98 protein-coding genes and 1 tRNA gene (2 of these 99 cut by a window edge) are annotated in these 113801 nt (G+C 64.1%); 48 read left to right on the top strand and 51 right to left on the bottom strand.

Annotation, left to right across the window (positions count from 1 at the left end):
• Nucleotides 1-629, top strand: the 3' end of a protein-coding gene (locus tag ACSQ3S_RS29510) for an IS4 family transposase (protein ID WP_176656081.1). It extends 700 nt beyond the left edge of the window; the window shows 629 of its 1329 coding nt (coding positions 701-1329); its start codon lies beyond the left edge, outside the window; it ends in the stop codon at nt 627-629.
• Nucleotides 630-724: 95 nt separating this feature from the next.
• Here ACSQ3S_RS29510 and ACSQ3S_RS29505 read toward each other — a convergent pair whose 3' ends face one another.
• Nucleotides 725-2158, bottom strand: coding sequence for a cryptochrome/photolyase family protein (locus ACSQ3S_RS29505; protein ID WP_436144608.1), 1434 nt, complete (start codon nt 2156-2158; stop codon nt 725-727).
• Between the two features lie 133 nt (nt 2159-2291).
• Between ACSQ3S_RS29505 and ACSQ3S_RS29500 the strand changes: the two genes are divergently transcribed.
• The 6 genes from ACSQ3S_RS29500 to ACSQ3S_RS29475 are packed head-to-tail and all read left to right on the top strand — an operon-like array spanning nt 2292 to nt 6895.
• Nucleotides 2292-2942 carry a YqgE/AlgH family protein gene (locus ACSQ3S_RS29500; protein WP_176652498.1) on the top strand — a complete coding sequence of 217 codons (651 nt, stop codon included), beginning with the start codon at nt 2292-2294 and terminating at the stop codon, nt 2940-2942.
• The gene (gene ruvX / locus ACSQ3S_RS29495) at nt 2943-3329 is read left to right on the top strand and encodes a Holliday junction resolvase RuvX (protein WP_176652499.1); all 387 of its coding nucleotides are present in this window, start codon (nt 2943-2945) and stop codon (nt 3327-3329) included. It begins immediately after the preceding gene.
• Between the two features lie 6 nt (nt 3330-3335).
• Nucleotides 3336-3851 (top strand): bifunctional pyr operon transcriptional regulator/uracil phosphoribosyltransferase PyrR, encoded by a 516-nt coding sequence (gene pyrR, locus ACSQ3S_RS29490; RefSeq protein WP_436144607.1) that lies wholly within the window; start codon nt 3336-3338, stop codon nt 3849-3851.
• A gap of 9 nt (nt 3852-3860) precedes the next feature.
• A complete protein-coding gene (locus tag ACSQ3S_RS29485; protein ID WP_353400891.1) occupies nt 3861-4826 on the top strand; it encodes an aspartate carbamoyltransferase catalytic subunit in 966 nt (321 codons plus the stop codon).
• A gap of 8 nt (nt 4827-4834) precedes the next feature.
• On the top strand, nt 4835-6136 hold the full coding sequence (locus ACSQ3S_RS29480; protein ID WP_436144606.1) for a dihydroorotase: 1302 nt from the start codon (nt 4835-4837) through the stop codon (nt 6134-6136).
• A 9-nt stretch (nt 6137-6145) separates the two neighbouring features.
• Entirely contained in the window at nt 6146-6895 is a 750-nt protein-coding gene (locus tag ACSQ3S_RS29475) for a lysophospholipid acyltransferase family protein (protein ID WP_436144605.1), read from the top strand.
• On the opposite strand, the gene ACSQ3S_RS29470 is transcribed toward ACSQ3S_RS29475, so the two are convergent.
• Nucleotides 6896-7762 carry a symmetrical bis(5'-nucleosyl)-tetraphosphatase gene (locus ACSQ3S_RS29470; RefSeq protein ID WP_353400885.1) on the bottom strand — a complete coding sequence of 289 codons (867 nt, stop codon included), beginning with the start codon at nt 7760-7762 and terminating at the stop codon, nt 6896-6898.
• A gap of 143 nt (nt 7763-7905) precedes the next feature.
• Between ACSQ3S_RS29470 and rfbB the strand changes: the two genes are divergently transcribed.
• The 14 genes from rfbB (at nt 7906) to ACSQ3S_RS29400 (ending at nt 36233) form a co-directional block, all read left to right on the top strand.
• Nucleotides 7906-8979: a dTDP-glucose 4,6-dehydratase gene (rfbB, locus tag ACSQ3S_RS29465; RefSeq protein ID WP_436144604.1), complete on the top strand. Its 1074-nt coding sequence runs from the start codon at nt 7906-7908 to the stop codon at nt 8977-8979.
• Nucleotides 8976-9872, top strand: coding sequence for a glucose-1-phosphate thymidylyltransferase RfbA (gene rfbA / locus ACSQ3S_RS29460; protein WP_436144603.1), 897 nt, complete (start codon nt 8976-8978; stop codon nt 9870-9872). Before rfbB ends, rfbA begins: the two co-directional genes overlap by 4 nt.
• Nucleotides 9869-10417, top strand: coding sequence for a dTDP-4-dehydrorhamnose 3,5-epimerase (rfbC, locus tag ACSQ3S_RS29455; RefSeq protein ID WP_176652507.1), 549 nt, complete (start codon nt 9869-9871; stop codon nt 10415-10417). The genes rfbA and rfbC overlap by 4 nt, the downstream gene beginning before the upstream one ends.
• Nucleotides 10414-11271, top strand: coding sequence for a dTDP-4-dehydrorhamnose reductase (rfbD, locus tag ACSQ3S_RS29450; RefSeq protein WP_436144602.1), 858 nt, complete (start codon nt 10414-10416; stop codon nt 11269-11271). Before rfbC ends, rfbD begins: the two co-directional genes overlap by 4 nt.
• Before the next feature lie 269 nt (nt 11272-11540).
• Entirely contained in the window at nt 11541-12635 is a 1095-nt protein-coding gene (locus ACSQ3S_RS29445) for an MraY family glycosyltransferase (protein ID WP_353400877.1), read from the top strand.
• Nucleotides 12636-12700: 65 nt separating this feature from the next.
• Entirely contained in the window at nt 12701-13012 is a 312-nt protein-coding gene (locus tag ACSQ3S_RS29440) for an H-NS histone family protein (RefSeq protein ID WP_353400876.1), read from the top strand.
• A gap of 80 nt (nt 13013-13092) precedes the next feature.
• Nucleotides 13093-14475, top strand: coding sequence for a phosphomannomutase/phosphoglucomutase (locus ACSQ3S_RS29435; protein ID WP_436144601.1), 1383 nt, complete (start codon nt 13093-13095; stop codon nt 14473-14475).
• 4 nt (nt 14476-14479) lie between these two features.
• A complete protein-coding gene (gene waaC, locus ACSQ3S_RS29430; RefSeq protein WP_436144600.1) occupies nt 14480-15490 on the top strand; it encodes a lipopolysaccharide heptosyltransferase I in 1011 nt (336 codons plus the stop codon).
• A gap of 10 nt (nt 15491-15500) precedes the next feature.
• Nucleotides 15501-16781 carry a lipid IV(A) 3-deoxy-D-manno-octulosonic acid transferase gene (waaA, locus tag ACSQ3S_RS29425; protein WP_436144599.1) on the top strand — a complete coding sequence of 427 codons (1281 nt, stop codon included), beginning with the start codon at nt 15501-15503 and terminating at the stop codon, nt 16779-16781.
• Between the two features lie 153 nt (nt 16782-16934).
• Entirely contained in the window at nt 16935-25334 is an 8400-nt protein-coding gene (locus ACSQ3S_RS29420; protein ID WP_436144598.1) for a hypothetical protein, read from the top strand.
• Complete coding sequence (locus tag ACSQ3S_RS29415; protein WP_436144597.1) at nt 25334-34180, top strand: DUF4214 domain-containing protein; 8847 nt, start codon at nt 25334-25336, stop codon at nt 34178-34180. Before ACSQ3S_RS29420 ends, ACSQ3S_RS29415 begins: the two co-directional genes overlap by 1 nt.
• A 21-nt stretch (nt 34181-34201) precedes the next feature.
• Complete coding sequence (locus ACSQ3S_RS29410; protein WP_436144596.1) at nt 34202-34594, top strand: hypothetical protein; 393 nt, start codon at nt 34202-34204, stop codon at nt 34592-34594.
• Between the two features lie 116 nt (nt 34595-34710).
• Complete coding sequence (locus ACSQ3S_RS29405; protein ID WP_436144595.1) at nt 34711-35745, top strand: hypothetical protein; 1035 nt, start codon at nt 34711-34713, stop codon at nt 35743-35745.
• 2 nt (nt 35746-35747) lie between these two features.
• Entirely contained in the window at nt 35748-36233 is a 486-nt protein-coding gene (locus tag ACSQ3S_RS29400) for an ankyrin repeat domain-containing protein (RefSeq protein ID WP_436144594.1), read from the top strand.
• Nucleotides 36234-36238: 5 nt separating this feature from the next.
• On the opposite strand, the gene ACSQ3S_RS29395 is transcribed toward ACSQ3S_RS29400, so the two are convergent.
• The 4 genes from ACSQ3S_RS29395 to ACSQ3S_RS29380 form a co-directional block, all read right to left on the bottom strand.
• Nucleotides 36239-36436: a hypothetical protein gene (locus tag ACSQ3S_RS29395; RefSeq protein ID WP_436144593.1), complete on the bottom strand. Its 198-nt coding sequence runs from the start codon at nt 36434-36436 to the stop codon at nt 36239-36241.
• A 202-nt stretch (nt 36437-36638) separates the two neighbouring features.
• A complete protein-coding gene (locus ACSQ3S_RS29390; RefSeq protein ID WP_436144592.1) occupies nt 36639-37718 on the bottom strand; it encodes a patatin-like phospholipase family protein in 1080 nt (359 codons plus the stop codon).
• A 150-nt stretch (nt 37719-37868) separates the two neighbouring features.
• The gene (locus tag ACSQ3S_RS29385) at nt 37869-39242 is read right to left on the bottom strand and encodes a M28 family peptidase (protein WP_436144591.1); all 1374 of its coding nucleotides are present in this window, start codon (nt 39240-39242) and stop codon (nt 37869-37871) included.
• Nucleotides 39243-39271: 29 nt separating this feature from the next.
• Nucleotides 39272-42085 carry a TonB-dependent receptor gene (locus tag ACSQ3S_RS29380; RefSeq protein ID WP_436144590.1) on the bottom strand — a complete coding sequence of 938 codons (2814 nt, stop codon included), beginning with the start codon at nt 42083-42085 and terminating at the stop codon, nt 39272-39274.
• A 153-nt stretch (nt 42086-42238) separates the two neighbouring features.
• Here ACSQ3S_RS29380 and ACSQ3S_RS29375 point away from each other — a divergent pair, with 153 nt between their 5' ends.
• Nucleotides 42239-42706, top strand: a complete 468-nt coding sequence (locus tag ACSQ3S_RS29375; protein ID WP_436144589.1) for an Lrp/AsnC family transcriptional regulator — start codon at nt 42239-42241, stop codon at nt 42704-42706.
• On the opposite strand, the gene ACSQ3S_RS29370 is transcribed toward ACSQ3S_RS29375, so the two are convergent.
• From ACSQ3S_RS29370 to ACSQ3S_RS29330, 9 genes are all read right to left on the bottom strand, one after another.
• Nucleotides 42703-43647 (bottom strand): M48 family metallopeptidase, encoded by a 945-nt coding sequence (locus ACSQ3S_RS29370; protein WP_436144588.1) that lies wholly within the window; start codon nt 43645-43647, stop codon nt 42703-42705. The two genes, ACSQ3S_RS29375 and ACSQ3S_RS29370, sit on opposite strands and share 4 nt — an antisense overlap.
• 17 nt (nt 43648-43664) lie before the next feature.
• Nucleotides 43665-44357 (bottom strand): lysophospholipid acyltransferase family protein, encoded by a 693-nt coding sequence (locus ACSQ3S_RS29365; RefSeq protein WP_436145093.1) that lies wholly within the window; start codon nt 44355-44357, stop codon nt 43665-43667.
• A gap of 67 nt (nt 44358-44424) precedes the next feature.
• Nucleotides 44425-44991: a D-glycero-beta-D-manno-heptose 1,7-bisphosphate 7-phosphatase gene (gene gmhB / locus ACSQ3S_RS29360; RefSeq protein ID WP_176652522.1), complete on the bottom strand. Its 567-nt coding sequence runs from the start codon at nt 44989-44991 to the stop codon at nt 44425-44427.
• A gap of 15 nt (nt 44992-45006) precedes the next feature.
• The gene (glyS, locus tag ACSQ3S_RS29355) at nt 45007-47115 is read right to left on the bottom strand and encodes a glycine--tRNA ligase subunit beta (protein WP_176652523.1); all 2109 of its coding nucleotides are present in this window, start codon (nt 47113-47115) and stop codon (nt 45007-45009) included.
• Between the two features lie 14 nt (nt 47116-47129).
• On the bottom strand, nt 47130-48047 hold the full coding sequence (glyQ, locus tag ACSQ3S_RS29350; protein WP_176652524.1) for a glycine--tRNA ligase subunit alpha: 918 nt from the start codon (nt 48045-48047) through the stop codon (nt 47130-47132).
• Between the two features lie 90 nt (nt 48048-48137).
• A complete protein-coding gene (gene lnt / locus ACSQ3S_RS29345; RefSeq protein WP_436145092.1) occupies nt 48138-49709 on the bottom strand; it encodes an apolipoprotein N-acyltransferase in 1572 nt (523 codons plus the stop codon).
• Nucleotides 49709-50593, bottom strand: coding sequence for an HlyC/CorC family transporter (locus tag ACSQ3S_RS29340; protein WP_176652525.1), 885 nt, complete (start codon nt 50591-50593; stop codon nt 49709-49711). Before ACSQ3S_RS29340 ends, lnt begins: the two co-directional genes overlap by 1 nt.
• Nucleotides 50594-50683: 90 nt before the next feature.
• Nucleotides 50684-51148 carry an rRNA maturation RNase YbeY gene (gene ybeY, locus ACSQ3S_RS29335; protein ID WP_436144587.1) on the bottom strand — a complete coding sequence of 155 codons (465 nt, stop codon included), beginning with the start codon at nt 51146-51148 and terminating at the stop codon, nt 50684-50686.
• Nucleotides 51132-52211 carry a PhoH family protein gene (locus ACSQ3S_RS29330; protein WP_176652527.1) on the bottom strand — a complete coding sequence of 360 codons (1080 nt, stop codon included), beginning with the start codon at nt 52209-52211 and terminating at the stop codon, nt 51132-51134. Before ACSQ3S_RS29330 ends, ybeY begins: the two co-directional genes overlap by 17 nt.
• A gap of 168 nt (nt 52212-52379) precedes the next feature.
• Between ACSQ3S_RS29330 and ACSQ3S_RS29325 the strand changes: the two genes are divergently transcribed.
• Together ACSQ3S_RS29325 and ACSQ3S_RS29320 are read left to right on the top strand one after the other, a co-directional pair.
• Nucleotides 52380-52721 (top strand): hypothetical protein, encoded by a 342-nt coding sequence (locus tag ACSQ3S_RS29325; RefSeq protein ID WP_413447777.1) that lies wholly within the window; start codon nt 52380-52382, stop codon nt 52719-52721.
• 364 nt (nt 52722-53085) lie between these two features.
• Nucleotides 53086-53418, top strand: a complete 333-nt coding sequence (locus tag ACSQ3S_RS29320) for a hypothetical protein (protein ID WP_176652529.1) — start codon at nt 53086-53088, stop codon at nt 53416-53418.
• 82 nt (nt 53419-53500) lie between these two features.
• Here ACSQ3S_RS29320 and ACSQ3S_RS29315 read toward each other — a convergent pair whose 3' ends face one another.
• Together ACSQ3S_RS29315 and ACSQ3S_RS29310 are read right to left on the bottom strand one after the other, a co-directional pair.
• The gene (locus ACSQ3S_RS29315; protein WP_176652530.1) at nt 53501-54346 is read right to left on the bottom strand and encodes an HDOD domain-containing protein; all 846 of its coding nucleotides are present in this window, start codon (nt 54344-54346) and stop codon (nt 53501-53503) included.
• On the bottom strand, nt 54339-54686 hold the full coding sequence (locus ACSQ3S_RS29310; protein WP_176652531.1) for a hypothetical protein: 348 nt from the start codon (nt 54684-54686) through the stop codon (nt 54339-54341). Before ACSQ3S_RS29310 ends, ACSQ3S_RS29315 begins: the two co-directional genes overlap by 8 nt.
• Before the next feature lie 172 nt (nt 54687-54858).
• Between ACSQ3S_RS29310 and ACSQ3S_RS29305 the strand changes: the two genes are divergently transcribed.
• From ACSQ3S_RS29305 to ACSQ3S_RS29295, 3 genes are read left to right on the top strand one after another with little or no spacing between them, the layout of a single operon-like run.
• Nucleotides 54859-56442: a sensor histidine kinase gene (locus ACSQ3S_RS29305; protein WP_176652532.1), complete on the top strand. Its 1584-nt coding sequence runs from the start codon at nt 54859-54861 to the stop codon at nt 56440-56442.
• A gap of 11 nt (nt 56443-56453) precedes the next feature.
• Nucleotides 56454-56855: a DUF3224 domain-containing protein gene (locus tag ACSQ3S_RS29300; RefSeq protein WP_436144586.1), complete on the top strand. Its 402-nt coding sequence runs from the start codon at nt 56454-56456 to the stop codon at nt 56853-56855.
• 27 nt (nt 56856-56882) lie between these two features.
• Nucleotides 56883-57053 (top strand): hypothetical protein, encoded by a 171-nt coding sequence (locus ACSQ3S_RS29295; protein ID WP_353400846.1) that lies wholly within the window; start codon nt 56883-56885, stop codon nt 57051-57053.
• A gap of 15 nt (nt 57054-57068) precedes the next feature.
• On the opposite strand, the gene ACSQ3S_RS29290 is transcribed toward ACSQ3S_RS29295, so the two are convergent.
• Nucleotides 57069-57422: a PEP-CTERM sorting domain-containing protein gene (locus ACSQ3S_RS29290; RefSeq protein ID WP_436144585.1), complete on the bottom strand. Its 354-nt coding sequence runs from the start codon at nt 57420-57422 to the stop codon at nt 57069-57071.
• Between the two features lie 167 nt (nt 57423-57589).
• On the opposite strand from ACSQ3S_RS29290, the gene ACSQ3S_RS29285 reads away from it, so the two are divergent.
• The 6 genes from ACSQ3S_RS29285 to ACSQ3S_RS29260 all read left to right on the top strand — a co-directional run bounded on the left by ACSQ3S_RS29285 (nt 57590) and on the right by ACSQ3S_RS29260 (nt 63974).
• Nucleotides 57590-58444 carry a ChaN family lipoprotein gene (locus tag ACSQ3S_RS29285; protein ID WP_436144584.1) on the top strand — a complete coding sequence of 285 codons (855 nt, stop codon included), beginning with the start codon at nt 57590-57592 and terminating at the stop codon, nt 58442-58444.
• Nucleotides 58445-58468: 24 nt separating this feature from the next.
• A complete protein-coding gene (locus ACSQ3S_RS29280; RefSeq protein WP_176652537.1) occupies nt 58469-58795 on the top strand; it encodes a thioredoxin family protein in 327 nt (108 codons plus the stop codon).
• A 72-nt stretch (nt 58796-58867) separates the two neighbouring features.
• Nucleotides 58868-60160 (top strand): MFS transporter, encoded by a 1293-nt coding sequence (locus tag ACSQ3S_RS29275; protein ID WP_413447782.1) that lies wholly within the window; start codon nt 58868-58870, stop codon nt 60158-60160.
• Between the two features lie 194 nt (nt 60161-60354).
• Nucleotides 60355-61758 (top strand): MFS transporter, encoded by a 1404-nt coding sequence (locus ACSQ3S_RS29270; protein WP_436144583.1) that lies wholly within the window; start codon nt 60355-60357, stop codon nt 61756-61758.
• A 5-nt stretch (nt 61759-61763) separates the two neighbouring features.
• A complete protein-coding gene (locus tag ACSQ3S_RS29265) occupies nt 61764-62915 on the top strand; it encodes an aldose epimerase family protein (protein ID WP_436145091.1) in 1152 nt (383 codons plus the stop codon).
• Between the two features lie 69 nt (nt 62916-62984).
• On the top strand, nt 62985-63974 hold the full coding sequence (locus tag ACSQ3S_RS29260) for a LacI family DNA-binding transcriptional regulator (protein ID WP_176652541.1): 990 nt from the start codon (nt 62985-62987) through the stop codon (nt 63972-63974).
• A 6-nt stretch (nt 63975-63980) separates the two neighbouring features.
• On the opposite strand, the gene ACSQ3S_RS29255 is transcribed toward ACSQ3S_RS29260, so the two are convergent.
• The 5 genes from ACSQ3S_RS29255 to ACSQ3S_RS29235 are packed head-to-tail and all read right to left on the bottom strand — an operon-like array spanning nt 63981 to nt 68482.
• Nucleotides 63981-64892 (bottom strand): dihydrodipicolinate synthase family protein, encoded by a 912-nt coding sequence (locus ACSQ3S_RS29255; RefSeq protein WP_176652542.1) that lies wholly within the window; start codon nt 64890-64892, stop codon nt 63981-63983.
• 24 nt (nt 64893-64916) lie between these two features.
• Entirely contained in the window at nt 64917-66179 is a 1263-nt protein-coding gene (locus ACSQ3S_RS29250) for an FAD-dependent oxidoreductase (RefSeq protein WP_436144582.1), read from the bottom strand.
• Nucleotides 66176-66454: a 2Fe-2S iron-sulfur cluster-binding protein gene (locus ACSQ3S_RS29245; RefSeq protein ID WP_413447784.1), complete on the bottom strand. Its 279-nt coding sequence runs from the start codon at nt 66452-66454 to the stop codon at nt 66176-66178. The genes ACSQ3S_RS29250 and ACSQ3S_RS29245 overlap by 4 nt, the downstream gene beginning before the upstream one ends.
• A complete protein-coding gene (locus tag ACSQ3S_RS29240) occupies nt 66447-67553 on the bottom strand; it encodes an NAD(P)/FAD-dependent oxidoreductase (protein WP_436144581.1) in 1107 nt (368 codons plus the stop codon). Before ACSQ3S_RS29240 ends, ACSQ3S_RS29245 begins: the two co-directional genes overlap by 8 nt.
• Complete coding sequence (locus ACSQ3S_RS29235) at nt 67550-68482, bottom strand: 4-hydroxyproline epimerase (RefSeq protein WP_436144580.1); 933 nt, start codon at nt 68480-68482, stop codon at nt 67550-67552. Before ACSQ3S_RS29235 ends, ACSQ3S_RS29240 begins: the two co-directional genes overlap by 4 nt.
• A 123-nt stretch (nt 68483-68605) precedes the next feature.
• Between ACSQ3S_RS29235 and ACSQ3S_RS29230 the strand changes: the two genes are divergently transcribed.
• The gene (locus ACSQ3S_RS29230) at nt 68606-69373 is read left to right on the top strand and encodes an AraC family transcriptional regulator (protein ID WP_353400830.1); all 768 of its coding nucleotides are present in this window, start codon (nt 68606-68608) and stop codon (nt 69371-69373) included.
• Here ACSQ3S_RS29230 and ACSQ3S_RS29225 read toward each other — a convergent pair.
• The 6 genes from ACSQ3S_RS29225 to ACSQ3S_RS29200 all read right to left on the bottom strand — a co-directional run bounded on the left by ACSQ3S_RS29225 (nt 69370) and on the right by ACSQ3S_RS29200 (nt 77325).
• Nucleotides 69370-70851 carry a sensor domain-containing diguanylate cyclase gene (locus ACSQ3S_RS29225; RefSeq protein ID WP_436144579.1) on the bottom strand — a complete coding sequence of 494 codons (1482 nt, stop codon included), beginning with the start codon at nt 70849-70851 and terminating at the stop codon, nt 69370-69372. The two genes, ACSQ3S_RS29230 and ACSQ3S_RS29225, sit on opposite strands and share 4 nt — an antisense overlap.
• Before the next feature lie 73 nt (nt 70852-70924).
• Nucleotides 70925-71680: a serine hydrolase domain-containing protein gene (locus tag ACSQ3S_RS29220; protein ID WP_436145090.1), complete on the bottom strand. Its 756-nt coding sequence runs from the start codon at nt 71678-71680 to the stop codon at nt 70925-70927.
• On the bottom strand, nt 71610-72023 hold the full coding sequence (locus ACSQ3S_RS29215) for a serine hydrolase domain-containing protein (protein ID WP_436144578.1): 414 nt from the start codon (nt 72021-72023) through the stop codon (nt 71610-71612). The genes ACSQ3S_RS29220 and ACSQ3S_RS29215 overlap by 71 nt, the downstream gene beginning before the upstream one ends.
• A gap of 330 nt (nt 72024-72353) precedes the next feature.
• Nucleotides 72354-73517 carry an MFS transporter gene (locus tag ACSQ3S_RS29210; RefSeq protein WP_436144577.1) on the bottom strand — a complete coding sequence of 388 codons (1164 nt, stop codon included), beginning with the start codon at nt 73515-73517 and terminating at the stop codon, nt 72354-72356.
• On the bottom strand, nt 73514-74911 hold the full coding sequence (locus ACSQ3S_RS29205) for a sulfotransferase (protein WP_436144576.1): 1398 nt from the start codon (nt 74909-74911) through the stop codon (nt 73514-73516). The genes ACSQ3S_RS29210 and ACSQ3S_RS29205 overlap by 4 nt, the downstream gene beginning before the upstream one ends.
• 50 nt (nt 74912-74961) lie before the next feature.
• Nucleotides 74962-77325 (bottom strand): TonB-dependent receptor, encoded by a 2364-nt coding sequence (locus ACSQ3S_RS29200; RefSeq protein WP_436144575.1) that lies wholly within the window; start codon nt 77323-77325, stop codon nt 74962-74964.
• A gap of 207 nt (nt 77326-77532) precedes the next feature.
• On the opposite strand from ACSQ3S_RS29200, the gene ACSQ3S_RS29195 reads away from it, so the two are divergent.
• Nucleotides 77533-79260: a hypothetical protein gene (locus tag ACSQ3S_RS29195; protein ID WP_436144574.1), complete on the top strand. Its 1728-nt coding sequence runs from the start codon at nt 77533-77535 to the stop codon at nt 79258-79260.
• A gap of 41 nt (nt 79261-79301) precedes the next feature.
• Nucleotides 79302-80156, top strand: a complete 855-nt coding sequence (locus ACSQ3S_RS29190; protein WP_436144573.1) for a carbon-nitrogen hydrolase family protein — start codon at nt 79302-79304, stop codon at nt 80154-80156.
• A 56-nt stretch (nt 80157-80212) separates the two neighbouring features.
• Here the strand turns inward: ACSQ3S_RS29190 and ACSQ3S_RS29185 are convergent, their stop codons facing one another.
• From ACSQ3S_RS29185 to ACSQ3S_RS29175, 3 genes are read right to left on the bottom strand one after another with little or no spacing between them, the layout of a single operon-like run.
• On the bottom strand, nt 80213-81031 hold the full coding sequence (locus tag ACSQ3S_RS29185) for a helix-turn-helix transcriptional regulator (protein WP_436144572.1): 819 nt from the start codon (nt 81029-81031) through the stop codon (nt 80213-80215).
• A gap of 56 nt (nt 81032-81087) precedes the next feature.
• Nucleotides 81088-81594, bottom strand: a complete 507-nt coding sequence (gene cysC / locus ACSQ3S_RS29180; protein ID WP_436144571.1) for an adenylyl-sulfate kinase — start codon at nt 81592-81594, stop codon at nt 81088-81090.
• A gap of 1 nt (nt 81595) precedes the next feature.
• Nucleotides 81596-83080 carry a PLP-dependent aminotransferase family protein gene (locus ACSQ3S_RS29175; protein ID WP_436144570.1) on the bottom strand — a complete coding sequence of 495 codons (1485 nt, stop codon included), beginning with the start codon at nt 83078-83080 and terminating at the stop codon, nt 81596-81598.
• A gap of 115 nt (nt 83081-83195) precedes the next feature.
• Between ACSQ3S_RS29175 and gabT the strand changes: the two genes are divergently transcribed.
• Both gabT and ACSQ3S_RS29165 read left to right on the top strand, forming a co-directional pair.
• Nucleotides 83196-84464, top strand: a complete 1269-nt coding sequence (gabT, locus tag ACSQ3S_RS29170; protein ID WP_436144569.1) for a 4-aminobutyrate--2-oxoglutarate transaminase — start codon at nt 83196-83198, stop codon at nt 84462-84464.
• Nucleotides 84465-84476: 12 nt separating this feature from the next.
• Nucleotides 84477-85937, top strand: coding sequence for an NAD-dependent succinate-semialdehyde dehydrogenase (locus ACSQ3S_RS29165; RefSeq protein ID WP_436144568.1), 1461 nt, complete (start codon nt 84477-84479; stop codon nt 85935-85937).
• A 524-nt stretch (nt 85938-86461) separates the two neighbouring features.
• Here ACSQ3S_RS29165 and ACSQ3S_RS29160 read toward each other — a convergent pair.
• Both ACSQ3S_RS29160 and ACSQ3S_RS29155 read right to left on the bottom strand, forming a co-directional pair.
• Nucleotides 86462-86995 (bottom strand): hypothetical protein, encoded by a 534-nt coding sequence (locus tag ACSQ3S_RS29160; protein ID WP_436144567.1) that lies wholly within the window; start codon nt 86993-86995, stop codon nt 86462-86464.
• A 223-nt stretch (nt 86996-87218) separates the two neighbouring features.
• Complete coding sequence (locus ACSQ3S_RS29155) at nt 87219-87878, bottom strand: recombinase family protein (protein WP_436144566.1); 660 nt, start codon at nt 87876-87878, stop codon at nt 87219-87221.
• A 175-nt stretch (nt 87879-88053) separates the two neighbouring features.
• Between ACSQ3S_RS29155 and ACSQ3S_RS29150 the strand changes: the two genes are divergently transcribed.
• Complete coding sequence (locus tag ACSQ3S_RS29150; RefSeq protein ID WP_436144565.1) at nt 88054-88359, top strand: hypothetical protein; 306 nt, start codon at nt 88054-88056, stop codon at nt 88357-88359.
• Between the two features lie 369 nt (nt 88360-88728).
• Nucleotides 88729-89313, top strand: a complete 585-nt coding sequence (locus ACSQ3S_RS29145) for a hypothetical protein (RefSeq protein WP_436144564.1) — start codon at nt 88729-88731, stop codon at nt 89311-89313.
• 179 nt (nt 89314-89492) lie between these two features.
• Here ACSQ3S_RS29145 and ACSQ3S_RS29140 read toward each other — a convergent pair whose 3' ends face one another.
• From ACSQ3S_RS29140 to ACSQ3S_RS29110, 7 genes are all read right to left on the bottom strand, one after another.
• Entirely contained in the window at nt 89493-90575 is a 1083-nt protein-coding gene (locus tag ACSQ3S_RS29140; protein ID WP_436144563.1) for a hypothetical protein, read from the bottom strand.
• 4 nt (nt 90576-90579) lie between these two features.
• Nucleotides 90580-91725, bottom strand: coding sequence for a hypothetical protein (locus tag ACSQ3S_RS29135; RefSeq protein ID WP_436144562.1), 1146 nt, complete (start codon nt 91723-91725; stop codon nt 90580-90582).
• A 95-nt stretch (nt 91726-91820) separates the two neighbouring features.
• Nucleotides 91821-93230 carry a DUF6538 domain-containing protein gene (locus ACSQ3S_RS29130; protein ID WP_436144561.1) on the bottom strand — a complete coding sequence of 470 codons (1410 nt, stop codon included), beginning with the start codon at nt 93228-93230 and terminating at the stop codon, nt 91821-91823.
• Between the two features lie 86 nt (nt 93231-93316).
• Nucleotides 93317-93393 (bottom strand) — tRNA-Met (locus tag ACSQ3S_RS29125).
• A 104-nt stretch (nt 93394-93497) separates the two neighbouring features.
• Nucleotides 93498-94454: a tRNA (adenosine(37)-N6)-dimethylallyltransferase MiaA gene (gene miaA / locus ACSQ3S_RS29120; RefSeq protein ID WP_436144560.1), complete on the bottom strand. Its 957-nt coding sequence runs from the start codon at nt 94452-94454 to the stop codon at nt 93498-93500.
• Between the two features lies 1 nt (nt 94455).
• Nucleotides 94456-96402: a DNA mismatch repair endonuclease MutL gene (mutL, locus tag ACSQ3S_RS29115; RefSeq protein ID WP_436144559.1), complete on the bottom strand. Its 1947-nt coding sequence runs from the start codon at nt 96400-96402 to the stop codon at nt 94456-94458.
• Between the two features lie 45 nt (nt 96403-96447).
• Nucleotides 96448-97371 (bottom strand): peptidylprolyl isomerase, encoded by a 924-nt coding sequence (locus ACSQ3S_RS29110; RefSeq protein WP_436144558.1) that lies wholly within the window; start codon nt 97369-97371, stop codon nt 96448-96450.
• A gap of 149 nt (nt 97372-97520) precedes the next feature.
• Here ACSQ3S_RS29110 and ACSQ3S_RS29105 point away from each other — a divergent pair, with 149 nt between their 5' ends.
• Together ACSQ3S_RS29105 and ACSQ3S_RS29100 are read left to right on the top strand one after the other, a co-directional pair.
• Nucleotides 97521-98165, top strand: coding sequence for a VTT domain-containing protein (locus ACSQ3S_RS29105; protein ID WP_116991549.1), 645 nt, complete (start codon nt 97521-97523; stop codon nt 98163-98165).
• Nucleotides 98166-98315: 150 nt separating this feature from the next.
• Nucleotides 98316-99353, top strand: coding sequence for a carbonic anhydrase (locus ACSQ3S_RS29100; RefSeq protein ID WP_436144557.1), 1038 nt, complete (start codon nt 98316-98318; stop codon nt 99351-99353).
• Nucleotides 99354-99358: 5 nt separating this feature from the next.
• On the opposite strand, the gene ACSQ3S_RS29095 is transcribed toward ACSQ3S_RS29100, so the two are convergent.
• From ACSQ3S_RS29095 to tsaE, 3 genes are read right to left on the bottom strand one after another with little or no spacing between them, the layout of a single operon-like run.
• Nucleotides 99359-100201 (bottom strand): D-hexose-6-phosphate mutarotase, encoded by an 843-nt coding sequence (locus tag ACSQ3S_RS29095; protein ID WP_436144556.1) that lies wholly within the window; start codon nt 100199-100201, stop codon nt 99359-99361.
• 23 nt (nt 100202-100224) lie between these two features.
• Nucleotides 100225-101655 (bottom strand): N-acetylmuramoyl-L-alanine amidase, encoded by a 1431-nt coding sequence (locus ACSQ3S_RS29090; RefSeq protein ID WP_176652553.1) that lies wholly within the window; start codon nt 101653-101655, stop codon nt 100225-100227.
• Nucleotides 101619-102104, bottom strand: a complete 486-nt coding sequence (tsaE, locus tag ACSQ3S_RS29085; protein WP_353400815.1) for a tRNA (adenosine(37)-N6)-threonylcarbamoyltransferase complex ATPase subunit type 1 TsaE — start codon at nt 102102-102104, stop codon at nt 101619-101621. The genes ACSQ3S_RS29090 and tsaE overlap by 37 nt, the downstream gene beginning before the upstream one ends.
• Before the next feature lie 67 nt (nt 102105-102171).
• Between tsaE and queG the strand changes: the two genes are divergently transcribed.
• The 4 genes from queG to ACSQ3S_RS29065 all read left to right on the top strand — a co-directional run bounded on the left by queG (nt 102172) and on the right by ACSQ3S_RS29065 (nt 106216).
• Nucleotides 102172-103272, top strand: coding sequence for a tRNA epoxyqueuosine(34) reductase QueG (gene queG, locus ACSQ3S_RS29080; RefSeq protein ID WP_436144555.1), 1101 nt, complete (start codon nt 102172-102174; stop codon nt 103270-103272).
• 110 nt (nt 103273-103382) lie between these two features.
• Complete coding sequence (locus tag ACSQ3S_RS29075; protein WP_413447796.1) at nt 103383-105077, top strand: DUF885 domain-containing protein; 1695 nt, start codon at nt 103383-103385, stop codon at nt 105075-105077.
• 6 nt (nt 105078-105083) lie between these two features.
• Nucleotides 105084-105614, top strand: a complete 531-nt coding sequence (locus tag ACSQ3S_RS29070) for an NUDIX hydrolase (protein ID WP_436144554.1) — start codon at nt 105084-105086, stop codon at nt 105612-105614.
• A gap of 149 nt (nt 105615-105763) precedes the next feature.
• Nucleotides 105764-106216, top strand: a complete 453-nt coding sequence (locus ACSQ3S_RS29065) for a TIGR02594 family protein (protein WP_436144553.1) — start codon at nt 105764-105766, stop codon at nt 106214-106216.
• 39 nt (nt 106217-106255) lie between these two features.
• Here ACSQ3S_RS29065 and ACSQ3S_RS29060 read toward each other — a convergent pair whose 3' ends face one another.
• From ACSQ3S_RS29060 to ACSQ3S_RS29045, 4 genes are all read right to left on the bottom strand, one after another.
• On the bottom strand, nt 106256-106633 hold the full coding sequence (locus ACSQ3S_RS29060; RefSeq protein ID WP_436144552.1) for a hypothetical protein: 378 nt from the start codon (nt 106631-106633) through the stop codon (nt 106256-106258).
• On the bottom strand, nt 106596-106868 hold the full coding sequence (locus ACSQ3S_RS29055) for a BrnT family toxin (protein WP_176652560.1): 273 nt from the start codon (nt 106866-106868) through the stop codon (nt 106596-106598). Before ACSQ3S_RS29055 ends, ACSQ3S_RS29060 begins: the two co-directional genes overlap by 38 nt.
• 65 nt (nt 106869-106933) lie before the next feature.
• Nucleotides 106934-107521 (bottom strand): response regulator transcription factor, encoded by a 588-nt coding sequence (locus tag ACSQ3S_RS29050; protein WP_176652561.1) that lies wholly within the window; start codon nt 107519-107521, stop codon nt 106934-106936.
• Between the two features lie 4 nt (nt 107522-107525).
• Nucleotides 107526-109553, bottom strand: coding sequence for a two-component system sensor histidine kinase NtrB (locus ACSQ3S_RS29045; RefSeq protein WP_176652562.1), 2028 nt, complete (start codon nt 109551-109553; stop codon nt 107526-107528).
• 132 nt (nt 109554-109685) lie between these two features.
• Between ACSQ3S_RS29045 and ACSQ3S_RS29040 the strand changes: the two genes are divergently transcribed.
• Complete coding sequence (locus tag ACSQ3S_RS29040; RefSeq protein WP_176652563.1) at nt 109686-110672, top strand: TRAP transporter substrate-binding protein; 987 nt, start codon at nt 109686-109688, stop codon at nt 110670-110672.
• 34 nt (nt 110673-110706) lie between these two features.
• Here the strand turns inward: ACSQ3S_RS29040 and ACSQ3S_RS29035 are convergent, their stop codons facing one another.
• On the bottom strand, nt 110707-111519 hold the full coding sequence (locus ACSQ3S_RS29035; protein ID WP_176652564.1) for an oxidoreductase: 813 nt from the start codon (nt 111517-111519) through the stop codon (nt 110707-110709).
• A 107-nt stretch (nt 111520-111626) separates the two neighbouring features.
• On the opposite strand from ACSQ3S_RS29035, the gene ACSQ3S_RS29030 reads away from it, so the two are divergent.
• The gene (locus tag ACSQ3S_RS29030) at nt 111627-112058 is read left to right on the top strand and encodes a winged helix-turn-helix transcriptional regulator (protein ID WP_353400801.1); all 432 of its coding nucleotides are present in this window, start codon (nt 111627-111629) and stop codon (nt 112056-112058) included.
• Between the two features lie 56 nt (nt 112059-112114).
• Here ACSQ3S_RS29030 and ACSQ3S_RS29025 read toward each other — a convergent pair whose 3' ends face one another.
• Together ACSQ3S_RS29025 and ACSQ3S_RS29020 are read right to left on the bottom strand one after the other, a co-directional pair.
• Nucleotides 112115-113503 (bottom strand): TRAP transporter large permease, encoded by a 1389-nt coding sequence (locus ACSQ3S_RS29025; protein WP_436144551.1) that lies wholly within the window; start codon nt 113501-113503, stop codon nt 112115-112117.
• Nucleotides 113500-113801 carry the end of a TRAP transporter small permease gene (locus tag ACSQ3S_RS29020; protein WP_176652567.1) on the bottom strand. It continues 352 nt past the right edge of the window, so the window shows 302 of its 654 coding nt (coding positions 353-654); its start codon lies off the right edge, out of view; it ends in the stop codon at nt 113500-113502. The genes ACSQ3S_RS29025 and ACSQ3S_RS29020 overlap by 4 nt, the downstream gene beginning before the upstream one ends.

The raw sequence follows: 113801 nt of genomic DNA, 5'->3' as shown, positions 1-113801 counted from the left end.
CGGCCAAGGCTAATACGCAATGGCGTCTTGTGAGCGGCGACAGTGAGGATGGCATCGTCGAAATGCGCGTTTCCCCACAAGTACGCAAGCGCGTCCCCTCCATGCCCGAGCAGTGGCAAGCGCGTGCCATTGCAACGAAAGATCCGACGGGCAAACTGTGCTATTTGCTGACCTCATTGACGGATCGCCGGCGCTTCTCCGCCAAAACCGTCCGCGACTGTTATAGCGAGCGCTGGCAGATCGAAACGAGCTACCGCGAGATCAAGCAAACCATGATGGGGATGGCCCTATGCCTGCGCAGCCAAAGTGTCGCAGCAACCAGGCAGGAAATCTGGGGCATTCTTATCGCCTATAACCTCGTGCGACTAGAAATGGCGCGCACGGCCGACCAGGCAAAATGCGCTCCCAATGACGTTAGCTTTGTCTTCGCCCTCGGCATATTTCAGCTCGAGATGCTACATGCGGCCTCCGAACGGGCCTTGGGCAATCTACCAGGAACGATCAAACGGATGCGCGAGAGGATGATCCTCGAACTCAATGTCTATCGACCCGACCGGAAATTCGATCGGGTCACCAAAGCAAAACCGCAACGCTATCCTGAACGGAGGCTCAGGAAATCCTTAACTTAACGGCATTAGGGTCAGATCCGACATTTGGACACGAGCTCTGCCGTAGCGGCTGCTACGGCAGAGCTCGTGTCCAAATGTCGGATCTGACCCCGGGTTTAAATTTTCTTCACCACCGCGTAGCGTTCCAGCGTGCGCTTGCGCGCTTCGTCGTGCATGACGATGGGCTCGGGATAGTCCAGCGGCAGCATGCGCGGCACCAGCCATGGCGCGTGGATTTCCTTGTCGCCCAGGTCTTTCAGCGCCGGCAGATAGCGGCGGATGAATTTGCCTTCGCTGTCGAACTTCTCCGACTGCGTGACCGGATTGAAGATGCGGAAGTAGGGCTGCGCGTCGCAGCCCGAGGACGACGCCCATTGCCAGCCGCCGTTGTTGGAGGCTAGGTCGAAATCGTTCAGGTGCAGCGCGAAGTAGGCTTCGCCACGCCGCCAGTCTATGCCCAGGTCCTTGATCAGGAAGCAGGCCGTGACCATGCGCAGGCGGTTGTGCATGTAGCCGGTGCGGTTCAGCTGCGCCATCGCGGCGTCGACCAGCGGATAGCCGGTGCGCCCTTCGCACCAGGCGGCGAACAGCTCGTCGGCCTCGGGGCCGGTTTCCCACTGGATGGCGTCGTAGGCCGGCTTGTAGGCGCCGCCCACCACGTGCGGATTGTGGAACAGTATCATCGCGTAGAACTCGCGCCAGATCAGTTCGGCCAGCCAGACCGCCGCGCCTTCGCCACCGGCGCCGCGCGCCGTCAGGTCCAGCACCGTGCGCACCAGGTGGCGCACCGACAGCGTGCCGAAGCGTAAATGCATCGACAGGTACGACGGTCCCTTGACTGCCGGGAAGTCGCGCGCCTGCTTGTAGCCGGCGAGGCGCGGCAGGAAGTCCTTGAACAGCGCGGCTGCGCCGGACATGCCGGTCGGGATCTTCAGCTCGGCCAGGTTGCTCGGCTCGAAACCGAGCTCGGCCAGCGTCGGCAAGGCGGGGGCGTGCGCGGGCGGCGGCGCCAGATGCGCGGCGTACGGTTCGACCTGCCAGGGCGCCAGCACCGAGGGATCGGCTTCCAGCTTTTTCAGCCAGGCGTTCTTGTAGGGCGTGTAGACGGAGAACACGCCGCCGGTCTGCGACAGCACTTCGCTTTTTTCAAAGACGACCTGGTCCTTACAGCTGAAGAAGCGGCGGCCGTCGGCCTGCAGCGCGCGCCCGACGGCGTCGTCGCGGGCGATCGCCTGCGGTTCGTAGTCGTGGTTGCAGTACACCGCGTCCACGCCCAGTTCGGCCGCCAGCGCCGGGATCTCGGTGGCCGGATCGGCATGGCGCACGATCAGGTGGCCGCCCAGCTGCCGCAGCTCCTGCGCCACTTCGGCAATGCTGGCGTGGATGAAATCGACCCGCCGGTCGCGCCGCGGCAGGCCGGCCAGGATGGTGCTGTCGTAGATGAATACGCAATGGACGAGGGCGCTGTTTTGCAGCGCCTGGCTCAAGGCCGCGTGGTCGAAAACCCGCAAATCGCGGCGCAGCCAAACCAGGGAGGAATTCAGTTTCATTCGGTCTGTGTCAATCTTGTGGCGGAACGCAAACATGGCCGCCCCCGCATTTCAGTGTAAACTATCGCTTAGACAGAGTTGCCAGCCGCGCGAATACTACAGTAATTGTTAGCAGCACAGAAAGATCACGTATATGAAGAAAAGCAAAATCGGCAAAACTCTCCCCGTACCCGGCCTGATGCAGGAAGCCAGCGATCCCCTCGAGGATGCCGGCTCCGGCGCGGCCGGTACCTTGAATCTGGCAAATCATTTCCTGATTGCAATGCCATCGATGCAAGACCCGGTCTTCGGCGGTACGGTGGTGTATGTCTGCGAACACAATGAAAACGGCGTGTTGGGCGTGGTCATCAACAAACCCACCGACATGACGATGCAGGTGCTGTTCGAGCGCATCGACCTGAAGCTGGAATCGGACGTGGATGTGGACGAGCCCATCATGTTCGGCGGCCCGGTGCAGGACGACCGCGGCTTCGTGCTGCACACGCCGGGCAGCCGCTATTCGTCGTCGCTGACGGTGACCAAGGACGTGGCGTTCACCACCTCGATCGACGTGCTGGAGGCCGTGGCCGCCGGCGACGGTCCGCAGCGCATGCTGGTGTCGATCGGCTACTCGGGCTGGAGCCCGGGCCAGCTGGAAGACGAGATCAGCCGCAACGGCTGGCTGACCGTCAGCGCCGATCCGGACATCCTGTTCAACCTGCCGATAGAAGAACGCTACACCGCCGCCATGCGCCTGCTGGGGATCGATCCGCTGATGCTGACCTCCGAGGCGGGTCATGCCTAAATGAGCATTGAGACCGTCTTCGCCTTCGATTTCGGCGTCAAACGCATCGGCGTGGCGATGGGCAATACCATGATACGCCAGGCCGAACCGGTCAAAGTCATTACCGCCATCGACAACGCCACCCGCTTTGCCGACATCCAGGCGCTGCTGGACGAATGGAAGCCGGCCCGGCTGGTGGTCGGGCTGCCCATGCATCCCGACGGCGCCGAGCACGAGATGACCGCGCGCGCGCGCAAGTTCGCCAATCAATTGCACGGCCGCTTCAACCTGCCGGTGGAGCTGGTCGACGAGCGCTACTCCTCGGCGGTGATTTCGGCCAGGCGCGGCGAGCTCATCGACGACCGCGCCGCCGCCATCATCCTGCAACAATATTTCGACGCTAACTAAAAAATCATGTCCACACTGAACCCCAACCAACTCGATGCCGAAGCGCTGTACGCGACGCTGCTGGCCGACGTCAAGGCCGGCCTGGTCGGCGTCAGCGATGTCGCCATCGTCGGCATCCACTCCGGCGGCGCCTGGATCGCCGAACGCCTGGCCGCCGACCTCGGCCTGAGCGCGCGCTGCGGCGTGCTGGACGTGTCCTTCTACCGCGACGACTACGCCAAGAAGGGCTTGCCGGCCGACGTCAAGCCGACCAACATCACCTTCGACGTGGCCGCCGCCAACATCCTGCTGGTGGACGACGTGCTGTACACCGGCCGCACCACGCGCGCCGCCATCAACGAACTGTTCGACTACGGCCGCCCGGCGCGCATCATGCTGGCCGCGCTGGTCGACCGCGGCGAGCGCCAGTTGCCGGTCGCCGCGGACTTCGTCGCCGGCCACGTGCAGGTGCCGCCGGGGCAGGCGCTGGTGCTGAAACGCGCCGGCGACGGAAAATTCACGCTCACCATAGACAACGCCTAAATCACCACTATGCTTAATCCGCAACTGAATAAACACGGCGAGCTCCAGCACCTGCTGTCGATCGAGGGACTGCCGAAGTCCATCCTCAATCACATCCTGGACACCGCCTCGTCGTTCGTCGGCATCTCCGACCGCGATGTGAAGAAAGTGCCGCTGATGCGCGGCAAATCGGTGTTCAACCTGTTCTTCGAAAACTCCACCCGCACCCGCACCACCTTCGAGATCGCCGCCAAGCGGCTGTCGGCGGACGTGATCAACCTGAACATCCAGGCCTCGTCGGCCAGCAAGGGCGAGTCGCTGCTCGACACCATCGACAACCTGGCGGCCATGCATGCCGACATGTTCGTCGTGCGCCACGCGCAATCCGGCGCGCCCTACCTGATCGCCAAGCATTTGATGGAGACCAGGCAGCCGCACGTGCACGTGGTCAATGCCGGCGACGGCCGCCACGCGCACCCGACGCAAGGCCTGCTGGACATGTACACCATCCGCCACTACAAGAAGGACTTCACCAACCTGCGCGTGGCCATCGTCGGCGACATCCTGCACAGCCGCGTGGCCCGTTCCGACATCCATGCGCTGACCACCCTGGGGGTGCCGGAAGTGCGCGCCATCGGCCCGCACACCTTGCTGCCGGGCGGCCTCGAGCAGATGGGCGTGCGCACCTTCACCAACATCGACGAAGGCTTGAAGGACGTCGACGTCATCATCATGCTGCGCCTGCAGAACGAGCGCATGAGCGGCGCGCTGCTGCCGTCGGCGCAGGAATACTTCAAGAGCTACGGCCTGACGCCGGAGCGGCTGGCGCTGGCCAAGCCGGACGCGATCGTCATGCACCCCGGTCCGATGAACCGCGGCGTGGAAATCGACTCGGCGGTGGCGGACGGCTCGCAGGCGGTGATCTTGCCGCAGGTGACTTTCGGGATTGCGGTACGCATGGCGGTAATGAGCATAGTGGCAGGGACTCAGGGATGAACGCAGGGATGAAACTTTATATTAAAAACGGCCACCTGATCGATCCGGCCAACGGCATCGATGCCAAGAACGACCTGTATATCGCCGACGGCAAGGTGCTGGCTGTGGGCTCGGCGCCTGCGGGCTTCGTTGCGGACCGGACCATCGACGCCGCCGGCCTGATCGTCTCGCCCGGCTTTGTCGACCTGTCCGCGCGCCTGCGCGAGCCTGGCTACGAATACAAGGCCACCTTGGAATCGGAAATGCAGGCCGCCATGCAAGGCGGCGTGACCAGCCTGATCTGCCCGCCGGACACCGATCCGGTGCTGGACGAACCGGGCCTGGTGGAAATGCTCAAGCACCGCGCCAAGACGCTGAACCAGGCCAATGTGCACCCGCTGGGCGCGCTGACCGTCGGTCTGAAAGGCAAGTCGCTGACCGAGATGGCCGAGCTGACCGAAGCCGGCTGCATTGGCTTCGCCCAGGCCGAGGAGCCGATCGAAGACACCAACGTGCTGCTGCGCGCGATGCAGTACGCCAAGACGTTTGAATACACCGTCTGGCTGCGTCCGCAGGATGCGCACATCGGCCGCGGCGGCATCGCCGCCAGCGGTCCGCTGGCCTCGCGCCTGGGCCTGTCCGGCGTGCCGGTGATGTCGGAAACGATCGCGCTGCACACCATCTTCGAGCTGATGCGCGCCACCGGCGCCCGCGTGCACCTGTGCCGCATGTCGTCGGCCGCCGGCCTCGAGCTGGTGCGCAGCGCCAAGAAGGAAGGCCTGCCGGTCACCTGCGACGTCGGCGCCCACCACATCCACCTGACCGACGCCGACATCGGCTTCTTCGATTCCAACGCCCGCGTGACGCCGCCGTTCCGCAGCCAGCGCGACCGCGACGCGATCCGCTTCGGCCTGCTCGACGGCACCGTCGACGCACTATGCTCGGACCACACGCCGGTCGACGACGACGAGAAGCTGCTGCCGTTCGGCGAAGCCTCGCCCGGCGCCACCGGCCTGGAACTGCTGCTATCGCTGACCTTGAAATGGGCCGACGACTACGCCGCCAGCCAGGACACCGGCGCGGTGCGTCCGCTGGCGCGCGCGCTGGCCCGCATCACGTCGGACGCGGCGCGCGTGGCCGGCCTCGACGCCGGCACCTTGTCGGTCGGCGCCACGGCCGACGTCTGCCTGTTCGATCCGGAAGCGCGCTGGACGGTGGACGCGTCGGCGCTGGCCAGCCAGGGCAAGCACACGCCTTTCCTCGGCTACAACCTGGCGGGACAAGTGCACACCACCATCGTCGCCGGTCACGTGGCCTGGCAACGCAGCTGATCGCACCGCATGAACATCTTGACGATCTTCCGCCTGGTGCGGGTGTTTCTGCACGTGCTGCTTGGGATGGCGATCTGCGCCACGGTGTTCCCGTGGCTCGGACAGGAAAAACGTAACGGCCACATCCGCCGCTGGTCCACCCGGCTGCTGCGCATGTGTAATGTGACAGTGGAGCAGCGCGCCGGCGGCGCGGCGGTGCTGGAGCGGGCGGCGGTGGTGGCCAACCATGTGTCGTGGCTGGACATCTTCGTCATCCACAGCCTGCATCCCTGCCATTTCGTCGCCAAGGCCGAGATCCGCGCGTGGCCGCTGGCCGGCTGGCTGGCGGAGAAGGCCGGCACCGTATTCATCGCGCGCGGCAACCGGCGCGACCTGCGGCATATCTTCAAGGGACTGGTGCACAGCCTGCAGCGCGGCGAGCGCGTGGCCTTCTTCCCCGAGGGCACCACGGCGGCGCAGGGCAGCCTGCTGCCGTTCCACGCCAACCTGTTCGAAGCGGCGATCGACGCCAAGGTGCCGGTGCAGCCGTTTGCGCTGTCGTACGAGGATCCGGCCGGGGCGTCGCATCCGTCGGTGGATTTCATCGGCGAGACCTCGTTCGCCGAGAGCATCATGCTGATACTGAACGGTCCGCCGGTGAGGGCCAGGCTGGCGATCCTGCCGGCCATCGCCACCATCGATGCGCACCGGCGCGAGGTGGCCGAAGCGGCGCACCAGGCTGTCGCCGCCGCGCTGGGCGTGACGGCTGCCGCGCACTAGTTACTTCTTGCCGCCGTGCTGCTGGAACTCCGGGCACTGCACCTGCAGCAGTTGCCGGTCCTCCAGGCAGACGGCGCTCAGCTGGCCGCCCCAGACGCAGCCGCTGTCGAGTCCGATCAAATTGGGCTTCAGCGTCAGGCCCAGCGCCGACCAGTGGCCAAACGCCACCGTGGTCCTGGCCGAGCGCCGGCCCGGCACGTCGAACCACGGCATCAGGCCCGAGCCTTCGTCGGCCTTGCCGCTTTCCTTCATCTTGAAATCCATCACGCCGTCCGCGCTGCAGAAGCGCAGCCGCGTCATCGCGTTGATGATGCAGCGCAGCCGGTCCGCTCCCTGCAGCGCGTCGTTCCATTGATCGGGCTGGTTGCCGTACATCTCGGCCAGGAAATCGGCCAGCGTCGACTCGGGGCCGCGCAGCATGTCCTGCACCTCGCCGGCCAGCGCCATCGCCTGCGCCGGCGTCCATTGCGGCAGCAGGCCCGCGTGCACCAGCACGTGTCCCTGGACCTGGATCGCCAGCGGACGCCGCCGCAGCCAGTCGATCAGCTCGGCGCGGTCGGGCGCGTGCAGGATCTCGGCCAGCGTATCCGATTTGTGCTCGGGCCGGATGCCGTAGGCGACGGCCAGCAAGTGCAGGTCGTGATTGCCGAGCACGCTGTCGATGCGGCCGCCGCTGGCCATGCACAGCGCGCGCACATGGCGCAAGGTGGCCAGCGAATCAGGGCCGCGATTGATCAGGTCACCCGCAAAAAATATAGTGTGTTCGGCATCGCTGTCGCGACGCGCGGCGTCGGCATTAACCAGTTTGAGCAGCGCCAGTGTTTGCTCATGGCAACCTTGTAGGTCGCCGATCAGGTAGGTTGTCATCGATATGCCGTAGATTTTTTTTGGGATGTGAAAAATTCGCAGAAAGGTCTTACACACAAGCGATTTTTCTCACTCGTGTTCGAAAGATCACATAAAATTGCAGTTATTGCCAAATTTTACTTACTTACTCGACGGGATACTAAATGATTTTTGTTACGGGTGGTGCCGGTTTCATCGGTTCAAACTTTGTGCTGGACTGGCTGGCCCAGTCCGACGAGCCGGTAGTCAATTTTGATAAACTGACCTACGCAGGCAATCTCAACAATCTGGCCTCGTTGAAGCAGGACTCCCGCCATATCTTTGTCCGTGGCGATATTTGCGACCAGGCCCAGGTGCTGGCCCTGTTCCAGCAGCACAAGCCGCGCGCCATCGTGCACTTCGCCGCGGAGAGCCATGTCGACCGTTCCATCCTCGGGCCGGGCGAATTCATCAACACCAACATCAACGGCACCTTCAGCCTGCTGGAAGCCACGCGCGCCTACTGGTCGGCGCTGCCGGATGACGACAAGGCCGCCTTCCGCTTCCTGCACGTGTCCACCGACGAAGTGTACGGCACGCTGGGTCCGGACGATGCGCCGTTCAGCGAAACCACCGCGTTCGCCCCGAACAGCCCGTACTCGGCATCGAAGGCCGCGTCGGACCACCTGGTGCGTTCCTACCACCACACCTACGGCCTGCCGACGCTGACCACCAACTGCTCCAACAACTACGGTCCGTATCACTTCCCGGAGAAGCTGATCCCGCTGATCATCGCCAACGCGCAGGCGGGCAAGCCGCTGCCGATCTACGGCGACGGCCAGCAGGTGCGCGACTGGCTGTACGTCAGCGACCACGCCGCCGCGATCCGCCGCGTACTGGAAGCGGGCCGCCTGGGCGAGACCTACAACGTCGGCGGCTGGAACGAGATGGCCAACCTCGACGTCGTGCACACGCTGTGCGACATGCTCGACAACCTGAAACCGAAGGCGGACGGCAGCAGCTACCGCGCGCAGATCACCTACGTCAAGGACCGTCCCGGCCACGACCGCCGCTACGCCATCGACGCCCGCAAGCTGGAACGCGAACTGGGCTGGAAACCGGCCGAGACCTTCCAGACCGGCATCGCCAAGACCGTGCAGTGGTACCTCGACAACCAGGCCTGGGTGGCCGACGTGCAGTCGGGCAGCTACGCCAAGTGGGTGGAAACCAATTACTTTAACCGCGAAGGCCAGCAATGAGCATCCCTAACCGTAAAGGCATTATCCTGGCCGGCGGCTCCGGCACCCGTCTGTACCCGGTGACGATGAGCGTCTCCAAGCAGCTGCTGCCGATCTACGACAAGCCGATGATTTACCATCCGCTGACCACGCTGATGCTGGCCGGCATGCGCGACATCCTGATCATCTCGACGCCGCAGGACACGCCGCGCTTCCAGGACCTGCTGGGCGACGGCGGCCAGTGGGGCATCAACATCAGCTACGCGGTGCAGCCTTCGCCGGACGGCCTGGCGCAAGCCTTCATCATCGGCAAGGAATTCGTCGGCGATTCGCCGTCCGCGCTGATCCTGGGCGATAACATCTACTACGGCAACGACCTCGACGCGCTGCTGCGCCACGCCACCGAGCAGGTCGACGGCGCCACCGTGTTCGCCTACCACGTGCAGGATCCGGAACGCTACGGCGTGGTTGAATTCGACGGCAAGCGCACCGCGGTGTCGATCGAGGAAAAACCGCTCAAGCCGAAATCGAACTACGCCGTCACCGGCCTGTATTTCTACGACAAGCAGGTGTGCGACATCGCGGCCAGCATCAAGCCGTCCGCGCGGGGCGAACTGGAGATCACCGACGTCAACCGCGTGTACCTGGAAAAGCAGCAGCTGAACGTGGAAGTCATGGGCCGCGGCATGGCCTGGCTCGACACCGGCACCCACGACTCGCTGCTGGACGCGTCGCAGTTCATCGCCACCATCGAAAAGCGCCAGGGCCTGAAAGTGGCTTGCCCGGAAGAGATCGCATACCGCAAGGGCTACATCGATGCCGCGCAGTTGCGCAAGCTGGCCGAGCCGCTGAAGAAAAACAACTACGGCCAATACCTGCTGCAGATTCTTGAAGATAAGGTGATTCCACGATGAATGTGATCAAGACTCCGCTGGAGGGCCTGCTGGTGCTGGAACCGCGCATCTTCGGCGACGACCGCGGTTTTTTCTATGAAAGCTTCAACGCCCGCACCTTCGCCGAACTGACCGGCGTCGATCTGGCCTTCGTGCAGGACAACCATTCGCGCTCGGCCAGGGGCGTGCTGCGCGGCCTGCACTACCAGATCCAGCAGGCGCAGGGCAAGCTGGTGCGCGTGACCACCGGCTCGGTGTTCGATGTGGCCGTCGACCTGCGCAAGAGTTCGCCAACTTTCGGCCAGTGGTACGGCCTCGAACTGTCGGCCGAGAACAAGCGCCAGTTGTGGATACCGCCCGGCTTCGCCCACGGTTTCGGCGTCACCAGCGAGCACGCAGAGTTCCTGTACAAGACCACCGACTACTGGGCGCCGCAGTTCGAGCGCTCGGTGTTGTGGAACGACCCGGCGATCGGCATCGAATGGCCGGCCGAGCTGGCGGCTCCGCTGCTGTCCGGCAAGGACGCGGCCGCCGTGCTGCTGGCCGACGCCGAGGTGTTCGCATGAAAATCCTGCTGACCGGCAGTACCGGCCAGGTGGGTTACGAACTGGCGCGCAGCCTGCAGGGCATAGGCGAGGTGGTGGCGGTGGACCGCGGCGTCATGGATTTGTCCGACCTGGACCAGGTGCGCGACGTCATCCGCCGCGAAAAGCCGCAGCTGATCGTCAATCCGGCCGCCTACACGGCGGTCGACAAGGCCGAGAGCGAGCCGGAGCTGGCGCACCGCGTCAACGCCGAGGCGCCGGGCTTGATGGCGCAGGAAGCCAAGGCGCTGGGCGCCGCCATGGTGCATTATTCGACCGACTACGTGTTCGACGGCAGCCAGCCGTCGGCGCGGCGCGAGGACGACGCCACCGGCCCGCTGAACGTCTACGGCGCCAGCAAGCTGGCCGGCGAGCAGGCCATCGCGGCGGCCGGCATTCCGCACCTGATCTTCCGCACCAGCTGGGTGTACGGCACGCGCGGCAAGAACTTCCTGCTGACTATGCTGCGCCTGGCCAAGGAGCGCGACGAGCTCAAGGTGGTGGCCGATCAGCACGGCGCGCCGACCTGGAGCCGCACCATCGCCGACACCACCGCGCTGGTGCTGTCGCAGGCCCATGCGGGCGGACGCGAGTGGTGGGTGCAGAACAGCGGCGTCTACCACCTGAGCGCGCAGGGTCAGACCACCTGGTTCGATTTCACCCGGGCCATCGTCGAGGAAGCCGGACTGTCGTGCCGCGTGCTGCCGATCACCAGCGCCGAATATCCGGTGCCGGCCAGGCGGCCGCAGTACTCGGTGATGTCGTCCGAGCGGCTGATGGCGCGCTTCTGCCGCTTGCCCGACTGGAAAGAGGCGCTGCATCTGTGCATGCGCTGATTTGTATCGATTGGTAAGCAATCCCGCCTCACCAATTATCTGCTGCTATGATGCCGGCGCACCGCGAAAGCGGCGCCGGCATATTCATTTGTATGGCCTTCAACGTTGCAAATGCGTCCCAAGCGGGCTGAGAAATGGCAATAAGCGGCTATCAATTCAAGACCGGCCTTGCCAATCCGGTACAATCGCGGGTTAGCGTGCTGACAATCCGGCGCAAGGCGCCAAGTCACATATCGGTTAGCGCATCCGATACTTTGTATAGATAAGATATGTTTTCATTTTTGCTGAGCTTTATCGCTTCCGCGCTACTAACCCTGCTGGTCATTAAAGAAGCGAGATTGCACGGTCCGGCGCTCGATTCCGATTTCCTGGGCGTGCAAAAAGTGCACGCGCATCAGGTCGCCCGTATCGGCGGCCTGTCGATCTTTTTATCGGTCGCGCTCAGTTCCTTTATTTCCATCTGGCGCGTGCCGGCCATGACGCATTGGCTGATGTCGCTGCTGGCGTGTTCGGCTGTGGCATTTGTCGGCGGCATCGTCGAGGATTACACCGGCAAGGTCAGCGCCACCCGCCGGCTGCTGCTGACGATGGCGGCCGCCGCGCTTGGCTATTTCCTGCTGGATGCCCGCATCGACCGCATCGACTGGGCATTTTCCGCCTGGCCGCTGCAATACATGTGGCTGACCTTGCCGCTGACGGTGCTGGCGGTGGCCGGCATCGCCAACGCGGTCAACATCATCGACGGGTTTAACGGCCTGGCCAGCGTGGTCTGCATCTGCATGCTGCTGTCGCTCGGCTACGTAGCGCTGCAGGTCAACGACATGTTCGTGCTGATCGCCGCGCTGATGGTGGCCGGCGCCACCGCCGGCTTCCTGATCTGGAATTATCCGGTCGGCATGATTTTCCTCGGCGACGGCGGCGCGTATTTTATCGGTTTCATGCTGGGCGAACTGGCATTATTGCTGGTGATGCGCAATCCGCAGGTTTCCACCTGGTATGCCGCGTTGTTATTAATCTATCCGACATTTGAAACTTTATTTTCCGTCTATCGACGAATGTTTGTCCGTGGAAAATCTCCGGCCATGCCGGACGGCATCCATTTGCATAGCCTGATCTTCCGCCGCATCGTGCAATGGGCGGTCGGCCGCAAGGAGGCGCGCGCGCTGATACGCCGCAATTCGCTGACGTCGCCTTATCTGTGGCTGTTTTCGCTGATGGCGGTCATTCCGGCAACCGTATTCTGGCGCTATACCTGGGCATTAATGTGTTTCTGTATTTTGTTTATCAGCAGTTACATCTGGATTTATGTACGCATCGTCCGATTTAAAGCGCCGCGCTGGATGATACGTCATAAGAAAGACTGATTTTTTTATGTTGATGTAATATATTCCGGCCAAGCTTTATATCACCTCACATAAAGGGAAATGCAATGGATCTGTCGAATATGTCGTCTGCGGAATTGCGCGATCTGCAGGAAAAAGTTAAACGCGAATTAAAACAGCGCGAAAGCCAGGATTTGGCCAAGGCGCGCGAACAGATCATGGCGATCGCCCAGAGCGTGGGCGTGCCGCTGAAGGATCTGGTGGCCGGCCCGGGCACGCGCGCCAAGACCGGCAGCGTGGCGCCGCGCTACCGCAATCCCGCCGACGCGTCCCAGCAATGGACCGGCCGGGGGCGCCAACCGAAGTGGGTCAAGGAATGGCTCGAGGCCGGTAAAGACATTGCCGGCTTAAAGGTTTAAACTGCTGAAATTCTGACAACAAGGCGGCAGGATGGGCCTGTCGCCGGCGCCGCACTCATCATCTCTCTCTTCCCTACATTATGGTCTCCTTATCCAAAACGATCTTCAAAGCCTACGACATTCGTGGCATCATCGATAAAACCCTGGACGCGGGCGTGGCGCGCCAACTCGGCCAAGCTTTCGGCAGGGCCGCGCTGGCCAAGGGCGAAAAAAAGGTCGTGATCGGCCGCGACGGCCGCCTGTCCGGCCCGTCGCTGGCGGCGGCGCTGGCCGAGGGATTGCAGGCGGCCGGGGTCGACGTCATCGACCTGGGCGTGGTGGCCACGCCCATGGTGTATTTCGGCACCAATGTGCTGGGCGCGGCGTCGGGCATCATGGTGACCGGCAGCCACAACCCGCCGGACTACAACGGCTTCAAGATGGTGCTGGCTGGCGAGGCCATCCACGGCGAGGCGATCACCGGTTTATACGACAGCATCGTTGCCCATGACGGCAGCGCAGCCGCCACGCCGGGCGCCTACAGCACCCACGACATCCGCGCGCAGTACCTGCAGCGCATCATCGGCGACGTCAAGATTTCGCGGCCGATCAAGATCGCGGTCGATTGCGGCAACGGCGTGGCCGGCGCGTTCGCGGGCGACCTGTACCGTGGCATGGGCTGCGAGGTGATCGAGCTGTTCTGCGAGGTGGACGGCACCTTCCCCAACCACCACCCGGATCCGGCGCACCCGGAAAACCTGCAGGACCTGATCCGCTGCCTGCGGGAGACCGACGCCGAGATCGGCCTGGCCTTCGACGGCGACGGCGACCGCCTGGGCCTCGTCACCAAGGACGGCCAGATCATTTATCCGGACCGCCAGATGATGCTGTTCGCGGCCGACGTGCTGAGCCGCAATCCGGGCGAGCAGATCCTGTACGACGTCAAGTGCACGCGCCACCTGGCGCCGTACATCGAGAAGTCGGGCGGCGTGCCGCTGATGTACAAGACCGGCCACTCGCTGGTCAAGGCCAAGCTGAAGGAAACCGGCGCCCCGCTGGGCGGCGAAATGAGCGGCCACATCTTCTTCAAGGACCGCTGGTACGGTTTCGACGACGGCCTGTATGCCGGCGCGCGCATGCTGGAAATCCTGACCCGGGAAAAAGATCCGTCGGCGCTGCTGAACGCGCTGCCGCAATCGGACAGCACGCCCGAGCTGCACCTGCACCTGAAGGAAGGCGAGAACTTCTCGGTGATGGACAAACTGCGCGCCGACGCCAGGTTCCCCGGCCACAAGCAGATCATCACCATCGACGGCCTGCGCGTGGAATACGAAGACGGCTTCGGCCTGGCGCGTTCGTCCAACACCACGCCGGTGATTGTCATGCGCTTCGAAGCGGAAACCCCGGCCGCGCTGGAGCGCATCCAGGGCCAGTTCAAGAGCGTGATCCTGGCTGCCAAGCCTGACGCGGAACTGCCGTTCTAAACGCATGGCGCCGCAAACGGGTGGCCACGGCAGGCCCTTGAACATACTGCTGGTGCGCGTGTCCTCGCTGGGCGACGTGCTGCACAACCTGCCGATGGTGGCCGATATCGCCCGCCATTTTCCGGACGCGAATATCGACTGGGTGGTGGAGGAAGGCTACGTCAGCCTGGTGCGGCTCAACGCGCGCGTGCGCACCATCATCCCGTTTGCGCTGCGGCGCTGGCGCAAGAGTCTGGGCAAGCCGGAAACTCGGGCCGAGATCAAGGCGTTCTTCCGCACCCTGCGCCAGCAGCAATACGACTACGTGTTCGACACCCAAGGCCTGCTGAAGACCGGCATCATCATGGGCGCTGCCCGGGTGGTGAAGGGCGGCCGCAAGGTCGGCCTGGCCAACGGCAGCGAGGGTTCCGGCTACGAGGGCGTCTCGCGCATCTTCCACAATCTCAGCATTCCGACCGACCCGCGCACGCACGCGGTGGCGCGCGGACGCATCGTCGCCGCCGCGGCGCTCGGCTATGCGGCCGACACGCCGGCCGATTTCGGCCTGCCGCAAGTCTCGGCCGGTGAGCCGCGTCCGGACTGGATGCCGGCCGAGCCTTACGCCGTCTACTTCCACGGCACCGCGCGCGATCCGAAGAAATGGGCGCCGGACAACTGGATCGCGCTGGGACGCGAACTGGCGCCGATGCCCATCCTGCTGCCATGGGGTTCGCCGAAGGAAAAGGCGGAGGCCGAGTTCATCGCCGCCGGCCTGCCGAACGCGCGCGTGCTGCCCAAGCTGTCGATGGCCGACGCCATGCTGCTGGCGCGGCACGCCGGGCTGGTGATCGGCGTCGACACGGGCCTGACCCACATCGCCGCCGCCTTCGTGCGGCCGACCGTGGAGATCTACGCCGACTCGCCGCGCTGGAAGACCGAGGGCAACTGGTCGCCACGCATCATCAACCTGGGTGACAAGGGCGCGCCGCCGCCGGTGTCCGAAGTGCTGGCGGCAGCCAGGCAACTGCTGGCCTGAACTGATAACTATGCGACTTTTTTATTCCGTGATGTGGTGGCTGGCCTTGCCGCTGGTGCTGGCGCGCCTGTGGCTGCGCGGACGCAAGGAGCCGGGCTATCGCCGGCATTGGGGCGAGCGGCTGGGTTTCTACAGCGGCGCGCCATCCACCGCGCAAACCTTGTGGGTACACGCCGTCTCCGTCGGCGAGACGCGCGCCGCCGAGCCGCTGATCGATGCGCTGCTGGCCGCGTATCCGTCGTCCCGCATCGTCCTTACCCACATGACGCCGACCGGCCGCGCCACCGGCAAGGCGCTGTTCGCCAAACATGGCGAGCGGCTGCTGCAATCCTACCTGCCGTATGACACGGGCTTCATGGTCGGCAGTTTCATCGGCCATTTCAAGCCTTCCGTCTGCATCCTGATGGAGACCGAGGTATGGCCGAACCTGATCGCCGGGTGCAACGCGCGCAATGTGCCGGTGGTGCTGGCCAACGCGCGCCTGTCCGAGCGTTCGCTGCGCAAGGCCACGCGACTTGGTTCGCTGATGCTGGACGCGGCGCGCGGCATTGCCCTGGTCGCCGCCCAGACCGAGGCTGATGCGCAGCGCGTGCGCTCGCTCGGCGTGCAGCGAGTGGAAATCACCGGCAGCATCAAGTTCGACGTGGTGGTGCCAGATGTGGCGCTGGCGGTCGGCGCTGCGCTGCGCGGGGCCATCGGCGCCCGTCCGGTGCTGCTGTGCGCCAGCACGCGCGAGGGTGAGGAAGAACTGATACTGGAGGCGTTCCAGCAGGCGCGGGCGGCGTTGCCGGCCGACGTGCTGCTGCTGATCGTGCCGCGCCATCCGCAGCGCTTCGACGAAGTGGAAAAGATGACCGCCGCGCGCGGCCTGAACCTCCAGCGCCGCAGCAGGCTGGCGCTGGACGGGGCTGTACTGTCGGGGGAGGTGACGGTGCTGCTGGGCGATTCGATGGGCGAGATGTTCGCCTACTACGCCGCCTGCGATGTCGCCTTCGTCGGCGGCAGCCTGCTGCCGCTGGGCGGCCAGAACCTGATCGAGCCGGCCGCCCTGGGCAAGCCGGTGCTGATCGGCCAGCACACCTTCAACTTCGCGCTGGTGACGGAAGACGCGCTGGCCGCCGGCGGCGCACAGCGCATCGCCGATGCCGCAGCGCTGATGTCGCAAGCGGCGCTCCTGCTGTGCGACACCGCCGCGCGCGATGCGATGGGCCGCAACGCGCTGGCCTTCGCCAACCAGCACCGCGGCGCCACAGGCCGAACTCTCGAGTTACTACGAGGAACGATTTCTTGATTTAAGAATTGCCACATTGCAATAAAGAAAATAAAATTTCATTTTCGCTAAACATTTTCAAAAATCCGTGGATACATTGTCGAGAAGGCCGCAATTCATTGTGGTCAGATAGGCAACTTGTGCGGCGCGCCGCATCACGTGAAGAAGAGAAAAATGGTAGCGATTATCAGCGGTAACGGTTTTGGTCTGGCCACGGGTTCCTCCGCGACCTTGGGACAATCGGGCATTTTCGGCAATCCGAATTTGGGCAACAGCGGCGAAGCGGCGTTCATCAACGTCGCCAACGGCAACCTGGTGCTGCGCGACCAGGACGAATTCGTCGCCGCGCTGGGCGCCGACCTGTCGCTGACGCGCACCTACAACGCGCAAGGCAGCTACAGCGACGGCAGCGGCGCCAACTGGCGCATGGGCGAGGTCAAGCAGATCGGCGGCCTGACCGGCACGCTGAACACGGCCGGCAGCACCGTCACCCGCACCGGCGGCGACGGCAGTCAGGCGCTATACGTGTACGACGTGGCGCAGGCCCGCTACGTCAGCACCGACGGCGCCGGGGGCTACAACAAGCTGAGCCTGAACGCCAGCCAGGAATGGGTCTGGACCAGCGACCGCCGCGACCTGGGCGGCGTCTCCGAGGTCTACAGCGGCATCGGCAGCGGCGGGCGCATCAAGTCCACCAACGACCAGACCGGCGTGCGCCTGGCCTACCAGTACAACGCCGCCGGCCAACTCAGCCAGGTCACCGACGCCTCCGGCGACGTGACCAGCTTCGACTACGTCGGCAGTAACCTGGGCCAGGTGCGCGTCACCACCGCAGCTGGTGCCACCACCACCCGCACCCGCTACGCCTATGACGGCCAGAACCGCCTGACCGGCGTCGTCACCGACCTGACGCCGGACGACAACAGCGTCGCCGACGGCAACACTTACAGCACCGCCTATACCTACGTCGGCAACACCAGCCAGGTCGCCAGCATCGTCCAGGGCGACGGCACGGCGCTGAGCTTCACTTACACGCTGGTCGACGGCGTGTCGAAGATCGACACCGTCACCGACGGCCTGGGCCAGAAGACCACCTTCAGCTATGCCGCCGGCCAGACCACGGTCACCGATCCGCTGCACTACGCGACGGTGTACGCCTACGACGCTGCCGGGCAGTTGTTGTCGGTCACGGCGCCGGCGGTCAACGGCGTCAGCCAGGTCACCGCATTCAACTACGACGCCAAGGGCAACGTGCTGACCGTGACCGATCCGCGCGGCAAGGTCACCACCTATGTCTACGACGCCAACGGCAACCGGATCAAGGAAACCAATGCGGCCGGCGATGTCGTCACCCGTGTTTACGACCTGGCCAGCAACAATCTGCTCAGCGAAACCCAGTCGCCCGACGGCACCTCGGCGCTGACGACCAATTACGTCTACGACGCCGGTAACCGGCCGCGCTTTGTCGTCAGCCCCGAGGGGGGGGTGCAAGAGTACGTCTACAACGCCGATGGCTTGCGCGCGAGCACGATCGAATACACCGGAGCCATCTATACGTCGGCGGGCACGCCAACCGAGGCCGGCCTGGCCAGCTGGACCGCGTCGGTGGCGATCAGGGCCACGACGATCAACCGTACCGACTATAGCTACGACGTGCGCGGCCAGGTGATCAAGTCGAGCAGTCATAGCGACAGTTTGGCGCAGATCCCGCTGACCTATGTTCAGAATCCCCTGCCGGCCGGGGTCACCCGCAATGGCAGCGCGTATTCCCTGACGTCGAGCTACCAGACAAGCTACAGTAATCCCGGGATCGATTCCACCAGCTTCGCGCTGGGCGCCTCGCTGCAGTTCGAAGTCACCACCCCGGCCACGCTGACCCGCAACATGTTGTCCGCAGGGTTCACCAGCGACTCGGCCGCCATGCGCGTCAATTTCGACGGGACCGGCATCAATACCGTCATGCGCACCGGATCGACCACGACCTACCCCGGTTGGAACGCCGCCAAACCGAACACGACCTACGTGATCGAGATGAGCACCTCGACCAACGGCGCGGCATCGATGCTGGTCTATGAAAAGGGACGGGACCGCAGCACCGGCTGGACCCAGACACAGCAGTTCCAGCCGGGCGAGGCCCTGCGCTTCGCCGCGCTCGCCAACAGCGGGCCGACGTCTGCCGCGCAAACGCCGGGCAGCTCCACCACCATCGTGCTCGACAAGCTCGTCGCCTACACGGCGCCGGGCGCCCCCGACTTCGTCGTCATTCCGCTGACGCCGACGCCGGCGCCGACGATGACAGGAGTCACGCGCAACGGCAGCGCGCTGACGCTGACGTCCACCAATCAGGCCACCAGCGTCTGGCCGGGAACGGCGGGCCCCAGTATCGCCCTGGGCGCCACCGTGCAGTTCGAAGTCACGACGCCCGCCGTGCTCACGCCCGGCATGGTCAATGTCGGCCTGGACAGCGGCACCTGGATGACCGAGGGCGGAGGTCGCGTGCGCGTCGGCTTCGGCGCCGGCAATATCAGTATCGGTTTCCAGAACGGCCTCAACTCCACGTCAAGAAACTTCGGCACGGACAAGCCGAATACGACCTACGTGGTGGAAATGGCCACCGGCACCGACGGTGCCACCACCGTCTACGTGTACGAAAAAGGACAAAGCCGCGCGACCGCGTTCACGGCTACCTATCAATTCCAGCCCGGCGTCGCCGTGCGCTTCGCCGCCGAGACGTATTGCGGCCCGACCGCCGTCACCGGCACCGCCGGATCAAGCAACAGCATCGTGGTCGACAAGATCACCATGCGCTCCACCGCGCTCGACAACGGCACCGCTCCAGCCACGTCCGGCACCGTCCTCACCAGGAGCTATGTCTACGACCAGCACGGCCGGCTGATGCAGTCGATCGACGGCAACAACAAGACCAGCGCCAGCTTTACCTACGACGGCCTGGGCCGCCAGCTGACCGCCACCGACGCCCTCGGCAACGTCAGCCTGACGACCTACAATAATATGTTCTCGTTTGTGCAACTGAACCAGGCCAATGGGCTGATCATCAGGAATTTCTACGGCCCCGACAGTAAATTGACGATCAGCCAACAGGTGAGCGCCACCGGCTTATATTCGCGCACGCAGAACAGCTACGACGCCGATGGCCGCCTGCGCATGACGGAGACGATGGATGGCCACGCCACGTACTATCTTTACGACGCGGCGGGACGCCAGAGCGCGACCATCGATGCCAACCACAACCTGACCGCGTATTACTACAACGCCGACAACCAGGTCACCCGCACCGTCCAGTATGCCGGCACCGTCGACGTGGCGCAGTTGAAAGTCGCCAACGGCAACTGGCGCGAACTGAGCGTGGCGGATCTGAATGCGGACGCCACCGGCAGCCGCAGCACCTGGAACGAGTACGACGATGCCGGGCGCCTGGCCGCCACCGTCGACGCCAGCGGCTCGGTCATCCGCTATCAATACGACCACGCCGGCCGCCTGACGGCGGTCATCCGCCGCGCCAAGGCGATCGATCCCGCCACGCTGGCCACGGTGTACGCGGCGGCCAGCATCGCCGACACCGCCTCCCCCGACGACCTGATCAACCGCAACTACTACGACAAGGATGGCAAGCTGCGTGCGGAGGTCGATGCGCAGGGCATTCTCACCGAGCACCGCTACGACGCGCAGGGCCTGCGCATCGAAACCATCGTCCACCAGACCGCGCTGACGCCGGCCTATCTCGGCACGAATCCGGCGCTCGACCAGCTGATCGCCACCAGCGGCGGCGTGGCCTCCCACGAACGCTACTTCTACGGCGTCAACGGGCAACTGGCCGGCACGCTGGACAACGGCAACTACCTGACCGAACTGAAGTACGACCTCAACGGCAACGTGAGCAGCCGCCGCCATTACGCGGTCGCCGTCAGCGCGCCGGGCGCCGCCAGGATGGCCGATCTCGGCTATGCCACCGGCGATGCGGACCTGCTGACCAGCTACACCTATACCGTGCGCAACCAGCTGGCAACGGAAACCGCGCCGGGCGGCATCGTCACCCGCTACAGCTACGACAACATGGGGCAGCTGATTGAGACGCGCGTCGGCCTGGGCAGTGGCACCGAGAGCGCGCAAGCCAGACAGTACGACCTGAAAGGCAACGTCACCGCCGAGCTGAGCGCCGAAGGCGCGGCCCTGTTGACCGGCAGCCAGCAAGCAGCCGCCGAAGTGGCGAGCATCTGGCAGCGCTATGGCACCAGCTACACCTATAACAGCAACAACCTGCGCCTGAGCGCCACCGACCCGAACGGCAACAAGACCCGCTATTACTACGATGCGCTGGGCAACCTCATCCGCACAGTCAACGCGCTGGGCGAGGTGGCCGCCCTGGCCTACAACGCCTTCGGACAGGTTCTCAGCCAAACCACCTACGGCACCCGCATCGATGCCGCCACGCTCGCGACGTTGAGCGGCGCTCAGAATAACGCCGACGCGCTGCAGGTGATCGACAGCTTCAAGTCGTCCGCGCTCGACAGCACGCAATCGTTCGAATACGACGGCGACGGCCATCTGACCGCCACGGTCGATGCGCTGAAGAACCGCAGCACCATCCATTACGATGTCTTCGGCCGCGCCGACGCCACCGAACAGCAGAACGTCCCGGGCACCAACACCCCAGCGCCCGCCACCGATCCGGGCGCACGCAGCTTCTACGACGCCGACGGCCGGCTGGCCGCCTCGCTGACCTCCGGCGGCAGCCTGACCGCCTACAGCTACAACGCGCTGGGCCAGCTGACCGACCGCATCACCTACAGCAAGCCGGTCGCCTTCGACATCACGGCGGCAGGCATGAAAACGCTGCTGGCCGATCCAAGCGCGCAGCGCGACACGGCGCACGACCTGCACCAGCGCTACTTCTACGATGCGCGCGGCCTAGTCACTGCGACCATGACGGCCGAGGAAGTCTCCGGCGGCCAGGTGCTGTGGTCGGTCGTCAGGAACACCTACGACGGCAACGGCAACCTGCTGACCCGCACCGCCTACGCCAACAAGGTGCCGACCGCCGACTCGCTGCCGGCGGCGGCAAGCTACCCGGCCGACAACGCCGCCGACAGCGTCGTCGCCTACGCCTACGACAGCGCCAACCGCCTGCTGGCGACGGCCACTGCGCAGAACGCCGTCAATCCGTCCGTGCCGGGCGTGCGCAACTGGTCGGTGGTGCGCAACACCTACGACCTGATCGGCCGCCTGGCCATGGTGACCGCCTACGCCACGGCCAGGACCGGCGCGACGCCGACCGCGGCCGAGCTGAGCAACTACAAGACCGCGTCGGCCACCGACGCCGTCACCAGCTACACCTACGACACGGCCAACCGCATCAAGACCGTGGCGACGGCGCAGGGCGCCGCCGTGGCCAACGGCGTCACCACCGTCCAGTGGACCGTGACCGAGCGCACCTACGATGCCATGGGTCAGTTGCGCGCGACCACGCAGTACGCCACGGCGGCCACCACGGCCTCGCTGGCGATCGCCCCCGCCGGCATTCCGGCCAAGGATGCCTCCCGCGACCGTGTGACCGCGTTTGCCTACGATGCCGCCGGCAGGCTCACCGACACCGTCGATGCGGAAGGTGCTAAGACCCTCCTGTTCTACGACGCCAAGGGTAATATCATCCAACGCATGGCGCTGGGCGCATCCCCGGTCGACGACCGCATCACCCGCTATTACTACGACCTGGACAACCGCCTGCAGTTCAGCGTCGACGCCGCCGGCGACGTCACCGAGCAGCGTTACGACGCACAAGGCAATGTAGCGGCGACGGTACGCTACGCCAAGCCGGTGGCTACGTGGCAATTGACCGACCTGACATCGAGCCTGACCACCCAGCTCGCGACGAGTGCCGACGACCGCACCGAGCATTACATTTACGACCGCAACCACCGTCTCGTGTATGCGATTGACGCGCTCGGCTACCTGACGGAGACCACCTACGACGCCTTCGGCCGCGTGGCCGCCACCAGCACCTACCCGACCCCGGCGCATCCAACCGACTACACCCTAACCGCCGTGAACACGGCCAAAGCGGCGGCCGGCACGCCGCGCGTGACCAGCTTCGACTACGACGCCGAAGGCAACCTGGTCAAATCGACCGATGCCATGGGCGTCAGCGAAAGCTACGGCTACGATGCGCTGGGCCGCAAGACCTCGTTCACCAACAAGCTCCAACAAATCTGGACCTACGCCTACGACAGCGTGGGCCACATGGTGCTGGAAACCGCGCCGGCAGTCGACGTCTACCCGAACGGCGCGATGAACTGGGCATCGCAGCCGCCGAAATCGGTCGCGCTGAAAACCGCGATGGCATACGACACGCTGGGCAACCTGGTCACGCGTACCGAAGGATACGGTTCGGACCAGCCTCGCGTGACCAGCTATGGCTACGACCTGGTGGGCCGGCAAGTCTGGACCAAACTGCCGGCCTCGGCTATCTACGACGTCAACGCGGCGGTCTCCAGCGTCGGCGCGGCGCCGCGCACGGAAGTGTCGCCTGGCCAGCCGACCATCACCGTCACCTACGACGTGCTGGGCAACGCCATCAGCAACCAGGATGTCGGCGGCGCCGTCAGCTACAAGCTCTACGACCGCCTCGGCCAGGTGCGCTACGACGTCGACGCCAACGGCTATGTCACCGGCTACGAGCACGACAGCTTCGGCGCGGTCACCAGGCTCACGCGCTACGCCACCGCGCTGCCGGACTACGCCAGCTTCGCCGCCGATGCCGCCAACCGCACGGCGGCCGTCGTCGGCACCCGCCTGGCCGCGCGCGCCAGCGTCGACAGCGCCAACGACCGCACCATCACCACCCGCTACGACCAGCTGGGCCATGCCGTCAAGGTCACCGAGCCGCTGGCTGCGGTGTACGACGAGCACGCGCTGAACGGCGTCAGGAATTTCCAGTCCGCGCGCACCACGGAAACCCATTACGACGCCTTCGGCGAAGCGCGCCAGGTGCTGGTCTATGGCGCCAGCAGCGCCGACGGTACCGGCTCGCAGCTCACGGCAGCCGCCAGCACGCGCTACTACTACGATGCGAACGGCAACAAGACCGCGCAAATCGCCACCTTGCAGGACGACGCGGCCGGCCGCAGCGGCTACCTGACCACCTTCGACTACGACGCCGCCGGCAGCCTGCTCACGCAGACCGAATACGCCACGCTCTACGGCGACTGGCAGGCCGACTGGAAGGACACGCGCTACGGCATCCCGGCCAGGGACAGCGCCACCGACCGCGTGAGCGCGTATGCCTACGACGCCAACGGCCGCAAGACCAGCGAGGCGCACAACGGCGCCGCCACCAGCTACGGTTACGACGTGCTGGGCAACCTCACCCGCACCACCGACGCCTTGGGCGGTGCGAGCTACAGCTACTACGACGCGCTGGGCCGCGTCAGTGCCGTGGCCGCAACCGGCGCGAATGCGGCCGGTTCGCTGACCGAATTCCGCCGCGACCTGTACGGCAACGTGGTGGTGCGCATCGACTACGCCAACGGCGCGCCGGCGGGCACCACGGCGGCCGCCAAGCCGGTGGCCGTGGCCGACCCGGCGAAAGACCGCGTCACCCTCACCAGCTACGACAACGCCGGCCACGCCACCCAGGTGATCGACGCAGAGGGCAAGTACAGCTTCACCTCGTACGACATATATGGCCGCGTCGCCAAGCAGTGGCGCACGGTGACCAATGCCGCCGATCCCGTCAACTCGGTGGAAACGAGCTACGTCATCACCGCGTACGACAAGCTGGGCAGGCAACTGAGCGTGACCCGTCCGGGCGCGATCGACCTGGTGCGCAACATCCTCGCGCCGGCACCCACCGTGCAAAGCTACGGCTACAACGCGTTCGGCGAGGCCACGCAGGTATCGACGACGGCCACGGCAACGGACGGCGTCGCCAAGACCGTCCAGACGCAATACACGCGCTACGACAACGCCGGTCACGCATGGATCAGCAACGCCGGCGACGGCATCGACAAGGTCTCGCTGTTCGACGCACAGGGCAATGTCACCGTGCAGATCCGCAGCGGCAGCACCGATCCGGCCAAGGTGCATGAGCTGGCCAACCTGAGCGACGCCACCGGTGCGTGGGCCATCGCCCAACAGCTGCGCACGAATAACCGGTACGACCTGATGGGCCGGTTGACCGACTCCAGCCTCGCTTCCGACGCTGGCAACGTGCTGCAATGGCAGAACGGCGCCTGGGTCCGGACGATGGTGGCCGACAACGCCTCGGTGGCCGACAGCCTGATCATCCTCGGCGGACGCGAAGACGCCGGCAAGGGCTTCCAGGTGCAGTACCGCTTGAAGCCGGACGGCGTGTGGATCGGCGACAATTCGATCAGGATGCAATGGATAGACGGCTACCCGGTGTTCAGCACCGGCGGCATGGCCGGCGGCGATTATGAATACAAGGTCCTTGCGCAGCCGCAGGGCGAGAACGCCTACCAGGTTGGCAGCGGCACCATGCATATCGCCAGCGTTGCCAGCGCGGCCAAGACGCCCAGGTTGTCGCGCTGTATCTGATGCTGATGGGACACGCGCCCGATACCGTGGCCCTGAGCCAGTGGATGACCGTCTACAACCAGGGCGCCACGCTCGCTCAACTGGCAGGCAGCATCTACGCCAGCGGCGAAGCGAAGACGCACCGGGCCAATAGCAGCAACACCGCCGTGCAGCAGATGTTCCAGGCCATCGGCCAGCCGCTGCCGTCCGACCCCGGTTACGCCGCCGCTGTCGCGCTGTGGGCGTCGCGCCTCGACCAGGCCGGCACCACGCTGGCGCAAGGCCAGGTGATACGCGCCATCATGGACGGCGGCATGCCGAAACTGGCTGCGCGTGCCAACGCCGTCGCCAACTATCTGGTGCAAGGCGGCGGCGACGCCGACGTGGTGACGCGCCTGCTGGCGCAGGCCGACAGCGCACCGGACGGCGCCATTGCCGAAGGCAGCAGCGCGGCCACGACGGAAACCCAGCACATTCAACTGGCGCGCCTGTACCTGGCGCTGTTTGGTCGCGCGCCGGACAAGACCGGCTTCGACTTCTGGGCCAACGCGCTGGCCAGCGGTTTTGCCCTGCAGTCGGTAGCGCTGAACATGCTGCAAGACGCAGAGAGTCTCGACGGCGGCTTGCTGCCGGCGCTCACGCCGGACCAGTACAACGAACGATTGGTCAACCTGGCCTACCAAAACCTGCTGGGCCGCGCGCCGACCGCCGCGGAGTTGGCGGCCGAAAAGACCCGCTTGGGCGCGGCCACCCCGCCATCGGCGTCGCAAGCCGGCTTCCTGATACGCCTGGCCGACCAGGTCGCCAGCGACAGCAGCAGCGATCCGGCCGCCCAGGCCGCCCGCGCCATGCTGTTCAACAAGGTCACCGTCAGCCTGGCCTATGCTGCCATGCCCTCGACCGGCATGGACACGGCGCAAATCATTGCCGCGAACAAGGCGGCCATTGCCGCCATGACCACGTCCGGCAATGCGGCGGCGGCGGCCCACCAGGCCACGCTGTATCTGCAAACCCAGGCGTTGATGGCCTTGGCCGCGGTCGACGCCACCAAGCAGGCGGCATCCGCCACGCCGCTGGAAACCCTGCGCCTGCAACTGGCGCGGATCTATTCCGTGGTGCTGAACCGGGCGCCGGACACCGATGGCTTTGCCTTCTGGATGGGGGCGCTGAAGACCGGCGATCCCGGCATGCTGCGGCATATCGTCGACGACATGCTGACCCGCGAGGGCAGCAACAGCGCGCTGTACCCGGCCGGCATGACCGACCTCGCCTTCGTCACCCGCGTCTTCACGCTGGGGCTGGGCCTGCAGCAAGGCAGCGCCGCCCTGACTAGCGCGATCGCCACCTGGGTGCCCCGGGCGGCGGGCGCCAACCGCAGCCAACTGATCCTGGACATCATCAACGCCGTTGTCGCCAGCAGCAAGCCGGATGAGCAGGCGATGCGCAACCTGCTGAACAACAGAGCCTCGGTCGGCATCACCTATGCATTGAACTTTGCCGGCAACGACCTGGGACAGGGGCAGGCCATCCTCGCGCTGGTGACCGGCAGCGACATCACGGCCGCCATCCAGTTCGGCAACGCCAATGCGGTGCAGGCTGCGGTGGACGCTGCGCTGGCGACCGTGCAGACCGCCACGTCGCTGGCAGCCCAAACCGCCGCCGTCGGCAATGGCTTGCAGCAGATGGTGAATGCGCAGGTCAGCTTGGCTCCAGCCCTGGCTGCGGCCAACGCCAACGCCATGGCCGCGCCGCTGATGCGAGCCACCCAGTTGTATATCGCGATGCTGATGCGTGGCGCGCCCGGCCAACCGGCGCTGGAACTGGGCGGTGTTACCACGATGGCGAAGCAGATGCTAGATGGCGCCACCGACGTGGCGATGGCGCAATCCGTGCTGGATTCCAACGAAGGCCGCGCATTGTTCCCTCGCGCCGGCTACAACCCCACCCAGTTCGTCAGCCAGATATACCGTCAGGCCTTGGGACGCGATCCCGCCACCGACCCGGATGGCGTGGCATACTGGACTGCCGCCGCGACCACTATAGACAGTCGTGCCTCTGTGATCGTCAACATGCTCAAGGCCTTCCTGGAAAACCCGGTCGCCGACAGCAATCCCAACAAAGTCGCCAACCAGCTTGCGCAAGCCGCGTTTTATGACAAGCTGAACAGTGCGCTGACCGGCCTGAGCAGTTCCGCCAAGCTGGCCACCGATGCGCTGGCGACCGCGCAGGACGCGGACACCAAGGCTAAAAACGTGTCAACCACGGCCGCTGCGCTGTCGGCAGCGGTTTCGAGCGCAGCGAGTACCAACGCCCGCAAGGTATTGGAGCTGTCGCGCCTGTATGTCGGCGTGCTTAACCGTGGCGCTCCCGGCATGCCGGCCATCGACATTGCCGGGCTAAATTTCTGGACCATGGCACGCACCACCGGCACCACTGTGGAACAGGTCGCCAACGGCTTCATTGAAGATAACAAGAGTTTCTTCCCAACTGATAACACGGCGTTCGTGAACCAGATTTACCAGCAGGTTTGGGGCCGTACTCCTGGCCCTGAAGGCAATAAGTGGATCCTTGCACTGATCAACGGCACGAAAAGCCGTGGCGTTGTTGCCGCCGGCATCATCGCCGAACTGACCGACACGACCTTGACTGCCGAGGGCGACTTCCGCATCAAGGCCACTTTCGACGACCGCGTGGCCCAGGCCATGCAAGTGGTGGCGGCCACCGCCGGAGCCGGCGCCACCGCGGCGCAAACCGATCTTGATAAGAAGGCAGGCATCAGGAAGGACGCCTTAGACCTTCGGGCAACGAAAGGCGACGCTATCACAACGGCCAACGGGCTCACGGTGGATGGCGACCAAGCCGTCAAGGACGCGCTGGTGGTGAAGTCGACCGGCCTCACCTTGAAGAACTCCTCGCAGACAAAGGAAGTGACCGAGCTGCTGGTTGCCCTGCGTCAGCCGGCCGACTTCAATGCCGTATACAGTTGGATCACCAGAGGCCAGGCCGATGACGATCTGTTACGCAGTATCTTCGCCGCCACCAATCTCTTCGGGCCCGCGCCCACCACCGACCCGGCAACACAGAAGGCATTCGTCATAAACTTATACAAGGTGCTGTTGGACCGGACACCGAACGTTGACCCAGGCACTATTTGGCCGGACGGTAACTATTGGTATCGTGCTGTCCGTGACAACTTCACACCGAACAAGAACAGCGCGGCCTTTCAGGAAAGGGAGTTCTACAGGGGGGCGATTGTCGAACTCTACAATCCCTCCGATGCTGCGCACATTAATTACAGCAAGCGCAAGTCGTTCCAGGTCGAGTTTAACACCGCCAACAATCCCAACTTGGCGGAGGCCCAGCGGCGTATTGACGCCTATGACACGGCGCGGCAGGATGCCACCAGCCGTATCGCTGCGTTGCAAACGGGCGCCGCCACAGCGTACAGGTTGGCCGACGAGGCCTATACGAACGCAGACGGAATTTGGGCGACTGCGTTCAACGTTAACGAGGCAGCCAAAGTCGCCGGCATCGCGCTGACAGCCGCCGCCAAAGTCCAGGCGGCCGCCGTCGCCGCCGACAACGCCGCCGCCGACTCGCTGGCCGCCAACGCCCGGATGGCCGGCGTCGCCGCCTCGGTCGGCCTGCAGGCTGGCTCCACGCTGGCGGACTACCAGACACTGGCCGACGCCGCCCTCAAGGTAAAAGACGCCGCGCCCCTGGACGCATCGCTGATGTCGGCCCGCGCGGCCCTGTCGCGCGCCAGCGCCGTGCACACCACCGCAGTCCAGTCCGCCGCCACGACCTGGCAAAGCCAGTACACCAACGCCGTCGCGCAAATCTACACCGCGCTGCTCAAGCGCAGCCCGACCTTCCTGGAACTGAACCAGGCCATGGGTTCGCTCAAGGCCGGCAAGACCGTGGACGACGTCGCCAACGCCGTCATCGCGGCCAACCCGACGCTGTATCCGAAGCAGGGCACCAACGACGCCTTCGCCACCAAGCTCTACACCCAGGCCACCGGCCACGGCCCCGACACGGCCACCCTGCGCGCGTTGAGCGACCCGCTGACCGGCGGCGCCAGCCGTGGCAGCGCGGTGGTGGCCCTGGTGCGCAGCCTGAGCGCCGACATCGCCAGCACCGACAGCGCCGCCTTCACCGGCAGCGTGGCCGCCAACCTGAGCACGCTGGCGGGGCTGGCGCAGCAAGCCACGACCGTCGAGCAGGCCACCGCCAACGTCGCGCAATTCATCCAGGCCAACAGCGCCAACGCCCAGGCCGAGGCGGCCGCCTACGACGCCGCCCACGCCCCGGTCCAGGCCACGGGCCAGTACGCCACCGAGCTCACCCGGCTGTACCTGGTCCTGCTGGGTCGCTCGCCGGAACCGGCCGCGCTGGCGTCGGCCGTCGAGCAGCGCAAGGGCGGCACCGCGCTCAAGGTCATCGTCAAAAGCATCCTCGACTCGGCCGAAACGCAGCTGGGCAGATCGCTCGGCAACTACGACTTCATCACCGCGCTGTACCGGCAGGTGATGGGCCGCGCGCCCACGGATGGCGAGGCCAACCTCGCCCTCGCCAAGCTCAGCAGCGGACTGGTGAAGCGCGAGGACCTGGTGCTCTCCGTGCTCGACGACCTGGACGCCTACAACGGTAGCGATGCGGCCATCTTGACCGCGCGCACCAGCCTGGCGAACCGGGTCAGCACCAGCCTGGAGCGCTCCGTGGCCGACGTCGTCGCCTACGGCACGGCCGCGCAGGTGGCGGCCCAGCGCAGCGCGGCGATGGAGACGTCGGCGCTGCTGGCGCGCATGGCCGACGCCACGCCGGTGCTCGGTCGCGACAGCGGCGCCGCGCTGGCGCAGCAGGCCACGGTGCGCACCGTCACCACGCTGGACCGCTGGGGCAACGTGCTCAGCGTGACCGACCCGCGCGACCAGAACTACCAGGTCAGCTACCGCTACAACTACAACAACCAGCTGATCGACCAGACCGTCAACGCGCTGGCCGGCAGCACCAACGTCGCGCACACGGCCAGCACCTATGACGCGCTGGGCCGGCTGACCTCGACCACCGACGCCCTGGGCAACACCAGCCGCTACGAGTACGATGCGGCGGGCAACGTGACGCGGGAAATCCACGCCGACAACGGCATCGTCAGCTACGCCTACAACCTGTTCGGCGAGCGCGTCTCGGTCACCACCACGCGCGGCGCCGGCCTGTCCGACCTGCAGACCAACTACGCCTACGACCACCTGGGCCACCTGACCGACAGCTGGAGCCAGGCGGCGGTGGTCAGCTACGTGGCCGTCGATCCTGGCCAGCGCTACATGCAGGCCGCGGCGCAGGCGGCGGCCCAGCTGCGCCAGCACTACGTCTACGACGAGCTGGGCCGCAACATCGGCAGCAGCGGTGGCGCCGGCGGCAGCACGACGACCAGCTACGACCTCGACGGCAACGTCATCCGCACCACCGACGCCGCCGGCAACCAGACGCTGTCGGCCTACGACGCCTTCCACCACCGCAGCGCCACGCTCGACGCCAACGGCAACCGGCTCAACTGGACCGTCGACAGCTGGGGCCAGGTCGCGGCCGAGGACAACAGCGGCAGCAGCGCCACGGCCGGCGCCATCGCCTACAGCGCCAGCTACCGCTACGACGCGGCCGGGCGCAAGATTCACCAGGGCTCGAGCAGCGGTCAGGACCTCGACTATGGCTACACCGACGGCCTGCTGACGACGGTCCGCGACAACGCGCTGGGCATGACCACCCGCTACGGCTACGACCAGGCCGGCAACCGTTTGAGCGAGCGGCAGGCCTACGACAACGCGGCCACGGCGCCGGCGCGGGTGCAGAACAACCTGATGACGTACGACTGGCAGAACCGCCTGGCCACGGTGGGCGACGGCGTCTACGCCATCACCTACACCTACGACAACAACGGCAACCGCACCCGCGTGCACACCGTCTACGACGGCATCACCGTCGACACCTACAACAGCTACGACAGCATGAACCGGCAGCTGGTGGTCAACGGCGCGTGGGTCGGCGACCCCGTGACCGGCCACGCGGTGCACGGCGCCACCGGCCACACGATCGCCTACGACTGGGCGGGCAACCGCGTCAGCGACACCTACCAGGGCTTCCAGCTGGGCGCGGGCGGCGACGCCACGGCCGAAACGGTGGAGCGCTATGGCTACGACGGCGCGGGCCGGCTGAGCGAGATCCGCCGCGACGGCGTGCTCACCGACACGCGCCGCTACGACCAGTTCGGGCACCTGAGCGAATCGGGCCTGATGACCGACGACGACAACGTCGCCCACATGCTCGAGGCGGCCGGCATCGCCACGCAGCGCCACGTGTATTCCTACGACAACCTGGGCCACCTGATCGCCCAGCGCGACAACGCCTACGTCAGGGACGCCGTGTTCACCAGCTACCGCAGCGAGGCGGGGCTGCTGCAGAACATCTGGTTCGTCGGCGACGGCAACGGCAACACGGCCGTCAGCGGCTACGACAAGGTGGGCAACCTGGTCCACTACACGATCTCGCCGGCCGGCACCGCGCCGGCGGCCAATCCGGAATACAAGGTCACGTTCAGCTTCACCGACGGCTACCGCGAGGCCACCAACAAGGAGCTGCGCAGCAGCGTGGTCAACGTCAGCGCCTACGACGCCAACGGCAACAAGGCCAGTCTGACGGAGCAGGGCAAGGGTACGCCGAAGGTGCGCTACTGGTACGACGCGGACGGGCGCGTGCAGTCGAAGGTAGATAGCACGTCGCACTTCTCGCTGATCGTCAACGGCCAGGTTCTGGGCGAGGAAGACAAGGTAGCCACCCACGTGCTCGGCTCGATCTACACGGGGGTGACGTCGGCGGCGCTGACGGCGCCGCCGGCCAGCTACAGCGTGCAGGGCAACGGCGAGACGCTGCAGAGCATCGCGCAGGCGGTGTGGGGCGACAGCAAGCTGTGGTACCTGATCGCCGACGCGAACGGCCTCGACAGCAGTGCCGCGCTCAAGGCTGGCGACATCCTGCGCATCCCGGCGCGGGTGAACACGGTGCACAACGACTACGCCACGTTCCGCCCGTACGACGCGGCCGACGCGCTGGGCAACTCGGCGCCGGCGATGCCGGCACCTAGCCATGGTGGTGGTTGCGGCAGCATCGGCACGCTGATTATGGTGGTGATCGCGGTGGCGGTGACGATCTACACGGCTGGCGCGCTATCGGGTGCAACGGCAAATCTGTTCTCCGCCGGTCTCGGCGTCTTGAGCGGCGCCGGTGGTTTCTCCGCCGCTACCGTGGCGTATGCCGCCGCTGGTGGCGCGGCCGGTTCGATCGCCAGCCAGGTGGTCGGCAACGCCATCGGCGCCCAGGATGGCTTCAGCTGGAAAGGCGTCGCGTTGAGCGCGGTTGCGGCTGGCGCCTCGGCGGGCATTGGCGGCCTTGCCGCCGACGGCGCTTTCGGCACGACGCTTGCCGGCACAACGTCCTTGCCGAGCGCTGCAGGGCGCGCCGCGCTCTCCAATGTGGCAGCGCAGGGTGTCGGCATGGTGACCGGTTTGCAGAACGGCTTCAGCTGGAGAAATGTTGCCGCCGCCGCCACTGGCGCGCTTGCCGGTGCGGCAGCCGGTGCGGCGTTCGGCCAGGCGCTTGGCAGCAACTCGACGCTGGCGGCAATCTTCGGCCAAACCAATGATCTGGCCGTGCGCACCGTCAGCGGCTTCGCCGCAGGCGCGACGGCATCGATACTGCGTGGCGGTAAAATCGCTGTGGCGCAGATCGCTACAGACGCGTTTGGCAATGCGCTGGGTAGCAGCCTGGCTGCGAACAGCAGCGGCACGCCGGACCTGAGCACCGACAAGTGGGATAAAATAAAACAGGACGTACAAAATGGCGCAAGGACAGCATCGTTAAACGGCCCAGGTTCGCCGTTGCGACCATGGTCTGGTGATGGCGAAATCATGCAGGACTTCGATCCTAATGAGAGGCTGTTTAAGGACGACTACGCTTACGACAATCGTTCTGACATTGCGTTCGGCAGTACACAACAAGATGCCGACCCAACCATGCAGCGAGTTGTCATTCCCGGAAAGCGTCTTTCCCCTGAAGAACAAGAGTCATGGTACAAGTATCAAATGCGAGCATCGATGCCTGACTTTGGTCGCTCAGCGCCGGTGGTTAACTCAAAAGCCAAAGCTCCGAGCTCCAAAGTAATCCAACGCTGGAACGACACGAAACAGTATTTTGTAGATGCTTCCATCAAAGCAAAGGTTGATGTAGGCACTGTCGTAAAGATTGCAAATTTTGAATCCTCTGGATTCCGCTCGGATGCTCGCCCTATTTCGTTTAAGTATCCAGAAAAGAATACCGTAAAACAGTTTGACGGCGTCATGGCGATGTCCAGTGCGTATGGTTTCGGGCAGTTCACTGACGATACCTGGACAGGAATGCTACGACAGAATGGTGCAAATTACGGTATTGATAATGCTGATAGTCTCACTGGCCTTCAAGCAGCGGGATATCGAAAGGATGTTAAATTGCAGGCAGCGATGCTGGCCGAGTTCACGAAGGACAACATATCCTTGGGGCGACGCATCGGGGGAACGGACGACGACGCCAATGTGTACGCATTGCATAATCTAGGCACACCGACAGGCACCAAGTTTCTTAACGCGCTCGTCGGCACGCCCGATGCCTCAGTTAGCACTGTGCTTAGGAGCAATATAATTAGCGGAAATCAGTCGCTTTACGGTGATGGGTCGATCTCGCTAAAACAAGCGTACGAACGTATGGGTAACGTGATGCGAGACGGCAACGTGTTTGCCGACGAAGCACGTATTTTGCTGAATAAGCAGAAGCGATAAATCAAGTTAGGAAATGATGTGATGAAGAAGTTGCTTATCTTTTGCAGTTTGATGGTCTTATTTAAGTCGGCCCTTGCTCAGTTTGCTAACGCAGACGGAGCTTATGTTTCTAATGACGTTCATTTGCAAGTAATTGTTCTAGAAACAGATAAGGGGACTGTCGCGGCCTCAACAAGCGTGACTCGTGGGGCGTGCGCTGGTGAAATCGCTGGATTAGGGAAAATCACGGAGAAGAAAATGGTTTTCTCTCCATATGCGAAAGAGCCGGGTGGTGAGGCATGCCTAGTCACCGTTGAATTTGATGCAAAGTTTCAACGTGGACGTATTTTCGCCAATGAAAGTTGCACGATCTATCATGGTGCTTCTTGTAGCTGGGAAGGACAGACAATTTCTAAAGAAAAGCCTAAAAAATAGTCGCTACAGATGCGTTCGGCAATGCGCTCGGGAGCAGCCTGGCTGATCTCGTCAATCCGCAATCCGGCGGCACGCAAGAAACTAATGGTACGACCAAACCAATCTCCCGAGAACAGGTGGAGCGCAATACATATGGCGGTATGACCTCCCGTCAATTATTTGCTGGAGATAAGGATTGGATGGGCACGCTGGGCGTGTATGACGCTCCTTACGGCGATAACGGTAACGACGACCGCACTCCAAATTACCAAGCACCAATCCCACAGACCATTGTTAATTCTGGCAACGTGGATCAGCGATTGAATGTGATCTTCGGCCTGACGCCAAAGAATATTGGCACGCCGCTGCCAACCAATGACGTCGTTGCTCAGCAAACGGCCGATTTTGGTGCAGGTATTTGGGACGGTATCAAGGCGATCCCGGGTGGTGTATGGAACGGCTTGGCGACTGTCGCTGACGGCTATCGTGGCTTGGCTTATCTGGCTACCGGAAACATCAGCAGCTTCCAGCCGCGTTCCAATGTCACGCTGGGCGGCATTGCCAAAGGCATCGTGGACAATAGCCCTGTTGGCGTCCTGGGTGCCATGTTCGACGATAATTATCGAGCTGCTGGCAGTCGCTTTACTGGCACTGTTGCTGGCTTGGGTACGAGCTACGCGAGCCCATACCTGACCAAGATCCCAGGCATGAACTATGATGTCGGTGCATTGGCAAGCAAAGCTGCTTGGTCATTAGGAGAGCATGCGTCCGCGATGATGGAGTCCTGGCTTGATAGAACCGGGATGCGGATGTATGCGGTACCTAGAGATAATTTTAACTATGGCTCCTATCTGCGTGACCGGGTTGGCCCAGCTCCTGAAGACATGATAGATCCGCATGCCCACCATATCCTTTTCAAAGAGGGTAATGGGGCCGCGCAAAAGGCGCTGGTGCAAGAAGGTCAGGAAATCTTAAGACGCTATGATATTGACCCGATACTTGGCACCGAAAATTTAACTTGGGCACCAAATCGTGTCGTGGGACAGCATTCTTTCGATGCTTTGCAAAACGTAGTCGATAACCTTAAGACTATCGATCAGTTTGGAGGTACACGTGCAGACATGGTGCAAAAACTTCAGGAATTAGGACAGCTCGCTGCACGGAGAAAATGAAAATGAAATTGAAAGAAACATACGATGCCATAAAGTCGAACGATACGGCTCAGGCACTTTTCTTGATCAGAGAAGACCATGCATTGATTAATGCACAGACCCCTTTTGGGCCATTGCTTCATGTGGCTGCTGCTGCCAATAATTTGGAGGTTATGCGGTTGCTCCTTGACTGCGGTGCCGACGTCAATGCGCGCGGTGGTACGTTTGGAGGGAACGCACTGAACTACGCGGCTTCCACGGGTCAAATCGAAGCGGTCAAATATCTACTTAAAAGCGGGGCTGAAATGGATGTTAGTGAGCCGGAAAAAAACCCTCTTTTTGGTGCGATCTATTGTGGCAGAAAAGATATCGCTAAGGAGTTGATTGAAAACGGCATCAGGACCGATATTCGCTATACCGGTGAATCGATGAAGGAAATGGATGCAAAAGCCTTCGCTGTAGAGCGAGGCGAGTTGGACATTGCACGTTTGTTAGACAATCACGTCTAAATTGTCTAAATATGCATTTTCTGCTTGGCACGCATTGCTACAGATGCGTTTGGGTATGCACTGGGCAGCATCTTGCTGAAAACAGGGAAGAGGAACACCGCCGCGTTATCGGTCTTGATGCGCTTGGGCTTGTCATATTTTTCAATCGCCATCAGCACTTGTTGCATGAGCGCGGCCGAGGTTTGCTCCACCATCCGGGTCATGACCAGGTTAGGTCGTGTGCCGTGGTCATGATGTCGAAGATGAAGTGTTCCGTGTCCTGGCATCGGCCTTGCGCACTGTGCCCGGGCACGCCGTCATGCCACTGACGGCATGCAGGCGGTTGAACTCCGTGGCGATCCCGCAGTGACTACCTCCCCAGCCGCGTGCAGGAGGTCCTGTGAAAACGCGGAAGAGCAAAGCCTCTCAGCTTGCCAGCTCGGTCTCCTCCGCGTAGCGCAGCACGCTGGAGTGCTGACGGCAGAACCTGGTCGCAGCCTTGTAGCCGATATCGAACAGCAGCTGCATGTTGGACGTGGACCAGTCCATGGTGTAGGGCAGGTGCTGTTCCGGCACTGCCGCCATCAGCTCGAGCTTGAGCAGGCGCCGCTTGGGCAGGCCGGTTTTGCGGTCGGTGTTGTGCTCCAGCTCGAACAGCCGCAGCTGGTTTTGCGATACCTTCACCAGCGGCGTGATCATCGAACCCACCCAGGCGTCGTACAGGTTGCGCGGCTTGCGCAGCAGGCGTTCGTCGCCGAGGATGTCGAGCACGATCAGGGTGTCGGTGTCGTGGTGCTCGCCCTTGCCTTCGATGAAGGGATCGAAATTCAGTGTCTCCAGCGCGGCGCCCTCGATATAGTCCTCGCCGTCGATTTCCGTCGGCGCATACAGGAACGGGAAGGATAGCGCGGCGCGCACATGCTGCGCCTGGATTTCCCGCTTGTCCCAGATCTGCATGCGGTGCTGGTTCAGGTTGTAGGCGTTGATGTAGAACTCGGGCTTCATCCGCGCGATGGCCGAAAAGTCGACGGCGCCTTCCAGGAACGGCGCGTGCGCGCACAGCCCCAGGCTTTTTGCCGACAGGTTAGACGGCGACATGGTCGACATCATCAGCTGGGTCCAGTCGGCCCAGGGCACGCTGCCGTTGGCGAACAGGTTTTGCATGCCCGGGAAGGCCGGACCGGCGGCGGGCTGGTTGAACGTGCCGCGGAAGGCGTCGGCTTCCTTGCCCGGCTTGTGGAAGATCTTGTAGTTGACCGGCATCATTTTGTAGATGCTGTCGGCCACGCCGGCGTCGGCCCAGCGCTTCAGCGCCTGGCGCGGCGATCCGTCCAGCGGCGCCGTGTACAGCAGTCCCATCAGGACCCCGGCGCCCGAGGCGGAGATCACGTCGAACTCCACTTCCTGGTCGAGAAAAGCTGCCAGCGCTCCCGCGATCAGCGGCGAATTCGGCGCGCCGCCACCGAGGACCAGGCCTGTTTTCTTCGTTACTTTGAGTTGAGTCATGAGGATTCTCCATGTTGCGATGCAGCAGAAGCTAACATGAATGATTCCGTACGGCAACTTTTTTTAACTGATGAGGGATATTCGGGAGAACCATAATGATGCTGCCGGCATTGTCGGGGAAACAAGGCCGGCAGCTCGTTGATGGCGTGCTCAGCGCTGCGGCAGCGGGTAGGTGGCGACGCTGACGTTGCCGTCCTTGTCGACCGCCTGCACGCCGAACAGGAAGTTGTCTTTCGAGCGCTTGATGGTGTACTGCGTGGTATTGCCGACGAAGACGGCGCCCTGCCACTGCGCGGCCGTGGTGTCGCGCCACACGATGCGGTAGCCGGCCAGGTCGGGCTCCTTGTTGGCCTGCCAGGTCAGCTCGGTATTGTTGTCCAGCTTGGCCGTGCGCACCTTGACCTGCTGCGGCGCGGCCGGCGCTAGCGCCAGCGAGGACAGCGACGCCGCGTTCACCCGCGCCACCTGGGCGATGTAGTTGAAGTCGTCGTATTCCGGCAGGTCGCCGATTTTCTTGCCGCCTTCCTCGCGCAGGTCCTGGTGCTGGTGGTTGAAGTCCTCGTTCGGCTCGGTGAAGCGCACCGCCGCATAGCCGCGGTCGAGGAAGGGGCTGTGGTCGCCGCCGCGCAGGTAGCGGTCGCGCCGGTAGATCACGTTGACGGCGAATTTGTCGACGTAGCGCTCGCCCGTTTCCTTGATGTGGCGCGCCAGCTGGCGGGTGACGCTATCGTTCTCGCCGCCGGTGGCCACCAGCGCGCGGTTGGCGTCGGACATCTCCTTGACGGCCGGGACGCCCTCGGCGAACAGGCGCACCTGGGTATTGTCGACATGGCCGTCGTCGGCGCGCGAGCTGCCGATGATGTCGTTGTTGAGCATGCCGGCGATGTTCCAGTTCTTCTGTTTGGCCTGCTCGGCCCAGTGCTCGGCGCCGAACAGGCCCTGCTCCTCGGCCGCCACCGTCATGAAGACCAGGGTGGCGTCGAACTTGTGGCGCGCCATCACGCAGGCCATCTCCATCACGGCGGCGGTGCCGGAGGCGTCGTCGTTGGCGCCGGGCGCGTCGCTGGTGGCGTTCATGACGTCGGTCACGCGCGAGTCGTAGTGGCCGCTGACCACGTACATGCGGTCCACCGATTCGGCCTGGGTGCCGGGCAGGGTGGCGACCACGTTGACGATCTCGGTCGGATGGCTCAGGCGCGGCATGACCGGATGCACGTGGCTGTCGTAGCCGACCTGCAGGCGGCCGCCGGCGGCCGCGCCGCAGCGTTCCAGTTCGCTCTTGATCCAGCGCCGCGCGGCGCCGATGCCGCGCGTGTCGGAGACGGTGTCGGACATGGTGTGGCGGGTGCCGAAGCCGACCAGCTTGCGCACATAGCCTTCGATGCGCTGCGGCGAAATCTCCTTGACGATCTGGTCGATCTGCGCCTGGTGGGCGGCGATGTTGGGCTCCGCGTCGGCCGCGTAGGCGCCGCCGGCGCACAGCAGCAACGCGGCCGGCAGGGCAAGTTTATGCGAGAACTTCATGTGTTTCCTTGTATCGGTCATGGGGTGGATCAGAACTTGTAGGTCGCGTTCAGGTAAACGTAGCGGCCGTTGACGTCAGCATAACTGAGGTCGTAGCCGCCGACAAAACTCGGCGAGTAGTTGGTGTAGGGCGGGTTGCGGTCGGTCAGGTTCTTGACGCCCAGTTGCAGGCGCGTCGACTTGAAACCGGTGTAGCTGAGCTGCGCGTCGAAGGTCTGGTAGGCGTCGACCTTGTGCAGCGCGGCGGCCGACTTATTGCCCGGGATGTCGTTGTAGCCCTGCTGGAAGTTCTGCGTCAGCGAGGCGCTCCAGTCCTTGCGCGCGTAGGTGGCGCTGGCGTTGTGCTTCCAGCGCAGGATCACGCCGTTGGCGGCGGAGCTGGCCTGGTTGATGGAGCTGGTGTAGCTGCCGTCCGGCCCCTGCACGTCGTACTTGCTCATGTAGGTGCCGGACAGCTGGAAGGTCACCTTCTGCGCCGGCGCCAGGCGCCAGTCGTACTTGCCGTCGATGTCGATGCCGGCCATCTGCGTCTTGAACAGGTTGGCGTTGGTCTGCAGGATGGCGGTGATGGCGCCCAGGCCGCTCGGGTTGGACGGATCGGCCGGGCCGCGGCGGATGTAGCTGGCGTACTGCTGCTCGCGCGCCGCCGTGCCGAGGATGTAGGTGGCGCTGAGGCCGCCGCCGACGATGGCGTTCTTCAGGTTGACGCGGAAGGCGTCGATCGACAGCGACATGTTCTTGACCGGCTCCAGCACCGCGCCCACGGTGAAGGACTGGGATTTTTCCGGCTTCAGGTCGGGATTGCCGCCGGTGATGGTGGGGAACTGGTTGTTGCAGTCGGTGGGCAGGCCGGTCTTGGTATCCGGGCAGCGCAGGATGTCGCGCGTGCCGTTGGCCGTCACGCTCGACGCCTGGGCGGCGTACAGGTCGGTCAGCGACGGCGCGCGGAAGCCGGTGCCGGCCGAGCCGCGCAGCAGCACCGATTCGGTCGGCTGCCAGCGCAGCGAAGCCTTGGGATTGACGGTGTCGCCGACGTTCTGGTAATTGTCGTAGCGGACCGCCAGGTCGGCGTCGAGCTTTTTCAGCAGCGGCACGCTGAGCTCGACGAAGGCCGACTCCACATTGCGCCGCGCCGACACCGGCAGCTGGTTGCCGCCCTGGCCGGCGATGTCGCCGGTCTGCACCGCCAGCGACGGGTCGTAGGCGAATTTTTCCTGGCGCGCCTCGGCGCCGAAGGCCACGTTCATCTGGCCCGCCGGCAAGGTCGCCAGCTCGCGCGTGGCGGTGGCGTTGATGCTGGTGATCGAGGTCTTGGAGCGGTACACGGCGCCGACGAATTCGGCCGCCTTGGCCGCGTCCAGCGCCGCCTTGTCGGTGGTGTCGCCGAAGGGATTGATGACGCCGCTGTCGAGCAGCGGCATGAGCTTCGAATACTGCGGGAAGCCGGAATACAGCAGCTCCTTGACCTTGCTCTCGCTGTACAGCAAGCCGCTGTCGTAGTCCCAGCCGGCCAGCTTGCCGCGCACGCCGGCCACGACGCGGGCCGCGTCTGACTGATCGGTCTGGTTGCGCACGCCGTTGGCCATGTCGCGGTAGCTGATGATCAGCGGCTGGCCGGCCAGGCCATTGGCGGCGGCAAACGCCTGCGGATAGTAGGGGCTCGACGGCGGCAGCAGGAAGGCGCTCGGATATTGCGCGCCGAAGGTGGCGGTGAACGGCTTGGTGGCCAGGCTGGGATACTTGGTCGCGACCAGGTTGGCCAGGTAGGCGTTGTAGGGATTGCTGGCCGGCAGGTTGGTGTTGAAGGCGATCGGCACCGCCTGGGTCTGCGTCATCGTGCGGCTCTGGCTGTAGGCGCTTTCGAAGTAGGCCTCGGCGTCGGCCGACAGCGTCTTGCGGCCGTTCAGCATCAGGTTGGCGTGCGTCGATCCCGGCAGGATGGAGACGTAGGGGCTGTTGTCGAAGCTGCAGATGGTGGGCGTGTACGGCGACACCTGCGACATCGGGCCGCAATTGGCCAGGTTGGGGTTCTTCAGCGCGCCAGTGGTCGGAATCCTCACATTGGACGGGAAGGCGATGTTCGACAGCAGGTCGTTCTGCTGGCCGACGTTGAGGCGCGACGCGTAAGGCCGGTCGGCGCCGAGGATGGCCTGCACCGTCTGGTAGTTGGCGCCGAAGGTGACGTTGTAGCTGTCGTCGCCGATGCCGGCCAGCACGGAGAAGCGCTTCTGGCCGCCGTGCGGCCCGGCCACGACGGGCGCGCCGTAGATGGCGTTGAGTTCGACGCCGGTGAAGTCCTTGCGCAGGATGAAGTTGACCACGCCGGCGATGGCGTCGCTGCCGTAGACGGCGGAGGCGCCGTCCTTCAGCACCTCGACCCGTTCGATGGCCGACAGCGGAATGCTGTTGACGTCCACCGAGGCGCCGGCCAGGCCGCCGGAACCGCCGCCGTAGACCGAGGCGCGGCGGCCGTTGATCAGCACCAGCGTGCGCGCGCTGCCCAGGCCGCGCAGCGACAGCGCGGCGATCGAGCCGGTCTGGGTGCCGGCCGCGGCGGAGGTGCTGACGCTGCCGGCGCTGCTGAAGGCGCTGATCTGCTTGACCAGTTCCTCGGTGGTGGCGGCGCCGGTGCGCTCGATGTCTTCGCGCTTGAGGATCTGCACCGGCAGCGCGGTCTCGCCGTCGATGCGCTTGATGGAGGAACCGGTGACGACCACGCGTTCCATTTTCGGCGCCTCGGTGTCGGCTTGCGCGGCGGCCAGGTGCGACAGCATCAGGCCGGAGCCGAGCACGGTGGCAACTGCGTAGGCGGATTTGGATATTTTTAATCGCGATGCGGACATGCTTGACTCTCCCAGATGGCTATATGAATGAAATGAATGCAAAGATTGTAGCTGGTGAAATCAACAATATTTTGCTATATTTGTTCTGTGGGAAAGTAAATTTGCGTAATAAATCCTATGCTTTTGACGAGGGAATGAAATGGATGTGCTGAAATGAAATTGGACCGCATCGATATGAAGATACTTGAGGCGCTGCAGGAAGATGCAAGGCTTTCAAGTGCCGACCTGGCCGAACGGGTATCGCTGACGACCTCGCCGTGCTGGCGCCGGGTCAAGCGGCTGGAGGAGGAGGGGGTGATACGCGGCTACCAGGCACGGCTGGATTCCCGCAAGCTGGGCTACCAGGTAACGGCCTTCGTCCACATTTCGCTGGAGATGAAGGACACCGCGAACCTGCAGGTCTTCGAGCGCGCGGTGGCGGCGATTCCGCAGGTGCTGGCCTGCCACCGCATCTCCGGCCGCTACGACCACCAGCTGATGGTGGTGGCGGAAGACCTGGCGGCCTACGGCGTGTTTGCCGAAGCCCACATCAACGGCCTGCCCGGCATCAAGGAGATCTACACCTCGTTCGTGCTGCACGAGGTCAAGGCGCCGGTCAACCCGCCGCTGCCGCAGTCTTAGCTGAACAGCACCGGCAATTCCTGCGCGCGCTTGCGCAGCAGGTTTTTCGCCTCTTCGTATTCGGGATAGATCAGGCCCACCGTGTTCCAGAACTGAGCGCTGTGGTTCATCTCCAGGATGTGCGACAGCTCGTGCGCGATGACGTAGTCGATCAGCGGCAGCGAGAAGTGGATCAGCTTCCAGTTCAGGCGGATCTTGCGGTCCACCGTGCACGAGCCCCAGCGCGTGCCGGCCGACGACAGGCCGAACGAGTGGTAGCGCACGCCCAGCCGCGCCGCGTACAGGTCCAGCCGCTGCTCGAACAGCAGCTTGGCCTCCTGCTGGTACCAGGCCTTCACCCGCTCCTTGAGCAGCGTTTCGGTGGCGCCGGGAATCAGCACCATCGACAGCTCGCGCGTGGCCGGGTTGTAGCTGGTGCGGTTGCGGCCGCCGACCAGCAGCCGCAGCGTGATGTCGGCGCCGAGATAGGGCAGCTGCGCGCCGTCGTTCCATTCCACCGGCGGCTTTTCCAGCCGCGCGGCGCGGCGTTCGCGCCGTTCCTTCAGCTTGTCCAGGATCCAGTGCTGCTTGGTGCGGATGGCGTTGTCGATTTCGGCGATGCTGATGCGCTTGGGCGCGGTCACGCGCAGGCCGTCGTCGTCGATCATGAAGCCGATCGAGCGGCGCGTCGAGCGGCGCAGTTCATATTCGAGTATGAATTCGCCGACCATCAGCTGGCGCTTGGGCGGCTGGTCGGTCGGCGGCGCCACCAGTGCGCGCGGCTTGACGGGAACGGCGGTTTGCGGCGGATCGACGTAGGGAGAAACCGGCGCCGGAGCATTCGAGGAAGAGGGGGATGGAACCGACCATACCGGCGCGGTGTAGACAGCTTTGGGAGAGGACTGCGCCTCCCGTCCAAACAGGTCCAGTTGGCTGGCGTCGCTGGGCGACGCCGGCTTCACCAGCGTGGCCAGATCATCTAGCCAGCGTTGTAGGCGTGGGGCGAAATGACGCGCATTTCTGATTCTATCCAATTTTCCACCTGTTGCATCATGCCGTCCGGGGTTTGACCTTCCGGAGAAATCGGTTTGCCTATCGATACTGTAACAAGCCCTGGGCGTTTGATGAAAGAATTTTTTGGCCAGCACTCGCCGGAGTTGTGCGCAATCGGTACAACCACCGCGCCGGTCTCGATGGCGAGACGCGTGCCGCCGCTTTTATACTTGCCGGCCTGGCCGACGGGAATGCGCGTCCCTTCGGGGAACATGATAATCCATTGGCCGTCGGCGAGGCGTCGCTTACCGTGGCGCACCACGTGCGCGAACGCGTGCTTGCCCTGCTTGCGGTCGATCGGGATCATGCGCAGCAGCGCCATCGCCCAGCCGAAGAATGGAATGTACAGGATCTCTTTCTTGAACACGAACACCAGCGGGCGCGGCAGGTTGGGCAGCAGGAAGATGGTCTCCCACGCCGACTGGTGCTTCGACAGCACGACGGCCGGCGCGTCCGGGAAATTTTCGGCCCCCTTGATCTGGTAGCGGATGCCGCAGATGACCTTGAGGCACCAGATCATGAACACGTTCCAGCGGGAGGTGACCCAGAACCGCTGGTTGTACGGCAGCGGCGCTGCCAGGAAGCATACGCAGGCCCAGACGATGGTCGATACCACCATGACGATGGTGAAAATCAGGGAACGCAGAAACAAGACGGGATGACCCAATGCAGACTCCAAAAACTGTTTAGCTGACGACTTGCAGCACCGGCGGGGCGCTGGTTTTGAGCAGGTGGTTGACCATGGCCGCCAGGTCCGGGAAAACCATTGTACCGGGCGGCAGGCCGCCTGTGGCCTGGGTTTTTTCGCCCTTGCCGGTCAGGACCAGGTAGGGCACGCAGCCGCTCACATAGCCGGCCTGCAGGTCGCGCAGCGAATCGCCGACCACCGGCACGCCTTTGAGGCTGATTTTATAGCGTTGCGAGATTTCCGTGAACATGCCCGGCTTCGGCTTGCGGCAATCGCAGTTGTCGGTCGCCGCGTGCGGGCAGAAGAACACCGCGTCGATGTCGGCGCCGACCTGCTGCGCCAGGTTGTGCATCTTCTGGTGTATCGCGTTGAGGATGGTCATGTCGAAGAACTCGCGGGCGATGCCCGACTGGTTCGACGCCACGACCACGCGGTAGCCGGCCTGGTTCAGGCGGGCGATCGCTTCCATCGAGCCGGGAATGGGGATCCACTCGGCCGGCGACTTGATGAAGTCCGGCGAATCGTGGTTGATCACGCCGTCGCGATCGAGGATGATCAGTTTCATGGACGGCGTACCCATTTAAGCCGCCAGTTTCGAAATGTCGGCCACGCGGTTCATCATGCCGTGCAGCGACGACAGCAGCGCGAGGCGGTTGTTGCGCAGCGCGACATCCTCGGCCATGACCATGACGTCGTTGAAGAAGGCGTCGACTTCCTCGCGCAGCTGCGCCAGCGTTTTGAGCGTGCCGGCGAAGTCGCCGCGGTTGAACGCGGCGTCGATTTCCGGCAGCACGCGCACCACGGCGGTGTTGAGGTTCTTCTCGGCCGCGTCCTGCAGCAGGGAGACGTTGACGCCGCTGTTGCCGGCGGCTGCCAGCGCTTCCTCGTTCTTCTTCAGGATGTTGGTGATGCGCTTGTTGGCGCCGGCCAGCGAGGCCGATTCCGGCAGCGCGGCGAAGGCCTGCACGGCCTCCAGGCGCTGCACGATGTCGTCCAGGCGGTCCGGGTTCTGCGCCACGACCGCTTCGATCTCGTTCGGCGAGAAGCCGCGCTCGCGCAGGATGCCGCGCAGGCGGTCGATCATGAAGGTGTAGACGTCGGCACCTGGATCCTTGAAGCCGGCCACGGAGGCGAACAGCTGCGAGGCGTGCGCCAGCAGGCCGGAGATCGACAGCGGCAGGCGCTTCTCGATCAGCATGCGCAGCACGCCCAGCGCGTGGCGGCGCAGCGCGAACGGATCCTTGTCGCCGGTCGGCGCCAGGCCGATGGCCCAGATGCCGACCAGGGTTTCCAGCTTGTCGGCCAGCGCCACGGCGGTGCCGGTGACGGTGGACGGCAGGGCGTCGCCGGCAAAGCGCGGCTGGTAGTGCTCGGACGCGGCCAGCGCCACGTCTTCCGGTTCGCCGTCGTTGCGGGCGTAGTAGGTGCCCATGATGCCTTGCAGCTCGGGGAACTCGCCCACCATCTCGGTGACCAGGTCGGCCTTCGACAGCTTGGCGGCGCGGCTTGCCAGCGCGGCGTCGCCGCCGATGGCGGTGGCGATGAACGCGGCCAGCGCGGCCACGCGTTCGCCGCGTGCTGCCTGCGTGCCCAGCTTGTTGTGGTAGACGATTTTTTCCAGCAGCGGCAGGCGCGATTCCAGCGTTTTCTTCTTGTCCTGCTCGAAGAAGAACTTGGCGTCGGACAGGCGCGGACGCACCACGCGCTCGTTGCCGTCGATGATGGCGGCCGGCGTGTCGGTGGCGATGTTGGAGACGATCAGGAAGCGCGAACGCAGCTTGCCGGCGGTGTCGGTCAGCGCGAAGTATTTCTGGTTGGTCTGCATGGTCAGGATCAGGCATTCCTGCGGCACGGCCAGGAACTCTTCCTCGAACTTGCACTCGTAGACCACCGGCCATTCGACCAGCGCGGCCACTTCGTCCAGCAGCGCTTCGGGCATCAGCACCTGGTCGGCGCCGGCCTTGGCCAGCAGCTCGGCGCGGATTTTTTCCTTGCGCTGTTCAACGCTGGCCAGCACCTTGCCCTCGGTGGCCAGGGTGGCGGCGTAGCTGTCGGCGTCGGCGATGGTGACCAGGCGCTTGCCCGGCGCGGTCAGGAAGCGGTGGCCTTCGCTGACGTTGGAGGCGGTCAGGCCCAGCAGCGTCAACGGCAGCACGGTGGCGCCGTGCAGCGCGATCAGGCTGTGCGCCGGGCGCACGAACTGCACGGTGGCGCCGTCCGGACGCTGGTAGCTCATCACCTTGGGAATCGGCAGCTTGGCGACCGAGTCTTCCAGCGCGGCTTGCAGGCCCGCTTGCAGCGCGCTGCCGGCCGCGGTGTAGGTGTAGAAGAAGCTTTCGGCCTTGCCGTCCTGCGCGCGTTCCAGGTCGGCCACGGTCAGGTTGGGGAAGCCCAGCGCGGCCAGTTTCTTGGCCAGCGGCGGCGTGCCGTTGCCGGCGGCGTCCAGCGCCACGGAGACCGGCAGCACTTTTTCGCGGATCGACTTGTCCGGCGAGGTGGCGCGCACCTTGGTGATGGAAACGGCCAGGCGGCGCGGCGAGGCGAACGAGGTGGCGACGCTGTCGGCTTCCAGGAAGTCGCGCGATTTCAGGCCGTTGACGATGCCGTCCGCGAAAGCCTTGCCCAGTTTGGCGAGCGCCTTCGGCGGCAGTTCTTCGGTCAGCAGTTCGATGAGCAGAGTTTGAGTCATATTATTTATACAGTTTATTCGGCAACGGCGGCGACGGCGGCGGGAGCCATAGGGAAGCCCAGGCGCTCACGCGAATCGTAGTAGGCTTGCGCGACCAGGCGCGACAGGGCGCGCACGCGGCCGATGTAGGCGGCGCGTTCGGTCACGGAGATGGCGCCGCGCGCGTCCAGCAGGTTGAAGCTGTGCGAGGCCTTCATGATCTGCTCGTAGGCGGGCAAGGTCAGTTGCAGCTCGATCAGGCGCTTGGCTTCCGACTCGTGGTTGTTGAACTGGGCGAACAGCAGCTCGGTGTTCGAGTGCTCGAAGTTGTAGGCCGACTGTTCCACTTCGTTCTGGTGGAACACGTCGCCGTACTTCAGCGTCTTGGTCACGCCGTTCTCTTCCCACGTGGTCCACACCAGGTCGTACATGTTCTCGACGCCCTGCAGGTACATCGCCAGGCGTTCGATGCCGTAGGTGATCTCGCCCAGCACCGGCTTGCAATCGAGGCCGCCGACTTGCTGGAAGTAGGTGAACTGCGTCACTTCCATGCCGTTCAGCCAGACTTCCCAACCGAGGCCCCAGGCGCCCAGGGTCGGCGATTCCCAGTCGTCCTCGACGAAGCGGACGTCGTTCTGCTTCAGGTCCAGGCCCAGCGCTTCCAGCGAACCCAGGTACAGGTCCAGGATGTTTTCCGGCGCCGGCTTCATCACCACCTGGTACTGGTAGTAGTGCTGGCCGCGGTTCGGGTTTTCGCCATAGCGGCCGTCCTTCGGGCGGCGCGACGGCTGCACGTAGGCCGCGCGCCAGGGCTCGGGGCCGATCGCGCGCAGGAAGGTACCGGTGTGGAAGGTGCCGGCGCCGACTTCCATGTCGTAGGGCTGGAGCAGGGCGCAGCCTTGCTGGTCCCAGTAGGTTTGCAAGGTCAGGATAATTTGTTGAAATGTCAGCATCTTGTGTAGTCGGTGGCACACATCGGGGCGTGCGGTTGCAGTTTCGCTAAAGCGGCAATTTTAGCGGGTTTTACAGGGAGCCTGTAGAGATTAAGCGGCTTTTGGCTGGTTTTTTGCGCGCCGGGCCCAAAACCAGGCGCCAGCCAGCGACAGCGCGGCCAACGCCAGGAACAGCTTGTTTCCCCACAGGATGTAGGGCGTGCTGCCGGCCATGCCCTGCACCTGCGCCGCCAGCGTGCCGTAGGTGTTCACCGGCAGTTGCTGGACGACGGTGCCTTGGCCATTGATGATGGCGGTGGCGCCGGTATTGGTCGCCCGCAGCATCGGGCGGCCCGTTTCCAGCGTGCGCATCTGCGAGATCTGCAAATGCTGGGGGATGGCGATGGTGTCGCCAAACCAGGCCAGGTTCGAGGTGTTGAGCAGCATGGTGGCCGGTTTCTGGCCCTGCGCGGGGTTGTTCAGCTGGCCGGCGATCTCTTCGCCGAACAAGTCTTCGTAGCAGATGTTGGGCAGCACGCGCTGGTCCTTGATGGCGAACGCCGGCTGGATGTCGCGCCCGCTCGTCATGTCGCCCAGCGGGATCGACATCAGGTTGACGAACCAGCGGAAGCCGAACGGGATGAACTCGCCGTACGGCACCAGGTGGTGCTTGTCGTAGCGGTAGTAGCTCGAACCCAGCTTGGACGGGATGCCGATCACGCTGTTGAAGTAGGCGGTCTGGCTGTCGGCCAGCGGGATGCCGAGGATCAGGTTGCTGTTGGTCTTGTTCAGGAACTGGGCGATGCCCGGCAGGTAGTCCGGCGGCAGCTGCTGCGGCAGCATGACGATGGCCGTCTCCGGCGTGGCGATCAGGTCGGCCGGCGCGGCCATGATGGCGTCCTGGTACAGCTGCATCGTCGCCTGCACGTGGGCGCCGTTGAATTTTTCATCTTGCGGAATATTCCCCTGCAGCAGGCGCACCGAGATCGGCTTGCCTTCCGGATAAGTCCAGTGCAGCAGGCTCAGGCCGAAGCCGGCCGCCGGAATGGCGACGAGCAGCGCGGCCGCCTTCAAACGGGTGCGGTGCGCCAGCAACAGCAGGGCGCCGGCGACGACCGCCGCCAGCCAGCCCAGGCCGTACATGCCGATCACCGGCGCGTAGCCGGCCAGCGGGCTGTGGTTGTGCGCGTAGCCGGCCGACAGCCACGGGAAGCCGGTGAACAGCCAGCCGCGCAGCCATTCGAACAGCGCCCACATGGCGGGCAGCACCAGCAGGTTGGCGGCCGGCAGCGGCAGCGCCCAGCGCTTGCGCAGCCAGGCCGCGCCGCCCATCGCCAGCGCGACGTACAGGCCCATGGCGGCGGCCAGCAGCAGCACGGCGGCCACCGCCAGCGGCGCCGGCATGGCGCCGTAGGTATGCAGGGAAACGTAAAGCCAGTGGGTGCCGGCGGCGGTCCAGCCGAAGCCGAAGGCCCAGCCGATCAGCGCGGCGGCCCTGACGTCGCTGCTGCGCAGCACCTGGTAGAACAGGGTTGCCAGGCCGAGGATCTCCAGCGGCCACCAGCCGAACGGCGCGAAGGCGAACACGCACAGGGCGCCGGCCAGGCCGGTGATGATCATCCGGCCTCGGGTCGGGCGTTGCGGCTTGGGGGGGGCGTTCGGATTGGCGCGGCGAAAGCGCATCACGCGTCGTCGCCGTCGATCGCGGCAGGCGGCAGTTTCTCCACCAGCAGCACGTGGATCTGGCGGGCGTCGGCGCGCAGCACTTCGAAACGCATGCCTTCGAAATCGAAGACGTCGCCCTTGTGCGGCATGCGCGCCAGGTGCTTGGCGACCAGGCCGCCGATGGTGTCGACGTCGTCTTCAGGCAGCGCCGTATCGAGTTCTTCGTTGAACTGGGCGATCTCGGTCAGCGCCTTGATGCGCCAGCGCGGGCCGTGCACGCCTTCCTTGATCGACAGAATGTTGTCCTCTTCCTCGTCGAAATCGTATTCGTCCTCGATGTCGCCGACGATCTGTTCCAGCACGTCCTCGATGGTGATCAGGCCGGCCACGCCGCTGTACTCGTCCACCACGATGGCCATGTGGTTGTGGTTGGCGCGGAAGTCGCGCAGCAGCACGTTCAGGCGTTTCGATTCGGGAATGAAGATGGCCGGGCGCAGCATGTCGCGCACGTCGAACGATTCCTCGGCGTAGTAGCGCAGCAGGTCCTTGGCCAGCAGGATGCCGATCACCTTGTCGCGCTCGCCTTCGATGGCGGGGAAGCGCGAGTGGGCGGTCTGCAGCACCAGTGGCAGCCATTCTTCGATCGGCTTGGAGATGTCGATGACGTCCATCTGCGAGCGTGGAATCATGATGTCGCGGGCGGACAGGTCCGACACCTGGAACACGCCTTCGATCATCGACAGGGCGTCGGCGTCGATCAGGTTGCGTTCGTGGGCGTCGTGCAGAACTTCGAGCAGTTCCGCGCGGTTCTCTGGCTCGGGGGAAATCAGTGCGGTCAGGCGTTCAAACAGTGACCGATGGGGTTTGGCGTCAGTCTTGACGCCACTAGAGTGCTCTTGCATAGGAGGCGTGAGCCGTTGTTTCGAAGGGGTATAGGATACACGAAATGGGGAGCAGGAGCCGTTTTTGTCAAAAAGACAGCTCCCGGCGCGTCAATCGGCGTAGGGATCGGCCATGCCGAGGCCGGCCAGGATCTCGGTTTCGATGCCTTCCATCTCGGCCGCTTCCTCGTCGTCCATGTGGTCGTAGCCCTGGGCGTGCAGCACGCCGTGGATGACCAGGTGGGCCGTATGTTCCTCCACGGTCTTCTTTTGCTCGGCCGCTTCCTTCTGCAGCACGTCGGTGCAGAGGATGATGTCGGCCTGGGTCGGCGCATCGTCCGGCAACGCCTCCCCTTCGTTGTAGGCGAAGGTCAGCACGTTGGTGGCGTAGTCCTTTTCGCGGTATTCGCGGTTCAGCGTGCGGCCTTCCTCGGCGTCGACGAAGCGTATCGTCAGCTCGGCCGGCGCGAACAGCGCGGCCTGCACCCAGCGGCGGATCTTCGGCCGGGTGATGGTTTCCTGCAAACGGGCGTCGGGATACTGCACCGACAGCGTCAGTTTATTTTTTACGGACATTTTTGAGCGCTGTGGCTTTGAGTAGGGGAGCGATTTCCGCTTCGTGGTTGTGCGCCGTCTCGTAGGCGTCGACGATGCGCGCCACCAGCGGGTGGCGCACCACGTCTTCGCTGTTGAAGTGGCTGAAGGCGATGCCGCGCACGTCCTTCAGCACCTGGATGGCGTCGACCAGGCCGCTCTTCTGGCTCTTGTGCAGGTCGACCTGCGTGACGTCGCCGGTGACCACGGCCTTGCTGCCGAAGCCTATGCGCGTCAGGAACATCTTCATCTGCTCGACGGTGGTGTTCTGCGCCTCGTCGAGGATGACGAAGGCGTGGTTCAGCGTGCGGCCGCGCATGTAGGCCAGCGGGGCGATCTCGATCACCTGCTTCTCGAACATTTTCTGCGTGCGGTCGAAGCCGAGCAGGTCGTACAGCGCGTCGTACAGCGGGCGCAGGTAGGGATCGACCTTTTGCGCCAGGTCGCCCGGCAGGAAGCCCAGGCGCTCGCCGGCCTCGACGGCGGGGCGGGTCAGGATGATGCGCTTGACGGCGTCGCGCTCGAGCGCGTCGACCGCGCAGGCCACGGCCAGGTAGGTCTTGCCGGTGCCGGCCGGGCCGACGCCGAAGCTGATGTCGTGCTCGAGGATGTTGCGCAGGTAGCGGATCTGGTGCGGCGTGCGGCCGCGCAGGTCGGCGCGCCGGGTCTTCAGGATGGGGCTGTTGATCTCGGGTTCGACGAACGGCGCCTCCAGCGGGCGCGGCTGGTCGGGCGCGGCGGCGGCGGCGATCGCGGCGGAGGCGACCGCCAGGCCGGCGCGCTGCTCGACCAGCGCCAGTTGCACTTCTTCAATCGGGACGATCTTGTTGGCGACCGCGTAGAACTGTTCGAGGATCTGCACCGCCCGTTCGGCGTTGTGGCCGCTGACGATGAATTTCTCGCCGCGACGGAAAATGGTGACGTCCAGCGCGGCGGAAATCTGGCGCAGGTTTTCGTCGAGGGGGCCGCACAAATGTGCCAGCCGCGCGTTGTCGAGCGGCTCCGGAACAAAGTAGTACGGCTGGACTGGGGTTTTGGTTTTCAATGGAATGCTTTATGAGAGAGGCCGGCGGGACCGGCACAGCCGATAGTTTAACGTAATTTGCCTGCGCCAACCGCGATAGTGCTTGATTTTGCCGCGCCGCGCTTCTACATTTAAAGCGTGGCCAATAGTCATTATTCGTCACTATCGATCAGCACTCCGGAGGGTTTCATGGCGGTTAATTCGATTTCGTCGTCGCGCATCAGCACGCCGCTGGAGGGCATCCAGGCGGCCAACCAGCGCGAGACGCGCGCCAACCGCGATACGCAGCGCGCCCAGCAGGCCAGCCAGACCGAACGCGCCGAAGGCCTGGCGCGCAGCGGCGAGGCCGAGCGTGCGGTGCAAAACCGCGTGGAAAAAAATACCGACGCCCAGCGCACCCGCGCCCAGGCTAATGAGGACGCCACGGCGACCCAGCGCCGCGAGGCCGAAGCGGCCGACCAGCGTGCCGAACTGCAACGCCGCGACAGCGGCAAAACCACGCTCGGCCGCAACATCGACACCACCGCATAAACCCCGCTTTCGCCGGACGGCGGCAACGCCGTCCGCGCCGCGTTATCGCCTCATTGCCGCCTCATTTCGCCTTCCCCCGCCTGTGTAAAGACGAACTTGCTTTGTGTAACAGTTTCCTACAAGTTCTTGCGTGCGACACCCTCGGGCCCCATGTGATGAAATAGCATTGTTGCTAAGGTTTCTAGCCGGCGATTGATGTCGAACAATCTTCGCTCTGCGCGTACCGGCTGGAACAGGCCCTTTTAAGCATAGAATAATCTTGCACGAAAGGCAATTCAGCAGTAACGAACTTTATTGAAAGTATCTAAGTTGTCCTTAAGTTCGAACCAGCACTATCCGATCACCCAACTCAACGAGGAAAATCATGGCACACCACGCTCTCGCTTCCCAGGAAAGCTACAACCCGAACCACCTCCTGGATATCTTGCTCGGCAAGATGCAACTGAAAAACGATGCCGCGCTGTCGCGTTTGCTGGAAGTCGCGCCGCCGGTCATCAGCAAGATCCGCCATCACCGCCTGCCGGTGGGCGCCTCGCTGCTGATCCGCATGCATGAAGTGACCGGCATGAGCATCCGCGACCTGCGCGATCTGATGGGCGACCGCCGCACCAAGTATCGTCTGTCCGATGCCCAGGGCCGTCCGAAGCCAGAGGAACGCACTGAAAAGGCCGAAGCCGGAACCTACGCGCGTCACTGATGCGCCCGCGCATCCGCTGCTGCCGTTGCCGTGGCTGACCCCAGCCCGGCCGGCAGCCAGCCGCCGCTTCACAGCTGATTCGTCAGCTCAGCAGCACCATGGAAATTTCTTCATATTGCAGTTCCGTCTCGCGGAACAATTGCAGATAGATTTCTTCATCGAGGCCCAGCGCAGTCCAGGCCACGGTGGATACGGGCGGGACCAGATCATCCTGCACCTGCGCCAGATCGAGCGCATGCACTATGGCGTCCGCCACGTGAATGATGGCGGCCAGGAACCCTGCGCCCGGCGCCTCCGGATCGTGATGGCCGCCGATGGCCAGCCGCATCGTATCGGAAAAATTCCAGTGTTCAGCCAGCGCCAGGCCGGCGTCGACATGATCGATGCCCAGCACGGCACGCTCCGCGTCCAGCAGGTAGCAGTCATGGTCGGCGCGGTAGGCGATGGTTTCCGAATACTGGTTGGGGAAGCAGGACACCAGCACCAGCCGGCCTATGTCGTGCAGCAAGCCCGCCGTGAAGGCGTAATCCTGGTTGAAACGCATCTGCCGCGCCAGCACCTTGGCGCAGGCGGCGGTGGCGATCGAATGGCGCCAGAACGCCTTGTGGTCGAAGCCCGGGCAATGGCCCTCGGCAAAGCAGCCGGTGACGGCGGCCGCCGTGATCAGGTTGCGCGTGGTCTGGAAGCCCAGGTAGGTGATCGCCTGCTGGATCGTGGTCACCTTGACCTGCAGGCCGTACAGCGACGAGTTGGCCAGGCGCAAGGTCTTGGCCGTCAGCGCCTGGTCGTGCGACACCTTCTTGGCCAGCACGGAAATATCGACATCGTCCTGGTCTATGCTGTTGAGCAGCTCCATCACCACCGCCGGCAGCGATGGCAGGTCGTCCAGCGTGCGGACGACGTCGTCGTAACTCAGCGTATTACTCATGCTCCGGCGTCTCCTCTGTGCCCAGGCGGAAGTCCGAGACGAAGCGGCGCAGCGTGGCGGTGGCCCAGTCGCTGTCGCTGTCGGCGTCGTTTTTACGGAACAGCTGGGCGATGCGGGCCTCGTGATGGTTCAGCGTTGCCTGCACCGCTTCCGCCGACACCTCCTCCTGCAGGATGGGCAGCACGGCGATGCCGTGGCGGGGCATCAGCGCCAGCATGGCCTCGGTCAAGACCGTGCCCTGCGGCAACAGCACATGGCCCTGCACGTCCAGCAATTCGTCGGACAAGACCATCCCCGGCCGTACCTGCGCCAGGTTCAAGGGTTGATAATTGCTAGTCATGACGTCCTCCGTTTTGCCACCTGATCTACATTGCCTGATCTTACCATTGCAAGCGGGCAAAGTCTGCCGGCGGTTTTGTCCCAAGGGTTATGTCCTAATTCTTGCCAAGTCTCATGCCATACCGTACATTGGGACGTTGCCGTCAATTCCATGTTGCCAGGGAGGTTAGCCGATGTTCGGGATTCAAGGCCGCTTGACGCTGCTTTTCGTGGTCATCGTGACGCTGGTGCTCGGCATTTCCGGCACGTATGCCCAATACAGCCTGGGACACGAGCTGGAAGTCAGCAGCCAGCGGCTGCGCCAGGGCGTGCTGACCCGGCTGCAAACCAGCTTGCCGTCGGCGCTGTGGGACCTGGACAAGGCCAAGGTCGACAACATCGTCGCCGCCGAGATGCTGCCGCCGGAACTGGTGTCGATCCGCGTCTACGACACCTCGGTCGGCCTGTTCTCCGGCAAGCTGCGCAATGAAAACGGCAGCGTCAGCTCGATCGAGAACGATGCCGCCGTCGGCGGCTCGCCGGTGGTGGCGGACCTGGCCTACCGCGATTCCGGCGCGGCCGGCGCCTCGCTCAAGCCGGTCATCGTCGGCCGCGTGGTGGTCAACTTCAGCCGCGCGCAGATCGATGCCACCTTGGCCGCCGAAGTGCGCCGCAAGGTCACCGAGGTGCTGCTGCTGGACCTGATCCTGGTGGCCGCGCTGGCGCTGTCGCTGCGCATCGTGTTCGATCCGCTCAAGCGGCTGCGCGACGGCCTGTTCGACCTGGCCACGCGCGGCAGCGACGAGGTCGAGGAACTGCCGGACAGCCGCCACGACGAGCTGGGCGAGGTGATCCGCGGCTTCAACGCCATCCAGCGCAAGGTCAAATCGAATATCCAGCGCATCCGCGAGGCCGAGGACGAGGCGCGCAAGTCGGCGCAGACCACGGCCAAGGCGCTCGACGACCTGCGCCGCACCCAGGAATCGCTGCTGCAGGCCGAACGGCTGGCCTCGCTGGGCGGGCTGGTGGCCGGCGTCGCCCACGAGATCAACACGCCGGTCGGCATCGCGCTGACCAGCGCCTCGGTGCTGATGGAGGCCACCGAAAAGGTCAAGCAGTCGGTCGACGGCGGCAACATCAAGAAATCCGACATCATGCGCTACCTGGACACGGCTTCCGAGAGCACGCGCCTGATCATGAACAACGCCTACCGCGCGGCGCACCTGATCCACAGCTTCAAGCAGATCGCGGTCGACCAGGTCAGCGAGGCGCGCCGCCGTTTCGAGCTGCGCGACTACATCAACGAGGTGGTGTCCAGCCTGCAGCCCAAGCTGAAAAAGACCCGCATCGTCGTCAGCATCGCCTGCCCGCCGGACATCATGCTCGACAGCTACCCCGGCGCGCTGGCGCAGGTGATCACCAACCTGACCTTGAACTGCGTCGAGCACGCGTTCGATCCGGACGACGAGGGCCGCATCACCATCGGCGTGGCGCAGCAGGCGGACTGGATCGAGATGCAGGTGACCGACAACGGCAAGGGCATCCCGCCGGACATGATCGACAAGGTGTTCGACCCGTTCGTCACCACCCGGCGCGGGCAGGGCGGCACCGGGCTCGGACTGAATATCGTGTTCAACTTGATGGCCAAGCAGTTTGGCGGCACCATTACCGTCTCCAGCGTACTGGGGCAGGGCGCCAGTTTCGTGCTGCGCATGCCGTGCGTGACGCCGGTCGACGAACAGGCCGCGCAGGCGGCCGAAGCCCATCTGCATACTTAGACAGGATCAGCATGACTACCGTTAGCGGTGAATTCAGCGTCAAGATGGCGCCCGAGGCGATGTCCGCGGTGGCGGCCGAAACCGGCCTCGGCCGCATGTCGCTCGACAAGCAGTACCACGGCCCGCTGGAGGCCAGCGGCAAGGGCGAGATGCTGGCCTTCATGGACCGCGCGCTGATGTCGGGCGCCTATGTGGCGATGGAGTTGGTGCAGGGGACGCTGGAAGGGCGGCGCGGCAGCTTCCTGCTGCATCATACGGGCACCATGGAGCGCGGCGCGGCCGGCCTGGCGGTGCTGGTGGTGGCCGATTCGGGCCGCGATGAACTGGCCGGCCTCAGCGGCAAGCTGCAGATCCGTATCGAGGGCGGCAAGCATTACTACGATTTCGACTATGCGCTGCCCGCCGTTGCTTAAGCAGGCGGCGCCACGCTAGAATGCCGCATGAATAAAGACACGATTAAAGGTTTGTTGATCCTGGCTGGCGTGGCGCTGGCGCTGGCGGTGTTCCTGGTGCTGGCCACCGACAACGGCGTGCAAAAACTCTACTGCATCCTGCGCGCCATCTTGCATGGCGTTTCCATCACCAATATCCACGCGGTATGCGGGCTGTAGCGCCCTGCGCCGGCGTCAGTCGCTGAACTTCTCCGACGCTCCGCGGTCACGCGATGCAAAGCCCAGTACCACCAGGCCCAGCATCAGCAAAATGAAGGTTTGCGGTTCCGGGACCAGGGCCATCGGCTCGACCGCCTGTTGGCGCTTGGGATCGTTGGGTGGCAGGGCGGCCGGATCACTGTCTTCCGGCGATTTACCGGCGGTGTTGTTGTTGATATCGCATGGGGCGGCGCCGTTGGCGTCGCAGTGAGCGAGTACAATTGTTGCGGTTGCAACTTTGTCTTTTGCCGGCGTTTCCGCCTGGGCCAATGCGGCGGCGGACAGGCCTGCGGCCAGCAAAATGGCGGTAATTAAGGTCGAAATTTTCAAAATGACTCCTGGCAATGCTGCATGGGCAGGATGTTAATACTGCATGTGGCACGGATTGGGAGTACCGTGCTCTACTGTTTTGATATTAGAACATGTTTCATGACACATTGCCATCTCTATTTCTCTAAAAACAATTTATTTTTGCATCGCAACAACAGTCGCCGCCGATGAATTCTACATTTAAACCAAGCTTGGCCGTCGCCACGCTGGCTGTCCTGGCCGGTTGTGCCAACGGGGCCAGGGCGCCGGCGGCAGCGCCCCCGTCCGCCGCTCCCGCCGTGGCGGCCGCGTCCGTCAATCCGCAGGTGCTGCTGCTGGGCGAGGTGCACGACAATGCGCAGGGCCACAAGTTGCGCTACGAGCTGCTGCGCCAGCGGATCGAAGCGGGCTGGCGCCCGGCCATCGTCATGGAGCAGTTCGACCGGGAAAACCAGGACGTGCTGAGCAAGGCGCAAAAAGGCTGCCTGGACGCGCAATGCGTGATCCGCGTGGTCGGCGGCCCGCGCTGGGACTGGCAGCTGTACTATCCGGTGATCCAGCTGGCGCTGACCTACCAGCTGCCGCTGATCGCCGCCAACCTGTCGCGCAGCGACGCCTCGCGCGTGGTGCGCGACGGCATCACCGCCACCTTCGATCCGCAAAGCATCAAGGACTACCGGCTGGACCAGCCGCTGCCGGCCGACGTGCGCGGCGGCCAGTACAAGGAAATCATGGCCGGTCATTGCAATATGCTGCCGGAGATGATGATCGGCGGCATGGTCAACGCCCAGGTGGCGCGCGACATCTGGATGGCCAAGATCGTGCGCGACCAGCAGCCGCGCGACGTCGTGCTAATCGCCGGCAACGGCCACGTGCGCAAGGACATCGGCGTGGCGCACTGGATCAACGAGGTGGCGCCGGCGCTGACGGTGCGCAGCGAAGGATTTGTCGAAGGCACCGACGGCACCGGGCGCTACGACGCCGTGCACAGTGTGCCGCCGCAGTCGCGCGCCGACCCGTGCGCGCAAGTGAAACCCAAATGAAATCCCAATCGTAACGGAGACAGCATGGAAAAAGTCTACATCCCCGCCGCGCCGGAGCGCGCCGCCGTCGACGCCATGAGCGGCGCCACGCTGCTGGAGTTCGGCGCCAACTGGTGCGGCCACTGCATGGCCGCGCAGGCGCCGCTGGAGCAGGCCTTTGCCGGCCACGAACAGGTCAGGCACTACAAGGTGGAGGACGGCCCCGGCCGCGCGCTGGGCCGCTCCTACCGGGTCAAGCTGTGGCCGACGATGATCTTCCTGCGCGACGGCCAGGAAGTGGCGCGCCTGGTGCGGCCGCTGAAGGCCGACGCCATCGGCGCCGCCCTGGCCCAGATCGATCCCAAGGGCTGACCATATCTGCTTGGCAACCTGCGGAGGGGGTGTGTATGATGGCCCGCACCATCCATCGCAGGAGCGTCAAGCATGAGTCAGTCCCACCCCGGATCGCCCAAGACCAATTCCCCCGCCACCGTGCTGTTTGCCAGCCTGATCGGCACCACGATTGAATTCTTCGATTTCTACATCTACGCCACCGCCGCCGTGCTGGTGTTCCCCAAGCTGTTCTTCCCGGCCAGCGATCCGGCCGCCGCCACCTTGCAATCGCTGGCCACGTTCGCCATCGCCTTCTTCGCCCGCCCGGTAGGCTCGGCCGTGTTCGGCCACTTCGGCGACCGCATCGGCCGCAAGGCCACGCTGGTCGCGGCGCTGCTGACCATGGGCCTGTCGACGGTGGTGATCGGCGCCTTGCCGACCTATGCGACCATCGGCACGCTGGCGCCTGCGCTGCTGGCGCTGTGCCGCTTCGGCCAGGGCCTGGGGCTGGGCGGCGAGTGGGGCGGCGCCGTGCTGCTGGCCACCGAGAACGCGCCGCCGGGCAAGCGCGCGTGGTACGGCATGTTCCCGCAGCTGGGCGCGCCGATCGGCTTCTTCCTGTCGGGCGGCATCTTCCTGCTGCTGAGCCAGACCCTGAGCGACGCCGAATTCTTCAGCTACGGCTGGCGCATTCCCTTCCTGGCCAGCTCGCTGCTGGTGATCGTCGGCCTGTACATCCGCCTGAAGATCCATGAAACGCCGGACTTCCAGAAAGTGCTGGACAAGAACGAGCGGGTCAAGGTGCCGGTGGTGACCGTGTGGCGCGACCACCGCCGCGTGCTGGTGCTGGGCACCTTGATCGCCATGGCCACCTTCGTGCTGTTCTACCTGATGACGGTGTTCGCGCTGAGCTGGGGCACCACCGCGCTCAAGTTCAGCCGCAAGGACTTCCTGATCCAGCAGCTGTTCGCCGTGGTGTTCTTCGGCCTGACGATACCGGTGGCCGCGCTGTGGGCCGACCGCTACGGCCGCCGCACGACGCTGATCTGGGTCTCGGCCGCGATCGCCGTGTTCGGCCTGGCGATGGCGCCGATGTTCGGCTCCGGCAGCAGCGTGCAGGTCACCATCTTCCTGTCGCTGGGCCTGGGCCTGATGGGCATGACCTACGGCCCGCTGGGCACCATCCTGTCCGAGCTGTTCCCGGCCGAGGTGCGCTACACCGGCGCCTCGCTGACGTTCAACCTGGCCGGCATCCTGGGCGCCTCGCTGGCGCCGTACGTCGCCACCTGGCTGGCGACCAATTACGGCCTGCAGTACGTCGGCTATTATCTGTCGGGCGCGGCGGTGATCAGCCTGGTGGCGCTGCTGCTGGCGCCGGGCGGCGACAGCAAGAAGTTGCAATAAAAGTCATCATACAACAATGGCCGCGCCGCCCGCCATGCGCAGGCGGCGCGGCCGGCAAGGTTCTACGCATTCCCTGAAGCGGCCGCATCTTTCCGCTTGCTTAAGCTGTTTTATAGTTGTACGATGACATACGACTAGAGTGATCTCGTGGAGACCGAGAGATCATCACCAAAAACCAGAAAATAAGTGATGCCATGAACCTGAGCGAGCCTGTGAACGCGCAAGCGGCTGGACAAACCGTCGGTAAATACCGCTGGACCATCTGTGCACTGTTGTTTTTTGCCACCACCGTCAACTACCTGGACCGCCAGGTACTGAGCCTGCTGGCGCCGGACCTGTCCAAGGAATTCGGCTGGAGCAACACCGACTACGCCAACATCGCCGCCGCCTTCCAGTTCGTGTACGCGATCTCGATGCTGTTTGCCGGCCGCGTGGTCGACAAGATCGGCACCAAGGCCGCCTATGTGCTGGCGATCTGCATCTGGTCGCTGGGCGCCCTGATGCACGCGTTCTCGGTGCCGATGGGCGAGGGCGTGCGCGTGCTGCTGGGCGCGGCCGGCGTCGTGGTGGTGCCGTCCATCGTCGGCTTCATGATCTCGCGCGCCGTGCTGGCCATCGGCGAGGCCGGCAACTTCCCTGCCGCGATCAAGGCCACCGCCGAATACTTCCCGAAAAAAGAACGCTCCTTCGCCACCGGCATCTTCAACTCCGGCGCCAACGTCGGCGCGATCCTGGCGCCGATCTGCGTGCCGCTGATCGCCAGCGTGTGGGGCTGGCAGACCGCCTTCGTCATGATCGGCATGCTGGGCTTCATCTGGATGAGCGTGTGGATCACGTTGTACGAAAAACCGGAGCAGCAAAAGCGCCTGTCGGCCAGGGAGCTGGCCTACATCCGCAGCGACCAGGCGGCGCCGGTCGAGAAGACCGAGGAAGAATCGGCGGCCGCAGCCAGGAAGGTGTCGTGGCTGCAGCTGCTCACATACCGCCAGACCTGGGCCTTCGCCTTCGGCAAGTTCATGACCGACGGCGTCTGGTGGTTCTTCCTGTTCTGGCTGCCGACCTACCTGTCGGCGCAATACGGCATGAAGGGCAACGCCATCGTCGTGCCGCTGGCCGTGTTGTACAGCATGACGATGGTTGGCTCCATCGGCGGCGGCTGGTTCCCCACCTACTTCATGTCGCGCGGCTACGCGCCCTACGACGGCCGCATGAAAGCCATGCTGGTGATCGCCTTCTTCCCGCTGGTGGTGCTGCTGGCGCAACCGCTGGGTGCGATCAGCTTCTGGGTGCCGGTGCTGCTGATCGGCATCGGCGCCTCGGCGCACCAGGCCTGGTCGGCCAACATCTTCACCACCGTGTCGGACATGTTCCCGCAAAAATCGGTGGCGTCGGTGATCGGCATCGGCGGCATGGCCGGCGGCATCGGCGGCGTGCTGCTGACCAAGCTGGGCGGCTGGGTGTTCGACTACTACAAGACGGTCAACGACATCCATACCGGCTACATGATCATGTTCGCCATCTGCGCGCTGGCCTACCTGGTGGCGTGGTGCGTGATGAAGGTGCTGGTCCCGCGGCACAAGGAAATCACCGACCTGTGACCGTCATGATGCGCGTGGCGCTGTGGCTGGTGCCGTTACTGGCCTTGGCCGGACCGGCACCGGCGGCCGCCGGCATCCGCGTCGAGCCGTTCGGCACCAGCCGCGCCGGCCAGCCGGTCGACAAGGTGGTGCTGGAGAACGATCGCGGCATGCGGCTGGCCTATATCGACTACGGCGCCACGCTGGTCGCCGCCGAAGTGGCCGACCGCCGCGGCCGGCGCCGCAACATCATCCTCAGCCTGCCGGACCTGGCTTCCTACGAACGCACGCAGCGCCGCTTCGCCGCCGTCATCGGCCGCTATGCCGGCCGCATCGCCAACGCCCGCTACACGCTGGACGGCAGGACCGTACAGCTGATCCCCAACGCCAAGGGCATCGCCATCCACGGCGACCCGGACGGCTACGACAAGCGCGTCTGGCGGCGCCAGGATTTCGCCGACGCCGTATCGATAGGCTCGATCTACCGCCTGCACAGCCCAGACGGCGACCAGAACTTCCCCGGCGCGCTGGACGTCAGCGTCACCTACCGGCTGCTGCGCAAGCGCGACGAATTCCAGATCGAATACCGCGCCGCGACCGACGCGCCGACGGTGCTCAACCTGACCAACCACGCCTTCTACAACCTGGCCGGCGCCGGCACGGGCGGCATGGCCACGCACCGCTTCCAGATCGCCGCCGACCGCTACGCCGAGACCGACGGCAACCGCATCCCCACCGGCGCGCTGGCCAGCGTGGCCGGCACGCCGCTGGACTTCCGCCGCCCCAGCGGCATCAGCGAGCGTCTGCGCACGGCCGCCGAGGTGCCGCTGCTGGCGCCGCCGGGCGGCCTGCCGGGCATCGACCACAGCCTGTTGTTTTCCAAGCGGGCCGGCGCTTACCAGCGGGTGGCGCTGATCGAGGACGTGGCCAGCGGCCGGCGCATGGAAGTGCGCACCACCGAGCCGGCGCTGCAGCTGAACAGCGCCAGTGGCTTCGACGGCGGCGAGATCGGCAGCGAAGGCGTGGGCTACCGCCGCTACGACGGTTTTGCGTTTGAAACCCAGCACCTGCCGGACAGTCCCAACCACCCGCAATTCCCCACCACGGCGCTGTATCCGGGCCAGGTTTTTCACGCGCTGACCAGCTTTCGCTTTTCGGCTGGCCGCCGCCGCGACTGAGCGCTCATGCCGACATGATAAGATTGTTCCTTTGGCGGCGCTGTCGCCGAGCCTTACGATAGTCTGAACATGAAAAAAAATGTAGCGACCATACGCGATGTGGCGGCGGCGGCCGGAGTCTCGACCGCCACCGTGTCGAAGTACGTCAACGGCGCGCAGCGGTTTTCGCCGGCGGTGGAGGCCACCATCAAGGAAGTGATCGACAAGCTGGGCTACCGTTCCAATCCGCTGGCGGCGTCGATGATCACCGGCCGCACCAAGAGCATCGGCCTGTCGGTGCTGGACATCGCCAATCCCCACTTCACCAGCATCGTCAAGGGCGTCAACCGCGTCGCGCAGGCGCATGGCTACACCGTGCTGCTGGTCGACACCGAGGAAAACCCGGACCGCGAGCGGCCGTTGCTGGAGGCGCTGAGCCGGCGCGTGGACGGCATCATCATGTTCTCGCGCATGCTGGAGCCGGAGATGGACTGGGTGATGGGGCTGGGCAAGCCGCTGGTCTACTTCGGCAGCCTGACGCGGCTCGATATACCGTGGGTGATCAGCGACGACCATCGCGGCGGCTACATGCTGGCGCGGCACCTGGTATCGCTGGGCCACAAGCGCATCGCCTACCTGAGCTTCCCGCGTTCGCGGCGCGACAGCGAGCGCCTCGGCGGCATACGCGAATGCCTGGCCGCGCACAAGCTGGAACTGACGCTGCATGAAGCCGGCGCGCCGACGGCGGCCGAAGGCGAGCGCATATGCTCGGCCATCATGCTCGGCGCCGAGCATCCGGATGCGCTGATCTGCTACAACGACCTGATCGCGCTGGGCTTCATGAAGGAGGCGCAGACGCTGGGCTTCAAGCTGCCGCAGGACATATCGGTGGCCGGCTTCGACAACATCCTGTACGGCCAGTACACCTCGCCGGCGCTGACGACGGTGGACCTGCAGAGCGAACGCATGGGCGAGGAGGCGATGGAGAAACTGCTCGCCTCCATCGACGGCAAGCCCGCCACCGACACCGTCACCATCGACCCGCAGCTGATCCTGCGGGCCTCGACCATCAGGCGTTAGATTTTTTTAAAACAGCGCGCCGACGTCCGGACGGTTGGCCAGCGCTTTTTCGACGATGGCGGTGACGCGCGCGCGCTCGGCGCCCTGCAGCGGCTGGCGCGGGCGGCGCACGTTCTCGTTGCCGACGCCGGCCAGCGTCTCGACCAGCTTCAGGTTCTGCACCAGCTTGTTCGACACGTCCAGGTGCATCAGCGGCATGAACCACTGGTACAGCTTGAGCGCCTCATCCCAGCGCTTGGCCTTCATCAGCTTGTACAGCGCCACCGTCTCCTTCGGGAAGGCCACCACCAGGCCGGCCAGCAGGCCGTCCGCGCCCACCGCCAAACCCTCGAACGACAGGTCGTCCACGCCCATGAACAGCTGGTAGCGGTGGCCGACGGCGTTGCGCAGGTCGGTGATGCGGCGCACGTTGTCGGTCGATTCCTTGATGGCGACGATCCATTCGCAATCGGCCAGTTCCTTGAAGTCGTCCGGCGTCAGGTCGACCTTGTACGACACCGGATTGTTGTAGACCATGATCGGCAGCTGCGCCGCCTTGGCGATGGTGCGCAGGTTGTCCATCGCCTCGCGCGAATCGGCCGCGTACAGCACCGACGGCATCACCATCAAACCCTGCACGCCCATCTCGTGCGCCTTCTCGACGAAGCGGCAGGCGGTGGCGGTGCGCGTTTCGCTGACGTTGAGCAGCACCGGCACGCGGCCGGCGGCGACGTCCAGCGCGGTCTTGGCCACGGCCAGTTTCTCGTCGAAGGACAAGGTGCTGGCTTCACCCAGCGAGCCGCAGGTCAGCAGCGCGTGCACGCCGCTGTCGATCTGGAAGGCGAAGTGCTTTTCCATCTCGGCGTGGTCCAGATCCTCGTTCTCCTTGAACTTGGTCGTTACTGCGGGGAAGACCCCTTCCCATTTTGCTGCTGCCATTGCGGTTCTCCTTGGTGTGGTTCGTTAATCGATGAGGGTGGATATGCGGGCCGGCGAGATCGGCATGCGCACCGCATCCGGGCGCCAGCCGTACAGCACTTCGGTGGCGCCGCCGCAGATGCGGCCCTGGCAGGGGCCCATGCCGCAGCGGGTTTGCAGCTTGGCGCTGCGCCAGCCGCCGTGGGTGCGCAGTTCGCCGTGGCAGACGTCCTCGCAGCGGCAGACGATCGTGTCGTCGCCGGCCAGCTCGCGCAGCTCGGGACGCAGCGCGAACGCACGCTCCAGGCGGGAGGCGAATTTGCGCCAGCGGGTGCGCTCGGCAAAGGCCGCGTGCGACGCGGTCACATGGCCGCTGGCGGCCAGGCCGGCGATATGGCCTTCCGCCAGCGCCAGGTCGACGCCGCCGATGCCGGTGCCTTCGCCCGCGCAGTAGATGTCGGCAATGGATGTCTGCTGCCAGGTGTCGACGGTCACCGATGTTTGTCCGTTGTGCGAGCTTGTCGCGCAGCCCAGCGCCTGCGCCAGTTCGACATTCGGCAGCAGGCCGTAGCCGCAGGCCAGGTAGTCGCACTGCAGCGTTTCCAGCTCGCGCGCGTCGCCGCGTTGCAGCTGTATTGATTGCAGCGTGCCGTCGCCATGCGCGGAGCGCACGTAGCTGTCGCGCAGATACGGGATGCCGCGCAGCTGGCCCGCCAGTTGCAGCGCTTGCGCCAGCTTGGCCGGTGTCGCCGGCAGGCCGGCGGCAAAGCGCGCCAGCGCCGGCAAGGCCGCCTGCTCGACGATGGCGACGATCTCGGCGCCGCGCGCGCGCAGCGTGGCGGCCACCGCCAGCAGCAGCGGACCGCTGCCGGCCACCACCACGCGCTTGCCGCGCAGCGGATAGCCGCCCTTGGCCAGCGCCTGCAGGCCGCCGGCGCCGGTCACGCCGGGCAACGTCCAGCCGGGGAAGGGCAGCAGGCGCTCGCGCGCGCCGGTGGCCAGTATCAGTTGCTTGTAGCGCAGCGTGGCCGACGACGACGGCGTCTGCACCTGCAGCTGTCCGGCGCAGGGCGCGTACAACACGCGCGTCTGCGGCAGGAAGCTGACGTTGGACGCCGCCTGCAGATTGGCCCACATCCGCTGCGCACGCGGGTCGTCCTGCTGCGACGGCCCGCCGCGCCATATCTGGCCGCCGGCCAAAGGGTTGTCGTCGACGATGCCGACCTGCGCGCCGTGCGCGCCGGCCGCATGTGCGGCGGCCAGTCCGGCCGGGCCGGCGCCGACGACCAGGATGTCATGGTGATTCATGTCGGATCCTCTTCCGCGCCGGCGCCGGTGACGACGTGCATGCCGTCCGCGCACAAGGTCTGGCAGGACAGCTGGTGCATGCGGCCGTCGATGGTCACCCGGCATTCGTGGCAGACGCCCATGCCGCACAAGGGCGCGCGCGCGGCGCCGCTGACCGAGCGGCGGGTGACGGCGCTGCCGGCCATCGCGATCGCGGCGGCCACGCTGACGCCCCGCGCCACGCCGATGTCGCGGCCGTTGATGTTGAGGACGATGATGTTCACGGTATCAGGCATGGAAGCGCGCCGGCAGGTAAGGGGCCGCCGGGATCTGCGTGCCGGTGCCGGTCATCTGGCTTGCCAGCAGCTGCGCCGTCGCCAGCGAGGTGGTGATGCCCAATCCTTCATGGCCGGTGGCCAGCCACAGGCCGCGCCGCGCGGCGTGGGGGCCGATCAGCGGCAGGCCGTCCGGCGTGGCGGCGCGCAGGCCGGTCCAGCAGCGCAGCACGTTCAGCTGTGCCAGCGCGGGGGTGAATGTCGTAGCGTGTCGCAGCATGCGTTGCAGCATGGCCGGCTCCACCGCCAGGTCGATTGTGTCGAACTGGCGGGAGGAGCCGATCAATACTTGTCCGGTAGGACGGGGCTGCAAATTGAACGCGACCGTGTCGCCGCTGGGCGCGTGGGCGCTCTTGATGTATCCCAGTTCCACCAGCTGATGGTGGACGAAGCCGGGATAGCGGTCGGTGATCGCGATATGTCCTTTTTTCGGCTGCAGCGGCAGCTCGGGCAGCAAGGCGGCGGAGCGTGAACCGGCGGCCAGCACCACGTACTGCGCCTGGTGGCGCGCGCCGTCCGCCAGCACGATGCCGTTGTGCTCGACCGCCGCGACGCTGCCGCGCAGCGTGGCGGCGCCGCGGCGTATCGCCCGGTCCAGCAGGATGCGCGCGCTCTTGGGCGGATAGACCAGGCCATCGCCGGCCACCAGCAGGCCGCCCGCCAGGCCGGGGCGCAGTTGCGGCTCGCGCGCATACAGCGCCGCCGGCGCCAGCAGCTCGCAAGCCAGGCCGTGGACCGACAAGGTCTGTGCCTTGTCGCGCGCGGCCTGCATTTCCTCCTCGTCGGCGGCGACCCAGATGGTGCCGCAGCGGCTGTACTCGTGGCGCTGCGGGCGGTCGCCCACCAGGTCGTTCCACAGCGAGACCGAATACGCCGACAGCGCCAGTTCCGCCGCATTGTCGTCCATGACCACCAGATGGCCCATGCCGGCGGCGGTGGCGCCGCCGCCCGGCATGTCCTGTTCGACCACCATCACCCGCAGCCCGCGTTCGCTGAGCGCGTCGGCACAGGCGGCGCCGACGATGCCGGCGCCGATGACGATGACGTCGGTTTTGTTCACCGTATGCCCCACACGAAGGGATCGGTCGGGTCGAGGATCAGCTGCGCCTGCGCGTTGACCCAGGCGCGGCCCCGTATGCTGGGGATCAGCTGCTCGCCGCGATAACGGTAGGACGCTTCGAACACGCTGCCGATCACGCTTTCCTGCTTCCACAGCGCGCCCTCGGCCAGCTTGCCGTCCGCCGCCAGGCAGGCCAGCTTGGCGCTGGTGCCGGTGCCGCAGGGCGAGCGGTCGTAGGCCTTGCCGGGACAGAGCACGAAGCTCTGGCTGTCGGCGCCGCTGCGCGACGGCGCGAACAGTTCGATATGGTCGATCAACGCGCCGTCCTCACCGGTGATGCCGGCGCGCTCCAGCGCCGCGCCGATGGCCACGCTGTAGGCGGTCAGCGCCTCGACGTTGTGCACGCCCAGTTCCAGCCCGTGGCTGGAGACCAGGAAGAACCAGTTGCCGCCCCAGGCCACGTCGCCGGTGACGGGGCCGTGGCCCGGCACGTCGACCGTGACCTGCGCCCGGCTGCGGTACGAGGCCACGTTGTCGACCGTGACGCTGCCGTCGGCGTGCAGTTCGGCTTCTACCACGCCGACCGGCGTATCGATGCGATGGCGGCCGGCGCCGATGCGGCCCATGAAGGCCAGCGAGGCCACCAGGCCGATGGTGCCGTGGCCGCACATGCCGAGATAGCCGACATTGTTGAAGAAGATGACGCCTGCCGCACAATCGGGCGCGTGCGGCTCACACAGCAGCGCCCCGACCAGCACGTCCGAGCCGCGCGGCTCGCACACCACCGCCGAACGGAAGTTGTCATGCCCGGCGCGCAGCAGCGCAAGCCGCTCGGACAGCGGGCCGGCGCCCAGTTCCGGGCCGCCGGCGACGACCAGGCGGGTCGGCTCGCCGCCGGTGTGGGAATCGATGATGGAAATGGTTTTCATGCATAAATCTTATGCTCATGGCGCCGCCGCGTCTTGCACCGTCTGCGCACGATGGATGACGATATCTGCACAATCGGCAAAAAACTGGAGACGCCGCCCGGCACCGCTGGCACAATCGAATCCATGCACACCAACCCACATCAGGACGACAGCGCGCGCCGCGCGCTGGGCGCCGGCATCGCCGATCCCTTCTTCGCCGAAGCGCTGTTCGACGCGCTGCCGGACGTGGTGTTCTTCGTCAAGGACGTGCAGGGGCGCTATGTGGTGGTCAACCAGACATTGGTGCAGCGCTGCGGGCAGCGGCACAAGGCCGCGCTGCTCGGCCGCACTTCGGCGGAGGTGTTCGCCCGTCCGTTCGGCCAGACCTACCTGGCGCAGGACATGGCGGTGCTGGCCGGCGGCGCCAGCATCGAGGACCAGCTGGAACTGCACCTGTACCCGAACCGCGATCCCGGCTGGTGCCTGACGCGCAAGACGGCGCTGCGCGACGCCGCCGGCCGCATCGTCGGCCTGACCGGCGTGTCGCGCGACCTGGCGATGGCGGATAAGAAGAATCCGGCCTACCGCAAGGTGGCGGCGGCGGTGGCGCTGATCCATGAGGAGTACGGCCGGCAGCTGCCGCTGGCGGAGCTGGCGCGCACGGCCAATATGTCGGTGGCGCAGATCGAGCGCTACTTCCTGCGCATCTTCCACCTGACGCCGCGCCAGATGATCATCCAGACCCGTGTCGATGCCGCCTCGCGGCTGCTGAAGGGCGGCGCCAGCGTGGCGGAGATCGCCCAGGCTTGCGGCTACGGCGATCATTCCGCCTTCACGCGCCAGTTCAAGGCCACCACCGGCGTCACGCCGACCCAGTACCGCCAGCTGCAGACGTCCGCTTCGTCCGCTTAAATCATCATGCCGACGTCGGCCTGCTCGACGCGGTTGCGGCCCAGCTGCTTGGCGCGGTACAGCGCCGTATCGGCGGCTTTCAGGAACGAGGCGATGGCGTCTCCCTCGTCCGGCGTGATCACCGCCACTCCCACGCTCACCGTCAGCACGTCGAACGGCGACGTTTCGTGCGGCAGCGCCAGGTCCTCGACCGATCGGCACGCCATGCTTGCCATCTCCAGCGACTGGTCCTCCGCGTTCGATTGCGAGATGATGGCGAATTCCTCGCCGCCGTAGCGGGCGACGAAATCGCCGCTGCGGCGGATGTGCGCGGTCAGCGCTTCAGCCACCCTGCACAGCGCCTCGTCGCCGGCCTGGTGGCCGTAGTTGTCGTTGTATTGCTTGAACAGGTCGACGTCCAGCATAGCCAGCGTCAGCGCCTGCTTGCCGCGCCGCGCGCGGCTCCATTCGGCGGCCAGTATCTCGTCGAAGCGGCGGCGGTTGGCGATGCCGGTCAGGCTGTCGGTGATGCTCATCGTCGCCAGCGCGCGGTTGGACACCTCCAGTTCGCGGGTGCGCTCGCGCACGCGGTTCTCCAGCTCGCGCTCGCGCGTCTGCAGCTCGTTCAGCAGCACCGCGAAGCCGATGCCGACCATGCACAGCGTCAGGATGAATTCCTGCGCGCGCACCGTTTCCAGGTGCACCGGCACGTCGCCGAAGGGCTTCATCCCGGTGGTCATCATCATCGCCGTGGACAGCGAGACCAGCGCCACGAACAGCGTCGTCAGGCGCGGACCGAAGCGGAACGCGATCACCGCCGCCGCCGGCATGAGCAAGGTCGGCGTCACGGAAACGCCGTCGATTTCGCCGCCGTGCGCCGACAGCACGGCCGCCGCCAGTATCAGCGTCAGGGCCAGCGCGAGGTCGTCGAGACGCGTCAGCTTCAGCGGCTGCTGGGACGGATGGGTGAAGGCCAGCAGCAGCGGCGTATAGATCAACAGGCCCAGGCCGTCGCCGAACCACCACAGGCGCGCCAGCGTGAAGTAGGAGGTGGTGACGCCGCCGGCCTTCTGCAGCACGAAGGCGGCCATCAGTCCGGCCAGCAGCGCGCCGGCGACAGGGCCGGACAGGATGAACTTGATCAGGTCCTGCAGCCGCTGCAGCCGGAACGAGGCGCCGCTGCGGCGCATCAGCTGGTAGGTGAAGACGACTTCCAGCAGATTGACGACGCTGAGCAGTATCGCCTCGTACCATGGAAAGACGGGCAGGTTGGCGAGGACGTCGGAACTGAAGGTGAGGGCGGCCAGCAGCGGCGCGCGCTGGCCGCGGAAGCGCAGCAGCGTGGCTAGCAGCACGGCGTTGGGCAGCCACACCACCACCACGTTTTCCGGCGTGACGGCACAGAAAAAAGTCAGCTTGACGCTGGCGAAATGGAACAGTGGCAGCAGCATGCAGAACAGCCAGTTCGGCCGTTCCCAGAATTGGTCTCGTTGTATCATCGGCGCCTTGCGGATAGTCGGCCGTATTTGCGCCGGTCGCTGCCAGATTGCCCTGCAATGCGGGCGCTGTCAACTACAGCAGTTTACTGTGCGGGACGCGGTGAGCCTTGCGGCCGCCAATCAGTACCACGTCCTGTGTTCCATCTTGCGCCAGTTCGATACTCTCTCCGGTTTCCGGGGCCACCAGGCTGGCGGCCCCGGTCGGCACCAGGCGGGTGGCGCCGATGTCGGGCATCACCAGCATCCAGTCCTTGCCATCGAATTGCAAGTCATAGCGGTTGGCGTAGCGGCCCTCGAATACATCCAGGCGATAAGTGCCCGCATAGCGCCTGGCCACGGCGATATCGAGCGGTGCCGGCTGCACCGGACGCGGTTTGAAGTCCGGCCACCCATATGCCGACGACACGGCCTTGACGATCTCGCCGCCCAAATAAGAACCGTTGTCGCCATCCGTCATGACCACCACGCCATCGCCGCTTTCGAGATACATCGCATAGGTACTTTTAAAACCGGCATTGCCGCCGGAATGCATGAAACGCAGGTGTTCGCCCTCGCCGACAACGAACAGGCCTTGCGCATAATTGTTCAAACCGGGCTTCAGAAGATCGTGTGCCTGAACGGTATTCAGGAACGCCGTGCCGGCTTTCCAGGACTGCTGCAGGGCGATGGCAAACCGGGCCAAATCGCTGGGAGTGGTCCACAATCCGGCGGCCGCCAGTTCGGGATAGACAAGGGCGCCACCCTCGACCTCGCTGCCATCAGCGTAGTGGCCGCGTGCGCGATTGCGCTCTCCGTCCGGCAGCGGCTGGGCAAAGCTGCTGCGGCGCATCGAGCTCAAGCTTGCCGCCGCGCGCCAGCCGGTGCGCCAGCGCCCCGGCGATGCCTTTGCTGATCGATGCCGCCTGATAAACCGTATCGGTGTCGATCCGTGGCGCGGCGGCTTGCTGGTACATGCCGGCCCAGGCTATCTTGCCATTGCGAATAACGGCCACGCTGACGCCGGCAACCCGATAGCGCTGCATGCGCTGTTGAATATTAAAAGTCGATGCCGGCTCGCCGGCAATCGCCACGCGCTGCTGCAGGCCATCGCCTATGCGCGCGCCGATATCAAATTCAGCGGCGGCAACCGACGCGCCGCCTGCCGCCGTGGCCAACAGAAGGACACGCAGCATGGCAGGCTGGGCTGATAGATGGGGTTCATGTCTTGCACCGTATCGCATGGAGCAGGCCTTGCCACGTCCCTGCGACGAGATGCTGAAAAAGCAGTCTGAACTGCATATTTCACCAGGCTACAAACACAAAAGGCCTAGCTCGATGTGAGCTAAGCCTTTAATTGTGTGGGATATTCTTTGGTGGTGATAGATGGACTTGAACCACCGACCCCAGCATTATGAATGCCGGGTGTTTTGCCCGCGTGCGGATGAGGCCGATCACCGATCCGGCCTACACTATTGATGCGTCGATTATCGGTTGGACAAATGGAAGGGCGCCGCTGGTTCCGTTCAGGCGGCCTGGTCTAGGTTTTTGGCCGGGAACATGGCGGCGGCGCCTGCCAGTACCAGCAGCGCCAGCATCAGCCAGATCAACAGGCCGTACTGACTCTCCCCTAGCACCAGCGCCCCCAGCATTGGTCCGGAGGCCAGTCCCACCTTGGAGGCAAAGCCGCCCCAAACGGCGCCGCTGCCGCGCTGGCCGAACCGCGCGCACATGCCCAGCAGGTAGGCGATGACGAAATTCCACGCCACGCCGGCCGCCACATTGGCCAACACCCAAATCCACACGACATGGCTGTACAGCAGCGCCCAGCTCCCCACCACCGCCAGCAACATGCCGCCGCCGATCGGTCCGGAGATGCCGAAACGGGTCGACAGTATCACCACCATCACCGCACCCAGCATCGCGATCCAGTTGGCCACGCCGAGCGTGCCGCTGACAAGGTCCAGCGACAGGCCGGCGCTGCGGCCCAGACCGATCAGGTAGGCATACAACCCCATATTGGCGGCCTGGAACAGCGCCACGGCGAATAGTGACAACAACAGTGGCCGCGAACGCACTGTTGCCGGCGCCGTTGTGTCCGCCGCCTCCGCCCGCACCGGATAGTCCGGCAGCCACCGCAGTAGCAACAACGTGATGGCGGAAAACAGGATCAACGCGGCAAACAGCACGGCGGTGCCCACCAGCGGCACCAGCAGCGGCAGCACCATCACGCCCAGCCCGCCAGCGCCGGCCTGGACCAGCAGTAGCACGCCGAAGGTGCGGTCCGGCGCCGGCGTGCGCGCGAACACCGAGAAGCTCAGCCCGACCAGCGCGCCGCCGACTACGCCGTGCACGAAGCGTACGCCCATCAGCGTCAGCGGCGTGTGCGCCGCCATCGACAACAGGTCCAGCAGCACCAGCGCCAGCAACAAGCGGCCCGACCAGCGCCGCCAGTTGAGTCGCCGCACCACGAGCGCCAGCAGCAAGGCGCCGCAGGCGCCGCCGTACATATTGAGGGAACCCACCATGCCCGCTTCGCGGTTGCTGAAATGCAGGCCCTGCTTCAAGCCATCGACCAGCGCCGGCATGATGTTGACGTAGTACAGCCCGGCCGTGGCCAGGAAGGACAGCAGGATGCGCGCCGCCATGCCGTCCGGCGCGGCGCGGGGAATGCCGAGGTATGTGTTCAAGTTGCTTCCTGTTGATGAGTAAAGTCGTGGTCGCCGCAGTCGACGCCGTGCGCGGTCAGGAACTCGGCCAGCGGCGCCAGTTGCTCCGCGTAGCTGTGCCAGCGCTGTACCGAGCGGCGATGCAGTGGCTGGCGCACCTGGGCCGCGCTGGCGGTGGCCGACGGCGCGGGATTACGGTGGAATTCAAGGCAGGCCGGTTCCCACGCCAGGCCGCAATAGGCCAGCAGCGCGCGGCTGCTCGCTTCCTGCGCGCCGACCAGCGCTTCGTAGTCGACCTCGTGGATGGCGTCCGGCAGGCAGTCGCGCCAGTGATGCATCAGCCGATGATAAGCCAGGTAATAATGGCCCAGGTCCTCCAGGCTGTAGGAATACGGATAGCCCATGCGGAACAGGGTTTTGTACATGGCCAGGCAGCTGTCGAGCGGATGGCGGCGCAGGTGGATCACGCGCGCGCCGGGCAGCGCCATGCGGATCAGCCCCAGGTACAGGAAATTGTCCGGTGTCTTGTTGATCAGCGCCGGGCTGTCGTCGCCATAGCCGGCGATGCCTTCGCGGTAGAGCCGGCCCAGTGCGGCGAAATCGATGCGCGCGGCGCGCGCGATCATGTCGCTCTTGCCGCCGCCGCCAGCCGCCAGCCGCATCACGCCGTAGACGAAATTGTTGATCTCGCCGAGGCTGCCGACGTGGCTGTGCGAACCGAGGATGCGCTCGACCAGCGTGGTGCCGCTGCGCGGCAGGCCGAGCACGAAGTAGGAGCGCTCGTCGGCGCGCGGCGGCGCCGCCGTGGCGAGCAGGCGGGCGTCGAAGGTGGCGGCGATCTGCGCCATCGCCGCCACGTCGCCGTCGACCCGATAGGCCAGGGCGGCGCGGCGCTGGTCGGCGCCGCGCCGCAAATAGGCGAACGAGACGGCCGCCTCGCCCAAGTCCTCGTGTTCCTTGGCCAGCGCGTAGCACAGCGGCACCGCCGCCGCATGGCCGGACGGCAGCCGGGACAGCGCCGCGCGCAGGCCGTCGATGTGGTTGCGCGCGACCGTCCACACCTGCAGCAGCGAGCGGTTGAGCCAGGCGGCGGCGTCGCCGGGGTCGCGCTCGATCACCCTGGTGTACAGCGCGTAGGCCCGCTCCAGGTCGCCCAGGGCGGTGCACGACGAGGCCAGGTTGTACAACACCCTGGCGTCGTCGGGCAGCAACTGCGCCGCCCGTTCGTGGCAGCGCGCGGCGGCCACGAAGCCGGCGCAATGCAGGTACAGCTGCGCCACGCGCTGCAGTGCCGCTGGGTCGTCGGCGGCGCCGACCTCCATCCGCGCCAGCGCCTCCAGCGCTTCGCCGGTGCGGCCACGCGTGATCAGCGCCTCGATCGCCAGCAGTTGCTGGGACAATTGGTGTTGGCCCATGGCCGTCGGCTCCATCAGCATAAAGACCTCAGTGTACCCGCACACCCGGCTCAGAACGCGTAGCCGGCGGTCAGGCCGATGGTGCGCGGCTGCGAGATCAGCACCTTGCTGCCGTTGCCATAGTAGTTCTGGCCCGGGCTGGTGCCCATCGACGCCTCCAGGAAGCCGCCGGTGACGCCGTCGCTGTTGCCCAGGTTCTTGACGTAGGCGGTGACGTTCCACTGCCCGGCCGACAGGCTGGTCGACAAGCCCCAGTCGCCGAAGCCAGCCCAGCGTTGCTTGACGGTGGGGAGCGTCGAGATCGCGTTCTCGGTGGCGCTTTGCGCATAACCGTGCACGCGCTGGGTCCAGTACCAGCCGTTGTCGAGCATCGTCACGTGTTCCAGCGAGCCGCTCAGCGTGTTGCGCGCGGTGCCAGGCAGCACCGTGCCGGCCTTGGCGGTGACCACCGACGGCTTGTCCGCGCGCAGCACGTCCTCGTCCAGCCGGGCGTTGACGTAGGCGTAGTTCAGGCCGTAGCGCCAGTTCTCGGCCAGTTTGCCGCTCAGCTCCAGCTCTAGCCCGCGGGTGCTGGCCTTGCCGCCGTTCTGGGCCACGTAGAAGCCCCAGTTCGGGGTGGTGGTGTCGATCTGGATATGCTTCCAATCGACGTGGAACAGCGACAGGTTGTAGCGGGTGCCGCCCAGCGTGCCCTTGACGCCGGTCTCCAGGTTGAGGTTTTTGTCCGGCGCGAAGGTTTGCCAGGCCGCGCTCTCGGCGAAATTGCCCGTCAGCGGCACCGCGTTGGCGCCCGCGCGGCGGTAGCCCTGCGACGCGGTGGCATACAGCATGTGGCGCGGCATGAAGTCCCATGACACGTTGGCCTTGAACAGGTTGCCCGAATCGTTCTGGGTGATCAAGGTATGGGTGGTCGCGTTATAGGGCGCGATGACGCCCGAGCCGACGATGCTGTCGTTGTTGAAATCGGTCTGGAACTTGCGCATGCCGCCGGTCACGCGCACTGTGGGCGCCACATGCCAGGTCAGCTCCCCGTACAGCGCGCGTTCCTTGAAGTTTTGCAGGCGGTGGAACACGAAGTCGTTGTCGCTGGTGACGCCGGCTGACGGCAGCGCCACGTCGGCCCAGGCCTTGAGCCCGCGCAGATAGCTCAGTTGGGTGGCCGCCAGGTCCTGGTTCTGGAAGTAGGCGCCAACGATGTAGTCGAGCATGCCGCCCGGCTTGGATACCAGCCGCAGTTCCTGCACCCAGGCCTTGTCGCCGTAGCTGCGATAGGCCTGCGCCATCGGCCGCGGATAATTGTAGTAGTAATCGGCCAGCCAATTGTTCTTGGCGTAGAAGCCGGTGTTTTCCGACAGGCTGTCGCCGCTCTGGTCGTAGTGCGAGGTGCCGCTCGACAGCGTGGCGAAGCCGAGGTCCCAGTCCATTTCCAGCGAGGCCATGCTGACCTCGCGCGCCGACGGCTCCAGCTGTACCGAACCATTTTCGTATTGGCCATACGGCACGCCGTAGCCGTCGCTGCCGCGGGTCGGCTGGCGCCGGCCGCCGACGTGGTCGCGCTGGGTCTGGTAAGTGAGCAGCGCGGTGAAATTGGCCGTCGGCTTGAACAGTGCCGAAATGCGAGCGTAGTCGATGCGCACCGTATCGGCGTCCTTGACGCTGCGGTAGCTGGCGGCCGGGTCGGTGATGCCCTTGGGCGCCACCGGCACGCCGGCCGCGTCCAGCACGTAGACGTTGCGGTAGTCGATGATGCCCGCGTTGTCGACCTTGCCGGCCGCCACCCGCAGCGCCGCCGTTTCGCCCAGCGGGATGTTGAACACGCCGTCGGTGCTGTAATTGTTACCGCCCGAGCCTTGGGTATGGCTGATGCCGCCGTCCAGCTTGGCCGACCAGGTGGCCAGTTCGGGACGGCGGGTCAGGTAGCGCACCGTGCCGCCCAGCGAACCGGAGCCGTACAGCGTGCCCTGCGGGCCGCGCAGCACCTCCACCCGGTCCAGGTCCTTGATCAGGAAGTTGGCGAAGATCGGGGTGTTGTTCAAATACGTGGACACGGTCGGCACCGCCGAGGTCTGGAAGTCGCCCAGGGCCGAGCCGTTGACGTTGAGTCCGCGGATGGTGATGCCGCTGATGACGCCCGAATTGCGCGCGCCGCGGTCCACCACCGAGGCACCGGCCACGCCGCGCAGCAGCTCGGACTGGTCGACGATGACGTTGTCCTCCAGCTGCTGGCCATTGATCGAGGAGATGTTGTAGGGAATCTTCAGGATGCTCTCCTTGCGTCCCTGTGCCGTGACGGTGACCGTGGCGATCTCGCCGGAGCCGGCCTCCTGCGCGGCGGCGCTGCCGGCCTGGCTGGCGCATGCCAGTGCGATGGCCGATGCCATGGCGCGTTGCTTCAACTGCTTGTGCGAATTCATTCCCGTGATCTCCCAGCGATTTTATAGTTGACTTGTCCGGCTGGCTGCCAGAGTCCCCACTATCGGCCAGCCGCCGCCGGATCGTCAATTACCCAGCATGAGTACCACAACGAGGGCATTGCCGCCGCCTGGCGGGCTGGCCTATATTGGTTCCCTGCGGGCCGCCTGGTCCGCCGACATTCACTTCAACCCCAACAAGGGATCGCCATGCCACGTCTTCTTACCATGCTGCCACCGGGCCTCGCGCTGGCTTGCGCGCTGGGCACGGCGGCCGCCGCCGAAGGCCGCGCCGCCCTGACCGCCGCCGCGCTGCATGGCCGTCGCGTCGACCTGGTCGACTACAGCGCCTATGCGCCGGCGCCGGGGGCTACTACCGCCCGCCAGGTGTTCCAGGGCACGCTGACGCTGACTCAACTGGCTGGTAGCGGCGGATTTAGTGAAACGGGCACTGGCGCGGCGGCGGCCTACCGCGATCCGCAACACCTGCCGCCGTTCGCATTCCAGTTCATCCAGCAAGGCGCCGACCTGGTGCCGCTGCGGCGCGGCCTGCTCGCCACCAGCCACCCGAATTGGCAATATATCATCGAGCCGGGCCGAGTCTGGCAGGAAGACGGCGACGAGGGCTACAGCCGCGCGGCGATTCCCTTCGCGCTGCAGGAAAAAGGGGCAAATTGCACCCATAACGGCGTGCTCAGCTTCCTGTTCAAATCCGACGGCAGCGTTTCCCGGGCCGCGTTCCAGATCGCTGGCGAAACCTGCGCCTACTTCAAGTTCGACCTGTGGGGGATGGCCGACGCCCGCTACATGCCCCAGGCCATTCCCGGCGCGGCGGCCGTGGCGGCCGCGTACCAGGCAGAGGTGGCGGCGCGCATGCCCACCCGGCCGATCGCCGCGCTGCCGGACGACTATCCGTCCGCCGGCGTGGTGGCGGCCAACATTGGCGCTGACCAGAGCGCGGCTGACATGACGGTCTACGGTGTGGCGGTGGATGGTGTCAACTACGTCGGCGGCTGCCAGACCCGGCGCGGGCGTTACCCGTACTGCGAGGTGCTTGACCTGCCTTCCTATTCGCTGGCCAAGTCCATCGCTGGTGCCATCGGCCTGATGCGCCTGGAAAAGAAATATCCGGGCAGCCAGTCGGTCCCGCTCAGTGATGCCGCCGGACCCTGCGGTGGCGCCATGTGGGCCGGTGTCACGCTGCTCGACGCGCTCGACATGGCGACCGGCCACTACGCCTCGGCCGCCTACGAAGCCGATGAAGGTTCTTCGACTACCGAACGGGGCTTCTTCGTACCGTCCACCTATCGTGCCAAGGCCCGCCATGCCTGTGCTTATGGCCGCCAGTCCGCTCCCGGTGCGTTGTGGGTCTACCACACCTCCGACACGTTCCTGCTGGGCGCCGCCCTCAACCGCGTCCAGCGCCAGCACGCGGGGGGCATCGGCGATTATTACGACATGTTGACGGCCGAGCTGTGGCGGCCGCTACGCCTCAGCCCCGCCGTCTGGACCACCGCCCGCACCCTCGACCGGGTCGCCGTGCCGCTGACCGGTTACGGCCTGACGCTGCACCACGACGACCTGGTGAAAATAGGCGAGTTCCTTAACAAGGACAACGCCAGCATCGCCGGCGTGCCCATGCTCGACGCCACGCTGTACAACGAGGCCATGCAGCGCACCGGCCGCCACGGCTTGGACACCGGGAAGGCTGGCCTGCGCTACCTGCACGGCCTGTGGGCCTGGAACGCCGGCCAAAGCCAGACCGGCGCACCGCCGCTGTGCCCGGGGGAGAAGTGGATACCGCACATGTCTGGCTACGGCGGCATTGGTCTGGTGTTGCTGCCCAACGACATGATTTATTACTTTGTCAGCGACCGCTTCGAATATGGATTCCAGCGCACCCTGGCCGAACTGAACAAGATTCGCAGTCTTTGCTAAGCTGCCAAAGCTGGCTTATTTTCCACCACTATAGGACCATCATGAGTTTTTTTACCATCGCCGCCATGCAACTGCCGATCTCCGGCCAGCAACCCAACCTTAGCGCCCTGCAGCAGGAAACCGACAACCTGATGCGGCGCTTCCCGGCCGTGCGAATGGTGCTGTTCAGCGAGCTGTGCACCTACGGCGCCGGCAAGGCGCACGCGCAGCCCGCCGGCGGCGTGGCCGAACAGGCCTACTGCGAGCTGGCGCGCCGGCATAACATCTGGCTGGTGCCCGGCTCGCTGTATGAACAGGACGGCGAGCGTCTGTACAATAGCGCCCCGGTCATCAACCCGCAAGGCGAGGTGGTGGCGCGCTACCGCAAGATGTTCCCGTTCCAGCCCTACGAAACGGGGATTGAACCGGGCGACGACTTCTGCGTGTTCGACGTGCCCGAGGTCGGCCGCTTCGGGGTGTCGATCTGCTACGACAAGTGGTTCCCCGAAACCACCCGCACGCTGGCGCTGATGGGGGCCGAAGTGATCTTGCACCCGACCATGACCGACACCATGGACCGTGGCGTCGAGCTGGCGATCGCCCGCACCAACGCGGCCGTCAACCAGTGCTATTTCTTCGACATCAACGGCATCGGCGACGGCGGCAACGGTCATTCGATCATCGTCGGCCCGGCCGGCGATGTGATCCACCAGGCTGGCATTGGCCGCGAGGTGATGCCGGTCGAGGTCGACCTTGGCCGGGTGCGGCGCGAGCGCGAGCGGGGATTGATGCAACTGGGGCAGCCGCTGAAAAGCTTCCGAGACCGCGGCGTCGATTTCGCCACGGCCCAGGCCGGCGCGCTGGCGGTCGACTACCTCGGCAGCCTTGGCCCGTTGGACAAGCCCGGCCGCGACTAGCGGACTGTGATGTGTGAATTGGGAGCGGCTGGCGCTACCGATTCACGCGTGATGGGCTAGTCCGGCGCCGCAGGTTGGCCTTGGTAAAAGATCGCGAACAGCTCGGACTGCGAGTTGATCTCCAGCTTGGCGTAAATGTGTTTTTTGTGCGCGCGCACCGTCTCGACCGAAATACCGAGCTTTTGGGCGATGTCCTTGGCGGAAAACCCGCCCAGCATCAACTGGCCGATCTCCACTTCGCGCGGCGTCAGGCGCGAGCCTTGCAGCCGTCCGAAGGCCTGGTCGGCCGCGGTGTCGCGGGGCGTCGGCGCCTCTGGAGCGGCCGGCGCCACCGGAACCACGTCGCGCAGGCACTCGAGCTTGTGGCGCTGGCTCATCAGTGGCACCACCCAGCCGGCCATCACCGACAGCGCTGCCACTTCTTCCGGCCGGTAGCGGCTGCCGCGCCCCATCGAAAAGCACAGCGTGCGCGTCGCGTCGAGGCGGCAGTTGAACTGGATTTCGTCAGCCACGATGTTCAGGTGAAAATACAGCCGGTAGTAGTCGGTCGCCGCGAAGTTTTCCGGCGCCACCTCGTCCAGCAGCACCAGGCCCGAGCGCGGGTGGTCGCGGCTGGCGACAAAGAAGGGATCGAGCAGGTACAAGCCGTTCAGGTAGTCCAGGAACAGCATGTCGGTGCCGCCGTCGGCGCCCGGGTTCTCACTGAAAACCTGCGGCGGGCCGGCGGGCGAAAAGCACAGCACGACCCAGTTGTCGAAGTCGATGAAACTGCGCACCCCGCGCACCAATTGGCCCCAGAAATCAGGCTGGTCGAGGACCTCGATCAGGTGGCCGATCTTGCGCTGATAGGCCAGGTCGTGCAAGTGCAAATCCATGTGCGTCCCGTGGTCCTAGGTCCCGAAGTGAAATTCCATCCGACCAAATACTACCATCAGCTCAGGTCGGCGATCCGCCGCAGCGCTGCCGCCACGTCGCAAGTGGCGGTATCAATCACCAGCTCGGCCGCCAGCGGCGGTTGGTATGGATCGTCCCAGCCGCTCAGGCCACGCAACTTGCCGGCGCGCGCCAGCGCGTACAGGCCCTTGGGATCGCGCGCAACGCAGGTGTCGATCGAGGTGCTGACGAATATCTCGATAAAATCCCCTTCGGCGAACAGCGCGCGCGCCGCCAAGCGGTCCTCACTGTAGGGGGAGATGCTGGCGACGATGGCGTTCATGTTGTTTGCGACTAGCACCTTGGCCACCTCAGCGATGCGCCGCACGTTTTCCTGCCGATCGTCACGGCTGAAGCCTAGGTCGCGGTTCAGACCCGCACGCAAAGCGTCGGCATCCAGCAACAGTGACGGTTGCCGCGCCGCCGTGAAGTGTACATGTAGCGCCGTCGCCAGCGTGGTCTTGCCTGCTCCCGGCAGGCCGGTGAACCAATAACAGCGTGGCATACTATTCTCTGCGGTTGTTACGGATGGCCCGCGCCAGCAAGGCAAACGCGGGGGCGATCTGTTCGTTGGCGACGCAGGCGTAGCCGAGCACCAAGCCGGGCGCGGCCCGGCCGGCGTGATAATAGTAGCGTGACAGCGGTCGCACAGCGACGCCCAGTGCCAGCGCGTCGCGTGCGACTGCCTGGTCGTCGCTGCCGGCGGGCAGCCGCAGCGCCAAGTGCAGACCGGTGTCGCCGCCGCTGACCGCCACCTCCGCCGGCTCGAAATGGCTGGCGATGGCGTGCTGCAGCAGCTCCAGTCGGCCGCCGTACAGCAAGCGCATGCGCCGCACGTGGGCGTTGAAATGGCCCTGGGCGATGAATTCGGCCAGCGTGGCCTGCACCGGCGCCTGTCCGGAGCGGTACAGCTCCTCCATGCCGGTGACGAAGGCCGGCGCCAGCGCCTCTGGCAGCACCAGGTAGCCCAGCCGCAGGCCGGGGAACATGGTCTTGCTGAACGTCCCCATGTAGAGCACCCGTTCACAGCTGTCCATGCCTTGCAGCGACGCCAGTGGCCGGCCGTTGTAGCGGAATTCGCTGTCGTAGTCATCCTCGATGATCCAGCAGCCGTGGCGCTGCGCATATTCGAGTAGCATGCGCCGGCGCGACAGGCTCATCACCATGCCCAGCGGGTACTGGTGCGAGGGCGTGACCACGATGAATCGCGGCGGCCGCGCCATCTGCGCGGGGGTAGGGCAGAGGCCTTCGGCGTCCAGCGGGATCGGCCGGATCTCCACCCCGGACGCGGCCAGCAAGGTGCGCGCCCCCCAGTAGCATGGATCCTCGACCCAGACCACGTCGCCCGGGTCGCTGAGCAGCCGCAGGCACAGGTCCAGCGACTGGTGGATGCCGCTGGTGACGACGATCTGGCCGGCGCCACAATCGACCGAGCGCGCCGCCTTCAGGTAGCCGGCCAGCGCCTCGCGCAAAGGCTGGTAGCCGCCGCCGCTGCCATAGGTCAGCGCCGACACCGGTGGCTGGCGCCAGACGCGCCGCTGCAGGTCGCTCCAGATCTGGTAAGGAAAGCGGCTGACGTCGGGCACGCCGGGAACGAAGGCGCCCCATTGCTGGGTTGCCGCGCCGGCCTGCGCCAACAGACGCTGGCCGCGCCGCGACAAACGTACCTGGCCGCCGCCCGCCTTGCGCGGCGCCTGTACGCCCGATAGACCGTCCAGGTCGGGCACGGTGTCGGCGACAAAAGTGCCGCTGCTGGCGCGCGCCTCCAGATAACCCTCGGCCAGAAGCTGCTCGTAGGCATACAGCACGGTGTTGCGCGAGATCCCGAGTTCGCCCGCGAGATCGCGGCTCGAAGGCAGGCGGGTATCGGCCGACAGTTGCCGGTCGAGGATGGCCTGCCGCAGCAGGCGGTAAAGCTGGCGGTTGCGCGGCAGCGCGGACTCCATGTCCAGGTGCAGCAGCAAATAATCGGAGACGTTGAAAGCGCGCATGCAGCCAGTATAGCGGGCACTGCGATGGTACCATCGAAAAATCTTATCTGGCACTACCCAATGGAACCAAAGAGGGCGACCATGCAAGCCTCGACTATCCAACAGGAGCACCGGTATGACCACTAATCTCGAATGGCAGCAACGTAAAAACATCAACTCGCCGCGCGGCGTCGGCGTCATGTGCCAGTTTTACGCTGAGCGCGCCCTCAACGCCGAACTGTGGGACGTCGAGGGCCGCAGGGTGATCGATTTCGGCGCCGGCATCGCCGTGCTGAACACAGGTCACAGCCATCCGAAAATCGTTGCCGCCGTCACCGAACAGCTGCAACGCTTCAGCCATACGGCATATCAGATCGTGCCTTACGGCGGCGCCGTCGCACTGGCCGAGAAGATCAACCGCATTACCCCTGGCACGCACGCCAAGAAGACGGCCTTCTTCACCACTGGCGCCGAGGCGGTGGAAAACGCCATCAAGATCGCCCGTGCCGCGACCGGCCGCAGCGGCGTCATCGCCTTCGCTGGCGGCTTCCACGGCCGCACCATGATGGGCCTGGCCCTGACCGGCAAGGTGGAGCCGTATAAGACCGGCTTCGGCCCCTTCCCGGGCGAGGTCTATCACGCGCCCTTCCCCAATCCGCTGCACGGCGTGAGCGAGGCGCAATCGCTGCAGGCCCTGAACGCCCTGTTCAAGAGCGATATCGATCCGGCCCGCGTTGCGGCCATCATCCTGGAGCCGGTGCAGGGCGAAGGCGGCTTCTATGTGGCGCCGCCGTCGTTCATGCGGGCCTTGCGCGCGCTGTGCGACCAGCACGGCATCCTGCTGATCGCCGATGAAATCCAGTCCGGCTTCGCCCGCACCGGCAAGCTGTTCGCCATGGATCACCACGACGTGCTGCCCGACCTGATGACGCTGGCCAAGAGCCTGGCCGGCGGCCTGCCGCTGTCGGCTGTATGCGGGCGCGCCGAGATCATGGACGCGCCGGCGCCGGGCGGCCTTGGCGGCACCTATGCGGGCAATCCGCTGGCGATCGCCGCGGCCCATGCGGTGCTCGACATCATCGATGAAGAGCAGTTGTGCAGCCGCGCCAATTTACTGGGGGAGCGCCTGGCCGCCCGCCTCGCGGCCGCTCGCGCCGAAGTGCCGCAGATCGCTGATGTACGTGGTCTGGGAGCGATGGTCGCCGTGGAATTCCGCGACCCGGACAGTGGTGCGCCGGATGCCGCCTTCGCCAAGAAGGTCCAGGCCGAGGCGCTGCGGCAAGGCCTTCTGTTGTTGACTTGCGGCGGCTATGGCCAGGTGATCCGCTTCCTGTTCCCGTTGACGATAGGCGATGCGGTGTTCGACGAAGCGCTCGCCATCCTCGACGCTGCGCTGCGTGCCTGAAAGGAGCAAGACATGAGCAAACCAAACCTCCGCAATCCCGACCTGTGGCGCGAGCAGGCGCATATCGACGGCGAATGGCATCACGCCGATAGCGGCGCCACCCTGGCGGTGTACAACCCGGCCAACGGCAAGCAGCTCGGCACCGTGCCGCTGATGGGGGCGGCGGAAACGCGGCGCGCCATCGCGGCAGCCGATGCCGCGTGGCCCAGCTGGCGCAAGAAGACCGCCAAGGAACGCGCGGCGATCCTGCGAAAATGGCACGACCTGATCATCAAGAACGCCGACGACCTGGCGTTGCTGATGACGCTGGAGCAGGGCAAGCCCATCACCGAATCGCTGGGGGAAGTGGCGTACGGCGCTTCCTTCATCGAGTGGTTTGCCGAAGAGGCCAAGCGCGTGGCCGGCGAGACGCTGGCTTCGCCCTGGCGCGACCGTCGCCTCCTGGTGACTAAAGAGCCGATCGGCGTATGTGCCGCCATCACGCCATGGAATTTCCCGATCGCGATGATCACCCGTAAAGTTGGCCCCGCGCTGGCGGCCGGTTGCACCATGGTGCTGAAGCCGGCCGAGGCTACGCCCTACTGCGCGCTCGCGCTGGCGGCGCTGGCGGAGCGGGCGGGACTGCCGCCAGGTGTGTTCAACGTTGTCACTGGCGAGCCACGGGAGATCGGCGGCGAGATGACGTCGAACCCCGTGGTGCGCAAGCTCAGTTTTACCGGTTCCACCGAAGTGGGACGTTTGCTAATGGCGCAAAGCGCACCGACGATCAAGAAGCTGTCGCTGGAACTTGGCGGCAACGCGCCTTTCATCGTGTTCGACGATGCCGACTTGGATGCGGCGGTGGAGGGGGCCATCGCGTCCAAATTCCGCAACGCTGGCCAAACCTGCGTATGCGCCAACCGTCTGTACGTACAGGACCGCGTCTACGAGCAGTTCGCCGAAAAGCTGGTGGCCGCCGTCGCCAAACTGCGGGTTGGCAACGGAGTTGAAAGGGGCGTGACGCAAGGGCCCCTGATTAATGAACAGGCAGTGCAAAAGGTTGAACGGCATGTGGCCGACGCGCTGGGCAAGGGTGGACGCTTGCTGACTGGCGGCAAGCGCCACGTGCTGGGCCATGGTTTTTTCCAGCCGACGGTGATCGCCGATATCAGCCCGGACATGTTGGTGGCTAAACAGGAGACCTTTGGCCCGCTGGCGCCGCTGTTCCGTTTCAAGACCGACGAGGAAGCGCTGGCCTTGGCCAACAACACCGAGTTCGGACTGGCCAGCTACTTCTATTCGCGCGATATCGGCCGCATCTGGCGCGTGGCCGAGGGGCTGGAGACCGGCATGGTCGGTGTCAATACCGGTTTGATTTCCAACGAAGTCGGCCCGTTCGGCGGCGTCAAGCAATCAGGCCTGGGACGGGAGGGCTCGCACTATGGCTTGGACGATTACCTGGTCATCAAATACATCTGCCTTGGCGGAATGTAATCCAGGGCGATTAGCGTATCGTCCAAGCTAGACCACCAAACCCGGCATACGCAGCGCGAACAGCGCGCCAAACGGCACCATCGGCAGCGTATGATCCGCGTCGGTGACGCTGTTACTTGTGGGACCGGGGCATGAGCGCGATCCTGCAACCCCAGCGCGGCCTAGACACAAGCGCCGGAAAAATACTCTAGAATAGAAACACAAAAGGCCTAGCTCGATGTGAGCTAAGCCTTTGATTGTGTGGATTATTCTTTGGTGGTGATAGGTGGAATCGCACCGATCGTCACGAAGGACATGTAAGTCCCTGATTTATAAGCCGTTGCCTTATCGCTTGGTGTCGAGATTGATTCAATGTGCATCACCTAAGTGATGCGCGCCAGGACAACAAGATGCTAGTGTATGCAAATCGTATCGCTCGCGCTAGTGCGCCATGCTGGCGCTGGTTGGATCGGGAGTTCAAGTCCCCTTCGAAGATTTTCCCATTGTGACTAGAACGTCTGCAAAGAGGGCATGCCTGCTCTGACCTACATGTAGGGGAATTCAATGCCCTTCAACCAATGCTCATTGCCAAACTGGTCGATCACCGCAATGTCGGCCTTGAACGTCTTGCCTTCTTCAATTACTGGTGGCTGAACAAAGAAGTCAAACCGCAGGTCGGTGATGCCGAGTTCGGGGATTACATGGTTGCTGCCATACACGGCAGAACCCTGAGCGCGGACCAGGGCGTGTCCCATTGCTTTAGGTTTGCGGAGTTTTGCACCCATGATGACCACGTCATACTTGGATATGTTGGTGACATTTAAGTCGCCGACTATTTGCATAGCGGGTCGCCCGCCCATCGACCCCATATGCCACCAGAGAGAGTTAGCACGAGACATTGGAACCAGGATTATCGTTTTCTTGGGGATATCGATAATGCCAGGTGACGCCTTGTAGCCAATGAGCGCGATAAACCAGGTCCAAGCTTTGCCGAACCATCCAAAGATTGTGCCAAGGATAGCAAGTGCGCTAGTAGCTATTCCGACGGCAATTTTCAGGTTTTCAAGATCGATTGGCATAGTTCCCTAGATGTGAGCCACTGACATTGGAGGCTATTTTTGGCAAGTCGCCGTTGTTCACCTGCGGTAACGTCAATTGCCTACTTTAACAAAATTAACGAGAAACGGCCTTAGTGAATCGCTGCAACGCCTTTTTTGTCAGTCACTATATGCTGTTGCGACAAGCCACGCCGCTTGGAACCGGCGAGCTTGTCACGTAGTTAGTCCGCATCTGCTAGCCGGATCAGACCGCCCACTCTTGAATTCGGCTTACGGCCTTCGCCGTCCACTTTCCACCTCGGATTGTCGGCACTCCCATCTGGTTCAAGTGGGCAGCAATCGCGTTCAAACTCATGCCTTCGCGCAGGTTCCCAAAGTGACCCATCATCTTTTTGGAGAACTCAACAGAAGCTAGTTCGCGAGCCTCGCGGCCCTTGGCCTGCGCGTCCTTCAGATTCGTTCGGTTTCCCAACACGACGCCGGAGGCCTTCTTCACCGCCAGCGCCGCCTTGGTGCGCTCAGAGATCAGTCGGCGCTCTTTCTCTGCCAGCGAGGCATACAGGTGCAGCACAAATGGGTCAACGTCGGCGCCAAGCTCTGCCACGATGAACGGCACCCGGCGGGCCATTAGACCGGAGATAAACGCCACGTCGCGGCTCAGTCGGTCCAGCTTTGCCACGATGACCGAGCAACCCAGGCGGCGAGCAGCATCGAGCGCACCGGCCAGGCCCACGCGATCTTCAACGGCCAGCTTGCCGCTGGCGACATCGACGAAGCCGTCCACGACCTCAAAACCCTCAGCGGCACAGAAACGCTCAAGCGTCGCTAATTGGCCGTCCAAACCCAATCCGCTCTTGCCTTGCTCGGAAGTGCTGACACGCCGATAGATGATTGCCTTCTTCATATTCTCCCTGTCTGTGTCATTCGTATATGACCGTTTACATATGACACAAGTATAGCCACTTCAGCTTAATATGAATAGACGTGACACGTCACAATAAATGTGATATAGTTAAAACATGACTTCGGAAACTACCACCCAACCTGCAAAGCGCGGTCGTAAGCCTACGGGAGCGGCCATGTCTGCCGCCGAGCGGAAGCGCCGTAGCCGCGAACGTCAACAGGCAACCGGCATCAAAGCGTTCCAGATGCAAGTCGAGGGTTTGCACCTGCAAGCCGTCGAACTGACGGCCGCTCGCACGAATGTCTCCGCTGGCGCAGCATTGCGTATGATCTTGGAGCCTGCGCTAGATCGATATACCGGGCTGATGCATCGCTGCTTGCGAATGATCGAGAACGGCGCTACCGATGAAGAGATCGCCCAATTCATGGACACACACTGGATGCCGGAACTGCCACCTATTCCGGAGAAAAACGGGCAGTAATGAAACACCCCTGCGCTTTATCGGTAAAACCTGAACGTTCGGGCGCAGGGTTCAAGGAATAGAAGGGACTGGCAAAATTCCAACGTCGGGAGTTGGCTCGAAAGAGTCGCCGCAGGACGTGCCAGTGAGTAGAGTTGACCGGCGCCGGACCTTGATCCAGTCAATTCTGCAACACAAGCTGTGGCTATGATCAAGGGCGAATGGAACCTATACCCAAGGCATCTTGGGGCAGGTGAGGCGACCAACCAACCAGGCGATACGTCGCTGGGTTGGGGGAGTTATGCACCTCACCTACCCCAAGGCATACATTCCACCAAACAGAATCAAACCCCTTCGGGGTTTTCTTCTTACCTTGAAAGACCCGCTCCAATGTCGAAGACCCACGCAACTCCGGAAGACATTGCCGAAGCCCTGGCATTGCGCGAGGCCGGTTTCACCGCCCTCGCAATCAGCCAGCGCCTCGGCATCAGCATCCGGACGCTACAGCGCAAATTCGCGGCCGCAGGCACGCGTAAGGGGGCAGCTAAGACCGAAGTCTTGCAGCGGGCCAAAGACGATCTGATGGCTCGCATCACCTGCGACCAGGTAATCAAGGAAGAGGCGGCCCGCCTCGTCGCCGACGATTTGGCCCATTCGCTCCATCTGCGGGAAGTCATCCTGGCTGCATCGGAACAGATGAAGGCAACCAATCTTGAAGAGGCGGCGCTAGTAATGCGTGCGGCGGCGGCATACTCGACCACGATCAAGAACACTTCGGACATCATCCGTCATAGCCTGCGCCTGAAAGACCTGGCTGACGACATGGATGAGCTGCCGGAGTTGGTAGTTACCGAACTTAGCCAGGATGAAATTGCTGAACTTCGTCGTCAGCCTGATGCGGATATGGCCTCTGTTGTAGACGCAACCGAACTCGTCGAGGATGACAATGGCATTGTCGAAGAGCTACCAGCATGACGTGATATTGGCGCACTCCTGGCATGGCAAAGTCCTAGAAAAAACGACAGCCCGCGAAGGCGGTGCTGCTGTCCACCCGGGTGTGATTTTGAAAATCGCGCTTGTCCTTACTAGAAATTCCCGGACCAGCGTTGGAGGCACATCTGCATAGATGCTGCCAGAAAATTAAATGTGCTTAGCTATAGGAGCCGGATTCCCAGGCTTTTAAGCGCTATAGTTTCCACCTTTTTCATCAGATAAATTGCCGCGTCATTTGCATCCGAAAACTCTTCAAAAATAACGGACGAAGTGCCTCCGTGAGCTATTGAGCAGCGCAGTTTATAAAAACGAATAATCCCTTTCTTGTAAGGGTCCTGCGCACCATACAAGGATTCACCTCTGGCACCCTCGTCCACCTGGGACATAAACTGATTTCCCAGTGCTAGAAGACTATCAACTTCAGCGCTAAAGGCAGCAAATTCGGCCCTTAGATTAACTGATTCGGTTAGCGTGACGAGTTGGTTTGGCTCGCTGGATAAGCTGTCTCCGGCTCGTTTGACGGCAGCTTTAGCATCGCGTTCGAATTCTCTTAGTAGAATCTGTTTGATGTTATTTAGATACGCATGTTCGACAATCCGATAGAACGATAGAAAGCGCCACTTCGGATTGACTTCCGTCATTGCATCCGACAACAGTCTCACCTTAGTTATGGACGTTGCGTCGTCAATGGTCGCGCTGAGGTCGGTGATCGTCGAGAGGACAGAACCGTTCATCCGCGTTTTTGGCAAGTCCGCATGTGTCAAAGCAAATAAGGCTGCCAATACTCGGCGCAATTGCACTTGATGGGGAATCGTTTTGGGGCATGCAACTAGCGCTACCCCAGCCATTGCTTGGCGCCAGGGGACCAGGGCTGCGTCTGCAATGAACAGATCACTATGCCAAGGTAGGTTATTGTCAACAAGCCCCCAAAACGCCAGGTTTTCCAGCGTCGTAGGGAGGGCGAGGGCAGGCTCAGATCCCACTAATCCAATCAGGGCGGGGTGTTCATGGCCGGGTAACGCCACACTGTAAAAGCGAGCGACGGGGGCCGTTTGCTGGGAAATCTCTAGGGTGTAGTCCAGGAAGTTGGCGAGCGACTGCCTCGCCGCAGCCCGGCTTTCCTCAGTTTGCAGCAAGCCATCCAGGCGCGGATCGTATTGATTGTCCAGTTGATCCAGCAAATTCAAAACTGTCGTGCCGGCACCCATTCCAAAGAATGCGCAAAGTTGTGGGCTGAGCTGCATGGGGTCAGTCTTTTGCTGCGCCAATAAGCCAGCATTCGTTCATATCGGTTTCAGCAGCACCACGAATGTATTCCTTGAAGGCGGTGAAGACCATTTCTCGTGTAGCTACGCCAACGTTTTTCGTTGACGAGTCAATACCTTGGCGCACTGCTTCGAAGGTGGGCAGTGCCAATGCGGTCGCGCCACGTAGGGTGGCATCAGCAAGCAAGGTGTTGAGTGCGGGCCATACTCGTTTTGCTAGAATGTTGCTGCGCTCAAGTGAACCAATTGCGGCAGCGATGCCGAGCATCACGGTTTCATTTCCGAGGAACTGAATATGATCAACGCCCAATGCTGTATCGAGTTGAACCAGCCATCCAACTAGCCGATAGAAGCCATCCTCCTCAACATTGCCGTTCCCATTTCCTTCTCCGACGCTATTTCCCAAGACCTCAATTGCGGACTCCGCCAGCAGCTCTTCCATTACCGTATTGCGCAGGTCGAGGTTAGGCTGTCCCTGCAGCCACGCTTGAAATGCTTGTGCCAGTTTTGCGAGTGGGAATTGTCCTGGCTGCGCCCGTCGCCGCCCATCAGAAACGCGAAATATATCCAGGTTGGGGATGGGCGCAAGGTCATCTATCAGCTTGGAACTCAATACTTCGACCTGATGTTTAACTGACATTGGACGCTGACCTGCATTCAGTAAAAGCATCCTATATGCGACCGCGCCGAAAGGAATATTCAGCCAGATTTCGACCCGAATCGGACGCTCTAGAAAATCATCTCGTTCTACCCCTTGAAGCTCGTTGGCTGTTTGGCGTATGGCGTTGGTTCGCTGAAGACCATCAATAATGTAGACCTCTGGGCTGGTCAATGCGGCCAGGGTAGGATTTAAAGGCTCTGGTTCCTGGCTCTGGTAGATGGCTTCTAGATCCTCTGCAATTTCTACGGTGGCTGCAAGAACGATGGGCGGTAGCACGCACCCACGCTTGAGGTCTTCCCGAAGAGTCACGTATGCCTTTGCTCCTTTGATTATCGCGCGTTGAATCACGAGATTTGCTTCCGCCCCGGTCGTAAGGTCGAGAAAGTCAGCGTAGCTACATTTTGCGGTGACGCAATAGGATTGTAGTCTGTCGTCGCGATCAATCGCGCAAGCGAAGATATTAGGCATTCGAAGTCCGTTGGGCAATTGTATTGGAGGAGTGTAAACACTTGCCTGGCGAATTGCCAATCTATATTGTTGCTTTACCCGCGCGGGTTTTACTGTTAAACGTCTAACGCCTTGTCGAGCAAAACTGTGAGAGCATCCAAGCCGTGTTCGATGCCGTCGGCTGCCAAGCGGCGGTGGTTTTGCTTCAACTTTTCATATCGCTCGGCGTCGGCGCCAGCATATCGGCGACCAGATAGGGCTTCTGATATTTCGCTGGGCACCCCTGCATCGCCCAGGACTCGCTTGAACGTGTGCCGCATCGAGTGAAAGTAAGCCAGGCGGTCAGGATCGAATCCAGCATGTTTTGCGATCACGTCTAATTCCCGTCCGCCCCATCTGCTGATGTAATGGCTCCATTTGGTGATCTGGCCGAGGTCGGATTTTACTTCGCGAGGCTTCCACTCCTTTTCAAAGGGGCGTTGAAATCCAGCCTGTTGCTGGCTTCGCAGAAAGTCAATGAAGCCATGGCGAACCAATGCGGCGTGGACCGGCACATGCCGCCAGCTCGACACCTTTTTCATCGACTTCCGAACGACGCCATCTGGATCAGCGCGGCCATCAAATATCAGATACCAGATGCCGGCTTCTTCATCGTTGACCAAGTCGGACCTCAAATGGATTTGGCAAAGCTCCTCAATGCGGCATCCCAGGAAGGCGGGCGCAATCGAAACCCAAAACTTATACGGATTATTCCGCCGATACTGCTTAGCGTTCTCGAAGACGAAGCCAAGCTGTTCCAGGCTGAAGGCGTCCCTATCGTCTGATTCAGGTGAGTCTCTTTTCGGCACTAGCGTTTTTGTCGTGAGCGCAGGCAGGCCCGCTGACCTGACGCGATACCAGTTCAGGAATGTTGCGACGGTGGTCATGTAGTGACCCTGTGACGTAGTGTTCGGCACGGTCGCTATCACGTGGTCGCAGTAGCCCACGAAATCCGCTTGGTCAATTCTCAGCACGTCTTTGGTATCGCCGAAAAACTTTTGAGCGTGGTCGAGTTTGCTGCGATAGGTCGCCTTCGTCTGGGCCTTGGTCTGCGACTTGCTGAAATATTCCGGTATGGCCTCGCTGAAGGGCTTTTGCGTGCCTGGGCGACTGCCCTTGCTGCTAGGCTCGCGCACGCCGTCCAGCGCGGCTCTGATCGCAGAATTGACTGCTTCTTGTTCTTCTGGCTCGGCCTTGACGTAAAGCGACGATGGCAAGCCAAGCTCGTTGAAGTCTAGCTTCATTTCGTAGTTGAAGGTGAAGCCGTCGGAATCGTTTGATTTTGTTGCCATTGCTATGCGCTGGAAAATTGAGTCGGTTTGAGCTGCAAGCGTCCGACCTCGAATGACCGCGAGGCGGCGGTCACTCGTCTCCAGTGACTGCACATATACTCGCCGTCCGATGACGTGTTGAGCAGCGTCGGGAACTCGCCGCCGAAAATAGTAGATGGTTCCGTGCCGCGATTTTATTAGGAATTTACCTGCCATGTGTAGCACCTTTGTGCAACACCATGCGGGTAGAGCGGACATGAAAAAGCCGCTGAACCTTTCGGGTCAACGGCTTATCGAATTCTTGGTGGTGATAGGTGGACTTGAACCACCGACCCCAGCATTATGAATGCTGTGCTCTAACCAACTGAGCTATATCACCTGCAACGCCCAGCATTATCGGGGTTGGAGCCATGGCTGTCAAGGATGGTTCCCCAAAATTTTCCAAAAAAATGCATCGCGGCGCGAAAAATTGGCAGATTGGTATTAACCCAGCCGGTCGCCGATCTGCGCCAGCATGGCGGCGGCCGGGTCGGGGGCGAGGCAATCGAGCACCACGCGCTGCGGCATGGAACGCAGCCACGTCAGCTGGCGCTTGGCCAGCTGGCGGGTGGCGATGATGCCGGTTTCGCGCATGGTCTGGTAGTTGATGGTCCCGTCCAGGTATTCCCACGCCTGGCGATAGCCGACGCAGCGCATAGCCGGCAGCCCCGGATGCAGGTCGCCACGGCGGCGCAGCGCTTCCACTTCGGTGATCAGGCTGCCCTCCGCCGATTCCTCCAGCATGATGTCGAAGCGGCGCGCGATGCGCTCGTGCAGCACGGCGCGGTCCGACGGCTCCAGCGCGAACGACAGCAGCTCGAACGGCAGCTCGGTCTTCTCGCGCAGGGCCAGCAGCTCGGACATCGGCTTGCCGCTCAGGGCGCAGATCTCCAGCGCGCGCTGGATGCGCTGGGCGTCCGCCGGCGCCAGGCGGGCGGCGGTTTCGGGATCGAGCAGGGCCAGCCTGGCATGCATCGCCGGCCAGCCGACGCGGGCCGCTTCCTCTTCCAGTTCGGCGCGCAGCGCGGGATCGGCGCCGGGCAGGTCGTCCAGGCCGTCGGCCAAGCCCTTGAAGTACAGCATGGTGCCGCCCACCAGCAGCGGCAGCTTGCCGCGCGCGGCGATCTCGCCGACCAGCCGCAGCGTATCGGTGCGGAACTGCGCCACCGAATAGGAATCCAGCGGGTCGATGATGTCGATCAGGTGGTGCGGCGCGGCGGCGCGTTCCTCGCGCGTGGGCTTGGCGGTGCCGATGTCCATGCCGCGATACACCAGCGCCGAATCGACGGAGATGATCTCGGACGGGATGCGCTGCGCGATGGCGAGCGCGGACGCCGTCTTGCCCGACGCCGTCGGTCCCATGATGGCGACCGCCAGCGGTTTTGATGCGGTGTCGCCCATGTTATTGGCCGCGCAGGAACAGCTTGTCGAGCGCGCCGATTTCCACCTGCACCCAGGTCGGGCGGCCGTGGTTGCACTGGTCGGCGCGTTCGGTGATTTCCATCTGGCGCAGCAGCGCGTTCATTTCCTGCGTCGACAGGATGCGGTTGGCGCGCACCGCCGTGTGGCAGGCGAGGGTGCCGAGCAGCTCGTTCTGGCGCTCGATCAGCACGCGCGAGCCGCCGAATTCGCGCACGTCGCGTAGCACGTCGCGCGCCAGCGTCTGGGCGTCGGCGTTTTTCAGCAGCACCGGCACGGAGCGCACCGCCAGCGTGGTCGGCGACAGCGTGGCGATGTCGAAGCCCAGCGCCTGCAGGGTTTCCTGATGTTCCGACGCGGTGCCCACTTCCACCGCGTCGGCATAGAAGGTGACGGGGATCAGCAGCGGCTGCACCTGCATCTCTTCGCCGGCCACGCGGCTGTCCAGCGCGGTTTTCAGTTGTTCGTAGAGGATGCGCTCGTGCGCCGCGTGCATGTCGACCAGCACCAGGCCCTTGGCGTTCTGGGCCAGGATGTAGATGCCGTGCAGCTGCGCCAGCGCGAAGCCGAGCGGGAACTCTTCCTGCGCCATCGCGGCCGGCGAGACGGTGAACGGGCTGGCCTGCGGCAGCGCCATGTCGGATTCGGCGCGGTAGCCGGTGACCGGACCGGAGCCGCCGAACAGGGCGCCGTATTTCTCGGTGCTCTGCGCGACGCCGCCTTCGTTGCCGCCGAAGCGCGGCGCGACGAAGCCGGCGGTGCCGCCGCCATCGCGCTGGCCGAACGGCGACGGCGAGAAGGTCGGCGAGTAGTCGGGCGCCAGCAGCGGCCCGAACGAAGTCTGTTCGCCGCGCCAGGTCGCGCTGCCGAGGCTTTCCGCCGCCGGCAGCGGCGACGGCACGCTGCCGTGCGATGTGGCCGAGGTCTGCGCCAGCGCGCGCTGCACCGCGTGGAACACGAACTGGTGCACCGCGCGGCTGTCGCGGAAGCGCACTTCGATCTTCGACGGGTGCACGTTGACGTCGACCAGCGCCGGATCGAGATCGAGCGCCAGCACATACGAAGGGAAGCGGTCGCCGTGCAGCACGTCCTGGTAGGCCGCCTTGACGGCGTGCACCAGCACCTTGTCGCGCACGAAGCGTCCGTTCACGTAGAAGAACTGGCCGTCCGCGCGCGCCTTGGAGGCGGTCGGCAGGCCGGTGTAGCCGTGCAGGCGCAGCGGGCCTGCGCTCTCGTCGATGGCCAGGCGCGCCTCGGCGAAGCCTTCGCCCAGGATGTGCGCGCTGCGCTTGGCCATTTCGCTGACGTTCCAGTGGTCGATGGTGCGGCCGTTGTGGCTCAGCGAGAACGACACGTCCGGCCGCGCCAGCGCGATGCGGCGCACGACTTCGGCGCAATGGCCAAACTCGGTCTGCTCGGACTTGAGGAACTTGCGGCGCGCCGGCGTGTTGAAGTACAGGTCCTGCACGTCGACCGTGGTGCCCTGGGCGCCGGACGACGGCGCCACCGTGCCGTTGTGCGAGCCGACGATTTCCCACGCGTGGGCCGCGTCGGCGGTGCGCGAGGTCAGCGTGACGGCGGCCACCGAGGCGATCGAGGCCAGCGCCTCGCCGCGGAAGCCCAGGGTGCCGACGTTTTCCAGGTCGTCCAGCGAGGCGATCTTCGAGGTGGCGTGGCGGGCCAGCGCGAGCGGCATCTGCTCGGGCGGGATGCCGCGTCCGTTGTCGGTGATGGCGATGCGTTTGACGCCGCCTTCCTCCAGCCGCACGGTGATCTGCGAGGCGCCCGCGTCGAGCGCGTTCTCCAGCAGCTCCTTGACCACGGCGGACGGCCGTTCGACCACCTCGCCGGCGGCGATCTGCGAAATCAGCTGGTCAGGCAGGGCCTGGATGGGGCGTGGGGTGCGGGGAGTGGTGTCGGGCGCGTTCATCACGAGATTATAACTGTTCGCCGCGCCCGATTCCCCGGGAAAGAATTACTCCTTCGGATGCTCGCGCACCGGGATCGGCGCGTTGCACAGCTCGACGTAGTTGGCCGCGTACTTGTTCCACGGGCCGCCGCGGTTGCGCTGCGCCTCGATCACGTCCTTGTAGATGGGCGCTTCGCTGCGCATCACCTCCAGGTGGCTGCGTTCGGCCTCCGGCACGTCGGCCTCCAGCCGCACCGTCTTGATCGGCAGGCGCGTGTCTTTGGCGCCATAGAAGCCCATCGCCTCGCCGCCGCGCGGCAGCGACGCCAGCAGCGGCATGCCCGCCACCACGCGGCCGACCACCGTGATGTTGCGGTCCAGGTGGCGCGGCGCGTGGCCGGTGATCGCATACAGCTCGGCGCCGTTGCCGCTGTCGGTGTCGTTGTCGCGGCCCACGCCGACCATGCCGTAGCAGTGCGTCAGCCAGGTGGTCTTGGCCTTGGGATCGCGGCCGACGGGGAAGCCGTTCGAGTGGCCGACCTGCGGCGCGTAGCCGTCGAAGTCCATCTGGCGCACGAAGTGCTTGTCATTGGGCATCGGCACGGTGAACTCGCCCACCACCTTGGCCTTGGCCGAGCCGAGCGGCTTGGGCGTGGTTTCGCTGTTCGGATCGCCCCACTGCGCCACGTAGTTGTCCTGCGAGCGCAGCATGGCCAGGCCGTCGAAATACTGTTCCTTGACCATGGTCTTGATGTTGGCGATGTTCTGCGGCGCGAACTCCGGCGCCAGTTCGATCACCACGCGGCCGGTGGGCAGCTCCATGTACAGGGTGTTGTTCGGGTCCAGCGGGCGCCAGTCCGACGGCCTGGATTTCTTGACGAGGTCGCCGACGCTGGGCTTGATGGGCAGGTCGGCGGCATGCGCCAGGGTGGCCAGGCTGATCGCCAGGGCGGAGAGGGGAAGGGCGCGGAACGGGTGGGTCAGGGACATCCATTATCTCCTTGGTTGGTCGAGCCCGCTTGCTGCGGACGCTGCGGGGATTGTAAACTGGATCAGATGGACGGAACACAGGGGCTTGAAACTTCCGCCTTGGCGCCACGGGTGGTGTATGATTCCGGCGCACACTTTATGGGAAGAATATGGATTTTATGCAATTTTTTGACATGATCCTTCATGTCGACAAAACACTGGAAGTTCTCATTCAGCAATACGGTACCCTGGTCTACGCCGTGCTGTTCGCGATTATTTTCTGCGAAACCGGTCTGGTGGTGCTGTTCTTCTTCCCGGGCGACACCCTGCTGTTCATTGCCGGCGCCCTGTGCGCGCTGGGCGAAATGAATCTGTTCCTGCTGATGTTGCTGCTGATTACGGCGGCGGTCACCGGCAACACCCTCAATTACTGGATAGGCGAGGCCATCGGGCAGCGCGTGTTCACCCACGATTACCGCTGGCTTAACAAGGATGCGCTGCGCCGCACCCACGATTTCTTTGAAAAACACGGCGGCAAGACCATCGTGCTGGCGCGTTTCGTGCCGGTGGTGCGCACCTTCGCCCCGTTCGTGGCCGGCGTGTCGGACATGACCCATACCCGCTTCCAGATGTACAACATCACCGGCGCCGTGCTGTGGGTGGCGCTGCTGACCACGGCCGGTTACTTCTTCGGCAACATCGCCATCGTGCGCGAGCACCTGACCGAGATCGTGCTGTTCGGCGTCGGCGTGGCCGTGGTGCCGATGGCGCTGGGCGGCATGTGGAAGCTGTCGCGCCGCATGCTGGGCCGCTGAGCCGCCGTTTCGCCGTTTTAAAAAACACGCCGCGCTCCCAGCGCGGTGTGACGTTTTATAAATAAATCTTTCCCGCCTCCGTCGCACCTCTCAAGTTTTGCCCAAATGCATCCGTAAACCAGTATGTAATTCTTTTACTTCTGGATCCCCATGCGTACTCTGCTCACCCTGATTGCCTGCTGCTGCGCCGTCGCGATGGCCACTGCTGCAAACGATCCGCTCATTTCGCCGTCGGCGAAAATAGCGGTGGGGGGAGGCACGGGCCCGATTTCGTCGATCCGTCCGAACAGTCCCGGTAGTAGCAGCGCCTCGGCGGCGTCGTCTGCCTCCGGCCCGACGCGCAAGCTGACCGAACGCGAACGCGAGGCCGAGGCGGAAGCCGACTTGTCGGCCAAGATCGCGGCCCGCCTGGCGATCATGCGCGCCAACCAGGCCGCGCGTGCGGCCGCCGCCGCCAAGGCCAAGAAGGCCGCCGCCGTTGCCGCCGCCGCGCCGCCGGCGCCCAAGGTGTACAGCAACCACTGGTCGTATGAAGGCGAAAACGGTCCCGCCAACTGGGGCAAGATCAATCCGGAATGGGCCAAGTGCGGCACCGGCAGCCGCCAGTCGCCGATCGACATCCGCGACGGTATGAAGGTGGAGCTGGAGCAGATCAATTTCGACTACCATCCGTCCTCGTTCAACGTGACCGACAACGGCCACACGGTGCAGGTGATGGTCAGCGGCGGGAATTTCATCACGGTCAACAACCGCATGTATGAGCTGGTGCAGTTCCACTTCCACCGGCCGTCGGAGGAGCGCGTCAACGGCAAGGGTTACGAGATGGTGATGCACCTGGTGCACAAGGATGGCGAAGGCCGCCTGGCCGTGGTGGCGCTGCTGCTGGAGCGCGGCCGTCCGCAGCCGGTGATCCAGCAGGTGTGGAACAACCTGCCGCTGGAAAAACTGGAGACGCTGGCGCCGTCGACCGTGCTCGATCCGATGGAGCTGATCCCGGCGCGCCGCGACTACTTTACCTTCATGGGTTCGCTGACCACGCCGCCTTGCTCGGAGGGCGTGCTGTGGCTGGTGATGAAGGAGCCGGTGCAGGCCTCGCCGGCGCAGCTGGCGCTGTTCAGCCGCCTGTATCCATTGAATGCGCGGCCGATCCAGCCCGGCGGCGGCCGCATTATTAAAGAGTCGAACTAAACGAGTTAATCTGCCGTGATGCGGTGGCTGCCGGTCCACACGGCGCCCGCATCCAGCGGCTGCTGGTCGATACGCGCCGGTTCTATGCAGACGAAGCGCAGGTACTCGTCATCGGCCAGGTCCACCAGCGCGGCCGCGTCGGCCTGTCCCGGATTCCACACCACCCAGTTGTCGTAACCCTGCTGTTCCAGGCGCAGCGTGGCGTTGGCCGTGTTCAGCGTCAGCGCCGGCGTCGATTGGTACAGGCGGTCGTGTTTCTCGGTGAAGTGCAGCGCGGGGTGCTCCTGCGTCAGCGTGTTCAGATGATGATCGGTGTAGCGCTGGTGCTGCAGGCCGCTGATGCTGGTGGCCGCCAGGTGGCCGACGTCGTAGTAGGTGTGCAGCGCGACGCCGAAGGGGAAGGTCTGTTCACCGCTGTTGCGCACCCTGAAGTCGAACTCCAGCGCGTCGCCGTGCAGCGTGAAGCGCAAGGACAGCTCGAAGGCGTGCGGCCAGGCTTGCGCGTGTTCCGGCGCCAGGTCGCTCCGGTTCAGGCTGAATTCGAGGAAGGACTTGCCGCCGTCGCCGCCGCTGTTGGTCAGGCGCCAGGTGCTGACGCGCGCGAAGCCGTGACGCAGGCCGGGGCCGCGCACATTAAACTGCGGGAAGATGACCGGCACGCCGCCGCGTATGGCCTTGCTGCCGTCCAGCGGGGTCTGCGAGCTGACGAACAGGCGCTCCTTGCCGTCGCCGGTCTTCCACGACAGCAGATGCGCGCCGAACAGCGACACCGTCGCTTCGGCACCGTCGGCGGCGGTGATCTGTACTGCGGGCAGGGCGCCATACTGGGTCATTGTTACTACGGCCATGTCTCTTCCAATGTCTGTTTTAACTAAGTCAGCCGGTTCTTGGCCAGCGGTGGATTCTTCGCGAAATAGCGGCGGATGCCTTTGACGATGGCGTCGGCCATCTGGTTCTGGTAGCCGTCGTCGAGCAGCTTGGCTTCTTCTTCCGGATTGGAGATGAAGGCGGTCTCGATCAGGATAGACGGAATGTCCGGCGCCTTCAGCACCGCGAAGCCGGCCTGCTCGACCGAACCTTTGTGCAGGCGGTTGATGCCGCCGATCTCGCCCAGCACCGATTTGCCCAGCTTGAGCGAATCGTTGATCTGCGCGGTGGTGGAAAGATCGAACAGCACGCTGGCCAGCTGCTTGTCGTGGTTCTTGACGTTGACGCCGCCGATGGTGTCGGCCAGGTTTTCCTTGTCGGCCAGCCAGCGCGCGGCGGTCGAACTGGCGCCTTTTTCCGACAGCACGAACACCGACGAGCCGCGCGCGGACGCCTGCACGAACGCGTCCGCGTGGATGGAGACGAACAGGTCGGCCTGCACCTTGCGGGCCTTCTCGACGCGCGTGCCGAGCGGAACGAAGTAGTCGCCGTCGCGGGTCAGCATCACGCGCATGTTGGGGAATTCCTCGATCTTGCCCTTCAGGCGCTTGGCGATGGCCAGCACGATGTCCTTCTCGCGGCTGCCGTTCTTGCCGGAGGCGCCGGGATCTTCGCCGCCGTGGCCGGGGTCCAGCACCACGGTCAGCATGCGTACCAGCTTGCCGGTTTTGTCGTTGGCCTTGCTCTGCGCTTCGGCCGTCTTCAATTCGTTTTTCAGTTCGGCGCGCGGATCGGCCTTGGTGTCCGGTTTCAGCGCTTCAAGCTGTTCCTTCGGCGGCTGCGGCGCGGCGGCGGCCACGTCGGCTTCGCCCGGCTTCAGCGGCGCCATCTCGGTTTTGGCCGTGCTGGCCTTGTCCTTGCCGTCGCTCGACCAGTCGCCTTTTTCAATCATCGCGGCAATCGGATCGACCGGCTGGACCGGGTACAGGTCGAAGATCAGGCGGTGCTTGTAATTGCCGGCGGGCGGCAGCGTGAACACCTGCGGCGTGATTTCTTCCTTCAGGTCGAACACCAGGCGCACCACGTTCGGCCGGTTCTGGCCCACGCGCACCTGCTTGATGTACGGGTCGTTGGACTGGATCTTGGCGACCAGGCTTTTCAGCGTCGGGTTCAGTTCCAGCCCTTCGATGTCGACCACCATGCGTTCCGGGTCCTTGACGATGAAGTGGGTGGCCTTGAGCGCGGCGTCGTTTTCCAGCGTGACGCGGGTGTAGTCTTCCGCCGGCCATACCCGCACCGCCAGGATTTGCGCCGCCATGGCGCGCATCGGCGCCACCACGGACAGCAGCAGCGTGGCGCCGGCCTTGAGGACGGTGCGGCGCGAGACTGGTTTGCCGCTCACATGTTGGGAGCGAATTTGAGGCGTTGAAGGCATGAGTTACCCAGGGCGGTGGATGCCTGCAATTCTACATCACGGCCGTTGCCGGACACAGTCAAAAACAGGTTGATGTCGGCCGGCGGCAGCACGCGGTCGGCCTTTTCGGGCCATTCGACGATGCAGATGTTGTCGCCGTTGAAGTCTTCGCGGAAGCCGGCGTCGAGGAATTCCTCCGGGCTGCCCATGCGGTACAGGTCGAAATGGATGACGTTGACGGCGCGGCCATCCAGCTGGATGGCGTACGGTTCGGACAGGGTGTAGGTCGGGCTCTTGACCGTGCCGGCATGGCCGGCGGCGTGCAGCAGGGCGCGGGTGAGGGCGGTTTTGCCGGCCCCGAGGTCGCCGTGCAGGTAGATCGCCAGGCCGGGCGCCAGCGCGCGCGCCAGCGCCGCGCCCAGGGCGGCGGTGCCGGCTTCGTCGTGGAGATGGGCTGTAAAGTGCTGCATCAATTAGAATGTCATGTTGGTTGGATCGCCAGCCATTGTAACCGCCACCGCACTCCCTACACCGCTGATGTCCCTGTCCGTATCCAATTTAGCCGAACTTGCCTCCAGCATCAAGCGCTGGGGTGTGGAGCTGGGCTTTGCCGAAATCCGCATCACCGACATCGACCTCAGTCATGCCGAGGCCGGCCTGCAGGCGTGGCTGGACGCCGGCATGCACGGTGAAATGGACTACATGGCCGCCCACGGCATGAAACGCGCCCGTCCGGCAGAGCTGGTGCCGGGCACGGTGCGGGTGATCAGCGCCCGCATGAACTACCTGCCGAGGGATACGGAAACGGGTGGGGCACATGACTGGCGCGAGCGCGAGGAGCGGCGGCTGGCCGACCCCGGCGCCGCCGTCATCTCGGTCTATGCCCGGGGCAGGGATTACCACAAGGTGCTGCGCGCCCGCTTGCAGCAGCTGGCCGACAAGGTCAAGGCGGAGATCGGCGATTTCGGCTACCGCGTGTTCACCGATTCGGCGCCGGTGATGGAACTGCCGCTGGCGGAAAAGGCCGGCTTGGGCTGGCGCGGCAAGCACACCTTGCTGCTGTCGCGCACCGCCGGCTCGATGTTCTTCATGGGCGAATTCCTGGTCGACCTGCCGCTGCCGGTGGACCAGCCGACCGGCGCCCACTGCGGCCAGTGCAGCGCCTGCATCGATGTCTGCCCGACCCAGGCCATCCTCGGGCCTGGGCGGCTCGATGCGCGGCGCTGCATCTCCTACCTGACCATCGAATTGAAAAGCGCGATACCGCTGGAGATGCGGCCCTTGATCGGCAACCGCATCTACGGCTGCGACGATTGCCAGACCGCCTGCCCGTGGAACAAGTTCGCCCAGCGCGCCGTGCTGCCGGATTTCGACGAGCGCCATGGGCTGGGCAGCGCCTCGATGGTGGAGCTGTTCGCGTGGAGCGAGGAAGAATTCAACCGCAAGATGGAAGGCAGTCCGATACGCCGCATCGGCCACGAACGCTGGCTGCGCAATATCGCCGTCGGCCTGGGCAACGCGGCGGCGGCAGGCGCCAGGGGCGACGCGGCCATCGTCGCGGCGCTGCAGGCGCGGCGCGACGACCCGTCGGAACTGGTGCGCGAGCATGTCGAATGGGCGCTGGCCTGCCACGCTTGAACTGCGCTACACTCGTGCGGTTCTTTTAAAAAGGCCCACGTCCCATGCAAACTTCAACCAGATTCATTGCGCTGCTTGCCGGTGCTTCCTTTACCCTCGCCGCACATGCCGTGAGCTTCGACGACTGGGCCGACAAAGTCGCCAACGCCAAGGTGCGCAACGATCCGGAGCAGGCCACGCAGAAGCAGTACTTCAGCGGCAGTGAGCAGGACCAGCTGGACCGCAAGCTGACGCCGAACTCGGTGGTGTTCCGCGCCGGCGAAGTGGCCAACGCCAAGGCGGCGCTGGCGCAGCTGAAGAAGATCGACCAGAAAAACCTGACGCCGCAGCAGCGCGCCAGCGCCGCCAGCATCGCCTGGAGCCTGCAGGGCGCGGTCGACGCCTATCCATACGCCGACTACAACTTCGTGTTCAACCAGTTCGGCGGCCTGCATGTGCAGATCGTGAACTTCCTGACGCAGGCGCACCCGATCCGCAATCAGCGCGATATCGAAAACTACCTGGAGCGCCTGAAGGCCGTCTCCGGCAAGATGGACACCGGCATCCTGCAATCGCGCGGCGCCGCCGGACGCGGCATCCTGATGCCGACCTTTTTGACGCAGGCCTCCATCGGGCAGCTGGATCGCTTCCTGGATGGTGCGCCGGAGAACAACGTGTTCGTCGCCACGCTGGTGCAGCGCATGGGCGGCTTGAAGGACGTGACGCCGGAGCAGCAGGCCAAGTTCGCCGCCGAGGCGACCGGTATCGTCAAGGACTCGATCATCCCGGTGTTCCAGCGTACCCGCACGCTGCTGCAGGAGCAGCTGCCGCGCACCACCAACGACGCCGGCCTGTGGCGCCTGCCGAAAGGCGACAAGGCCTACGCCGTGCTGCTGAAGCAGATGACCTCCACCACCTACACGCCGCAGCAGATCCACAATATCGGCCTGCAGGAAGTGGCGCGCATCGAAAAGGAGATGGATGGTTTGCTGGTGTCGCTGGGGTACAAGGACGGCACCATCAAGCAGCGCATGGAGAAGCTGGAAGTCGATTCGCAGCCGAAGGAAGCCGATCCGCGTCCGGCGCTGCTGAACCGCTATGACGAGATCCTGCGCGATGCCGAGGCGCGTTCGAAAGAACTGTTCGACGTCACGCCGAAAGCACCGGTGGTGGTCAAGCGCGAGCCGCCGTTCACCGAGAAGACCGCCGCTGCTCACTACACCGGGCCGGCCAAGGACGGCACGCGCCCCGGCATCTTCTGGGCGCCGATGCCGGGACCTGAGTTCCGCATCGTCGGCATGCGTACGCTGGTGTATCACGAGGGCGTGCCAGGCCATCACTTCCAGGTCGCGCTGCAGCAGGAGAATGAAGGACTGCCGCGTTATCGCCGCGACCGCGTGTTCTCGGTCGGCTCGGCGTATGGCGAAGGCTGGGCCTTGTATGCGGAGCAGCTGGCGTCCGAGAATAACTGGTACGGCAGCGATGTCGTCGGCCATCTTGGCCAGTTGGACGCGGAACTGTTCCGCGCGCGCCGCCTGGTGGTCGACACCGGCCTGCACGCGATGAAGTGGACGCGCCAGCAGGGTATCGACTACGGCATCCCGCCGGCGGAGGTGGACCGCTACGTCGCCATGCCGGGCCAGGCATGCGCCTACAAGATCGGCATGATGCGCATCCTCGACCTGCGCGCCAAGGCGCAGAAGGCGCTGGGCGACAAGTTCAACATCAAGGGCTTCCACAACGTGGTGCTGGAGACCGGCAACGTGCCGCTGCCGGTGCTGGAGCAGATGGTGGATGAGTGGATCTCCAAACAGAAGGCGGGCTAGTCACAGATGCGTCATAAAATACGCGAAGAATTGTCCGCCATCGTTCCCCTGGACGACCTGGAACGATGCCAGATTGCCGATGCACTTGAGTGGATTGATTCAGGCGCAGAGTTGTACCGGCTGGTTAAACCGGCCACGCCACCCAAACACCTCGTGTCTTACTTCGTGGTGGTGGATGGCGGACACGTGCTGTTGGTCGACCATCGGAATGCGCAACTCTGGCTGCCTCCCGGCGGACATGTCGACATTGGCGAGCATCCGCGCGATACCGTGACGCGCGAACTTGCGGAGGAACTAGGCATGGCGGCCTCGCATCCCATATGCGCCCCGCTGATGCTGACCGTCACTACAACGGTGGGGCTCACCGCGGGCCACACCGATGTCTCGCTCTGGTATGTGGTCAATGCGGACCGGACGAAGCGGATTCAGTATGACGAAGAAGAATTTCAATCCATACGGTGGTTTCCGTTTGATGAAGTACCCTTCGAACGAAGCGACCCGCATATGCGGCGCTTTCTGTCCAAATTGGCGGGTTAATACCGACGCGAGAGCTTGACGCATTGAGTCGATATATATATAGACATCGGGGGCCAGACATCGGGGTCGCCATACCTGCTATGCTATTTAGCCCACTGTAAGTCAAAAACATAGTGTTGAGATTATCCGATAAGACCACAGTACCTTGGATGAACGCCGCTTTTGGAGAGCGCGGTATACGGCGGTTCCCAGTTGGCCAGACTAATCCTAGAATCGTCGAGTACAACTACCATACCAACCTGCGGGGTTACGACGACAAGATTTCATGGTGTTCATCCTTTATGAATTGGTGTCTCGCCCAAGTCGGTATTGCAGGCACCGGTTCAGCACTGGCTCGCTCTTGGTTGGAATGGGGTATTCCGTTGGAAAGCCCCGTGCCTGGGTGTATCGCCGTATTGACGAGGGATGATCCCAATAGCTGGAAGGGCCACGTAGGGTTTTTCCTCCGGATAGAGGGGGACTCTGTTGTTTTATTTGGAGGAAATCAGCTCGAAGAAGTCCGGGAACACTACTACCCTGTCAAGAGTGTATTGAGCTATCGGTGGCCTGGTCCTAAAGCCGAAGCCGGCGCAGGGCTTGGAAGCTCGACTGTGGGTTACTAGTTGATGTTGACTGCAGTGCCTGGCTCAGGTACTGGAGCTTCACCCCTTGGATTTCCTGAACGGCTTCGGGTGTGGCTGTTCGCCTGGGAATGTGATGTTGGCTCTCGACCAATATGCTTTCACTTCAGCCTCGTTGTTCGGATCGTCGACATATTCTGGAGCGGCCGCGATGGTCGCTTCCAGATGTTCCTTGGTCAACATCGATTTCCTTGCATGGGATTTGCGTTCTTCTTTTTGGAAAGCGTGCTCGCCAGGCAAAATCATTTTTGCGTTTGACCAGTATGCTTCAAAGGCAACTGGGTCGTCAGTGTCGTATGGGCAATCGGGATCATCCACGTGCTCAGGTGCCGCAGCGACGATCGCCTCGATTTCCTCACGGCTAAAAGGGGGAATTTTGGAAGTAGGTTCGCGTTTCACGTCTATCACCATATCGACAAGAAATTAGTCTCGTAAGCTCACCCTGACAGGTCCAGATTAAGACTACGACTCTGCCTTTAAACAAGCAGAAGCTACGAAGACGCTTTTCGGAATGCGCTGCCGACTTGTCTTCGTTGGTGTACATCGGCAAATCAAATACCGACTCCAACTCGGCAAAGTCGATGCCATGCCTCTTCAGGTTATCCTTGCGCTTGTTTTCGTCCCAGGTAAGCATGGGACGATCTTGTCACTTCATAGTAGGCGTTCGCTTGAGGGGAATCAAGCGGCGTGAGGTGTGGGTTATTTGAGCAGCCCCGCCAGCTCGACAGCGGTCTTGACCTGCATCTTGTCGAAGATGTGGGCGCGGTGGACTTCCACCGTGCGCATGCTGATACCCAGCTGGTCGGCCACCACCTTGTTCATCTTGCCGGCCAGGATCAGGTCCAGCACCTCGCGTTCGCGCGCCGACAGCGTGGCCAGGCGCGCGTGCACCGCCGCCATCGCTCCGGCCTTGCGCGAGTTGGCCAGGCCTTCCTGCACGCGGTCCATCAATTGGTTGTCGTTGAACGGCTTTTCGAAGAAGTCGAAGGCGCCGCGCTTCAAGGCATCGACCGCCATCGGCACGTCGCCGTGGCCGGTCAGGAAGATCACCGGCATGCGCTGCGTCAGGCCGCGCGCGGACAGTTGGTCGAACGCGGCCACGCCATTCATGTCCGGCATGCGCACATCGAGCAGCACGCAGTCGCCGTCGGCGTCGAACTGGCCGCCCTCGGTCTGGGCGAGGAACTGCGGCGCCGAGTCGTAGGCGCGCGAGGGTATGCCGCGCGAAGTGGCAAGCCAGGTCAGGGAGTCGCGCACGACCGCTTCATCATCGACGATATGCAGCATTGTTTTATGTCTCCTGTTCCGTTGCCGCCAGCACCGCCGGCAGCACGAACGTAAATATGGTTCCGCCTTGCGGATTGGCGCTGTGGGTCAGCGCGCCGCCGTGGAATTCTATCGCGGTGCGGCAGATATTGAGCCCCATGCCCATGCCTTCCGCCTTGGTCGAGAAGAACGGCGAGAACAGACGCTCCGCCACTTCCTTCGGTATGCCGTGTCCCTGGTCGATCACCGCCACGCTGACCTGCGCCGTGGCCGCATCATACGCCGCCACCACGTTGAGGATGCGCCGCTGCGGCGGAATGTGCGCCATCGCCTCGATGGCGTTGCGGGTCAGGTTCAGCAGCACCTGTTCGATCATCACGCGGTCGGCGCGCACCGGCGGCAAGTCGGCCGGGATGTTGGTCTGGAACGAGACGTACGCTTGCCGCGCCTGCAGCTCGATCAGCGCGCGGATGCCATCCAGCAGCGAGGCGATGGCGATCTCCTGCCGCAGCGGCTCGCGCTTCTTGACGAATTCGTGCACGCTACGGATGATCTGGCCGGCCCGCTGCGCCTGCGCGCTGGCCTGCTCCAGCGCCGGCTTGAGGATATCGCAATCGACCGGCGTGCCGTCGCTGCCGGCGCGGCCCAGCACATTGAGCGCGCCGGTGGTGTAGCTGGAAATGGCGGCCAGCGGCTGGTTCAGTTCATGCGCCAGCATCGAGGCGAGTTCGCCCATCGTCGCCAGGCGCGCGGACGCCTGCAGCTTCTCGTGCTGCTGACGGTTCAGTTCTTCGATGCGCTTGCGGTCGGAGATGTCGAGGATGGAGCCCATCCAGCCGGTCTGCTTGCCGTCCTTGTCGACCAGCGGCGCTTCGAAAATCAGCACCGGCACCCGTTCGCCGTCGGGACGCTGGAAGATGGTTTCGAATTGCGGCGTCACCTTGCCGGCGAGGACGGAGGCGAAGCGGGTCTGGTATTCGGCCATCGCTTCCGGCGCCCAGTAGGGCATGGGCGGCAGCTTGCCGACGATCTCCTCGGCCGGATAGCCGACGATCTGGCAGAACGCCGGGTTGACGTAGGTGATGCGGCCTTCGAGATCGCGCGCGCGCAGGCCGGTCACCAGCGAGTTCTCCATCGCGGTGCGGAACGACATCTGCTGGCGCAGCGCACCCTCGGCCGCCAGCCGCCGCGAGATGTGGCCCCACAGAGCCAGCAGGCTCCATAACAATCCCAGCGACAGCACGATCACCGAGCCGACCAGTAAATTAGGCAGCAGCTGCGGTTCGCTCTTGACGCTGTCCGTCACCAGCGTGATCGAGGCGCCCGGCAGGTCTAGCGCGCGCTTGTGGGTGTAGACGCCGTGGCCGGGACCGGCCGCCGCGCGCCGCGCCAGCACCTTGTCGTCGCGGTCGATCAGCGAGACCTGGTTGTCCTGGGCGAACCACCACGGCACCATCTCCTCCAGCATGGTGGCGGTCTGGTAGGTGGCGACCAGGTCGCCCAGGTATTCGTCGCCGCGGTACAGCGGCACGTGGTAGTCCATCAGCACGGCAGCCGGCGCCGCGGCCTGGTCGGGCGTCTGCGCTTCCGGCTGGGTGTAGCTGGCGTGCCGGGTCTTGCGGGCCAGCTCCATGGTGGCGCGCGAGGCGGCCGTCAGTTCCACCGACGCCGCCTGCGGGTCGCTGCTGGCGGCCAGCTTGCCGTCCGGGTGCAGCCACACCACGCGCAGCAGCTCGTGGCCGTTCTTCAGCAGCCGCGCCAGACGCTCGTGCAGCTGGGCCGTCGTCAGGTGGCCGCCGCTGATCTCGGCGGCCAGGCCGCGCAGGCTTTCCTCGTCGCGCCCCAGCTGGAAGCGGATGGTTTGCTCGACCCACAGCGTGTCGGCGATCAACTGTTCCTGGCGCTCGTTGCTTTCCATCTGGCGCGCCTGCCACGGCAGCCAGATCAAAATCGCCAGGAAAAACAACACCAGCATGATGGGCAGCAGCCAGCGCAGCGCCGTGCTGGAGGACGGTCTGCGCGCGGCGGATGGCGTGGCTGGCGGGTTGCTCATGGGGCGTCAGGGTATCGCGATCGGCACCGGGAGCGGGCATTGTGGTTTTCCACAGTTGCCAGCGGGCCGATGTTTCGTGAGAATCTTCCAGAATAAAACAATAGTGTAACTATAAACCCCTCTGGAGACTCCATGAAACTGAAATCCGTCCTGCTCGTGCTGAGCGCCGCCCTGAGCTTCAACGTTTACGCCCAAGCGCCCATCGTCATCAAGTTCAGCCACGTGGTCGCCACCGACACGCCGAAGGGCCAGGCCGCCGAGCGTTTCAAGCAGCTTGCAGAAAAAGCCACCAACGGCCGCGTCAAGGTGGAGGTGTACCCGAACAGCCAGCTGTACAAGGACAAGGAAGAACTCGAAGCGCTGCAGCTGGGCGCCGTGCAGATGCTGGCGCCGTCGCTGGCCAAGTTCGGCCCGCTGGGCGTGAAGGAATTCGAAGCCTTCGACCTGCCATACATCTTCCCGTCGAAGACCGCGCTGTACAACGTGACCGAAGGCGAGATCGGCAAGGGCCTGATGAAGAAGCTGGAACCGAAGGGCATCACCGGCCTGGCGTTCTGGGATAACGGCTTCAAGGTCATGTCGGCCAACCGTCCGCTGCACTCAGTGGCAGACTTCAAGGGCCTGAAGATGCGCATCCAGTCGTCCAAGGTGCTGGACGCGCAGATGCGCGCGCTGGGCGCCAACCCGCAGGTGCTGGCCTTCTCCGAGGTGTATCAGGCGCTGCAGACCGGCGTGGTCGACGGCACCGAGAACCCGCCGTCGAATATGTACACGCAGAAGATGCACGAAGTGCAGAAGCACGTGACGGTATCGAACCACGGCTACCTGGGCTATGCGGTCATCGTCAACAAGAAGTTCTGGGACGGCCTGCCGCCGGACATCCGCACCGCGCTGGACAAGGCGATGAAGGAGGCCACGACGTTTGAAAAAGCCATCGCCCAGCGCGATAACGACCTGGCGCTGGAAGCGATCAAGAAGACCGGCAAGACCGAGGTCTATACGCCTAGCGTGAAAGAACAGGCCGAGTGGCGAAAGGCGCTGCTGCCGGTGCAGAAGGATATGGAAGGCCGTATCGGCAAGGACCTGATCTCCGCGATCAACAAGGAAGCGGCGAAGTAATCACGCGTCGGCTCCATTCCGGATTCCCTGCCGTTCAGGCGGGGAATCCGTTGAACTTCCTCAGGCTGCGATCCACCAGGAACTCGGGCATGAAGCGGCGCAGCCAACTCACCTGGCTGGCCTGCTTGCCGGCGGCATAGCGCAGTCTCGGCGTGCGCGCGGCCGCCGCCTTCACCACCGCCGCGGCGACCACTTCGGGCGCGTCTCCCGCCTCTATCCAGCTGCGCATCAATTCCTCCATCCGCTTGCGCTCCGCATCGTAGAGCGGCAGCTGACGGTCCGGCCGCGTCAGGTTTTCCTCGAATGCCGTGCGGGTCACGCCCGGTTCGACCAGCACGACGCGGATGCCGGCCGCGCGCAATTCGTGGTCCAGCGATTCCGAATAGCCTTCCACCGCGTGCTTGGTCGAGGCGTACAGCGCGTTGTAGGGGGAGGGGATCAGTCCCAAGATGGAACTCATGTTGACGATGCGGCCTTTGCGCTGGCGGCGCATCGCTGGCAGCACGGCGTTGGTGACGCGCAGCAGGCCGAAGACGTTCACGTCGAACAAAGCCTGGGCCTGCGCGGCGGAGGACTCTTCCGCGCCGCCCAGCAGGCCTATGCCGGCGTTGTTGACCAGCAGGTCGATGCGGCCCGCTTGCGCCAGCACCTGGGCGACCGCGTTCCGCACCGAGGCGTCATCGGTCACGTCGCAGACCAGCATGGTGATGCCGTCGCCCGCTTGCGCCGCCTTGCGGCTGGTGCCGAAGACGCGGTAGCCGGCCGCCTGCAACGCCTGCGCCGTGACCCGGCCGATGCCGGAGGAGGCGCCCGTCACCAGGGCGACGCCCATATCGTTCTTGCTCATAGTTGGTTCTCCACGTGTGGTTGATTGTGCGACAACGTAATCGGTGTTAGTATCGATTGAGTAGTGACTGTATCACTCATTTGAAAATAAATCACTATCGAAACGATATGAACAACGAAAATCCTTGTCCGATCGCGCGCAGCGTGGCTTTCCTGGGCGATGCGTGGAGCATGCTGATCCTGCGCGACGCCCATGCCGGCCTGACGCGCTTCGACCAGTTCCGCAAAAGCCTGGGCATCGCGCCGACCATCCTGACGCGGCGGCTGGCGACCCTGACGGAGGAAGGCATGCTGGAGAAACGGCAGTATTCGGAACGCCCGCCGCGCGAGGAATACGTGCTGACGGCGGCCGGGCAGGATTTCCTGCCGGTGCTGTTCGTGATGGGGGAGTGGGGGCGCCGGCATCGCGGCGGCGGCAAGCTGATACGCTTCTTCGACGAGGAAGCCGGCACGGAGATCAGGGCGGTGGCGATCGACGAGGCGACCGGCGCGAAGATAGGCACTCGCCCGATCCGCATCGTGCCGCCGGACGGCGAATAAAAAAGAGCAGGCCGCGATGGCCTGCCCTTCCGTGCTACTTGCGGCGCGTGACGTTGCTACATCAGTCCCATCGCCTTCGGCAGCCACAACGACAGCCCGGGCCAGTAGGTCACGATCACCAGGAACACCAGCATCGTCAGCAGCCACGGCATCACCGCCACGGTCAGCTCGGAGATGCTCATCTTCGAGATGCCGCTGGCCACGTACAGGTTCAGGCCGACCGGAGGGTGGCACAGGCCCACTTCCATGTTGGCGTCGATCATGATGCCGAAGTGGACGGCGTCGATGCCCAGGCGGATCGCGGCGGGGTGCAGGATAGGCGCCATCACCAGGATGATCGACGACGGTTCCATCACGTTACCGGCCAGCAGCAGCAGGATGTTGGTGAAGAACAGGAAGCCGGCCTGGCCCAGGTCCTTGGCCAGGATCCAGTCCGCCATCGCCTGCGGGATGTTCTCGTGCGCCATCAGGAAGGAGAACAGCACGGCGTTGGTGATGATGTACAGCAGCATCGCGCTCAGGCTGGCCGATTTCTTCAGCACTTCCGGCGTCTTCTTCAGCGGCATGTCCTTGTAGACGAACACCGAGATGATGAAGGCGTACACCGCGCTCATCGCCGCCGCCTCGGTCGGCGTGAAGATGCCCTTGGTGATGCCGCCGATGATGATCACCACCAGCATCAGGCCCCACACGCTGTCCTTGAACGCCTTGACGCGCTCGCCCCAGGTGGCCTTGCGCATGCGCGGGTAGCCGTTCTTCTTGGCCAGCACCCAGGTGGTGGTGCACAGCATCACCGTCAGCAGGATGCCGGGGAACAGGCCGGCCAGGAACAGCGCGCCGATCGACGTGTTGGTCGAGATCGCGTAGATCACTTTCGGGATCGACGGCAGCATCAGGATGCCGAGCGAGCCTGCGGTGATGATGACGCCGGCGCCGAATTTCTTCGGATAACCCTGCTTGACCATGGCCGGCAGGATGATGGAGCCGATCGCCACCACGGTGGCCACGGACGAGCCGCACACCAGCGCGAACATGGCGCAGGCGATGATGCCGGCCAGCGCCAGGCCGCCGTGCCAGTGGCCGATCAGGCTGGTGGCGAACTTGATCATGCGCTTGGCCACGCCGCCGTGGGTCAGGAAGTTACCCGCAAGGATGAACAGCGGGATGGCCATGATCTCGAACTTCTCGATGCCGCTGAACAGCTTCAGCGCCACCGCCTCGACCGGCACATGGGTCAGCAGGTACATGAACATCAGCACCGTCAGGCCGAGCGCGATGGAGACGGGAATCCCGGTCAGCATCAGCGCCAGCAGCAGCGCGAACACGATGCCGACCTTGCCGCCGATGACGCACACGGCCAGCAGGATGGCGGCGATGCCGATCAGCCAGGTGGCGGCGCGTTTCTTGGACATGACATTGCCTGGTTCGATAGCCGATGTGCTCATTTGGCACCTCCGTGGGCTGGGGTTGGGGCGACCGAGGCAAACATGTCGTCGTCTTCCGCATCGTCGAGTCCTTCGACGTGCGATTCGTCATGGTGTGGCATTTCGCCGGTGCGCCAGTAGATCAGCGAGACCTGGATGAAGCGGAAGCACATCAGGTAGGACCCCATCGGCACCACCGAGTAGATGAACCAGGTCGGCCATTCCAGGTCGGGCGTGGTCGGCCCTTCGGTCAGGTCGGTCATGTCCATGCCCAGCTTGTTGAAGATGGCGTAGTGCATGCCGTTTTCCCAGACGAAGG

It is taken from the genome of Duganella sp. LjRoot269, from assembly GCF_964254095.1.
Lineage (GTDB): Bacteria > Pseudomonadota > Gammaproteobacteria > Burkholderiales > Burkholderiaceae_D > Rugamonas > Rugamonas hordei.
Note: the sequence above shows the minus strand (reverse complement) of the source record. Positions and strands in the feature narration are given on the sequence as shown.

What these genes read in the sequence shown, in the direction of transcription:
- ACSQ3S_RS29285 (WP_436144584.1), top strand. Translation starts at nt 57,590, where the DNA reads ATGAATTCTACATTTAAACCAAGCTTGGCCGTCGCCACGCTGGCTGTC.
- cysC (WP_436144571.1), bottom strand. Translation starts at nt 81,594, where the DNA reads ATGCCACGCTGTTATTGGTTCACCGGCCTGCCGGGAGCAGGCAAGACC.
- ACSQ3S_RS29415 (WP_436144597.1), top strand. Translation starts at nt 25,334, where the DNA reads ATGCTGATGGGACACGCGCCCGATACCGTGGCCCTGAGCCAGTGGATG.
- ACSQ3S_RS29035 (WP_176652564.1), bottom strand. Translation starts at nt 111,519, where the DNA reads ATGAGCAAGAACGATATGGGCGTCGCCCTGGTGACGGGCGCCTCCTCC.
- ACSQ3S_RS29410 (WP_436144596.1), top strand. Translation starts at nt 34,202, where the DNA reads ATGAAGAAGTTGCTTATCTTTTGCAGTTTGATGGTCTTATTTAAGTCG.
- ACSQ3S_RS29435 (WP_436144601.1), top strand. Translation starts at nt 13,093, where the DNA reads ATGGTCTCCTTATCCAAAACGATCTTCAAAGCCTACGACATTCGTGGC.
- ACSQ3S_RS29420 (WP_436144598.1), top strand. Translation starts at nt 16,935, where the DNA reads ATGGTAGCGATTATCAGCGGTAACGGTTTTGGTCTGGCCACGGGTTCC.
- mutL (WP_436144559.1), bottom strand. Translation starts at nt 96,402, where the DNA reads ATGAACGCGCCCGACACCACTCCCCGCACCCCACGCCCCATCCAGGCC.
- tsaE (WP_353400815.1), bottom strand. Translation starts at nt 102,104, where the DNA reads ATGCAGCACTTTACAGCCCATCTCCACGACGAAGCCGGCACCGCCGCC.
- gmhB (WP_176652522.1), bottom strand. Translation starts at nt 44,991, where the DNA reads ATGAAACTGATCATCCTCGATCGCGACGGCGTGATCAACCACGATTCG.
- ACSQ3S_RS29365 (WP_436145093.1), bottom strand. Translation starts at nt 44,357, where the DNA reads ATGGTGGTATCGACCATCGTCTGGGCCTGCGTATGCTTCCTGGCAGCG.
- ruvX (WP_176652499.1), top strand. Translation starts at nt 2,943, where the DNA reads ATGAGCATTGAGACCGTCTTCGCCTTCGATTTCGGCGTCAAACGCATC.
- ACSQ3S_RS29340 (WP_176652525.1), bottom strand. Translation starts at nt 50,593, where the DNA reads ATGCAAGAGCACTCTAGTGGCGTCAAGACTGACGCCAAACCCCATCGG.
- miaA (WP_436144560.1), bottom strand. Translation starts at nt 94,454, where the DNA reads ATGGGCGACACCGCATCAAAACCGCTGGCGGTCGCCATCATGGGACCG.
- ACSQ3S_RS29295 (WP_353400846.1), top strand. Translation starts at nt 56,883, where the DNA reads ATGAATAAAGACACGATTAAAGGTTTGTTGATCCTGGCTGGCGTGGCG.
- ACSQ3S_RS29395 (WP_436144593.1), bottom strand. Translation starts at nt 36,436, where the DNA reads ATGACCCGGATGGTGGAGCAAACCTCGGCCGCGCTCATGCAACAAGTG.
- ACSQ3S_RS29050 (WP_176652561.1), bottom strand. Translation starts at nt 107,521, where the DNA reads ATGCTGCATATCGTCGATGATGAAGCGGTCGTGCGCGACTCCCTGACC.
- ACSQ3S_RS29155 (WP_436144566.1), bottom strand. Translation starts at nt 87,878, where the DNA reads ATGAAGAAGGCAATCATCTATCGGCGTGTCAGCACTTCCGAGCAAGGC.
- glyS (WP_176652523.1), bottom strand. Translation starts at nt 47,115, where the DNA reads ATGACTCAAACTCTGCTCATCGAACTGCTGACCGAAGAACTGCCGCCG.
- pyrR (WP_436144607.1), top strand. Translation starts at nt 3,336, where the DNA reads ATGTCCACACTGAACCCCAACCAACTCGATGCCGAAGCGCTGTACGCG.
- ACSQ3S_RS29380 (WP_436144590.1), bottom strand. Translation starts at nt 42,085, where the DNA reads ATGTCCGCATCGCGATTAAAAATATCCAAATCCGCCTACGCAGTTGCC.
- ACSQ3S_RS29280 (WP_176652537.1), top strand. Translation starts at nt 58,469, where the DNA reads ATGGAAAAAGTCTACATCCCCGCCGCGCCGGAGCGCGCCGCCGTCGAC.
- glyQ (WP_176652524.1), bottom strand. Translation starts at nt 48,047, where the DNA reads ATGCTGACATTTCAACAAATTATCCTGACCTTGCAAACCTACTGGGAC.
- ACSQ3S_RS29235 (WP_436144580.1), bottom strand. Translation starts at nt 68,482, where the DNA reads ATGAAAACCATTTCCATCATCGATTCCCACACCGGCGGCGAGCCGACC.
- ACSQ3S_RS29270 (WP_436144583.1), top strand. Translation starts at nt 60,355, where the DNA reads ATGAACCTGAGCGAGCCTGTGAACGCGCAAGCGGCTGGACAAACCGTC.
- ACSQ3S_RS29160 (WP_436144567.1), bottom strand. Translation starts at nt 86,995, where the DNA reads ATGCCAATCGATCTTGAAAACCTGAAAATTGCCGTCGGAATAGCTACT.
- ACSQ3S_RS29135 (WP_436144562.1), bottom strand. Translation starts at nt 91,725, where the DNA reads ATGCCTAATATCTTCGCTTGCGCGATTGATCGCGACGACAGACTACAA.
- ybeY (WP_436144587.1), bottom strand. Translation starts at nt 51,148, where the DNA reads ATGTCCGTAAAAAATAAACTGACGCTGTCGGTGCAGTATCCCGACGCC.
- ACSQ3S_RS29310 (WP_176652531.1), bottom strand. Translation starts at nt 54,686, where the DNA reads ATGACTAGCAATTATCAACCCTTGAACCTGGCGCAGGTACGGCCGGGG.
- ACSQ3S_RS29305 (WP_176652532.1), top strand. Translation starts at nt 54,859, where the DNA reads ATGTTCGGGATTCAAGGCCGCTTGACGCTGCTTTTCGTGGTCATCGTG.
- ACSQ3S_RS29040 (WP_176652563.1), top strand. Translation starts at nt 109,686, where the DNA reads ATGAAACTGAAATCCGTCCTGCTCGTGCTGAGCGCCGCCCTGAGCTTC.
- gabT (WP_436144569.1), top strand. Translation starts at nt 83,196, where the DNA reads ATGACCACTAATCTCGAATGGCAGCAACGTAAAAACATCAACTCGCCG.
- ACSQ3S_RS29475 (WP_436144605.1), top strand. Translation starts at nt 6,146, where the DNA reads ATGAACATCTTGACGATCTTCCGCCTGGTGCGGGTGTTTCTGCACGTG.
- ACSQ3S_RS29485 (WP_353400891.1), top strand. Translation starts at nt 3,861, where the DNA reads ATGCTTAATCCGCAACTGAATAAACACGGCGAGCTCCAGCACCTGCTG.
- ACSQ3S_RS29230 (WP_353400830.1), top strand. Translation starts at nt 68,606, where the DNA reads ATGCACACCAACCCACATCAGGACGACAGCGCGCGCCGCGCGCTGGGC.
- rfbC (WP_176652507.1), top strand. Translation starts at nt 9,869, where the DNA reads ATGAATGTGATCAAGACTCCGCTGGAGGGCCTGCTGGTGCTGGAACCG.
- ACSQ3S_RS29265 (WP_436145091.1), top strand. Translation starts at nt 61,764, where the DNA reads ATGATGCGCGTGGCGCTGTGGCTGGTGCCGTTACTGGCCTTGGCCGGA.
- ACSQ3S_RS29150 (WP_436144565.1), top strand. Translation starts at nt 88,054, where the DNA reads ATGTCTGCCGCCGAGCGGAAGCGCCGTAGCCGCGAACGTCAACAGGCA.
- ACSQ3S_RS29220 (WP_436145090.1), bottom strand. Translation starts at nt 71,680, where the DNA reads ATGCGCCGCAGCAGCTTTGCCCAGCCGCTGCCGGACGGAGAGCGCAAT.
- ACSQ3S_RS29145 (WP_436144564.1), top strand. Translation starts at nt 88,729, where the DNA reads ATGTCGAAGACCCACGCAACTCCGGAAGACATTGCCGAAGCCCTGGCA.
- ACSQ3S_RS29165 (WP_436144568.1), top strand. Translation starts at nt 84,477, where the DNA reads ATGAGCAAACCAAACCTCCGCAATCCCGACCTGTGGCGCGAGCAGGCG.
- waaC (WP_436144600.1), top strand. Translation starts at nt 14,480, where the DNA reads ATGGCGCCGCAAACGGGTGGCCACGGCAGGCCCTTGAACATACTGCTG.
- ACSQ3S_RS29390 (WP_436144592.1), bottom strand. Translation starts at nt 37,718, where the DNA reads ATGACTCAACTCAAAGTAACGAAGAAAACAGGCCTGGTCCTCGGTGGC.
- ACSQ3S_RS29195 (WP_436144574.1), top strand. Translation starts at nt 77,533, where the DNA reads ATGCCACGTCTTCTTACCATGCTGCCACCGGGCCTCGCGCTGGCTTGC.
- rfbB (WP_436144604.1), top strand. Translation starts at nt 7,906, where the DNA reads ATGATTTTTGTTACGGGTGGTGCCGGTTTCATCGGTTCAAACTTTGTG.
- ACSQ3S_RS29025 (WP_436144551.1), bottom strand. Translation starts at nt 113,503, where the DNA reads ATGAGCACATCGGCTATCGAACCAGGCAATGTCATGTCCAAGAAACGC.
- ACSQ3S_RS29130 (WP_436144561.1), bottom strand. Translation starts at nt 93,230, where the DNA reads ATGGCAGGTAAATTCCTAATAAAATCGCGGCACGGAACCATCTACTAT.
- ACSQ3S_RS29245 (WP_413447784.1), bottom strand. Translation starts at nt 66,454, where the DNA reads ATGCCTGATACCGTGAACATCATCGTCCTCAACATCAACGGCCGCGAC.
- ACSQ3S_RS29385 (WP_436144591.1), bottom strand. Translation starts at nt 39,242, where the DNA reads ATGAAGTTCTCGCATAAACTTGCCCTGCCGGCCGCGTTGCTGCTGTGC.
- ACSQ3S_RS29250 (WP_436144582.1), bottom strand. Translation starts at nt 66,179, where the DNA reads ATGAATCACCATGACATCCTGGTCGTCGGCGCCGGCCCGGCCGGACTG.
- ACSQ3S_RS29205 (WP_436144576.1), bottom strand. Translation starts at nt 74,911, where the DNA reads ATGGGCCAACACCAATTGTCCCAGCAACTGCTGGCGATCGAGGCGCTG.
- ACSQ3S_RS29045 (WP_176652562.1), bottom strand. Translation starts at nt 109,553, where the DNA reads ATGAGCAACCCGCCAGCCACGCCATCCGCCGCGCGCAGACCGTCCTCC.
- ACSQ3S_RS29400 (WP_436144594.1), top strand. Translation starts at nt 35,748, where the DNA reads ATGAAATTGAAAGAAACATACGATGCCATAAAGTCGAACGATACGGCT.
- ACSQ3S_RS29100 (WP_436144557.1), top strand. Translation starts at nt 98,316, where the DNA reads ATGCGTACTCTGCTCACCCTGATTGCCTGCTGCTGCGCCGTCGCGATG.
- ACSQ3S_RS29175 (WP_436144570.1), bottom strand. Translation starts at nt 83,080, where the DNA reads ATGCGCGCTTTCAACGTCTCCGATTATTTGCTGCTGCACCTGGACATG.
- ACSQ3S_RS29480 (WP_436144606.1), top strand. Translation starts at nt 4,835, where the DNA reads ATGAAACTTTATATTAAAAACGGCCACCTGATCGATCCGGCCAACGGC.
- ACSQ3S_RS29095 (WP_436144556.1), bottom strand. Translation starts at nt 100,201, where the DNA reads ATGGCCGTAGTAACAATGACCCAGTATGGCGCCCTGCCCGCAGTACAG.
- waaA (WP_436144599.1), top strand. Translation starts at nt 15,501, where the DNA reads ATGCGACTTTTTTATTCCGTGATGTGGTGGCTGGCCTTGCCGCTGGTG.
- ACSQ3S_RS29225 (WP_436144579.1), bottom strand. Translation starts at nt 70,851, where the DNA reads ATGATACAACGAGACCAATTCTGGGAACGGCCGAACTGGCTGTTCTGC.
- ACSQ3S_RS29260 (WP_176652541.1), top strand. Translation starts at nt 62,985, where the DNA reads ATGAAAAAAAATGTAGCGACCATACGCGATGTGGCGGCGGCGGCCGGA.
- ACSQ3S_RS29105 (WP_116991549.1), top strand. Translation starts at nt 97,521, where the DNA reads ATGGATTTTATGCAATTTTTTGACATGATCCTTCATGTCGACAAAACA.
- ACSQ3S_RS29190 (WP_436144573.1), top strand. Translation starts at nt 79,302, where the DNA reads ATGAGTTTTTTTACCATCGCCGCCATGCAACTGCCGATCTCCGGCCAG.
- ACSQ3S_RS29320 (WP_176652529.1), top strand. Translation starts at nt 53,086, where the DNA reads ATGGCACACCACGCTCTCGCTTCCCAGGAAAGCTACAACCCGAACCAC.
- ACSQ3S_RS29440 (WP_353400876.1), top strand. Translation starts at nt 12,701, where the DNA reads ATGGATCTGTCGAATATGTCGTCTGCGGAATTGCGCGATCTGCAGGAA.
- ACSQ3S_RS29215 (WP_436144578.1), bottom strand. Translation starts at nt 72,023, where the DNA reads ATGCTGCGTGTCCTTCTGTTGGCCACGGCGGCAGGCGGCGCGTCGGTT.
- rfbD (WP_436144602.1), top strand. Translation starts at nt 10,414, where the DNA reads ATGAAAATCCTGCTGACCGGCAGTACCGGCCAGGTGGGTTACGAACTG.
- queG (WP_436144555.1), top strand. Translation starts at nt 102,172, where the DNA reads ATGTCCCTGTCCGTATCCAATTTAGCCGAACTTGCCTCCAGCATCAAG.
- ACSQ3S_RS29375 (WP_436144589.1), top strand. Translation starts at nt 42,239, where the DNA reads ATGAAATTGGACCGCATCGATATGAAGATACTTGAGGCGCTGCAGGAA.
- ACSQ3S_RS29325 (WP_413447777.1), top strand. Translation starts at nt 52,380, where the DNA reads ATGGCGGTTAATTCGATTTCGTCGTCGCGCATCAGCACGCCGCTGGAG.
- ACSQ3S_RS29315 (WP_176652530.1), bottom strand. Translation starts at nt 54,346, where the DNA reads ATGAGTAATACGCTGAGTTACGACGACGTCGTCCGCACGCTGGACGAC.
- ACSQ3S_RS29300 (WP_436144586.1), top strand. Translation starts at nt 56,454, where the DNA reads ATGACTACCGTTAGCGGTGAATTCAGCGTCAAGATGGCGCCCGAGGCG.
- ACSQ3S_RS29185 (WP_436144572.1), bottom strand. Translation starts at nt 81,031, where the DNA reads ATGGATTTGCACTTGCACGACCTGGCCTATCAGCGCAAGATCGGCCAC.
- ACSQ3S_RS29030 (WP_353400801.1), top strand. Translation starts at nt 111,627, where the DNA reads ATGAACAACGAAAATCCTTGTCCGATCGCGCGCAGCGTGGCTTTCCTG.
- ACSQ3S_RS29055 (WP_176652560.1), bottom strand. Translation starts at nt 106,868, where the DNA reads ATGCTTACCTGGGACGAAAACAAGCGCAAGGATAACCTGAAGAGGCAT.
- ACSQ3S_RS29090 (WP_176652553.1), bottom strand. Translation starts at nt 101,655, where the DNA reads ATGCCTTCAACGCCTCAAATTCGCTCCCAACATGTGAGCGGCAAACCA.
- ACSQ3S_RS29110 (WP_436144558.1), bottom strand. Translation starts at nt 97,371, where the DNA reads ATGTCCCTGACCCACCCGTTCCGCGCCCTTCCCCTCTCCGCCCTGGCG.
- ACSQ3S_RS29505 (WP_436144608.1), bottom strand. Translation starts at nt 2,158, where the DNA reads ATGAAACTGAATTCCTCCCTGGTTTGGCTGCGCCGCGATTTGCGGGTT.
- ACSQ3S_RS29500 (WP_176652498.1), top strand. Translation starts at nt 2,292, where the DNA reads ATGAAGAAAAGCAAAATCGGCAAAACTCTCCCCGTACCCGGCCTGATG.
- ACSQ3S_RS29275 (WP_413447782.1), top strand. Translation starts at nt 58,868, where the DNA reads ATGAGTCAGTCCCACCCCGGATCGCCCAAGACCAATTCCCCCGCCACC.
- ACSQ3S_RS29140 (WP_436144563.1), bottom strand. Translation starts at nt 90,575, where the DNA reads ATGCAGCTCAGCCCACAACTTTGCGCATTCTTTGGAATGGGTGCCGGC.
- ACSQ3S_RS29200 (WP_436144575.1), bottom strand. Translation starts at nt 77,325, where the DNA reads ATGAATTCGCACAAGCAGTTGAAGCAACGCGCCATGGCATCGGCCATC.
- ACSQ3S_RS29255 (WP_176652542.1), bottom strand. Translation starts at nt 64,892, where the DNA reads ATGGCAGCAGCAAAATGGGAAGGGGTCTTCCCCGCAGTAACGACCAAG.
- lnt (WP_436145092.1), bottom strand. Translation starts at nt 49,709, where the DNA reads ATGCGCTTTCGCCGCGCCAATCCGAACGCCCCCCCCAAGCCGCAACGC.
- ACSQ3S_RS29065 (WP_436144553.1), top strand. Translation starts at nt 105,764, where the DNA reads ATGAACGCCGCTTTTGGAGAGCGCGGTATACGGCGGTTCCCAGTTGGC.
- ACSQ3S_RS29445 (WP_353400877.1), top strand. Translation starts at nt 11,541, where the DNA reads ATGTTTTCATTTTTGCTGAGCTTTATCGCTTCCGCGCTACTAACCCTG.
- ACSQ3S_RS29070 (WP_436144554.1), top strand. Translation starts at nt 105,084, where the DNA reads ATGCGTCATAAAATACGCGAAGAATTGTCCGCCATCGTTCCCCTGGAC.
- ACSQ3S_RS29470 (WP_353400885.1), bottom strand. Translation starts at nt 7,762, where the DNA reads ATGACAACCTACCTGATCGGCGACCTACAAGGTTGCCATGAGCAAACA.
- rfbA (WP_436144603.1), top strand. Translation starts at nt 8,976, where the DNA reads ATGAGCATCCCTAACCGTAAAGGCATTATCCTGGCCGGCGGCTCCGGC.